Annotated in this window: 98 protein-coding genes, 1 tRNA gene and 1 pseudogene; 67 read left to right on the top strand and 33 right to left on the bottom strand. The window is 67.0% G+C overall.

Annotated features, from left to right (window positions below; all coding sequences use genetic code 11):
• Positions 1-323 precede the first annotated feature (323 nt).
• The 3 genes from FFS09_RS11190 (at position 324) to FFS09_RS11180 (ending at position 2448) form a co-directional block, all read left to right on the top strand.
• Positions 324-1754: a sigma-54-dependent transcriptional regulator gene (locus FFS09_RS11190; RefSeq protein WP_137918947.1), complete on the top strand. Its 1431-nt coding sequence runs from the start codon at positions 324-326 to the stop codon at positions 1752-1754.
• A gap of 108 nt (positions 1755-1862) precedes the next feature.
• Positions 1863-2207, top strand: coding sequence for an ElaB/YgaM/YqjD family protein (locus tag FFS09_RS11185; RefSeq protein ID WP_137918946.1), 345 nt, complete (start codon positions 1863-1865; stop codon positions 2205-2207).
• A gap of 19 nt (positions 2208-2226) precedes the next feature.
• The gene (locus tag FFS09_RS11180) at positions 2227-2448 is read left to right on the top strand and encodes a hypothetical protein (protein WP_137918945.1); all 222 of its coding nucleotides are present in this window, start codon (positions 2227-2229) and stop codon (positions 2446-2448) included.
• A 61-nt stretch (positions 2449-2509) separates the two neighbouring features.
• Here the strand turns inward: FFS09_RS11180 and FFS09_RS11175 are convergent, their stop codons facing one another.
• Positions 2510-2968, bottom strand: coding sequence for a PA2169 family four-helix-bundle protein (locus FFS09_RS11175; RefSeq protein ID WP_137918944.1), 459 nt, complete (start codon positions 2966-2968; stop codon positions 2510-2512).
• Positions 2969-3259: 291 nt separating this feature from the next.
• On the opposite strand from FFS09_RS11175, the gene FFS09_RS11170 reads away from it, so the two are divergent.
• Both FFS09_RS11170 and FFS09_RS11165 read left to right on the top strand, forming a co-directional pair.
• Positions 3260-3946: an outer membrane beta-barrel protein gene (locus FFS09_RS11170; RefSeq protein ID WP_137918943.1), complete on the top strand. Its 687-nt coding sequence runs from the start codon at positions 3260-3262 to the stop codon at positions 3944-3946.
• Positions 3947-4093: 147 nt separating this feature from the next.
• Entirely contained in the window at positions 4094-4615 is a 522-nt protein-coding gene (locus FFS09_RS11165; protein WP_137918942.1) for an MgtC/SapB family protein, read from the top strand.
• 3 nt (positions 4616-4618) lie between these two features.
• On the opposite strand, the gene FFS09_RS11160 is transcribed toward FFS09_RS11165, so the two are convergent.
• Both FFS09_RS11160 and FFS09_RS11155 read right to left on the bottom strand, forming a co-directional pair.
• Positions 4619-5464, bottom strand: coding sequence for a YihY/virulence factor BrkB family protein (locus tag FFS09_RS11160; protein ID WP_137918941.1), 846 nt, complete (start codon positions 5462-5464; stop codon positions 4619-4621).
• Entirely contained in the window at positions 5461-5946 is a 486-nt protein-coding gene (locus tag FFS09_RS11155; RefSeq protein ID WP_137918940.1) for a CBS domain-containing protein, read from the bottom strand. The genes FFS09_RS11160 and FFS09_RS11155 overlap by 4 nt, the downstream gene beginning before the upstream one ends.
• 156 nt (positions 5947-6102) lie before the next feature.
• Here FFS09_RS11155 and FFS09_RS11150 point away from each other — a divergent pair, with 156 nt between their 5' ends.
• Complete coding sequence (locus FFS09_RS11150; protein ID WP_252374326.1) at positions 6103-6411, top strand: GlsB/YeaQ/YmgE family stress response membrane protein; 309 nt, start codon at positions 6103-6105, stop codon at positions 6409-6411.
• 254 nt (positions 6412-6665) lie between these two features.
• The gene (gene rpoN / locus FFS09_RS11145; protein ID WP_137918939.1) at positions 6666-8144 is read left to right on the top strand and encodes an RNA polymerase factor sigma-54; all 1479 of its coding nucleotides are present in this window, start codon (positions 6666-6668) and stop codon (positions 8142-8144) included.
• On the opposite strand, the gene FFS09_RS11140 is transcribed toward rpoN, so the two are convergent.
• Entirely contained in the window at positions 8138-9901 is a 1764-nt protein-coding gene (locus FFS09_RS11140) for an ATP-binding protein (RefSeq protein ID WP_137918938.1), read from the bottom strand. The two genes, rpoN and FFS09_RS11140, sit on opposite strands and share 7 nt — an antisense overlap.
• 249 nt (positions 9902-10150) lie before the next feature.
• On the opposite strand from FFS09_RS11140, the gene FFS09_RS11135 reads away from it, so the two are divergent.
• Positions 10151-13468: a PAS domain-containing protein gene (locus tag FFS09_RS11135; RefSeq protein ID WP_171019976.1), complete on the top strand. Its 3318-nt coding sequence runs from the start codon at positions 10151-10153 to the stop codon at positions 13466-13468.
• Positions 13469-13491: 23 nt separating this feature from the next.
• On the opposite strand, the gene FFS09_RS11130 is transcribed toward FFS09_RS11135, so the two are convergent.
• Positions 13492-14424, bottom strand: a complete 933-nt coding sequence (locus FFS09_RS11130) for an inositol monophosphatase family protein (protein ID WP_137918936.1) — start codon at positions 14422-14424, stop codon at positions 13492-13494.
• A gap of 122 nt (positions 14425-14546) precedes the next feature.
• On the opposite strand from FFS09_RS11130, the gene FFS09_RS11125 reads away from it, so the two are divergent.
• Together FFS09_RS11125 and cysE are read left to right on the top strand one after the other, a co-directional pair.
• Positions 14547-15290 carry an RNA methyltransferase gene (locus FFS09_RS11125; RefSeq protein WP_137918935.1) on the top strand — a complete coding sequence of 248 codons (744 nt, stop codon included), beginning with the start codon at positions 14547-14549 and terminating at the stop codon, positions 15288-15290.
• A gap of 11 nt (positions 15291-15301) precedes the next feature.
• Positions 15302-16072 carry a serine O-acetyltransferase gene (gene cysE, locus FFS09_RS11120; protein WP_137918934.1) on the top strand — a complete coding sequence of 257 codons (771 nt, stop codon included), beginning with the start codon at positions 15302-15304 and terminating at the stop codon, positions 16070-16072.
• Positions 16073-16093: 21 nt separating this feature from the next.
• Here cysE and FFS09_RS11115 read toward each other — a convergent pair whose 3' ends face one another.
• The 3 genes from FFS09_RS11115 to yjgA all read right to left on the bottom strand — a co-directional run bounded on the left by FFS09_RS11115 (position 16094) and on the right by yjgA (position 17913).
• Positions 16094-16570, bottom strand: a complete 477-nt coding sequence (locus FFS09_RS11115) for an FKBP-type peptidyl-prolyl cis-trans isomerase (RefSeq protein WP_137918933.1) — start codon at positions 16568-16570, stop codon at positions 16094-16096.
• A 19-nt stretch (positions 16571-16589) separates the two neighbouring features.
• Positions 16590-17192: a molybdopterin adenylyltransferase gene (mog, locus tag FFS09_RS11110; RefSeq protein ID WP_252374325.1), complete on the bottom strand. Its 603-nt coding sequence runs from the start codon at positions 17190-17192 to the stop codon at positions 16590-16592.
• A gap of 61 nt (positions 17193-17253) precedes the next feature.
• Complete coding sequence (gene yjgA / locus FFS09_RS11105; protein WP_137918932.1) at positions 17254-17913, bottom strand: ribosome biogenesis factor YjgA; 660 nt, start codon at positions 17911-17913, stop codon at positions 17254-17256.
• A gap of 71 nt (positions 17914-17984) precedes the next feature.
• On the opposite strand from yjgA, the gene pmbA reads away from it, so the two are divergent.
• Positions 17985-19400 carry a metalloprotease PmbA gene (gene pmbA / locus FFS09_RS11100; RefSeq protein WP_137918931.1) on the top strand — a complete coding sequence of 472 codons (1416 nt, stop codon included), beginning with the start codon at positions 17985-17987 and terminating at the stop codon, positions 19398-19400.
• Here pmbA and FFS09_RS11095 read toward each other — a convergent pair.
• A complete protein-coding gene (locus FFS09_RS11095; protein ID WP_137918930.1) occupies positions 19397-19843 on the bottom strand; it encodes a GatB/YqeY domain-containing protein in 447 nt (148 codons plus the stop codon). The two genes, pmbA and FFS09_RS11095, sit on opposite strands and share 4 nt — an antisense overlap.
• 103 nt (positions 19844-19946) lie before the next feature.
• Positions 19947-20159 carry a 30S ribosomal protein S21 gene (rpsU, locus tag FFS09_RS11090; RefSeq protein WP_056273869.1) on the bottom strand — a complete coding sequence of 71 codons (213 nt, stop codon included), beginning with the start codon at positions 20157-20159 and terminating at the stop codon, positions 19947-19949.
• A 227-nt stretch (positions 20160-20386) separates the two neighbouring features.
• Between rpsU and FFS09_RS11085 the strand changes: the two genes are divergently transcribed.
• Positions 20387-21106, top strand: coding sequence for an ArsR/SmtB family transcription factor (locus FFS09_RS11085; RefSeq protein WP_137918929.1), 720 nt, complete (start codon positions 20387-20389; stop codon positions 21104-21106).
• Between the two features lie 10 nt (positions 21107-21116).
• On the opposite strand, the gene FFS09_RS11080 is transcribed toward FFS09_RS11085, so the two are convergent.
• The 7 genes and pseudogenes from FFS09_RS11080 to nirB all read right to left on the bottom strand — a co-directional run bounded on the left by FFS09_RS11080 (position 21117) and on the right by nirB (position 29971).
• Positions 21117-22328 (bottom strand): BaiN/RdsA family NAD(P)/FAD-dependent oxidoreductase, encoded by a 1212-nt coding sequence (locus tag FFS09_RS11080; RefSeq protein WP_137918928.1) that lies wholly within the window; start codon positions 22326-22328, stop codon positions 21117-21119.
• Positions 22329-22362: 34 nt separating this feature from the next.
• Positions 22363-22487, bottom strand: a pseudogene (locus tag FFS09_RS31090) (sterol desaturase family protein); the annotation flags it as partial.
• A gap of 59 nt (positions 22488-22546) precedes the next feature.
• Positions 22547-23353, bottom strand: a complete 807-nt coding sequence (gene cobA / locus FFS09_RS11070; protein ID WP_137918927.1) for a uroporphyrinogen-III C-methyltransferase — start codon at positions 23351-23353, stop codon at positions 22547-22549.
• Positions 23319-24251, bottom strand: a complete 933-nt coding sequence (gene ybiB / locus FFS09_RS11065; protein WP_137918926.1) for a DNA-binding protein YbiB — start codon at positions 24249-24251, stop codon at positions 23319-23321. The genes cobA and ybiB overlap by 35 nt, the downstream gene beginning before the upstream one ends.
• Positions 24252-24306: 55 nt before the next feature.
• A complete protein-coding gene (locus FFS09_RS11060; RefSeq protein ID WP_137918925.1) occupies positions 24307-27126 on the bottom strand; it encodes a nitrate reductase in 2820 nt (939 codons plus the stop codon).
• Positions 27123-27506 carry a nitrite reductase small subunit NirD gene (nirD, locus tag FFS09_RS11055; protein WP_137918924.1) on the bottom strand — a complete coding sequence of 128 codons (384 nt, stop codon included), beginning with the start codon at positions 27504-27506 and terminating at the stop codon, positions 27123-27125. Before nirD ends, FFS09_RS11060 begins: the two co-directional genes overlap by 4 nt.
• Positions 27503-29971, bottom strand: coding sequence for a nitrite reductase large subunit NirB (nirB, locus tag FFS09_RS11050; RefSeq protein ID WP_137918923.1), 2469 nt, complete (start codon positions 29969-29971; stop codon positions 27503-27505). The genes nirD and nirB overlap by 4 nt, the downstream gene beginning before the upstream one ends.
• 379 nt (positions 29972-30350) lie before the next feature.
• On the opposite strand from nirB, the gene FFS09_RS11045 reads away from it, so the two are divergent.
• Together FFS09_RS11045 and FFS09_RS11040 are read left to right on the top strand one after the other, a co-directional pair.
• Positions 30351-31640 carry a type IV pili methyl-accepting chemotaxis transducer N-terminal domain-containing protein gene (locus FFS09_RS11045; protein ID WP_137918922.1) on the top strand — a complete coding sequence of 430 codons (1290 nt, stop codon included), beginning with the start codon at positions 30351-30353 and terminating at the stop codon, positions 31638-31640.
• A gap of 47 nt (positions 31641-31687) precedes the next feature.
• Positions 31688-33415, top strand: coding sequence for a bifunctional protein-serine/threonine kinase/phosphatase (locus tag FFS09_RS11040; protein WP_137918921.1), 1728 nt, complete (start codon positions 31688-31690; stop codon positions 33413-33415).
• A gap of 13 nt (positions 33416-33428) precedes the next feature.
• On the opposite strand, the gene FFS09_RS11035 is transcribed toward FFS09_RS11040, so the two are convergent.
• The 5 genes from FFS09_RS11035 to FFS09_RS11015 all read right to left on the bottom strand — a co-directional run bounded on the left by FFS09_RS11035 (position 33429) and on the right by FFS09_RS11015 (position 39479).
• A complete protein-coding gene (locus FFS09_RS11035; protein ID WP_137918920.1) occupies positions 33429-34643 on the bottom strand; it encodes an MFS transporter in 1215 nt (404 codons plus the stop codon).
• A 201-nt stretch (positions 34644-34844) separates the two neighbouring features.
• Entirely contained in the window at positions 34845-35651 is an 807-nt protein-coding gene (locus tag FFS09_RS11030) for an ABC transporter ATP-binding protein (protein WP_137918919.1), read from the bottom strand.
• A complete protein-coding gene (gene ntrB, locus FFS09_RS11025; protein ID WP_137918918.1) occupies positions 35648-36589 on the bottom strand; it encodes a nitrate ABC transporter permease in 942 nt (313 codons plus the stop codon). The genes FFS09_RS11030 and ntrB overlap by 4 nt, the downstream gene beginning before the upstream one ends.
• A gap of 24 nt (positions 36590-36613) precedes the next feature.
• The gene (locus tag FFS09_RS11020; RefSeq protein WP_137918917.1) at positions 36614-37891 is read right to left on the bottom strand and encodes a CmpA/NrtA family ABC transporter substrate-binding protein; all 1278 of its coding nucleotides are present in this window, start codon (positions 37889-37891) and stop codon (positions 36614-36616) included.
• A 331-nt stretch (positions 37892-38222) separates the two neighbouring features.
• Entirely contained in the window at positions 38223-39479 is a 1257-nt protein-coding gene (locus FFS09_RS11015; protein WP_137918916.1) for a nitrate regulatory protein, read from the bottom strand.
• Between the two features lie 70 nt (positions 39480-39549).
• On the opposite strand from FFS09_RS11015, the gene tsaD reads away from it, so the two are divergent.
• The 28 genes from tsaD (at position 39550) to FFS09_RS10875 (ending at position 71273) form a co-directional block, all read left to right on the top strand.
• Complete coding sequence (gene tsaD / locus FFS09_RS11010) at positions 39550-40635, top strand: tRNA (adenosine(37)-N6)-threonylcarbamoyltransferase complex transferase subunit TsaD (RefSeq protein ID WP_137918915.1); 1086 nt, start codon at positions 39550-39552, stop codon at positions 40633-40635.
• Positions 40636-40670: 35 nt separating this feature from the next.
• The gene (locus FFS09_RS11005; protein ID WP_137918914.1) at positions 40671-42362 is read left to right on the top strand and encodes an AMP-binding protein; all 1692 of its coding nucleotides are present in this window, start codon (positions 40671-40673) and stop codon (positions 42360-42362) included.
• A gap of 157 nt (positions 42363-42519) precedes the next feature.
• Positions 42520-43842 carry a branched-chain amino acid ABC transporter substrate-binding protein gene (locus tag FFS09_RS11000; protein ID WP_137918913.1) on the top strand — a complete coding sequence of 441 codons (1323 nt, stop codon included), beginning with the start codon at positions 42520-42522 and terminating at the stop codon, positions 43840-43842.
• A gap of 20 nt (positions 43843-43862) precedes the next feature.
• A complete protein-coding gene (locus FFS09_RS10995) occupies positions 43863-45074 on the top strand; it encodes a pyridoxal phosphate-dependent aminotransferase (RefSeq protein WP_137918912.1) in 1212 nt (403 codons plus the stop codon).
• A gap of 114 nt (positions 45075-45188) precedes the next feature.
• Positions 45189-45455, top strand: a complete 267-nt coding sequence (gene rpsO / locus FFS09_RS10990; RefSeq protein WP_137918911.1) for a 30S ribosomal protein S15 — start codon at positions 45189-45191, stop codon at positions 45453-45455.
• Positions 45456-45703: 248 nt separating this feature from the next.
• On the top strand, positions 45704-47833 hold the full coding sequence (pnp, locus tag FFS09_RS10985; RefSeq protein ID WP_137918910.1) for a polyribonucleotide nucleotidyltransferase: 2130 nt from the start codon (positions 45704-45706) through the stop codon (positions 47831-47833).
• A 21-nt stretch (positions 47834-47854) separates the two neighbouring features.
• Complete coding sequence (locus tag FFS09_RS10980) at positions 47855-48844, top strand: NAD(P)H-quinone oxidoreductase (protein WP_137918909.1); 990 nt, start codon at positions 47855-47857, stop codon at positions 48842-48844.
• 22 nt (positions 48845-48866) lie between these two features.
• The gene (gene tpiA / locus FFS09_RS10975; RefSeq protein WP_137918908.1) at positions 48867-49613 is read left to right on the top strand and encodes a triose-phosphate isomerase; all 747 of its coding nucleotides are present in this window, start codon (positions 48867-48869) and stop codon (positions 49611-49613) included.
• 53 nt (positions 49614-49666) lie between these two features.
• Entirely contained in the window at positions 49667-50083 is a 417-nt protein-coding gene (gene secG, locus FFS09_RS10970) for a preprotein translocase subunit SecG (RefSeq protein WP_137918907.1), read from the top strand.
• Positions 50084-50275: 192 nt separating this feature from the next.
• A tRNA-Leu gene (locus tag FFS09_RS10965) sits at positions 50276-50360 on the top strand.
• Between the two features lie 48 nt (positions 50361-50408).
• Positions 50409-50768, top strand: a complete 360-nt coding sequence (locus FFS09_RS10960; RefSeq protein ID WP_137918906.1) for an NADH-quinone oxidoreductase subunit A — start codon at positions 50409-50411, stop codon at positions 50766-50768.
• Between the two features lie 36 nt (positions 50769-50804).
• On the top strand, positions 50805-51284 hold the full coding sequence (locus FFS09_RS10955; protein ID WP_056273769.1) for a NuoB/complex I 20 kDa subunit family protein: 480 nt from the start codon (positions 50805-50807) through the stop codon (positions 51282-51284).
• A 61-nt stretch (positions 51285-51345) separates the two neighbouring features.
• Positions 51346-51954, top strand: coding sequence for an NADH-quinone oxidoreductase subunit C (locus FFS09_RS10950; protein WP_137918952.1), 609 nt, complete (start codon positions 51346-51348; stop codon positions 51952-51954).
• A 26-nt stretch (positions 51955-51980) separates the two neighbouring features.
• Positions 51981-53234, top strand: coding sequence for an NADH-quinone oxidoreductase subunit D (locus FFS09_RS10945; RefSeq protein WP_137918905.1), 1254 nt, complete (start codon positions 51981-51983; stop codon positions 53232-53234).
• Positions 53231-53755: an NADH-quinone oxidoreductase subunit NuoE family protein gene (locus FFS09_RS10940; protein WP_137918904.1), complete on the top strand. Its 525-nt coding sequence runs from the start codon at positions 53231-53233 to the stop codon at positions 53753-53755. The genes FFS09_RS10945 and FFS09_RS10940 overlap by 4 nt, the downstream gene beginning before the upstream one ends.
• On the top strand, positions 53752-55125 hold the full coding sequence (gene nuoF / locus FFS09_RS10935) for an NADH-quinone oxidoreductase subunit NuoF (protein ID WP_137918903.1): 1374 nt from the start codon (positions 53752-53754) through the stop codon (positions 55123-55125). Before FFS09_RS10940 ends, nuoF begins: the two co-directional genes overlap by 4 nt.
• Before the next feature lie 21 nt (positions 55126-55146).
• A complete protein-coding gene (gene nuoG, locus FFS09_RS10930) occupies positions 55147-57282 on the top strand; it encodes an NADH-quinone oxidoreductase subunit NuoG (RefSeq protein WP_137918902.1) in 2136 nt (711 codons plus the stop codon).
• Positions 57279-58355 carry an NADH-quinone oxidoreductase subunit NuoH gene (gene nuoH, locus FFS09_RS10925; protein WP_137918901.1) on the top strand — a complete coding sequence of 359 codons (1077 nt, stop codon included), beginning with the start codon at positions 57279-57281 and terminating at the stop codon, positions 58353-58355. The genes nuoG and nuoH overlap by 4 nt, the downstream gene beginning before the upstream one ends.
• A gap of 15 nt (positions 58356-58370) precedes the next feature.
• Positions 58371-58883, top strand: a complete 513-nt coding sequence (gene nuoI / locus FFS09_RS10920) for an NADH-quinone oxidoreductase subunit NuoI (protein ID WP_137918900.1) — start codon at positions 58371-58373, stop codon at positions 58881-58883.
• Positions 58884-58934: 51 nt separating this feature from the next.
• Complete coding sequence (locus FFS09_RS10915) at positions 58935-59585, top strand: NADH-quinone oxidoreductase subunit J (protein ID WP_137918899.1); 651 nt, start codon at positions 58935-58937, stop codon at positions 59583-59585.
• The gene (gene nuoK / locus FFS09_RS10910) at positions 59582-59890 is read left to right on the top strand and encodes an NADH-quinone oxidoreductase subunit NuoK (RefSeq protein WP_137918898.1); all 309 of its coding nucleotides are present in this window, start codon (positions 59582-59584) and stop codon (positions 59888-59890) included. The genes FFS09_RS10915 and nuoK overlap by 4 nt, the downstream gene beginning before the upstream one ends.
• 39 nt (positions 59891-59929) lie before the next feature.
• Positions 59930-61972: an NADH-quinone oxidoreductase subunit L gene (nuoL, locus tag FFS09_RS10905; RefSeq protein ID WP_137918897.1), complete on the top strand. Its 2043-nt coding sequence runs from the start codon at positions 59930-59932 to the stop codon at positions 61970-61972.
• A gap of 16 nt (positions 61973-61988) precedes the next feature.
• On the top strand, positions 61989-63464 hold the full coding sequence (locus FFS09_RS10900) for an NADH-quinone oxidoreductase subunit M (protein ID WP_137918896.1): 1476 nt from the start codon (positions 61989-61991) through the stop codon (positions 63462-63464).
• Positions 63465-63501: 37 nt separating this feature from the next.
• On the top strand, positions 63502-64998 hold the full coding sequence (gene nuoN / locus FFS09_RS10895; protein ID WP_137918895.1) for an NADH-quinone oxidoreductase subunit NuoN: 1497 nt from the start codon (positions 63502-63504) through the stop codon (positions 64996-64998).
• 61 nt (positions 64999-65059) lie between these two features.
• Positions 65060-65365, top strand: coding sequence for a DUF2818 family protein (locus FFS09_RS10890; protein ID WP_137918894.1), 306 nt, complete (start codon positions 65060-65062; stop codon positions 65363-65365).
• A complete protein-coding gene (locus tag FFS09_RS10885; protein ID WP_137918893.1) occupies positions 65362-65973 on the top strand; it encodes an NUDIX domain-containing protein in 612 nt (203 codons plus the stop codon). The genes FFS09_RS10890 and FFS09_RS10885 overlap by 4 nt, the downstream gene beginning before the upstream one ends.
• A complete protein-coding gene (locus FFS09_RS10880) occupies positions 65970-66449 on the top strand; it encodes a DUF1178 family protein (protein WP_137918892.1) in 480 nt (159 codons plus the stop codon). Before FFS09_RS10885 ends, FFS09_RS10880 begins: the two co-directional genes overlap by 4 nt.
• 204 nt (positions 66450-66653) lie before the next feature.
• On the top strand, positions 66654-71273 hold the full coding sequence (locus FFS09_RS10875) for an NAD-glutamate dehydrogenase (RefSeq protein WP_252374324.1): 4620 nt from the start codon (positions 66654-66656) through the stop codon (positions 71271-71273).
• 9 nt (positions 71274-71282) lie between these two features.
• On the opposite strand, the gene FFS09_RS10870 is transcribed toward FFS09_RS10875, so the two are convergent.
• A complete protein-coding gene (locus FFS09_RS10870; RefSeq protein ID WP_137918890.1) occupies positions 71283-73070 on the bottom strand; it encodes an ABC transporter transmembrane domain-containing protein in 1788 nt (595 codons plus the stop codon).
• Positions 73071-73161: 91 nt separating this feature from the next.
• On the opposite strand from FFS09_RS10870, the gene FFS09_RS10865 reads away from it, so the two are divergent.
• A complete protein-coding gene (locus tag FFS09_RS10865) occupies positions 73162-74334 on the top strand; it encodes a YjgN family protein (RefSeq protein ID WP_171019975.1) in 1173 nt (390 codons plus the stop codon).
• Positions 74334-75428: a M48 family metallopeptidase gene (locus FFS09_RS10860; RefSeq protein ID WP_137918888.1), complete on the top strand. Its 1095-nt coding sequence runs from the start codon at positions 74334-74336 to the stop codon at positions 75426-75428. The genes FFS09_RS10865 and FFS09_RS10860 overlap by 1 nt, the downstream gene beginning before the upstream one ends.
• A 129-nt stretch (positions 75429-75557) precedes the next feature.
• Here FFS09_RS10860 and FFS09_RS10855 read toward each other — a convergent pair whose 3' ends face one another.
• A complete protein-coding gene (locus FFS09_RS10855) occupies positions 75558-76676 on the bottom strand; it encodes a carotenoid 1,2-hydratase (protein ID WP_137918887.1) in 1119 nt (372 codons plus the stop codon).
• Positions 76673-79222, bottom strand: coding sequence for an FtsX-like permease family protein (locus FFS09_RS10850; protein ID WP_137918886.1), 2550 nt, complete (start codon positions 79220-79222; stop codon positions 76673-76675). The genes FFS09_RS10855 and FFS09_RS10850 overlap by 4 nt, the downstream gene beginning before the upstream one ends.
• A 161-nt stretch (positions 79223-79383) precedes the next feature.
• On the opposite strand from FFS09_RS10850, the gene FFS09_RS10845 reads away from it, so the two are divergent.
• Positions 79384-80265, top strand: coding sequence for a transglutaminase-like domain-containing protein (locus FFS09_RS10845; RefSeq protein ID WP_137918885.1), 882 nt, complete (start codon positions 79384-79386; stop codon positions 80263-80265).
• 7 nt (positions 80266-80272) lie between these two features.
• On the opposite strand, the gene FFS09_RS10840 is transcribed toward FFS09_RS10845, so the two are convergent.
• Positions 80273-80962 carry a GntR family transcriptional regulator gene (locus FFS09_RS10840; RefSeq protein ID WP_137918884.1) on the bottom strand — a complete coding sequence of 230 codons (690 nt, stop codon included), beginning with the start codon at positions 80960-80962 and terminating at the stop codon, positions 80273-80275.
• Positions 80963-81136: 174 nt separating this feature from the next.
• Between FFS09_RS10840 and FFS09_RS10835 the strand changes: the two genes are divergently transcribed.
• The 9 genes from FFS09_RS10835 to FFS09_RS10795 all read left to right on the top strand — a co-directional run bounded on the left by FFS09_RS10835 (position 81137) and on the right by FFS09_RS10795 (position 88687).
• Positions 81137-82174, top strand: a complete 1038-nt coding sequence (locus FFS09_RS10835) for a porin (RefSeq protein ID WP_252374323.1) — start codon at positions 81137-81139, stop codon at positions 82172-82174.
• A gap of 51 nt (positions 82175-82225) precedes the next feature.
• A complete protein-coding gene (locus FFS09_RS10830) occupies positions 82226-83221 on the top strand; it encodes a Bug family tripartite tricarboxylate transporter substrate binding protein (RefSeq protein WP_137918883.1) in 996 nt (331 codons plus the stop codon).
• A gap of 12 nt (positions 83222-83233) precedes the next feature.
• Positions 83234-84124, top strand: a complete 891-nt coding sequence (locus FFS09_RS10825) for an alpha/beta hydrolase (protein WP_137918882.1) — start codon at positions 83234-83236, stop codon at positions 84122-84124.
• A complete protein-coding gene (locus FFS09_RS10820) occupies positions 84121-84900 on the top strand; it encodes an SDR family NAD(P)-dependent oxidoreductase (RefSeq protein ID WP_252374322.1) in 780 nt (259 codons plus the stop codon). Before FFS09_RS10825 ends, FFS09_RS10820 begins: the two co-directional genes overlap by 4 nt.
• Before the next feature lie 10 nt (positions 84901-84910).
• Positions 84911-85276 (top strand): EthD family reductase, encoded by a 366-nt coding sequence (locus FFS09_RS10815; protein WP_171019974.1) that lies wholly within the window; start codon positions 84911-84913, stop codon positions 85274-85276.
• A gap of 144 nt (positions 85277-85420) precedes the next feature.
• Entirely contained in the window at positions 85421-86395 is a 975-nt protein-coding gene (locus FFS09_RS10810; protein WP_137918949.1) for a VOC family protein, read from the top strand.
• Between the two features lie 18 nt (positions 86396-86413).
• Positions 86414-86638 carry a recombinase-like helix-turn-helix domain-containing protein gene (locus FFS09_RS10805; RefSeq protein ID WP_137918880.1) on the top strand — a complete coding sequence of 75 codons (225 nt, stop codon included), beginning with the start codon at positions 86414-86416 and terminating at the stop codon, positions 86636-86638.
• A 44-nt stretch (positions 86639-86682) separates the two neighbouring features.
• Positions 86683-87711 carry a Rieske 2Fe-2S domain-containing protein gene (locus tag FFS09_RS10800; RefSeq protein ID WP_137918879.1) on the top strand — a complete coding sequence of 343 codons (1029 nt, stop codon included), beginning with the start codon at positions 86683-86685 and terminating at the stop codon, positions 87709-87711.
• Positions 87712-87721: 10 nt separating this feature from the next.
• Positions 87722-88687, top strand: a complete 966-nt coding sequence (locus tag FFS09_RS10795; protein ID WP_137918878.1) for a PDR/VanB family oxidoreductase — start codon at positions 87722-87724, stop codon at positions 88685-88687.
• Here FFS09_RS10795 and FFS09_RS10790 read toward each other — a convergent pair.
• Complete coding sequence (locus FFS09_RS10790) at positions 88684-89250, bottom strand: MarR family winged helix-turn-helix transcriptional regulator (protein WP_137918877.1); 567 nt, start codon at positions 89248-89250, stop codon at positions 88684-88686. The genes FFS09_RS10795 and FFS09_RS10790 overlap by 4 nt on opposite strands.
• A gap of 248 nt (positions 89251-89498) precedes the next feature.
• Between FFS09_RS10790 and FFS09_RS10785 the strand changes: the two genes are divergently transcribed.
• The 6 genes from FFS09_RS10785 to FFS09_RS10760 all read left to right on the top strand — a co-directional run bounded on the left by FFS09_RS10785 (position 89499) and on the right by FFS09_RS10760 (position 96196).
• On the top strand, positions 89499-90479 hold the full coding sequence (locus tag FFS09_RS10785) for a Bug family tripartite tricarboxylate transporter substrate binding protein (protein WP_137918876.1): 981 nt from the start codon (positions 89499-89501) through the stop codon (positions 90477-90479).
• A 2-nt stretch (positions 90480-90481) separates the two neighbouring features.
• Positions 90482-92767, top strand: a complete 2286-nt coding sequence (locus FFS09_RS10780; RefSeq protein WP_171019973.1) for a xanthine dehydrogenase family protein molybdopterin-binding subunit — start codon at positions 90482-90484, stop codon at positions 92765-92767.
• Complete coding sequence (locus FFS09_RS10775; protein WP_137918875.1) at positions 92760-93626, top strand: FAD binding domain-containing protein; 867 nt, start codon at positions 92760-92762, stop codon at positions 93624-93626. Before FFS09_RS10780 ends, FFS09_RS10775 begins: the two co-directional genes overlap by 8 nt.
• 3 nt (positions 93627-93629) lie before the next feature.
• A complete protein-coding gene (locus FFS09_RS10770) occupies positions 93630-94106 on the top strand; it encodes a (2Fe-2S)-binding protein (protein WP_137918874.1) in 477 nt (158 codons plus the stop codon).
• The gene (locus FFS09_RS10765) at positions 94096-94857 is read left to right on the top strand and encodes an SRPBCC family protein (protein ID WP_137918873.1); all 762 of its coding nucleotides are present in this window, start codon (positions 94096-94098) and stop codon (positions 94855-94857) included. Before FFS09_RS10770 ends, FFS09_RS10765 begins: the two co-directional genes overlap by 11 nt.
• 196 nt (positions 94858-95053) lie before the next feature.
• Entirely contained in the window at positions 95054-96196 is a 1143-nt protein-coding gene (locus FFS09_RS10760) for an alpha/beta hydrolase family protein (protein WP_137918872.1), read from the top strand.
• 151 nt (positions 96197-96347) lie between these two features.
• Here the strand turns inward: FFS09_RS10760 and FFS09_RS10755 are convergent, their stop codons facing one another.
• From FFS09_RS10755 to FFS09_RS10745, 3 genes are read right to left on the bottom strand one after another with little or no spacing between them, the layout of a single operon-like run.
• Complete coding sequence (locus FFS09_RS10755; RefSeq protein ID WP_137918871.1) at positions 96348-97934, bottom strand: sulfatase family protein; 1587 nt, start codon at positions 97932-97934, stop codon at positions 96348-96350.
• 19 nt (positions 97935-97953) lie between these two features.
• A complete protein-coding gene (locus FFS09_RS10750; RefSeq protein ID WP_137918870.1) occupies positions 97954-98940 on the bottom strand; it encodes a Bug family tripartite tricarboxylate transporter substrate binding protein in 987 nt (328 codons plus the stop codon).
• 36 nt (positions 98941-98976) lie between these two features.
• A complete protein-coding gene (locus FFS09_RS10745) occupies positions 98977-100116 on the bottom strand; it encodes an FAD-dependent monooxygenase (RefSeq protein ID WP_137918869.1) in 1140 nt (379 codons plus the stop codon).
• Between the two features lie 92 nt (positions 100117-100208).
• On the opposite strand from FFS09_RS10745, the gene FFS09_RS10740 reads away from it, so the two are divergent.
• Entirely contained in the window at positions 100209-101198 is a 990-nt protein-coding gene (locus tag FFS09_RS10740) for an AraC family transcriptional regulator (protein ID WP_137918868.1), read from the top strand.
• A 13-nt stretch (positions 101199-101211) separates the two neighbouring features.
• Here FFS09_RS10740 and FFS09_RS10735 read toward each other — a convergent pair whose 3' ends face one another.
• The 3 genes from FFS09_RS10735 to FFS09_RS10725 all read right to left on the bottom strand — a co-directional run bounded on the left by FFS09_RS10735 (position 101212) and on the right by FFS09_RS10725 (position 103229).
• The gene (locus tag FFS09_RS10735) at positions 101212-102021 is read right to left on the bottom strand and encodes a phosphatase PAP2 family protein (RefSeq protein WP_137918867.1); all 810 of its coding nucleotides are present in this window, start codon (positions 102019-102021) and stop codon (positions 101212-101214) included.
• Between the two features lie 11 nt (positions 102022-102032).
• Complete coding sequence (locus tag FFS09_RS10730) at positions 102033-102461, bottom strand: DUF6841 family protein (protein WP_137918866.1); 429 nt, start codon at positions 102459-102461, stop codon at positions 102033-102035.
• Positions 102462-102536: 75 nt separating this feature from the next.
• On the bottom strand, positions 102537-103229 hold the full coding sequence (locus FFS09_RS10725; protein WP_137918865.1) for a Crp/Fnr family transcriptional regulator: 693 nt from the start codon (positions 103227-103229) through the stop codon (positions 102537-102539).
• An 86-nt stretch (positions 103230-103315) separates the two neighbouring features.
• Between FFS09_RS10725 and FFS09_RS10720 the strand changes: the two genes are divergently transcribed.
• The 6 genes from FFS09_RS10720 (at position 103316) to FFS09_RS10695 (ending at position 110370) form a co-directional block, all read left to right on the top strand.
• The gene (locus FFS09_RS10720; protein ID WP_137918864.1) at positions 103316-103861 is read left to right on the top strand and encodes a thiamine pyrophosphate-binding protein; all 546 of its coding nucleotides are present in this window, start codon (positions 103316-103318) and stop codon (positions 103859-103861) included.
• 16 nt (positions 103862-103877) lie between these two features.
• Positions 103878-104507, top strand: coding sequence for a thiamine pyrophosphate-dependent enzyme (locus FFS09_RS10715; protein ID WP_137918863.1), 630 nt, complete (start codon positions 103878-103880; stop codon positions 104505-104507).
• A gap of 1 nt (position 104508) precedes the next feature.
• The gene (locus tag FFS09_RS10710; RefSeq protein WP_137918862.1) at positions 104509-106200 is read left to right on the top strand and encodes a GMC family oxidoreductase; all 1692 of its coding nucleotides are present in this window, start codon (positions 104509-104511) and stop codon (positions 106198-106200) included.
• Positions 106201-106254: 54 nt separating this feature from the next.
• Positions 106255-107235, top strand: coding sequence for a Bug family tripartite tricarboxylate transporter substrate binding protein (locus FFS09_RS10705; RefSeq protein ID WP_137918861.1), 981 nt, complete (start codon positions 106255-106257; stop codon positions 107233-107235).
• A 58-nt stretch (positions 107236-107293) separates the two neighbouring features.
• Positions 107294-109612, top strand: a complete 2319-nt coding sequence (locus tag FFS09_RS10700) for a sulfatase family protein (protein WP_137918860.1) — start codon at positions 107294-107296, stop codon at positions 109610-109612.
• A 113-nt stretch (positions 109613-109725) separates the two neighbouring features.
• Positions 109726-110370, top strand: coding sequence for a glutathione S-transferase family protein (locus tag FFS09_RS10695; RefSeq protein WP_137918859.1), 645 nt, complete (start codon positions 109726-109728; stop codon positions 110368-110370).
• The last annotated feature ends 176 nt before the right edge of the window (positions 110371-110546 follow it).

Genomic DNA, 110546 nt, shown 5'->3' with positions numbered 1-110546 from the left:
CGCCACAACCGCCCCCGCCGCCACCCAGCGCACCACCTGAAACACCGACCGAGTTGCCACCGGACATCAAGGAACCGGACGTTCCCGACGAACAAACGCCGCCCGCGGGCGACCCGCCGCGCGACCCGAAACCGATCGTTTCGATCCATTGAGCGCGACGACCGCGTTCATCCGCTGTTACCCCCGGGAGAGATGGCAAAAGATGGCATCATGCAAAGCGCCGCGCAACACAAACCCGGGACGGTGATCCCTTGAGCGCCTCGGTTTCACGGGCCGAGGCAGTGCCTGACCCTGGTGCACGCGCGGCGCGGAGAACGCCAGCAATGACCCATGTCCTGATCGTGGATGACGACGTCGACTCTGCCGCGATGCTCAGCGAGCTGATCGCGATGCAGGGGTTGACGGTGGCATCCGCCCACTCGCTGCGCGAAGCGCGCAAGCAGCTCGCCCTGCAGGCACCCGACCTGGTGCTGCTGGACTTGCGCCTGCCCGATGGCAGCGGCATGGATCTGTTCGCCGACCCCGAACTGCTGGCCAACGCCGAGGTGGTGCTCATCACCGGGCACGCCAGCCTGGAAACCTCCATCCTGGCGCTGCGCCTGGGCGCGGTGGACTACCTCGTCAAGCCCATCAACCTGAAGCACCTGCAGGGGGTGCTTTCGCGCGCCACCAAACCCGCGGTGCTCAAGGCCGAAGCGGCCGACCTCACCGCGAACGTCGCCACCACCGGCAGTTTTGGCCAGTTGTGGGGGCGCACGCCCATCATGCAGCGCGTGTACGAGCAGATCACGCGCGTGGCGGGTTCGGGCGTGACCGTGTTCATCACCGGTGAGAGCGGCACCGGCAAGGAGGTGGTGGCGCAGACCATCCACGACCTCAGCCGCCGGCGCAAGATGCCGTTTCTCGGCGTCAACTGCGGCGCCATCTCGCCCAACCTGATCGAGAGCGAAATCTTCGGCCACGAAAAGGGCAGCTTCACCGGTGCGGACCGCCAGCACCAGGGCTTCTTCGAGCGCGCGGCGGGCGGCACCCTGTTTCTCGACGAGATCACCGAGATGCCGCTGGACCTGCAGGTCAAGCTGCTGCGCGTGCTGGAGACCGGGCGCTTTCTGCGTGTGGGGGCCACGCAAAGCCAGGAGACCGACGTGCGCATCATCGCGGCGACCAACCGCTCGCCGATGCAGGCGGTGGCCGAAGGGCACCTGCGCGTGGACCTGATGTACCGGCTCAACGTGTTCCCGATCGACCTGCCGCCGCTGCGCGATCGTCTGGCCGATGTGCCTCTGCTGGCGGAGCGTTTCCTGCGGCTCATGGGGGAGCAGGAAGGGCGCGAAAAGCGGTTCCTGCCCGAGGCGCTGGAGCAACTCGTGGCCTACGACTGGCCCGGCAACGTGCGCGAACTGCGCAACGCCGTGCAGCGCGCCTACGTCATGGCGCCGGGCGACACCATCGACGCGCAGTGGCTGCCGCAGCGGGCCGAAGGCGCGCCCGGCGCGCTGGCACCGAGGGCGAGCGGCCCCGCCCCCGCGCCGGCGAGCGAACCGCGCGCGGAGATGGCCCTGCAGCAGGGCGAGCCCAATGGCTCGGTGTTGCTGCCGCTGGGCATCTCGCTGGCCGAGGCGGAGCAGACGCTCATTCTGGCCACGCTCAAGCACTACGGGCGGCAGAAAGAGCGCACCGCGGCGGCCTTGGGCATCAGCCTGAAGACCTTGTACAACCGCCTCAAGCAGTACGCGGCCGACGACAAGGTGTGAGCCGGCGCGTGTGACAAGGCACGCCATTTGCCGGATGGGAGGAGGCAGGTCTGCATCTGGCGAGCGCCAGTGTGCAGGCCGTTGTTTTCACTTCGCCAGGAGCACCCCATGTCACACACGAGCAGCATCCATCCCTCGGCATCCGGTCCGATGCACGATGCCAACGCCCACCGCGACAACACATCGGCAGACGGCAGCGCACTGGTCTCACGGGTGGCGCAAGGTTTGCACGAAACGGTCGACCGCGTGGCCGACAAGGCCACGCCCGCGGTGCAGAAGCTGGAGTCGACCGTGGCCCACGCCAACGAGTCCATGCACGACCAGTTGCACCGCGCGCGCGAACTCGGCGACGAATGGACCACGAGCTTGCGCGGTACCGTGCGCGAGCACCCTCTGACCTCGATCGTGGTCGCGCTGGCCGCCGGCGCGCTGATCGCGCGCATCTCGCGCTGACGGCCCAAGGAGGCTTTCCATGACCGACAAGAAACCGTGCGTGCTGGAAGGCGCCCCTGCTGAGGACGCTCGCGCCACCGACGGCGAGGCCTCAGGCCATTCGCGCCCCTGTGCCTTGTTGTGTCCCGATGGCGCCGCCACGCCGGTGCAGCCGCCTGCGCCCGAAGACGAAAGCGCCGATCCGGTGGGCGATGGCCACAGCGACGCCGAGTTCGCGGCCGAGCATCCGAGGAAGGACTGACGGCCGCGGATGGCCCCAAAAAAAGGCCCGCATGGTGCGGGCCGATGGGGAGGAAGCACGTTCAGTGTGTGACAGCGGCCTTGTGCTGGTCGCGCAGCGCGCGGATCTGGTCGTGGTTGCGTTTCACGCCTTGTTGTTGCGCTTCAACGATGCTGCGAACCTCGATCGGCAGGTCTTCCTTCAGCGCCTCGCGGTAGGCCTTGAGGGCCGAATCCTCGCCGCGCTCGGTTTCTTCGAGCATCGCCAGGTCGCTGTAGCCCGCCAGCGTGCCCTTGACGGCGACCCATCCCCGGTGCATCGAACCGGCGGCTGTGCCACTGTCTTCAGGCTTGCCACCGCGTTGCACCACGAGGGTCTGCAACTCGGCCGCAGCCCTTTTGCAATCTTGAGAGCGGGCATCGAACAGCTGCTTGATCTGCGGATCCACCGCATGGTCGGAGCAGGCCTTGAAGCCGTACTCGCCGTCCTTGCAGGTTTCGATGAGTTTGTTCAGGGTGTTGATGGTGTGTGTGTCTTTCATGGCGTTCCTTCAAGGGTTGAACAGGACGCCGGCTCGGCGGACATCAATACGAAAGCCCGTCGCGTCCGACACTGAAGATGCGGCATTTGGCGTACCCGCCACACCCCCCGTTTTGCCCGTGGCATAGCACCCGCTTGCGCACGAAATCCGCCCGTGCTGCGGCAACTTTTACCGCAATGCCGCTTGCGCTGCGAACCCGTCCACGGCGGCGCTTTGGCACCCCGCTTGCCCTTGTCGGGTTGCTGCATTCCATTTTTGGCGCAGTGCTTCTCCAACCAACGAGGACCCGACATGAACCGTTCCATTCACCATTTCAAGACATGGCCCCTGGCCGCGATGGCCATGGCTGTGGCCTGCTCGGTCTCCGCCCAATCGGAGACGCTGCGCACCGATCTGCCGGCCACCACCACCGTGGCCCAAAGCACGACCACCACCACCACGGCACAGCGGCGCGCCTACGCACCTGGCGAGGGCAATTTTTCGGTCATTCCGTACACCTCGCACGGCTATGTCGGCATCAACCTCGGGCAATCGGACTACGACCTTGCCTGTGTCGGCGGCTTTGGCTGCGACAGCAAAGGCAACGCCGTGAACCTGTACACGGGTGGCATGTTCAACCGCTATTTCGGCGCGGAGCTGGGCTACGTCAACCTGGGCCGCATGGACCGCGGCGGTGGCAGAACCGAAGCGCACGGCCTCAACCTGAGTCTGGTGGGCCGCGTGCCCCTGGGCGTGGTGCACCTGTACGGCAAGGTGGGCGGTTTTTACAGCCGCACCAAGGTCACGGCCAGCCCGCTCTCGGGCCTCGCCACCGGCAAGGAGAGTGGCTGGGAAGGCTCGTATGGCGCCGGTATCGGCTTCGACCTGAGCCCGCGTTCCTCCATCGTCGTGGAGTGGAACCGCTACGACCTGCGCTTTGTCGGCACGGGCAAGCACGAGGTGGACACCACCAGCATCGGCTACATGCACCGGTTCTGACCCCGATGCCCCACCGGTCAAGGGGCAGGCGTCACACCGTGCACGTCGCCAAGCCGGCGGACGCGCACGAGTTGCTGGCTTGCATCGCGCGCTGGCATGGGGACAATGGCCTGCCGCGTTCGCGCGCCACAACCGAAAGGTGATGCCATGTCCGTGTTGCAGACCATCTGGGCCACCGTGCAGGCCGAGTTCGGCGACTTCGCGGAGGTGGAACGCATCACCCGCACCACCTGGCGCATGGGTGAAGCCCTGCTGCTGGGCGCGGCCATCGGTTGGGACCGCGAGCGGCGCGACGCCGAGGCCGGCTTGCGCACCCACATGCTGGTGGCGCTCGGCGCGGCGCTGTTCGTGCTGATCCCGCTGGAGTCGGGCATGAACGACGAGCAGCTCAGCCGCGTGGTGCAGGGCCTTGTGTCGGGCATCGGTTTTCTCGGCGCGGGCGCCGTGCTCAAGGACCAGGAAGAGGGCCGCATCCACGGCCTGACCACCGCGGCCAGCATCTGGGCCACGGCCGCGGTCGGGCTGGCGGCGGGCATGGGCCTCACGGGCACGGCCGTGCTGGCCACCGTGTTCATCCTGCTGGTGCTGGTGTGGTTGCGCCGCCTGGGGCGTGCGGCGCACAAGCAGCGCGAGGCCGAGCAGGATGCTTCGCGCGACCACAAGGGTTGATGTTCAGCGCGCGCGCGGCGCCTCGTGGCGCTGCGCGAATGCGCGCGTGAACTCCGCGCCGAGCAGGAACACCTGCGCGGAGTAATACACCCAGAGCAGAAAGATCACCAGCGACGACGCGGCGCCGAACACCGACGCCACGCCACTGCGGCCGATGTAGGTGCCGATGAGCGCCTTGCCCACGGTGAGCAGCACGGCGGTGATGGCCGCGCCGATCCACACGTCGGCCCAGGCCAGTTTCACGCGCGGCATCCATTTGAAGATCATGGCGAAGAGCACGCTGAGAAAGGCCAGGCTCAAGGCGAAGTCCACCGCGCTGGCGACCACCGCCAACTCACCCAGCCAGGGCGCGGCCCATTTGCTGAGTGCGGCCAGCGCGGCGCTGAGCACCAGCGACACCATGAGCAGGAAGCCGATGGCCAGCACCAGCCCGAACGACATCAGGCGCGAGCGCAGCAGCTCCACGATGCCGCTGTGGCGCGGTGGCAGGTCCTGCGTGCGCCAGATGCGGTCCATGGCGTTGCGCAATTCCGCGAAGACCGTGGTCGCGCCGATAAAGAGGGTGCCGAGGCCCACCAGTGTGCCGACGATGCCGGCGCTGGGCTGGTTGGCCTTTTCGACCAGGCTGTTGATGGTGACGGCGCTGTCGGTTCCCACCAGCTGCGTGAGTTGCGCGAAGATTTCACCGCGCGCCGCGGCTTCGCCAAACAGCAGGCCGGCCACGGAAATCACGATCAGCAAAACCGGCGCGATCGAGAACAGCGTGTAGAACGCCAGGGCGGCGCCCATGCTCGGTGCGCCATCTTCGAAGAAGTTGACCACCGTGGCGCGCAGCACGCGAACGATCATGGGCTGCGGGTCTCCCCGCCGCCCGCCGGGCCGCTGGCGTGCGACTGGGCGCTGCGGGTGGGGCGCGCGGGTTCGGAAATGTCGGCCAGTGCCGCGCCGGCCTGGTCCACGTCGCCCTTGGCGGCGAGGTCACCGAGCGACAGGATGCCGACCAGGCGGTTCTCGCGGTCGAGCACCGGCAAGCGGCGGATCTGCAACTGCTGCATGCGCGCGGTCACGGTCTCCAGCGCCTCGTCTTCGAACACGCACTCCACCGCCGTGCTCATCACGTCTTTCAGATGGGTGCGTTTGAGCGAGAGTTCCTGCGCCACGCCGCGCAGCACGATGTCGCGGTCGGTCACCATGCCGACGATGCGCGTGCCGTCGCACACCGGCAGCGCACCGATGTCGAGTTCCTCCATGGCCTGCGCGGCGAGCACCATCGAGTCCTGCGGGGAGAGGGTTCTCACGCCGCGGGTCATCACATCTTTCACGGATTTCATGGGGGTTCTCCTGCATGGGTTGAAAGCGATCACCCGCCGCACGCAGCGGGATGTGGATGCAGGGCAGTTGCCGTGCCCGTGTCCGAGCCCTGCGGGCACGGTGTTTGCCAACGCAGTCCGTCAGCGGTTTTGATCCCCAACCAAGGAGCAGGAATCATGGTGGACGTGTTCGTCTGGTTGTTGGTGGGCGGCGTCGTCGGCTGGATGACCAGCGCGATCATGCATCCGATCGGCCCCCGGGGCCATGCGTTGAACGTCTGCGTGGGCATGGTGGGCGCGGCCCTGGGTGGCTGGCTCATCCCGCCGCTGATCGGCGTCGGACCGACGGGTCAAGGCGTGCTCAACCTGGGTGCGCTGCTGGTGGCGCTGGTTGCCGCGATCCTGTTGCTGGCCATCGCCAATCTGTTCCAGCGCGAGGACGATGAAGCGAATCCGAATGCCTCGGCCGTGTCCGACGAACCCTGAGCGAACCCGGCGCACCTGTCGGCATTTTTTGCCGCAACTCAGGGCGCGTGCTTCCAAGACCTGTGCCATTTTGTGAAACGTGTGGGCGCATGTGTCGCGCTCACGCGGGCAGGTGGCGTGTGACGCCCCTGAGCGCGGCCATTTGTTCGAATCTGTTACGGCGTCGCCCCAGCGGCACGGTGGTTGCGTGCCTGCGCCGTGCGGACGCCGCCGGGTGTGCCGCAGCCGAAAAACCGGACCCAGGAGGAAGTCACATGATGCAGATGGACGTTCGCGCGGACCAGCGCCACAGCCAGACACTTTCACCCCGCTTGCAGCACGCCGTGCGCCTGTTGCAGATGTCTTCCCTGGACTTCGGCACCGTGGTGCGCGATGTGCTGGGCCGAAACCCGTTTCTGGAGGCCGAAGAGCGCGACGATGGCGATGAGCGCGACGATGCGCAGGACGCGGTGATCGACGATCCGCAGGACGGACCCGATTTGCCTGAACGAACAGCCCGGGATGCGATGGAGGACGTGGCCGAACGCGCGAATGAAACCGATCGCGACCTGTGGCTGGCCGACAGCTTCGCGCCCGCGCGGCCCGCGCACGAAGGCGATGTGTCGGCGCTGGACTTCATGGAGGCCGACATCTCGCTGAGCATGCACCTGCATGCCCAACTCAACACCCTGACCCTGTCGGAGCGCGACCTCGCCTTGGCGCGCGTGGTGGTGGAGTCGCTGGACGACGATGGGTACCTGCGCACGCCGCTCAACGAGCTGCTGGCGGTGGCCGGGGCAAAGCCCGAAGCGGCCTTGGCCGAGATGCAGATCGCGCTGAAGCTGGTGCAGTCGCTCGACCCGGCGGGGGTGGGCGCCCGGGACGTGGCGGAATGCCTCGCGCTGCAGCTCCCGCAGATCGAATGCCCTCACATGCGCGAGATGGCTCGCGCGATCGTGAAGGACCACCTGGGCGATCTCGCCGCGCGCGACATGCTGGCGCTGGCCCGCGCGCTCGGCCATTCGCCCGCCGAGGTCGAGGGGGTGTGCGACCGCATCCGCCGCCTGGACCCGCGGCCGGGCTGGCGCCTGAGTCCGCCTCGGGTGAACTACATCGTGCCCGACGTGATCGTGCGCAAGGACCGCGGCGACTGGCAGGTGCAGCTCAACGCCGCGATCGTGCCCCGGGTGCGCGTCAACGAGGTCTATGCGAAGCTGTTCCAGCGCCACCGCTGCGCCGAGAACGCCGAGATGGGCGCGCACCTGCAGGAGGCGCGCTGGACGCAACGCAACGTCGAGCAGCGCTTCTCCACCATCCTCGATGTGGCCCAGGCGATCGTGCGCCGCCAGCGCCACTTCTTCGAGTACGGCCCGATGGCGATGAAACCCCTGGGTTTGCGCGAGATCGCGGACGAAGTGGGCATCCACGAATCCACCGTGTCGCGCGTGACGAACAACAAGTACATGGCCACGCCGACCGGCGTGTACGAGCTCAAGCACTTCTTCTCGCGCGCCATGGTGAGCGCCAATGGCAAGGTGTGCTCGGGCACCGCCATCCGCGGGCTGGTGCAGGACATCATCGAGGCCGAGTCGCACGAGCAACCTCTGTCCGATGCCGAGATCACGCGCCAACTCGCACGGCAAGGCCTGACGGTGGCGCGGCGCACGGTCACCAAGTACAGGCAGATGCTCAAGATCGAGGCGGTGGGGCGGCGGCGGCGCCACACCCCGGCGCAGACCGCTGACCTTCAGTGATCGGGCAGATCGCCCGGATGGGAGGTCTGAAAGTCCGAGTGCAGCCCATCCAGCACACGGACGAGTTCCTCCGGGCCGACCGGTTTGAGCAGGTGGTGGTCGAACCCGGCCATGCGCGCGGCTTCCCGGTCGGTCGCCTGGCCCCAGCCGGTGATCGCCACCAGGTGAATGCCCTGCGTGAGCGGGTCGGCCCGCAACTGGCGCGCGACCTGGTAGCCGTCGAGCTTGGGCATGCCGATGTCGAGCAGGGCGATGTGGGGCGGGTTCTCGCGCGCGTGGCGCACGGCCGCTTCGCCATCGTGAACCACGGTCACCCGATGGCCTTTTGAAGACAGGATTTCCGCGAAGCTCTCGGTCAGATCGACGTTGTCGTCCGCGACCAGAATGCGCAGTGAACGTGGAGGCTGCACGGATTCCAGCGCGGCATGCTCGCCGGCGGCTGGCGCGGGGCCGCTCACGCGCGGCAGGCGCACCGTGAAGCTCGAACCGCGGTTCAAGCCCTCGCTGTGCATGGACAGCATGCCCTGGTGCAACTGGATGATCTGGCGCGACAGGGTCAGGCCCACGCCCAGGCCGGTGTTGCCGCGCTGCAGCGTCTTGTCCACCTGCTCGAACAGGTCGAAGATGCGCTCCTGCATGCCGGGCTCCACGCCGATGCCGGTGTCGACGACGGCCACCTTCACCCAGCCTTCTTCGGCGCTGAGCCCGATGTCCACACGCCCGCCTTGCAAGGTGTAGCGGCAGGCGTTGCTCAGCAGGTTGGCAAACACCTGCGTCAGGCGGATGGTGTCGCCTTGCACGTACAGCGCCTCGTCCGGCGCGTGCAGCGCCAGTTGCAGGCCCTGGTGGCTGGCGAGCTCTTGCGCCCCCTGCGCGGCGGCGCTCAGCAGTTCGCCGATGTCCACCGTCTCCAGGTTGAGCGAGAGCTTGCCGGTGGCCACGCGCGAGGCGTCCAGCAGATCGTTGATCAGCCGCACCATGTGCTTGAGCTGGCGCTCGAGTACCGCCAGCGCCTTGTCGCGCGCCTGGGGCGTGGCCGCCGGCATCTGCAGCAAGGCCACGGCGCTGGTCATGGGCGAGAGCGGGTTGCGCAGCTCGTGCGCGAGCGTGGCGAGGAATTCGTCCTTTTGCCGATCGGCCTTGCGCAGCTCGTGTTCGACGCCCTGGCGCGTCACCATCTCGCGCTCGAGTTCGCTGGTTCGCGTCTCGCATTCGGACAGCATGCGGTTGAACGCGTCGACGAGCAGGCCCACGTCCTTGTAGTGGGTGGCCGGCGCCCGCAGCGCCCAGTTGTGGCTGCCGATCACCTCGCGCGCCACCTCGGTCATCTTCTCCAGCGGCACGGAGAGGCGGCGTTGCAGGTGAACGAAGAGGTAGAACGACGCGGCCAGGCTCACCGCGCTGACCGCGAGCACGATCAGCGCGAAGTCCGCGAACCGGTCCCACACACCGTGTTCCGCCTTCAGGTACAGCACACCCAGGCGTTGGCCATCGCGTTCGATGGCATGGGTCATCTCCAGCGTGGAGCCGCTGAAGCTCGGCCCCCAGGTGGGCGCATCGGGCGCGATGCGCGAGGGCAAGGCATCGGGCGTGGGGGTGTGAAACGCCAGCAGCGCGCCGTCGGCGCCATACACCGCCGCCGCGCGGATGCGGGGTTGTTTGCGCAGCAGGTACAGGACCTCCCAGGCCGCCTTGGCATCCCTCGATTCCACCGCGGTGGCGGTGGAGCGGGCGATCAGGTCGGCCTGGGCGCGCATGTCGGCCACACCCGCGTTGCGGTACAGGCTGTACTCGTAGGTGAGCAGCGCGCCGGCGCTCAGCAGGATCGCCAGGAAGGTCGTGAGCAGCGCCGCGAGCGTGAGTTGCTGGCGCAGCGAAGTGGGTTTCAGCGGGCGCTCCTTTGCGTTGAAATGGCCGTTCGGGCCGCCCTATTTTGGAGGAACGTGCGTCGCCTGGACAGTCCGGCACAATGCACTGCAGTTTCCCCACTCCCAACCGCATACCGCATGGCCGCAGCAGCTCCCGGACCGGAGTCCTCCAAGAAGGACGCAGCGATACCCGCGTTGCCGAGCGCGGCGGTGGGCTTGCCCTTCGACACCCTGTTCATGGCCGCGCCCCTGGCGGCCACCGTCACGCGGCTGTGCGATGGCCGCCTGCTCGCCGTCAACGACGCCTGGCAGCGGCTCACCGGCTTGCGCCGCGAGGACGTGATCGGCCGCACGACGGTGGAGATCGGGCACTGGCCCAGCGCCGAGGCCCGCGCGCGCTACCTGAACGAGGGGCCGCCGGCCGACGAGGTGCAATACCTGCGCCTGCGCGATGGCGTGGCACACCGCGTGCGCCTGAACGCCACCGTGCTGACGGTGGACGACGAGCCCGCGGTGCTGATCTACCTGACCGAGGCCACCACGGAATTCGAGGCCGATGCCGCCCGGGCGCGCAGCGAGCAGGCGCTGCGCGAAGCCAACCTGCGTTTGCAGCAACAGGTGGAACTGCACGCGGCGATCGAGCGGATGGCCCGCGTGGGCCACTGGACCAACGCCGAAAACGAACAGGACGTGATCTGGTCGCCCGGCATGTACGAGATCACCGGCCTGCAGGCCAGCCCGACGATCAACCGCGCAGCCGGGCGCGCCGGCATCCACCCGGATGACTTTCCAGCGTGGCTGGAAGCCCGCGCGGCCATGGATGGCCGCGAGGTCGAGTACCGCTGGCAAACACCGGACGGGCAACAGCGCCGCTTGCGCACCCGCATCGGCCAGACCACCGTGGCCGGCAACCCCCAGACCGACTTCGGTGTGGTGCAGGACATCACCGCCGAGCGCGAAGCCAGCGAGCGGCTGGCCGAACAGTTCAAGCTGCTGCAGAACATCGCCGCCCGTGTGCCCGGCATGATGTACGAAGCCCGCCTGCGGCCCGATGGCACGAGCGCGATCACCTATGTGAACAACGTCGCGCGCACCATGCTGGAAATCGCGCCGCAGGAACTGGAGCACGACGCCAGCATCCTGTTCGACCGCGTGCACCCCGACGACCGCGCCGAGGTAATCGCCTCCTTGAACGCATCGGCGCGGCACCTCACCGCCTGGCGCCAGATCTACCGGGTATGCCTGCCCCAGGCCGGTGTGCGCTGGCACCAGGTGGAGGCCGTGCCACAGCGCGAGGCCGACGGCTCGGTGGTCTGGCACGGCTTCTCCACCGACGTGACGGCCAGCCGGCTGGCCGCACAAAAGCTCGAACGCCAGCACCGCATGCTGGAAGCGGTGCGCGCGGCCCAGACCGACTACATCGAGGCCGACGACAAGCGCAAGGCCTTCGAAGGGCTGCTGCAGGCGTTCCTGTCCGTCACCGGCAGCGCGTTCGGTTTCGTCGGCGAGGTGCTCTACGGGGACGACGGCAAGCCCTACCTGCGCACCAGCGCGATCACCAACATCGCCTGGGACGAGGCCTCGCGGCTGATGTACGCGAGCCAGGCCGCGTCGGGCATGGCTTTTCGCAGCCTCCACACGCTGTTCGGGCACGCGATGCTGACCGGCCAACCGGTGATCGCCAACGATCCCGCGCACCACCCCAAAGCCGGCGGCCTGCCCGGCGGGCATCCGCACATGAGCGCCTTCCTCGGCGTGCCGCTGGCAGTGGGCGACCGGCTTGTGGCCATGGTCGGCCTGGCCAACCAGCCCGGTGGCTACAGCGAAGAAGACATCGAATTCCTGCAACCGCTCCTGGGCGCCGTGCGCCAGCTGGTGATGGCCTGGCGCGGCCACATGGAGCGCCGCCGCACCCGCGAGCAACTGGAGGTCACCAGCGCGCTTCTGACCGAAAAAAGCCTGGACCTGCAGGCCACGCTGGACAGCATCGACCAGGGACTGTGCCGGGTGGACGAGAACAACCACATCACGGCCTACAACCGCCGCCTGCTCGAAATGCTGGACCTCCCCGAGGCCTTGCTGCAGGGGCAGCCCACGACGGACCAGGTGCTGCGATTCCAGACCGAACGCGGCGATTTCGGCCCGGGCCTGGCCTGGGTCGACCCGGTGGCGCACAGCCACGTGTTGCACGGCGTGCAAACGGTGCCGTCGCCCGAAAAATACTGGCGCAAGACGCAGGACGGCCGCACGCTGGAAATGCGCACCCGTTCGCTGCCCGGCGGCGGCCTGGTGCGCACCTTCTCCGACGTGAGCTCCTACATGCAGGCGCAGGAAGCGTTGCGCGAGGAACGGCAGCGCCTGGCCTGGGTGCTCGAAGCCACGCGGCCCGGCATCTGGGAAAACAACCTGGTCGACAACGCATTGACGGTGAACGCCCGCTGGGCCGAAATGCTGGGTTACACCCTGAGCGAGTTGGCACCCATGCGCGCCGAGACTTGGGAGGCGCTGGTTCACCCCGACGATCTCAAGATGGCCGATGCCATCCGCGACCGCCACCTGAGCGGCGCGCTGCCCTATTACGAATGCGACATCCGCATGCGCCACAAGTCGGGGCACTGGGTCTGGGTCAACACCCGCGGGCGGGTGCACAAGCGCGATGCGCAAGGCCGGGGCCTGTTCATGTCGGGCACGCACCTGGACATCACCGAGCGCGTGGCCGCGCAGGAGCAGGTGAGAGCGCTCAACGCCAGCCTGGAGCAGCGCGTGACCGCGCGCACCGCCGAGCTGGAACGCTCGATGCGCGACATGGAGGCCATCTCGTACTCCATTGCGCACGACCTGCGCTCGCCGCTGCGCTCGGTGAACGGCTTCGCCGCCATCGTGCTGGAAGAAGAGGCCGATCGCCTGAGCCCGAACGGGCGCGACATGTTCGAGCGCATCGCACGCTCCTCGCGCAACATGGGCCAGATGATCACCGACATGCTCGAGCTGTTGCGCGTGGTGCGGGTGGACCTCGATGCAGTGCCGGTCGACATGGGCGCCCTCGCGCATTCCGTGGCCGACGCGCTGGCCTCACAGGCCCCGCACGCGCGCATCCGCATCGACACCATGCCGTTCGCACTGGGCGACGCCACCCTGTTGCGCCAGGTGTTCGCCAACCTGATGGACAACGCCCTCAAGTACTCCAGCCACCTCGCGCAGCCCGAGCTGGTGGTGGGTTATGACGCGGAACAGTGCGTTTACTTCGTGCGCGACAACGGCATGGGTTTCGACATGGCGCACGCCGACAAACTGTTTGGCCTGTTTCAGCGCCTGCACACCGGCAGCAGCGTGCCCGGCATGGGGGTGGGGTTGGCGATCGTGGCGCGCATCGTCGAGCGCCATGGGGGCCGCGTCTGGGCCGAATCGTGGCCGGGCGAGGGCGCCACGTTCTGGCTGCGTTTGCCGCGGGCCTGAGAGGCTGAGCCCGCCGCGGCCATTCAGAACGGTGCGTCTTCGCTGGCGGGTGCGGCACCGTCCGGCGCGGACGGTGCTTGCGCGGGAGCCGCCGCTGCGACCGCCGAGGCGCGGGCCTGGCGCACCGCGGCCTTGTCGCCCGCGCTGGCGAATTTGCTGTATTTGCCCGTCAGGCCCACCAGCTGGCCGTAGATCTTCGGGTTGGCGGCCAGGCATTCCTTCTGCTCCAGGAAGTCGGCTTCGCCCGTGAAGTTGCCGATCAAACCGCCCGCCTCGGTCACCAGCAGCGCGCCGGCGGCGACGTCCCAGGGCGAGAGGCCCATTTCGAAGAAACCGTCGGTGAAGCCCGCGGCCACGTAGGCCAGGTCGAGCGCGGCCGAGCCGGGGCGGCGCACGCCGGCCACGCGCGGCATCACGTCACCGAACATCTGCAGGTAGGTCTGGAACGAGTCGCCCGGGCGGAACGGGAAGCCGGTGGAGATCAGGCAGTCGCGCAGCGTGGTGCGCTTGGCCACACGGACGCGGCGGTCGTTCATGTAGGCGCCGCGCCCGCGCGTGGCGCAGAAGAGGTCGTTGCGGGAGGGGTCGTAGACCACGGCCTGTTCGATGCGGTTGCCCACCATGAGCGCGATGCTCACGCAGTAGACCGGGAAGCCGTGAATGAAGTTGGTGGTGCCGTCCAGCGGGTCGATGATCCAGGTGTGGTCGGCGCCGCCATGTTTGCCCGGGCGCTTGCCCGATTCTTCGGCCCAGATCGCGTGATCGGGGTAGGCGGTGAGCAGGGTGTCGATGATTGCGGCCTCGGCGGCCTGGTCGACCTCGGTCACGAAATCGTTGGTCTGTTTGACCGAGACCCGGACCGACTCCACGTCCAGCGCGGCGCGGTTGATGAGGGTGCCAGCGGTGCGTGCGGCCTTGATGGCCACGTTGAGCATGGGGTGGAGTGTGGACGACATGAATTGTGAACCTCGGCGTGCTCTGGGGCAGAGCGCGCGACAGTGGATGAGCAGGTGGAGCGCAACCCGGCAATGCGGGCGGCGACAATACCCGGGATTTTACCGTCCCGACCCCTTCTCGCATGCGCACCCGTTTTGTCCTGATCCAGACCAGCCACGCCGGCAATGTAGGCGGCGTCGCCCGCGCCATGAAAGTCATGGGTTTTGACGACCTCGTGCTGGTGCAGCCGCGTTGGGCCAATGTGCTGCGCCGCGAGGAAACGATCCAGCGCGCCAGCGGCGCCAACGACGTGCTGGCCAAGGCGCGGATCGTCGACACACTCGACGAAGCGCTCGACGGCATGAGCCACCTCTGCGCCACCGCCATGACCCCGCGCGACTTCGGCCCCCCCACGCGCGCGCCACGCGCGCATTTCGCCACCCTGTTCGGCGCCAGCGGGCCGCCACCGCAGGGCGTGGCCTTTCTGTTCGGCTCCGAGCGTTTTGGCATGCGCAACGAAGACGTGTACCGCTGCCACGTCGCGCTCAGCATCCCGACCGCGCCCAACTTCGGGTCGCTCAACCTGGCTGCCGCCGTGCAGTTGATCGCCTACGACTGGCGCCAGGCGCTCGGTGGCTTCGACGCGCCGGTGTCCGCGGTGGAGGCCGAGCGGTCGCAGGCCGATGCCAAGGCCCTGTCCGGCATGCTCGACCACCTGGAACAGGCGCTGGTGGCGGTGGACTTTCTCGACCCTGCCGCGCCCAAGAAGCTCATGCCGCGCCTCAACCAGCTTTTCAACCGGGCCGCGCCGAGTGATGAGGAAGTCCACATTCTGCGAGGTGTCGCCAAGGCCATGCTGCAGATCGCCGACAAGGCGAAGCGATAGACTGCCGCCATATGTTTGACCGCATCCGTTCCGACATCCAGTGCGTGCTCGACCGCGACCCCGCGGCGCGCAGCACCTGGGAAGTCATCACCTGCTACCCGGGCCTGCATGCCGTCTGGCTGCACCGGCCGGCCCATTGGTGCTGGACCCATGGCTTCAAGTGGCTGGGGCGCTTCATCTCGCACATCTCGCGCTGGTTCACCGGCATCGAGATCCACCCGGGCGCCCAGCTCGGCGAGCGCGTATTCTTCGACCATGCCATGGGCGTGGTGGTGGGCGAAACCGCCGAGATCGGCGACGGCTGCACCATCTACCAGGGCGTGACGCTGGGCGGCACCTCGCTCTACAAAGGCACCAAGCGCCACCCGACGCTGGGCAAGGATGTGGTGGTGAGCGCCGGCGCCAAGGTGCTGGGCGGCTTTCTGGTGGGCGATGGCGCCAAGATCGGCAGCAACGCGGTGGTGATCAAGCCGGTGCCGGCGGGTGCGACCGCGGTGGGCATTCCCGCCCGCATCATCCTCAGCAAGACCGGCGAGAGCGCCGACGTGGCCGAGCAGGGGCAGAAGTTCAATGCCTACGGCATCACGCAGGAAGACGACCCGCTGTCACAGGCCATGCGCGGCCTGATCGACAACGCGGCCGGGCAGGAGCACCAGATCGCGCTGCTCTGGCAGGCCATCGCAACCCTGGCCGAAGCGAAGACGAGCGATTGCGTGCCGCAGGACGCGGCGCGCGAAGAGTGCTTCGAGAAAGAAAAGCTCAACCAGCTGGTGGGGAAGTAGACCCTCCCCACGGGCCGATGCTCAGTGGTGGTGGCCGTGCGCGCCGTGGGCGTGACCGTGCGAAATCTCTTCCGGCGAAGCCGCCTTCACATCGATCACGTTCAAGGTGAACGTGATGTCCTCACCCGCCAGTGGGTGGTTGCCGTCGAGCATCACCGTGTCGCCCTTGATCTTGGTGACGGTGAAGATCTGGCGGTTGCCCTTCTCGTCGTGGCCTTCGAGCTGGCCGCCCACCTTCACGCCGGGCGGGAAGTCCTTCTTTGAAATGCTGGTCACCAGGCTCTCGTCGCGCTCGCCAAAGGCCAGCGAAGGCAGCAGCTTGATCGTCGTGTTGAAGCCCTTTTCCTGGCCTTCCAGGGCCATTTCCACGCCCGGCAGCGTGTTGCCATAACCGCCGTGCAGGTAGGCGCGCGGCTCCTTGCCGTCTTCGAGCACCTTGCCCTTGGCATCGACGGCGCGGAAAGTGAGGGTGACGATGGTGTCTTTGGTGATCTTCATGTCAGGTCGCGTGAAAAGGTTAGCGGGCAGGGCGCACGGCGGACTTGGGGCGGAAGGCCTTGCAGACCGCGTCGTGCGTTTCGAGATACGGGCCACCGATCAGATCGATGCAATACGGCACGGCCGCAAAAATGCCGTTGACGCGCTGCGTGCCATCGGCATTCTTCAGGCCTTCGAGCGTTTCGGCAATCGCCTTGGGTTGGCCGGGCAGGTTGATGATCAGGCTCTTGTCCCTCACCACGGCCACCTGGCGCGAGAGGATGGCGGTGGGCACGAAGGCCAGGCCGATCTGGCGCATCTGTTCGCCAAAACCCGGCATTTCCTTGTGGGCCACGGCCAGCGTGGCCTCGGGCGTCACGTCGCGCAGGGCGGGGCCGGTGCCGCCGGTGGTGAGCACGAGCGAGCAGCCGGCGTCCACCAGTTCGATCAGCGTGGCGCTGATGCGCTCCGTTTCGTCGGGGATCAGGCGCGGCTCGAAGGTGATGGGGTTTTGCAGCGCGCGCGTGAGCCAGTCCTGCAGCGCGGGCAGGCCCTTGTCTTCGTACACCCCGCTGCTGGCACGGTCGCTGATCGACACGATGCCGATGCGCACCGGGTCGGCGGTGATGGTGGTGTTGCTCACTGGAGTACCTCGCCCGGCGGGCTGCGGTGCGAGCTTGCTTGGGAAAGGCCAGGCACTGCGCTCATGGCTGGTCGTCGTCAGCGGGCATGTCGTCGCCGTCATCGTCCGCACCCTGGTTCAGTGCGGCCTTGACGGTCTGGAAAATCTCGCGGTAGGCCTTGCCGTGGCGCACCGCCTCGCCCGGGCGCTCCTGCGCCTGCGTGGCTTGGGCGTCCTTGCGCGCCTGGCGGATCAGCGCGCGCAGGTGCTGCACGTCGCTTTGCGGGTCCATCTGCATCCAGGCGGTCAGGGCGTCGTCGTCGGCGATCAGGCGGTCGCGCCATTGTTCGGCCATGTGCAGCGACAGCGTGCCCTTCGCGGAGCCCTTGCTCTGCTCGTCGAGCGCCGCTTCCACGGCGGCGACCGTTTCTTCGTCGAGTTTGCGCATGAGCTTGCCGATGAACTGCATCTGGCGGCGGCGGCCTTCGAAGTTGGTGATGCGCTTGGCCTCGGCCACGGCGTCCACCAGCTTTTCCGACAGGCCGAGTTTCTGCATCAGGTCCGAGCGCAGCGTGAGCAGGTTTTCGCCCAGCGCTTGCAGCCGATCGCTTTCCTTCTTGAGGTCGGTCTTGCTCATCTCGGCGGAGCCCTTGAGCTCGCGCTTGAGTTCCTGGTCGAGCTCGCTGCCGAGGGCGACGAACTGGCCACGGACGAAATAGCCTTTGGTGGGTTTGCGGGACATGAAGAGTGTTGAATGGGCTTCTGCGCGAACGGCAGTGGCCGGGAGGGGCGGCAAGTATCATAGCCGTCGACATGAAAAACCCCTCTCAAGCCCCCGTGGCATCCTCCCGCTCCCCCCTTTCCGGTTTCCAGTACGCCCGCAGCCAGTTCGAGGAACTGGTCGATCTGGCGCTTGCGCATGCCAGGCAGCTCGGCGCGGTTGACGCGGCGGCCGAGGTGTCCGAGGGCGCCGGCTTGAGCGTTTCGGTGCGCAAGGGCGAGCTGGAAAACGTCGAGCGCAACCGCGACAAGTCTCTGGGCGTCACGGTCTACCTGGGGCAGAAGCGCGGCAACGCGTCCACCTCCGATTTCTCGGCCGCCGCCGTGCGACAGACGGTGCAGGCCGCCTACGACATCGCGCGCTTCACCGCCGAAGACCCGGTGGCCGGCCTGCCCGACGTCGCCGATGTGGCCGACAGCTACCCCGATCTCGACCTGTTCCACCCCTGGTCGCTTGACTCGGAAGAGGCCGCGCGCATCGCCCTGGCCTGCGAGGCCGCGGCGTTCGCCACCAGCAAGAAGATCAACAACAGCGAAGGCGCTGGCGTGTCGGCGCAGCAATCGCATTTCTTCACCGCCCACCTGCGCGGCGGCGAGCGCGGCAAACCCGGCATCTTCAGCGGTGGCTATGCCAGCTCGCGCCACAGCCTGTCGGTGGCGCCCATCGCGGGCAAGGGTGCGAACATGCAGCGCGACTACTGGTACAGCTCCATGCGAGCGCCCGGCGATCTGGCCACGCCGGAAGCCGTGGGCCGCTATGCCGCGGAACGCACGCTGGCGCGCCTGAACGGCCGCAAGATCGCCACCACCGAATGCCCGGTGCTGTTCGAGTCGCCCCTGGCCGCCGGCATTCTGGGCAGCTACGTGCAGGCCACCAGCGGCGGCGCGCTCTACCGCAACACCACCTTCCTGCACGACAGCCTGGGCAAGCGCGTGATGGCCAAGCACCTGGACATCCTGGAAGACCCGCACGTGCGCAACGGCAAGGGGAGTTCACCGTTTGACGACGAGGGTGTGCGCACGGCGAAGCGCAAGGTGCTCTCGGCCGGGCGTGTGCAGGGCTACTTTCTCTCCACGTACTCGGCGCGCAAGCTCGGCATGCGCACCACGGGCAATGCGGGTGGTTCGCACAACCTCACGCTGACCAGCCGGCTCACGCAACCGGGCGACGACCTGCGCGCCATGCTCAAGAAGCTCGGGCGCGGCCTGTTCGTCACCGAACTCATGGGCCAGGGCGTGAACTACGTGACGGGCGACTACTCGCGCGGCGCGTCGGGTTTCTGGGTGGAAAACGGCGAGATCGCCTTCCCGGTGCACGAGATCACCATCGCCGGCAACCTCAAGGACATGCTGCTGGGCATCGAGGCCGTGGGCGCCGACGCCTACAACTACGGCGCGAAGACCACGGGCTCGATTCTGATCAACCGAATGAAGATCGCCGGGAGCTAGCCAGCCAAAGCGGCTTTGACCGCGGCGGAAACCTGGCCCATGTCGGCCTTGCCGGCCAGGCGGGCTTTCACCGCGCCCATGACCTTGCCCATGTCGCCCGGGCCCTTGGCGCCCAGTTCGGTGACGATGGCCTTGACCTCGGCAGCCACCTCATCGGCGGAGAGGCGCGCGGGCAGGTAGCCCTGCAGCACGACCATCTCGGCCGCTTCCTTGTCCACCAGGTCCTGGCGATCGGCTTTGGTAAAGGCTTCGATGCTGTCCTTGCGCTGCTTGACCAGCTTGTCCACGATGGCGACAACCATGGCGTCGTCCAGCTCCACGCGCTCGTCCACTTCCTTTTGCTTCATGGCAGCGGTCAACAGGCGGATGGTGCCCAGGCGCTCGCTGTCCTTGGCGCGCATGGCGGCTTTCATGTCTTCGATGATCTGCTCTTTCAGGCTCATGTGAGGCTCCTGTGGTTGGGCGGAAAAATGGCAATAAAAAAGCCCGCCTGAGCGTCCTCCAGCGGGCTTCTTTGCAACCGGGCGGGCCCGGTGGCTGCGGTACTCAGTACAGCTTCTTGGGCAGCTGCATCGAACGCACACGCTTGTAGTGGCGCTTGACGGCGGCGGCCTTCTTGCGCTTGCGCTCGGCGGTCGGCTTTTCGTAGAACTCGCGGGCGCGCAGATCGGTCAGCAGGCCGAGCTTTTCGATGGTGCGCTTGAAACGGCGCAGGGCGACGTCAAAGGGTTCGTTGTCTTTTACACGGATGGTCGTCATTGGAGAGAAATATCCAGAATGCGCGGAAAGAGGATGAACGGGAAGATCGGGCCCGCGCGTCGTTTCCGCAAAATGTCCCGTCATTAACTAGTATTGGCCGACGGGGGTTTGCCAGCAAAGCCAAGGATTATAGCCGGGTCGCCACACCAGGCAAGCCGGGCGTGGCGCGCGCCATGCTTCGCCCCGCAGCGAAGCGTGGCGGCAGCGGCTTGCTGCACACTGGGTCCATGAACACCAACCGCATTGCCCATGTGGCCGCGCTGGTCGGCGAGCCGGCCCGCACGTCCATGCTGCTGGCGCTGATGGACGGGCGTGCGCTCACCGCCCGCGAACTGGCCGACGCGGCCCGTGTGTCGCCTGCCACCGCCAGCCGGCACCTGGGTTTGCTGGTGGAGGCCACGTTGCTGCGGGTGGAGCGCCAGGGTCGCCATCGGTACCACTGCCTGGCCTCACCCGAGGTGGCGCGTGTGCTCGAAGGCTTGATGCAACTGGCCGCACCGCCCGAACCGCGGCGCGTGCTGGTGGGCCCGCGCGATGCGGCGTTGCGCACCGCGCGCACCTGCTACGACCACCTGGCGGGGCGGCTCGGCGTGGCGATCACCAACCATCTGCTGGACGCGGGGGCGGTGGTGTTCGAGGGTGAAGAGGCCTCGGGTCACGTGACCGACCAGGCGCCGGAGGCATTGCAGCGTCTGGGGCTGGATGCCGGCGCGGCGACGGCGGAGGGCGCAGGCCGTCGTCCGCACTGCCGGCCCTGCCTGGACTGGAGCGAGCGGCGCATGCACCTGGCCGGTCGGCTGGGTGCGCTGATCTGTGGCCACTGCCTGGAGCGTGGCTGGCTGATGCGGAGTCAGGGTACGCGCGCGCTCACGATCACGCCACCCGGGGCGCTGGCCATGCGGGACTGGCTAGGGAGCGCGCGCTGGGATGAGGTGGTGGGCGGCTGAGCACCGCCGCTCAAGCCGCGGGCAGCGCCTGCGCACAGGCGTGGGCGCTGGCCCAGGCCCATTGGAAGTTGTAGCCGCCCAGCCAGCCGGTCACGTCGACCACTTCGCCGATGAAGTACAGGCCCGGTTGCTTCGATTCCAGGGTCTGCGACGACAGGTCGCGCGTGTCCACCCCGCCCAGCGTGACCTCGGCCTTGCGGTAGCCCTCGGAGCCGGTAGGGGCGATGTCCCAGCGCGACAGGCGCTCGGCCAGCCGTGCCAGGGCCTTGTCGGTGGTGTCGGCCACCGGGCGCTGCCAGTCGGCGTCTTGCTGCACCCAGGCTTCGGCCAGGCGGTTGGGCACGAGCGTGGCCAGCTCGTTGGCCAGCAGCTTGCGCGACGTCGCCTTGGCGCGCGCCAGGGCGGTGGGCAGATCGGTGTCGGGGGCGAGGTTCAGGCGGATGGACGTACCTTCGCGCCAGTAGCTCGAAATCTGCAGCACGGCCGGGCCGGAAAGGCCCCGGTGGGTGAACAGCAGGTCTTCCAGAAAAGTCATGCGACCTTTCTTCTCCCCGGTTTCGATGCGCACCGGCAGCGCCAGTCCCGACAGGGCGGCGTAGGGCGCCCAGCCGTCGCCGTCGAACGTGAGGGGCACCAGCCCGGGGCGCTGCTCCACCAGCCGCAGCCCGAACTGTTTGGCGATGCGGTAGCCGAAGTCGCTTGCACCGATCTTGGGGATGGACAGGCCGCCGGTGGCGATCACCACGGTGCGGCTGCGCACGGTGCCGCGGTCGGTTTCGAGTTCGTACAGGCCATCGCCGTCCTGACGGATCGCCTTCACGCCGCAAGGTTGCCAGCGTTGCACGCCGCCTGCGTCGCACTCGCGCAGCAGCATCTGGATCAGGTCGTCGGCCGAGTGGTCGCAGAACAGCTGGCCCTTGTGTTTCTCATGGAAGGCGATGCCGTGCCGCTGCACCAGACCCATGAAGTCGGTGGGGGTGTAGCGCGAGAGCGCCGAGCGGCAGAAGTGCGGGTTGGCACTCAGGAAGTGCTTGTGCGGCGCCTGCGGGTCGAGGTCGCGGTTGGTGAAGTTGGCGCGGCCACCGCCCGAGATGCGGATCTTCTCGGCGACCTTGTCGCTGTGGTCGAGAATCAGAACGGACAAGCCGCGTTGGCCCGCGATCCCGGCACAGAAAAGGCCGGCCGCGCCTGCGCCGATGACGACGGCATCAAAAGTTTGCATGGCGCGCAGTGTAGCCACCGCGCGCCATCGTCCCTCAGCCTTTCCAGGTGAAAGGGAACGCCACCTGCTTCAGGAAGCCGTTGGGCACGTAGTCGCCCAGCCCGCCATAGCGCTCCGGCCATAGCCTGGGCTGTTGACGGCGGTACCGAAGAGGTGGTTGTGCTGGCGCGAACCGGCCATCCGCGCTGTCCGCGCGCGAGGGGCGTGTAGCGATCTGCTCAGGCTGCGCGCACCTGCGCTGGCACGTGGGACGCGGCGGCGGCCACGCCGCTGATCACGTCGCCCACCACGATCACCGAGGGGCTGGCCAGGCCGTCGCGCGCCACCGAGGCACTTAGCTCGCCGAGCGTGGTGACGGCGTGGCGCTGGTTCGGCAGGCTGGCGCGCTGCACCACCGCCACGGGTGTGGCGGCGGGCAGGCCGGTCAGCAGTTCACCCTGGATGCGCTTCACGCCGCTCACACCCATGTAGATCACCAGCGTGAGCTTGGCGTCGCGCGCGGTGGCGGCCAGGGCGCGCCAGTCCGTGCCGGCGGAACCGGGCTTGGCGTGGCCGGTGACGAACACCACGCCATGGGCATGCTCGCGGTGTGTCAGCGGCACGCCGAGCGAGGTCACGGCCGCCAGGCCCGAGGTGATGCCATTGACCACCTGCACGTGGATGCCGGCGGCCTGCAGGTGTTCCACCTCTTCACCACCACGGCCAAAGATGAACGGATCACCGCCCTTGAGGCGCACCACGGTCTCGCCTTCGTTCGCGGCCATCACCATGAGCTTTTCGATGAAGGCCTGCGGCGTGCTCTTGCAGCCGCCGCGCTTGCCCACATGCACGATGCGCGCTTTCGGTGAGGCGTGTGCGAGCACCTCTTCGTTCACGAGGTCGTCGACCAGCAGCACCGTCGCGGCGGCGATGGCTTTCACCGCCTTGAGCGTGAGCAGGTCCGGGTCGCCGGGACCTGCGCCCACCAGGGTCACGGTGCCGGGCTGGAATTCAGACGACGAGGGCATGTGGGTTGGGGTGTTCATGGTGCACCGTGGCTCGCAAGATGTGTTCCACCTGCTGCGCGATGGGGTTGGGGATGGGCTGCGCGCCGTCGAGCACGGCGCGGATGTAGGCGGCGGTGGACGCGGCGTCCACGGCGGGCAGGGACGGCAGTTTGGCCAGGGGGCCGTCCTGCTGCGCCTGCACCTCGGTGCGCGCGCCGTCGCGGAACACCTCCATGCGCGGCGTGCGGCGCGCGTCGGCGACGGGTTCGCCTTCGGTGCCGCGCAGCAGCAGCGCGTGCGCGCCGGTGAGCGACCAGGTGGCGGCCATGGAGCTGGCGTATTCGGGGTGCGTGTAGCTGCCGACGGTGAAGGCCGCGCCCGCGCAGGGGTTCATGAGTTTCACCAGGCTGTGCGCGGGGTTGCGCAGGCCGACCGCGCGGCGCACGTCGAGCAGGCGTTTGAGGCCGGGGCTCAACACCTCGGTGGGCACGAAGGCCAGCTCGCCCGCGCGCAGCGAGGGCGCTTCGCGAGAAGGGTGCACGCCCAGTGCTTCGAACACCTGGGACGAGAACACGCGTTTGTTCTCGGTGGCGGTGCCGTGCACCAGCACCGCCGCGCCGCGCTGTGCGAGCAGCAGTGCGAGCAGCGGCGTGAGCACGGGCAGCTTGCGCGCGCCGTTGTAGCTGGGCAGCACCACGGTGGTGAGGCCGTTGTCGGGCAGCTTGTGCAGGCGCGCGTGCGTGGCGTCGAGGAAGCCGGCCATCTCTTCGGGCGTTTCGCCCTTGATGCGCATGGCCAGGCAGAACCCGCCCACTTCCAGGTCGGTCACGGTGCCGTCGAGCACCTGGCCGAGCAGGTCCGTGGCCTGTTCGCGCGAGAGCGAACGCGCGCCGTCTTTGCCGCGACCGATTTCCTTGATGTATTGGCTGATCCCCATGGCGCGCGATTGTCGGGCAAGTTTGATGACTTCGCGTTATATGCAGATACCGTGCTCAGGCGGCCTGCGCGGCCTGCGCGGCGGGCGCGGTCTCGCGCACCAGCCGCTTGAGCTCGGGCACGCAGGAGCCGCAGTTGGTGCCGCACTTCAGGCTGGTTTGCAGCGCGGCCAGGCGTTGCTCGCCGCTGCCCGCACAGGTCTTCAGCTCGGCGCGGATCGCGTCGTCGGTGACGTTGAAGCAGGTGCATACCTGGCGGCCCTTGGCAGCGATGGCCACGGGGGCTTTGGCGCCGGGCATGAGCAGCAGGCGGCCGTACGCGGCGGCGGGCAGTTCGTCTTGCAGCAGGGGCTTGATCCAGACCTCGGCGCGCGTGTCGCCCGCGAGCACGAAGGCGTCGAGCCGGGTGGATTCGCCTTCGCGCACCAGGCGCGCGGTGCGGCGCTGGCCCAGGCGTTTGTCGGCGTAGCGCAGCACGTCGGGCGTGTTGAGGCCCAGCAGCGCTTCGACGCGTTCGATCAGCGCGGGCTCGGGCGCGTCGTGCGCGGCGGCGCGGAACAGCACGCCGTGGCGCTCACGGCCCGGGGCATCGGCCAGGGGCACACCGTTGGAGAACGGCACGCAGGAGGCAAACGGAAACTGTGCCATCAACGCGCGCAGGCCCTCTCGCGCGGCCAGCGCCCTGTTTTCGGGCAGCCAGGCCACGGCCAGCAGCGTCCAGGGCAGTTCGGCCTTGAGCACCTTCACCGCCGCGTGTTTGAGCTCGGGTTGTTTCGAGGTCGGGCAGTAGGCCGAGGTGGTGAGCGCGTTCACGCCGGCGATCGGTTCGCCGGTGCTGCTGAGGCCACTCAGGTATTCCGCGCCCCAGTGCATGGCGATGAAGGCCTGCGACAGGCCGATCTCGCCGGAGCCTTGTGCCGGCACCAGGATGGAGCCGCGCTTGCTGGTGATGTGCACCAGGTCGCCGTCTTTCAGGCCTCGGCGCTCCATGTCCTGCGGGTGCAACTGCACCGACGGTTCGGCGACGTGGCCGAACAGGCGGCCGAGCGTGCCGGTGCGCGTCATGCCGTGCCACTGGTCGCGCAGGCGGCCGGTGGTGAGCGAGAACGGGTAACGCGATTCGCGTGGCTCGGCCAGGGGCACGAAGGGCAGGGCGGCGAAGCGGGCCTTGCCGTCCGGGGTGGGGAAGACACCGTCTTCATAGAGGCGTTCCTTGCCCTGGGCCTCGCCAGCCTGGATGGGCCATTGCTGCGGGCCTTGATGCTGGAGCATGGCGTAGCTCAGGCCGGTGATGTCCAGGTCGCGCCCGCGCGTGGATTCGCGGTGTTCGTTCCAGATGGATTCGGCGTCGGGGTAGGGGAACAGCGTGGGCTGGCCAGGACGCAGCCGCGCTTCCAACCGCTGCGCGAAGTCGACCACGATGGCCCAGTCGTGCCTTGCCTGACCCGGCGCGGGCACGGCGGGCCGCACGCGGCTGATGCGGCGCTCGCTGTTGGTGACGGTGCCATCCTTCTCGCCCCAGGTGGTGGCGGGCAGCAGCAGGTCGGCGTAGTCGCAGGTGGCGGCGGTCGCGTAGGCCTCTTGCACCACGACGAACTCGGCGCGTTGCAAAGCGCGGCGCACGGTGGCCTGGTCGGGCATGGACTGGGCCGGGTTGGTGCAGGCGATCCACAGCGCCTTGATCTCGCCATCGGCGGCGGCCTGGAACATCTCCACCGCGCTCTTGCCCGGCTTCTCGGGCACGGAAGGCACGCCCCACAACGCGGCGACTTCGGCGCGGTGCTGCGGGTTGGCCAGGTCGCGGTGCGCGCTCAGCAGGTTGGACAGGCCGCCGACCTCGCGCCCGCCCATGGCGTTGGGCTGACCGGTGAGGCTGAAGGGGCCGGCGCCGGGCTTGCCGATCTGGCCGGTGGCCAGGTGCAGGTTGATCAGCGTGGCGTTCTTCGCCGTACCGCTGCTGCTCTGGTTCAGGCCCTGGCAGTAGAGGCTGAGCGTGGTGGGCGATTGCGCGAACCACTTCGCGGCGGTGAACAGGTCTTCGCGCGGCAGGCCGCAGACCTGCGCCACGTGCTCGGGCGTGCATTCGCGCACCAGCGTCTTGAGCGCGTCGAAGCCAGTGGTGTGCGCGGCGATGTAGGCCTGGTCGACCCAGCCTTCCCACAACATGATGTGCAGCAAGCCGTGGAACAGCATCACGTCGCTGCCCGGTTGCAGTGGCAGGTACAGGTCGGCGAAACCGGCGGTGTCGGTGCGGCGCGGGTCGGCCACGATGACCTTCATCGCCGGGTTGTTCTTCTTGGCTTCTTCGATGCGGCGGAACAGCACCGGGTGCGCGAAGGCCGCGTTGCTGCCGACGAAGAACAGGCACTGCGCGTGGTTCACGTCGTCGTAGCAGGTGGGCGGCGCGTCGGCGCCGAGCGTGAGCTTGTAGCCGGCCACCGCGCTGCTCATGCACAGGCGCGAGTTGGTGTCGATGTTGTTGGTGCCGATCAGGCCCTTGGCCAGCTTGTTGAAGACGTAGTAGTCCTCGGTCAGCAACTGGCCGCTGATGTAGAAGCCGACGGCGTCGGGGCCGTGTTGGTCGATCACCGCGGCGAAGCGCTCGGTGGCGAGGTCCAGCGCGGCGTCCCACTTCACGGGTTGGGCCGGTGCGCCGCGCTGCAAGCGCTGCAGGGGCTGCAGCAGGCGCGCCTGTTGGGCGATGGCGGGCGTGGCCGTGAGGTGCAGGGTCTGGCCCTTGGTGCAGAGCTTGCCGAAATTGGCCGGGTGCTGCGGGTCGCCGCGCACGGCGGTGATCTGGCTGCCCTTGCTCTCGATCAGCACGCCGCAGCCCACGCCGCAGTAGGGGCAGGTCGAGCGGGTGGTGATGGGGGTCATGCTGCGGTGGTGCGTCGGGCGGGACCGGCGATGGGGCGCGTCAGATCTGTTGCATGCGTGGCGAGTTCGCCCGCATCCAGGTGCACCACACCGTCTTCCACCTTCACCGCGAAGCGCGGCGTGCAGCCTTCGTCGGGCTCCTTCGCGCAACCGCTGTCCAGGCCGATGGTCCAGTTGTGCAGCGGGCAGGCCACGTGGGTGCCGAAAACGATGCCCTGGCTCAGCGGTCCACCCTTGTGCGGGCAGCGGTCGAGCAGGGCGAACACCTCGTCCTGGCTGTTGCGAAACACGGCCACGTCCAGCCCGTGTTCGCGCTGCACGCAGCGCGAACCGAGCACGGGGATGTCGTCGACGCGGGCAATCGGAATCCACGTGCTCATGCTGCGCTCCCTTCCAGTGAAACGGCTTTGATCGGAATGAACTGGCGGGTGTCCACCGCCGCTTTCTGGTGCTCGAACCACGGGTCGGGTTCGCCGTCGAGCGCGAATTGCAGTTGCGCCCACAGCGCTTTGCGGCCTTCGTGGTCGTCCAGGATTTTTTTCTTCACGTAGTCCAGGCCCACGCGGTTCACGTAGTGCACCGTGCGCTCCAGGTACCAGCCTTCCAGGCGGTAGAGCTGCATGAAGGCGCCGGTGTACTCCATCACTTCCTCGGCGGTCTTGAGCTTGGTGAAGAAGTGCGCCACCTCGGTCTTGATGCCGCCGTTGCCGGCCACGTACATCTCCCATCCCGAGTCCACGCCGATGATGCCGACGTCCTTGATGCCGGCCTCGGCGCAGTTGCGCGGGCAGCCGCTCACGGCGAACTTCACCTTGTGCGGGGCGTACATGCGCCACATGGCGCGCTCCAGGTCCTTGCCCATCTGCGTGCTGTCCTGCGTGCCCATGCGGCACCACTCGCTGCCCACGCAGGTCTTCACGGTGCGCAGCGCCTTGGCGTACGCGTGGCCGCTGGGCATGCCGATGTCGTTCCACACCGCCTGCAGGTCTTCCTTCTTCACGCCCAGCAAGTCGATGCGCTGGCCGCCCGTGACCTTCACGGTCGGGATCTTGTACTTGTCCACAGCGTCGGCGATGCGGCGCAGTTCGTCGGCGGTGGTCTCGCCGCCCCACATGCGCGGGATCACGCTGTAGGTGCCGTCCTTCTGGATGTTGGCGTGCATGCGCTCGTTGATGAAGCGGCTTTGCGGATCGTCCTTGGCTTCTTTCGGCCAGGTGCTGATGAGGTAGTAGTTGACGGCGGGGCGGCAGGTGGCACAGCCATTGGGTGTGCGCCAGCCCATGCCGTCGAACACCGCGCTCGTGTTCGTGTACTTGCTGTCGCGGATGGCGTCGCGCACCGCCTGGTGGCCGTGGTCGGTGCAGCCGCACATGGCCTTGAGCTTGGGCGTGGCGGAGTAGTCGCCGCCGGCGGTGAACATCAGGATCTGCTCGACCAGACCGGTGCACGAACCGCAGCTCGCGCTGGCTTTGGTCTGCTTGCGCACTTCCTCCAGCGTGAACAGGCCTTTGTCCTTGATGGCTTTGCAGATCGCGCCCTTGGTCACGCCGTTGCAGCCGCACACCTCGTCGCTGTCGGCCATGGCCGAGGCCTTGCTCTGGCCCTGGTGGCCCACGTCGCCGATGTTGGATTCGCCGAACATCAGCTTGTCGCGGATGTCGCTCACGCTGCGGCCGTCGCGCAGCAGCTTGAAGTACCAGCTGCCGTCCACGGTGTCGCCATACAGGCAGGCGCCCACCAGCTTGTCGCCCTCGATCACCAGTTTCTTGTAGACGCCGCCCGAGGGGTCGCTCATCACGATTTCTTCGGTGTTGTCGCCGCCCATGAAGTTGCCGGCGCTGAAGAGGTCGATGCCCGTGACCTTGAGCTTGGTCGAGGTGAGCGAGCCGCTGTAGCGGCCGATGCCGAACTCCGCCAGGTGCGTGGCCAGCACCTTGCCCTGCTCGAACAGCGGCGCGACCAGGCCGTAGGCAATGCCGCGGTGCGCCGCGCACTCGCCCACCGCGTAGATGCGCGGATCGGTCACGGTCTGCAGTGTGTCGCTGACCACGATGCCCTTGTGCACGTGCAGGCGCATGGCCTCGGCCAGTGTGGTGTTGGGGCGGATGCCCACGGCCATCACCACCAGGTCGGCGAGTACCTCGGTGCCGTCCTTGAAGCGGATCGCTTTCACGCGGCCGGCTTCGTTGCCGACCAGTTCCTGCGTCTGCGCGCCGATCAGGAACTGCATGCCGCGCTGTTCCAGCGACTGCTGCAGCAGCTTGCCGGCCACGTCGTCGAGCTGGCGTTCCATGAGCCAGGGCGCGACGTGCACCACGCTCACCGTCATGCCGCGCTTCATCAAGCCGTTGGCCGCTTCCAGGCCCAGCAGGCCGCCGCCGATGACCACCGCGTGCTTGTACTGCGTGGCCGCGTCGATCATGGCCTGTGTGTCGGCGATGTCGCGGTAGGCCAGCACGCCTTGCAGGTCCTTGCCCGGGATCGGCAGCATGAAGGGGTTGGAGCCGGTGGCCATGATGAGGCGGTCGTACGGCGCTTCGATCACACCGCCATTGCCGTCGCTGGCGCGCACCACGCGTTTGATGCGGTCCACCTCGGTCACGGTCTTGCCCGCGTGCAGCGTGATGCCGTTCTCCTGGTACCAGGCCCAGTCGTTGAGCACGATCTCTTCCAGGGTCTGCTCGCCGGCGAGCACCGGCGAGAGCAGGATGCGGTTGTAGTTCGGGTGCGGCTCGCTGCCGAACACCGTGATGTCGTAGAGATCGGGCGCGATCTTGAGCAGCTCTTCGAGCGTGCGCACACCGGCCATGCCGTTGCCCACCATCACCAGTCTTGACTTCTTCATCGTGGCTACTCCATCCAGTTTGTGATTCGCTTGATCTGTTCGGATGCACACACCGCGCCAGTTCCCTGTGCGCGCGGACGCGCTCGTGCAGGGGCACCTGAAAAGGCTGGGGGTGTGCATGTTGGCCGGCCAGGGGCCGGGCAGTGGCGCGCCGCACGGCGGGCCGTTGTTTCGCTGCGCACGTCGTTGTGCACAGTCCCGCGACACTGCGGTCGGGGTTGGACGCTTCGTCACGTCTGCATAGGCCAATGCAAAACGTGTGCCATATCATCGAAACCCCTGCGAATGCCACGGTTCGGCGTGGCCTTGTGCTGGCACGGCACGTGCTGCGAACCGGGTGTCCACCCCGGCCTCTTTCTCTCTCAAGTTCTTGATTCTTATGACAACTGCGCTGGTATTTCGCCGCGGCGCCGCAGCGGCGCTGCCGCTCGCACAAGACCTCCAGGCCATCGGCATCGAGGTGCTCGCGCAGGAGGACGACTGCAGCAAACTGGTGCAGGCCGCCGTGCGCCATGCACCAGATGTGGTGATCGGCGAGGTGTCCGCGCCCGATGACGTGCTGTTCAAGGCCACCCAGGCCCTGGCCGACACCGCCCCTTGCCCGGTGATCGTGTTCACCCAGGACAGCGATGCGGCCCACATCGAGCAGGCCGTGGGCGCGGGCATCCACGCCTACGTGGTCCAGGGTTATGGCGCGCAGCGGCTGCGCCCGCTCATTCACCTGGCGCAGGCGCGCCACAAGCAAGGGCAGGCGCTGCAGGAGCAGTTGCGCGACGTGTCCCAGCGCTTCGAGGAACGCAAGTCGGTGGAGCGCGCCAAGGGCATCCTCATGCGCGCGCGGCAGCTCACCGACGACGAGGCCTTCCAGATCCTGCGCACCGCCTCCATGCACAGCAACCAGCGCCTGGGCCAGGTGTCGGAGCACATCATCCAGTCGGCGCGCTTCGCTGAAGGGGTGAACCGGGCCGGGCAGTTGCGCATGCTGTCGCAGCGCCTGGTCAAGCTTTACCTGCTGCGCCTGGCCGAGGTGCAGGCCCGAGCACAGGACGCCTTGCTCGACGCGTCGATCCAGCGCGTCGACGCGAACATCGCCCTGCTCGACAAGACCCTCTCGGCCGCGACCTTCGGCGACCTGTTGGCCCAGGTGGTGGCCACCTGGCAGCGCCTGAAGCCGGCGCTCAAGGGCAAGCCGGCTCCCGGACAACTCGCCACGGTGGACGCGCTGGCCGAACGCCTGCTGCAGGAGGCCGAGCGCCTGACCTCGGGCCTGGAGAGCGCAGGCGCGGCGCCACCCCTGAAGGTGCTCAACATCGCGGGGCGCCAGCGCATGCTGTCGCAGCGTTTCGCCAAGGGTGCGCTGATGGCGCTGCTGGAGCCGTCCACGCCCAGCGGCGAGGCCGCGATGACCCTGGCGCAGCGCGAGTTCGAATCGGGCCTGGCGCTGCTCAACGGCCTGCCCCTGTCCACGCCCGAGATCCGCCACACGCTCGACACCGCGGCGCGCGAATGGGAGTTGCTGGTGGCCGGTGCCACGCACATCCAGCGGCCCGCCGGGCGCGACCGGTTGTTGCGGCTGGAGGGCCTGGCCAGCGCCAGCGAAAACCTGCTCGAAGGTTTCGAACGGCTTTCAGCGCATTACGAGCGCAGCATGCAGATGCTGATGGGCTAAGAAGGTGCGCTGCACCAAGTTGGGCCCCGTTCTTGCTTGGGTGGTGCATGGCTTTTGACATCGACATCGGATTCGCCTGCCAGGCGGGCCGCAAGGAACACAACGAAGACTTCTGCGCGGCCATGTTGCCGCCCGGGGGGCAGGAAGACATGGGCTCCATCGTGGCCATCGCCGACGGCGTGAGCACCGGCGGCATGGGGCGAGAAGCCGCCCAGACCACGGTGACCAGTTTGGTGCGCGACTACCACAGCACGCCCGAAACCTGGGACACCACCGTCGCGCTGGACCGCATCATCGGCGCGCAGAACGCCTGGCTCAGCGGCCTCAACCGCAGCCGCCAGCCGGCCATGGGCCTGACCACGCTCACCGCATTGGTGCTGCGCGGCCAGTCGTACACGCTGGCGCACGTGGGCGATTCGCGTTGTTACCTGTTGCGCGAAGGCCAGACGCTGCGGCTCACGCACGACCACGTGGTCAACCACCCCGACATGCAGCACCAGCTGCTGCGCGCCGTGGGGTTGGAAGACCACCTCGTGGTCGACTACGTGCAGGGCGACCTGCAGGTGGGCGACACCTTCGTGCTGCTCACCGATGGCGTGCACGGCAAGCTGCTCGAACGCCGCCTGAGCGCCTGCGCCGATCTGTCGGTGTCCACGCAGGACGCTTGCGAACGCCTGGTGGAGGCCGCGCTGGCCGCGGGCAGCGACGACAACCTCACCGCCATGGTGGTGCGCGTGCGCGGCCTGCTCGACCCCAACTGGGAAGACGCCAGCCGCCTGGCCGAGGCGCTGCCGATGGCGCCGCGCCTGAAGGTGGGCGACCAGCTCGACGGTTTCGTGGTCACCGCGCCCGTGGCCGACAACGGCATCAACCTGCTCTACCAGGTGCGCGACCCGGCCACGCAGACCTTGTATGCGCTCAAGACGTTGCACCCGGCGCGAGCCCACGACCCCGGCGAGCGCGCGATGCTCGCGCACGAGGCCTGGTTGTCGCGGCGCATGCAGTCCTCGCGCGCGGCCGACAACCTGGTGGGCCTGCACCACAGCCTGCCCACGCGCCAGCCGCGCAGCGCCTATTACCTCCTGTACGACTGGCACGGTGGCGAGACCTTGCAGCAGATGCTGGACCGCTCGCAGCGCTTCGCGCCCGGCCAGGCGGTGCAGATCGCCATGCAGACCCTGCGCGTGCTCGGCCGCATGCACCGCCAGGGCGTGATCCACCGCGACATCAAGCCGGCCAACCTGCACCAGGGCGACGATGGCGTGCTGCGCGTGCTCGATCTCGGCGTGGCCCTGAGTGGGCGCGAACCCGAGAGCATGCGCCGCCTGCACGCGGGCACGCCGAGCTATGTGAACCCGGAGCAGTGGGGTGACGCGGAAGCCCAGCAACTGCCCGACGCCCGGAGCGACCTGTTCGCGCTGGGCGTCACGCTCTACCAGTTGCTCGCCGCGCGCCTGCCCTATGGCGAGGTGCTGCCCTACCAGGTGGGGCGCTACTACCGCGACCCAACACCGCCCAGTCGCCACAACCCCGAGGTACCGATCTGGCTCGACCACGTGGTGCAGAAGGCCGTGGCGCGCGAGCAGTCGCAGCGCTTCGAGACGGCCGAAGAATTTCTGCTGGCGCTGGAGCGCGGCGCGTCGCGGCCATTGACCGTGCCGCCCGCGTCAGCCCTGCTGCAGCGCGACCCGACGATGGTGTGGAAGCTGCTGCTGGGCTTGAGCGTGCTGTTCAATGTGCTGTTGATCTACTGGTTGTTGTTTCTGCCGACGTAATCGATGCACGCACTCAAGCGGTGCGCGCCCGACCACCCTTCTCAGCCCAAGTGCGTGTCCACCGGATCTGCATGAACCGCATCATCCCCAGCGCACACAAGGCGAGCACCGCGAACAGCGCGAAGCCCCAGAAGTAGGTGCCGGTGTACTGCCGCGACAGGCCCATCGCGTTGGGCACCAGGCCGCCGCCGAGGGCGCCGATCTCGCCGATCATGGAGCCGGCCACGGCCGTGGTGAGCGGCCAGCGCAGCGGCACCAGCTGGAACAGCGCGCCATTGCCCGCGCCCAGCGCGGCGAAACACAGCATCAGCAGCAGCGTGGTGACCACCAGAGAACCGCCCGCCAGGCCGCAGGCCAGCAGCGTGACCGAGATGACCACGAGCACGGCGGTCAGCGTGTTGATGCCGCCCCAGTGGTCGGAGATCCAGCCACCGAAGATGCGCAGCGCAGCGCCCATGAACGCCGCCAGCATGGTGAGCTGGCCGGCCTGCACCTTGCTCACGCCGAACTGGTCGTAGTAGTAGCTCGGCAGGAAGGTGGTGAGGCCGATGAAGCCGCCGAAGGTGATGGCGTAGATGGCGCTGAAGGCCCAGCCGTCCTTCTCGAACAGGCAGGCGGCGTGGTCGCGCAGGCCCGCGTGTTTGTCCACGTCGTCGGGCTCGCGCGCGAAGACGATCATGACCACCACCGGCAGCAGCAGCCCGACGGCGGCGATGCCGTACACCGATTGCCATCCGTAGGCCTGCGCCAGTTGCGGCGCGAACAGGGCCGAGAGCGAGGTGCCCACATTGCCCGCACCCACCAGGCCCATGGCCAGGCCCTTGTAGCGCGCGGGAAAGGAGCCCGAGCCGAGCGAGAGGGCCACGCCGAAGCTCGCGCCCGCGATGCCCAGCAGCACGCCCATGGCCAGCAGGTCGTTAAAGGTGTCGACGAAGAAATAACCGAACAGCAGCGCGATCGCGATGCCACTCATTTCCACCAGCGTGGCGTTCTTGCGGCCGATGTACTGCGCCAGCACGCCCAGCGGAAACCGCATGAGCGCGCCGGCGAAGATCGGCACCGAGAGCATCACGCCGAGCTGGGCCGGGCTCAGGTTGAGCGAATCCTTGATGAAGGGCGCCATGGCCCCGTTGGTGACCCAGACGCCGCAGCAATAGGTGAAGTAGACGAACGAGGCCAGCAGGGTGGGGCTGTGGCCTGCTTTCAGGAACGATCGGAAACCCGCCATGGCGTGAACCTTTGTGAGAAGGGGAGTGGGGAACGGATGGCCCATGCCGGTAGGACCGGCGCATGGCCGGTTGCGGTGCATGGGGCATCGGGCGGCCGGAACCGGCAACCCGATGCAAGGAAAAAGGCCGTCGTTAGCCTTGCCGTTCTTCTCGCAAATTCCATGCCCGTGAAAGGGCGGGTGCATGCGCCGTTTTGGGGCTCAGGCCGCCTTTTCCACGTGCGCTTGGCGGGTGTAGAGGAAGTCGATCACTTGCTTGCGGCACTGCTGGTACGCCGGGCTGTCGGCCAGTTCGACGCGGTGGCGCGGGCGTGGCAGGTCCACCGTGAGCACCTCGCCGATGGTGGCGGCCGGGCCGTTGGTGAGCATCACGATGCGGTCGCTCAGCAGCACGGCCTCGTCCACATCGTGCGTGACCATCACCACCGTGCTCTGTGTGCGCGCCACGATCTCCAGCAACTCGTCCTGCAGCTTGGCGCGGGTGAGGGCGTCGAGTGCGCCGAAGGGCTCGTCCATCAGCAGCACCTTGGGCTCCATCGACAGCGCGCGCGCAATGCCCACGCGTTGTTTCATGCCGCCGGAGATTTCGCCGGGGCGTTTCTGTGCGGCAGGCGTGAGGCCGACCAGCGCCAGCGCGGCGTCGGTGCGGGCCTTGAGTTGGGCCTTGTTTTCGCTGCCGCCGAACACGCGCTCGACCGCGAGGTGGACGTTCTCGAAGCACGTCAACCACGGCAGCAGCGAGTGGTTCTGGAACACCACCGCGCGCTCGGGGCCGGGGCCGTTGATTTCCTTGTTGGCGCAGAGCAGCACGCCATTGGTGGGCGTGGTGAGGCCGGCAATGAGGTTGAGCAGCGTGGACTTGCCGCAGCCCGAGTGGCCGATGAGCGTGACGAACTCGCCCTTGGCCACGGTCAGGTGGATGTCGCGCAGCGCGGGAAAATTGCCCTTGCGGGTCTTGAAGGTTTGTTCGACGTTCTGGATCTCGATGTATTTGGATGCGTCGTTCATGACTTCACCTCTTCGTATGTGAACAGCGTGGCCAGCTTGATCAGGCCGAACTCGAGCAGCAAACCGACGATGCCGATCACGAAGATCGCGATGATGATGCTGGCGACATTCAGGTTGTTCCACTCGTCCCAGATCCAGAAGCCGATGCCCACGCCACCGGTCAGCATTTCGGCAGCCACGATCACCAGCCAGGCCGTGCCCACGGCCAGGCGCACGCCGGTGAGCAGGTAGGGCAGAACGGCCGGAAAGAGGATCTTGGTGAAGATCTTCCATTCGCTCAGGTTGAGCACACGCGCCACGTTCATGTAGTCCTGCGGCACGCGCTGCACGCCCACGGCGGTGTTGATGATCATGGGCCAGATCGAGCAGATGAAGATGGTCCAGATGGCGGCGGGGTTCGCACCCTTGAACACCAGCAGGCCGATCGGCAGCCAGGCCAGCGGCGACACCGGGCGCAGCAGGCTGATGAGCGGGTTGAACATGCGGCTGAGGAACTCGAAGCGGCCGATGGCAAAGCCCGCCGGAATGCCCACGAGCGCGGCCAGACCGAAGCCGACCGCCACGCGCTGCAGCGACATGAGCACGTTCCAGCCCACGCCCTGGTCGTTCGGACCGGCCTGGTAGAACGGGTCGGAGAACACGCTGACGGCTTGTGTCCAGGTGGCCAGCGGCGTGGGGATGCCGCTGTCGCCCGTGCCGGCCACGAGCGACCACACGATCACCAGGAAGGCCAGCCCGAGCACGGGCGGCAGCACGGCGCGGAAGAAGCCCGACAAGCGCTCGCGCCAGGGTGAGGGCGCTGCGGCCTGGCGTGGCGCCTCGGTTGCAGGGTGCGCGGCGGCGGCGATGGCGGCCGTCGCGAACCGGGTTTGCGACACCGCCGCCGCGGGGGCGGGCGCCATCGCCTCAAGAGGAGAGTGGAATACGGCACTGACCATGGTGATGCTCCGTTGTGAGGGCGCTCACGCGGCCCGGGTCTTGAAACCGTCGGCGTACTTGGCGGGGTCCTTGCCGTCCCACACCACGCCGTCGATGAACTTGGCGCTGCGCATGTCCGACTTGGGCAGCGGCGTCTTGCTGGCGGACGCGGCTTCCTTGTAGATGTCGATGCGGTTGACCTGCTTGGCCACGGCCAGGTAGTCGGGGTGCGACTTCAACAGGCCCCAGCGCTTGTGCTGCGTGAGAAACCACATGCCGTCGCTCAGGTACGGGTAGTTCACCGCGCCGTCGTTGTAGAACTTCATGTGGTTGGGGTCGTCCCAGGTCTTGCCCAGGCCGTTCTGGTAGCGGCCCAGGATGCGCTGGTTGATCGCGTCCACGCCGGTGTTCACGTACGAGCGCTGCGCGATCGTCTCGGCCATCTTGTTCTTGTTCTGCAGACCGGCGTCGATCCACTTGCCGGCTTCCAGAATCGCGGCGGTCACGGCGCGCGCGGTGTTCGGGTTCTTCTGCACGAACTCGGCCGTGGTGCCGAGCACCTTCTCGGGGTGGTCCTTCCAGATGTCCTGCGTGGTGTTGGCAGTGATGCCGATGCCGTCCATGATGGCGCGGTGGTTCCAGGGCTCGCCGACGCAGAAGCCGTCCATGTTGCCCACGCGCATGTTGGCCACCATCTGCGGCGGCGGCACCACGATGGCGCGCGCGTCCTTGAACGGGTCGATGCCCGCGGCGGCGAGCCAGTAGTAGAGCCACATCGCGTGCGTGCCGGTGGGGAAGGTCTGGGCGAAGGTGTATTCGCGCTTCTCGCTGGCCATCAGCTTGGCCAGCGACGGGCCGTCCACCGCGCCCTTGTCCGCCAGCTTCTTCGACAGCGTGATGGCCTGGCCGTTGTGGTTCAGGTTCATCAGCACGGCCATGTCTTTCTTCGGGCCGGCGGTGCCGAGCTGCAGACCGTAGATCAGGCCGTAGAGCACATGGGCCATGTCCAGCTCGCCGTTGACGAGTTTGTCGCGCACACCGGCCCAGCTCGCTTCCTTGGTCGGCACGATCTTCACGCCGTGCTTCTTGTCCAGGCCGAGTTCGGCGGCCATCACCACGCTGGCGCAGTCGGTCAGCGGAATGAAGCCGATCTTGACTTCGGTTTTCTCCGGCGCATCGGAGCCGGCGGCCCAGACGCCGTGGTGGCCCAGCGTGGAGAAGAGGGCGGCCGTGCCGATCGCGCTGCCCTTCTTGATGAACTCGCGGCGCGAGTCCGTGAGCGGCGTGGCGCTGGCGGCTGGGGTGGGGGTGACTGCGTTCATGACCAACTCCTTGCTGATGAAAAAAATCGAAGCCCCAAAACACAACGGCGCCCATTTCCATGCCTGCGCTGCGCAGGGCGGGAAATGGACGCCGTTGTCCTGTGTCTGGGAAGACTGTGGAAAGCCTTGCCGCCATTGGCCCGGCTTTCGTTGCCTTCTCTAAAGCAGTTGCCGTGCCAACCTGCGGGTTATCCCACTGTGGATTGATTTCAAAGGGAAACCGCCGCTTCAAGGGGAGGCGATCGCCACGGGGCGGCGCTCGACGGGCTTCAAATTGGTGCGGTGGGCGAGGGTGGCACGGTATTTGTGCACCGCAGCACCGGGCGTGGCTTCAGCGCGGCCGTTCGGGGAGCACCTCGGCCATGGCCAGCACCGCCTCGGCCACTTCGATCAGGCGGCGGTTCTGGTTCATCGCCATCTGGCGCATGGTCTTGTGCGCCTCTTCCTCGCGCAACTGGCGGTGCGCCATCAGCAGGCCCTTGGCGCGTTCGATCACCTTGCGCTCGTTCAGGCTGGCGCGCACGGTGTCGAGTTCATCGCTCATGGTTTGCAGGCGGCGCGACTGCTCCTGCACCAGCTCCAGGACAGGGCGGTCCAGCTGCAGGCCGTAGCTGGGCGGGCTGACGCCGAAGTTTGCGGGCACGTCGTGGAAGAAGGACAGCGCGTCGACCTCCTGCGCGGGCGTGGCCTGGAGCGCCTGGTACGACGCCAGTTCGGCACGCGCGGCGGTGGTCTTGTCTTCGCAGGCGCGCAGCAGGTCGAGCGCGAGCCGGTCCTCCACCGACTTCATGCGGTCGATGCGCTGGCTGCAGCAGTCGAACCAGGCCTGGCTGAGCTGCGCGTTGAGCGGCACGCCCTGCGCCGCGGTGCAGAGCACGCGCCGCATGCGCTCGAGTTCGGCGAGGGTGGTGCTGGCCTGGCTGACGGCCCAGAAATCCACCACGCGCGGATTCGCGAACTCGGTGAACACCTGCAGGCAGCGCTCCTGCGATTCGATCAGGTGCAGCAGGCGTTGCTGCTCGCCCGTGTCGGCACGGCCCGAGGCGAACAGTGCCGAGCCCACGGCGCGCTCCTGGCCGGCGAACTCCTTGCCCTGCATGAAGTTGAAGCGCGCCACCAGCAGGCGGGAAATCTCCGGGTCGCTGGCGCTGTCGGCGGCCTCGAACACCACCGCCAGCAGGCCGGCCACCAGCCGCACGTACGCGTCGGTGGCCTGGCGGGTGTTCCACTGCAGCGAGGCCACGTGCTCGCGCAAACCGTCCAGCGCATCCAGCCCATGCAGCACGTAGGCGATGCGGCTGAACAGGCGCGCGCCGTGGCCCACGCGGGCCGACGCCGTGTCCAGGCTGTCGAAACACGCGCGCAACTCGCCCTCGATCTGGCGGCATTCCTCGATCTGGTGCGCGCGCATCTCCGCGAAGCGCCCTCCCTGCGAGCCGATGAGCAGGTTGGACAACCCCCGTTCGCGCTGCAGCCCATGGATGAGCCGGCCGGTGACGTTCACCAGCGCGCTCGTGAGCGCGAGCTGCTGCAGCTCGGCAATTTCACAGCGCTTGGCGGCAACGAGGAAGTTCAGGCCCGATTTCATGGGTTCGTGGGGAAGGCAAGGCATGTCCCTGGGGACTGAGCAACAAACATGCCGCCCGTACACTTCCCGCATGCTGATATTGGGAATCGAGTCGTCCTGCGACGAAACCGGCGTGGCCCTGGTCGACGCCAGCGGTAGCGCCACACCCCGCCTGTTGGGGCATGCCTTGCACAGCCAGATCGAGATGCACCAGGCCTATGGCGGCGTGGTGCCCGAACTCGCCAGCCGCGACCACATCCGCCGCGTGCTGCCCCTGACCGACGCCGTGCTGGCGCAAGCCGGCCTGCCGCTCTCGGCCGTGGACGCCGTGGCCTACACACGCGGGCCGGGTCTGGCGGGCGCGCTGCTGGTGGGCTCGGGCGTGGCCTGTGCGCTCGGCTTCGCCTTGGGCAAGCCGGTGATCGGCGTGCACCACCTCGAAGGCCATTTGCTGTCGCCGTTCCTGAGCGCCGACCCGCCCGAGTTCCCCTTCGTGGCACTGCTCGTGTCCGGTGGGCACAGCCAGCTCATGCGGGTGGACGGCGTGGGCCGCTACGAATTGCTGGGTGAAACCATCGACGACGCGGCCGGCGAGGCGTTCGACAAATCGGCCAAGCTGCTCGGCTTGCCGTACCCCGGCGGTCCGGCGCTCTCGCGCCTGGCGCAGCAGGGCGACCCCTTGGCCTACAAGTTCCCGCGTCCCTTGCTGCACAGCGGCGACCTGGACTTCTCCTTTGCCGGCCTGAAGACGGCGGTGCTCACGCAGGTGAAGCGCCTGGCCCACGCGCATCCCGATGGTCCGGCCCTGCCACACCTGGCCGACCCGCTGAGCGCACAGCAGAAAGCCGACGTGGCCGCCAGCGTGCAGGCGGCCATCGTCGAAGTGCTGGTGAAGAAGTCGATGACGGCGGTGCGCCAGAGCGGCCTGCGCCGCCTCGTGGTGGCCGGCGGCGTGGGGGCCAACGCGCTGCTGCGCGCGCAACTCGGCGAAGCCTGTGCCAAGGCGGGTGTGCGCGTGCACTACCCCGAGCTGCACCTGTGCACCGACAACGGCGCCATGATCGCGCTCGCGGGCGGCATGCGCGCGCAGGCCGGGCTGGCGTCTGCCGATGAGGCCGGTGAGGTCGACTACCGCTTCGACGTCAAGCCGCGCTGGCCGCTGTCCGATCTGCGCTAGATACGTTTCTCAACCCTCTGTTGCACCACCGACCCATGAACGCTTCCACCGCTTCCTTCCTGGCCGCCCGCGACTTTCTGCAACAGCACCGCCTGGACTACGACCGCGCGTACCGCGACTTCCAGTGGCCCGTGCTGGACGAGTTCAACTGGGCGCTGGACCACTTCGACGCGATGGCGCGCGGCAACGACGCCCCTGCCTTGCACATCGTGGGCGACGACGGCAGCGAGGTGAAACGTTCCTTCGCGCAGATGGCGGAGCGCTCATCACAAGTGGCCAACCACCTGCGCGCGCTGGGCGTGCGCCGCGGCGAACGCATCCTGCTCATGCTGGGCAACGAGCTGCCACTGTGGGAGGTGATGCTGGCCGCCATGAAACTTGGCGCGGTGGTGATTCCCGCCACCGCCTTGCTCACCGCGCAGGACCTGCGCGACCGCCTCGACCGCGGTGAGGTGCGCCACGTGGTGGTGGGCAGCGCGCACGCCGGCAAGTTCGAAGGGTTGGAGGGCGACTACACGCGCATCAGCGTGGGCGACCTCGTCGAGGGCTGGCAGCGTTTCGAAGACGCCGCCAGCGCGCCCATCGCCTTCACGCCCGACGGCCCCACGCGCGCCACCGATCCGCTGTTGCTCTATTTCACCTCGGGCACCACGTCCAAGCCCAAGCTGGTGCTGCATTCGCACCAGAGCTACCCGGTGGGGCACTTGTCCACCATGTACTGGATCGGCCTGCTGCCCGGTGACGTGCACCTGAACATCTCGTCGCCCGGCTGGGCCAAGCACGCCTGGAGCTGCTTCTTCGCGCCGTGGAACGCGGGTGCCTGCATCTTCATCTACAACTACGCGCGCTTCGATGCGCCAGGGCTGCTCTCGGTGCTGGAGCGCCATCGCGTGACCAGCCTGTGCGCGCCACCCACGGTGTGGCGCATGTTGATCCAGGAAGACCTGGCGGCATGCCGCGAACGCCTGAGCCTGCGCGAGGTGATCGGCGCGGGCGAACCGCTCAATCCCGAGATCATCGAACAGGTCCAGGCCGCCTGGGGCCTGGGCTTGCGCGACGGCTACGGCCAGACCGAAACCACCGCCCAGATCGGCAACCCACCGGGCCAGCCGCTCAAGCCCGGCTCGATGGGACGGCCCTTGCCGGGTTATCGCATCGAGCTGCTGGACGTGGACGGGCAGCCCGCGAGCGAAGGCGAGGTGTCGCTGCCGCTGGCGCAGCGTCCAATCGGCCTGATGCTGGGTTACCAGGGCAGCGAGTCGCAGAACAGCGACGCCATGCGCGACGGGCACTACCACACCGGTGACATCGCCCAACGCGACGACGAGGGATACATCACTTTCGTGGGCCGCAGCGACGACGTGTTCAAGGCCTCGGACTACCGCATCAGCCCGTTCGAGCTGGAGAGCGCGCTGATGGAGCACGAGGCGGTGATGGAAGTGGCCGTGGTGCCCAGCCCCGACCCGGTGCGCCTGGCCGTGCCCAAGGCCTACCTGATCCTGCGCCAGGGCGCGCAGGCCGGGCCCGATCTGGCGCGCGACATTTTTGCCTTCTCGCGGCAGCACCTGGCGCCGTACAAGCGCATTCGCCGGATCGAGTTCGTGACGGAGTTGCCCAAGACCATCTCCGGCAAGATCCGGCGCGTGCAACTGCGCGCCGACGAGTCGCAGCAAGTGGCTTCGGGCCAGCGCGGTGCGGGGGTTTTCATGGAAGAGGACTTTTCCTGAACGCCTTGATCGATGCATGGCTCGAGCGCCATCGGCCGTCCGGCAAGGCCCTTGACGGTCCGATGGAGGGCATGCCGGGTTCCATAATTATGAATTAGACTTCGGCATCCTGTCGCGTGAGCGACAAATAAGGCCCGCAACCGAAACCCGCTTCCCCATGAAACACCTGTTCGACACCCTGTTTTCCCCGCGCCGCCGCGCGCTCGCCGCCGCCCTGGTCGGCACGCTGACCACCGCCGTGTCCCTGGCCCAGGCGCCCGCGCCCGCCACCGGTGCACCCATCCGCATCGGCATGATCGAAGGCCTCTCCGGCCCCATCGCCAACACCGGCGAAGCCGTGTTCCGCAACCTGGTCTGGGCGACCGAGCGGGTCAACGCCCGCGGCGGTGTGAAGCTGCCGGCCTCGCTGGGCGGAAACCGACCCCTGGTGATCGAGCGCTTCGACAGCAAGGGCCAGACGGAAGAGGCGCTCTCGGTGCTGCGTTCGGTGATCGACCGCGACATCAGCATCGTCACGCAGGGCAATTCTTCGGCCGCGGCCAGCGCGCTGATCGACGCCATCAACAAACACAACGAGCGCAACACGTCGCGCCAGATGCTGTTCCTCAACTACTCGGCGGTGGACCCCATCCTCACCAACGAGCGCTGCAGCTACTGGCACTTCCGCTTCGACGCCCACGCCGACATGCGCATGAGCGCGCTCATGAGCGTGCTGCGAGACGACAAGCAACTCAAGAACATCTACCTGATCGGGCAGGACTACAGCTTCGGCCAGGCCGTGCTGCGCGAGGCGCGCAGCCAGATTGCCGCGCAACGCCCCGACGTGAAGATCGTCGGCGACGAACTGCACCCCATGGCGCGCGTGAAAGACTTCATGCCCTACGCCGCCAAGATCAAGGCCAGCGGCGCGCAAGCCGTGCTCACCGGCAACTGGGGCAACGACCTCACGCTGCTGGTGAAGGCCGCGCGCGAAAGCGGCTTCGAGGGCAGCTTCTACACCTTCTACGGCAATGCGCTCGGCGCGCCCGCCGCCATGGGCGACGCCGGCATCGGCAAGGTGATCGCCGTGGCCGACTGGTTCCCCAACGTGCCCACGCCCGAGTCCGAGGCGTTCTACAAATCGTTCCGCGAGCGCTTCCCCAGCCCGGCCGATGACTACGTGCACATGCGCATGCAACTCATGATCGAGTCGCTGGCCCAGGCCATCGAACGCGCGGGCGCGGCGGGCGGTCCGATCAACGCCGCCACCATCGCGGCCCAGCTGGAAAAGGCGGACGTGACGCTGGCCGGCCAGCGCGCCCGCATGCGCGCTGGTGACCACCAGTTCCAGCAATCGCTGGCGGTGGCCGTGATGGACAAGCAGGGCGCGCCCGGCGTGAAGTTCGACGTTGAAGGCTCGGGTTACGGCTTTCGCGTGATCCGCAACCTGACCCCTCAGCAGGCCGAACAACCCCACACCTGTACCATGCAGCGACCTTGAATGTGCGGGAGCGTGGGCCGATGAGACGTGTCGTGGAACAGCTGGAGGCCTCGCGCATCCGCGAAGTGGCCAACGAAGGCCTGGGCCGGGACGATGTGCTGAAGTTCTGGTTCGGCGAGAGCGATGAAGTCACCCCCGCCTTCATCCGCGACGCGGCCGTGGCCTCGCTCCAGGCCGGTGAAACCTTCTACGCGCACAACCTCGGCCTGCATGAACTGCGCGAGTCGATCGCCACGTACACCGAAGGCCTGCACCCCGCCCGCACCGCGTCCCACTGGTTTGACCGGCTCGCGGTCACCTCGGGCGGCGTCAACGGCCTGATGCTGGCGGCGCAGACGCTGGTGGAGTCGGGTGACGAGGTGGTGGTGGTCACGCCGGCCTGGCCCAACCTGGCGGCGCAGTCGCTCATCATGGGCGCGAAAGTGACCCGTGTGCCTTTGCGCGTGCAGACCGATGGCGCGCGCGCCGGCGCCTGGGTGCTGGACATGAACGCCTTGCTGGCCGCCATCACACCGGCCACGCGCATGCTGGTCGTCAACGCGCCGAACAACCCCACCGGCTGGACGCTCAGCGCCGCCGAGCAGCGAACCATCCTCGACCATTGCCGCCGCACCGGCACCTGGATCCTGGCCGACGAGGTCTACGAACGCCTCTATTTCGCGAGCGACACGGCCAACGGCGCCGCGCCCAGCTTTCTGGATGTGGCCGAACCGGACGACCGCGTCATCGTCGCCCACAGCTTCTCCAAGAGCTTTCTCATGACGGGATGGCGCCTGGGCTGGCTGGTGCTGCCGCCCGCGCTCACCGACGCCATCGGCAAGCTGATCGAATACAACACCTCGTGCGCGCCGGTGTTCGTGCAGCGCGCCGCCACGGTGGCGCTCCAGCGCGGTGGCGAAGTCACGCCCGCGTTGGTGAACCACCTGCGGCACTGCCGCGACACCCTGGTGCCTCTGCTGCGCGCATTGCCCGGCGTCACACTCGCCGAGCCCTTCGGCGGCATGTACGCCTTCTTTCGCCTCGATGGCCAGGATGACTGCCTGGCGGTGGCCAAGCGCCTGGTGCGCGAAGCCGGCCTGGGCCTGGCCCCGGGCAGCGCCTTCAGCCCGGAGGCGGCAGGGTGGTTGCGCTGGTGCTTCGCCAGCCGCGACACCCGCCGGCTGGGGCAGGGCGTCGAGCGCCTGAGCGGGTGGCTTCAGGCCCGGCCGTCGGGCGGTCAAACCCGTCTATAATCGTCGGTTGCTGTCTTCACAGGCGGCAAATTCACGCCCGCTGCGGCTGGAAGCTCTTCCAATTCGCTGCGACGGGACGCACGTAACGCCAGACAACTGGCCAAGGAAACCTCAATGATCGCCTCATCCATCAAAGCCGAAGTGGTCGCGGCCAACGCCCGCGCCGCCAACGACACCGGCAGCCCTGAAGTGCAAGTCGCACTGCTGACCGCCCGCATCAACGAACTCACCCCCCACTTCAAGACCCACGCCAAGGACCACCATGGCCGTCGCGGTCTGCTGCGCATGGTGAGCCGCCGTCGCAAGCTGCTCGACTACCTCAAGTCCAAGGACGCCGAGCGTTACCTGGCCCTGATCCAGAAACTGGGCCTGCGCAAGTAATTGGCACGGCTGTGACACACGAAACGCCTGAGTTGGTTCGCTGGCTCGGGCGTTTTTTGCTTGTCGCGCGCCTTTTTTGATTCCGGAGTCCCGACAACAGAGCGAAGCTGTGTCATTCCAGACGGGTTGTGCGCCCACAGTCTTTCTGGAATGGCATCGTGTTCTGGGTTGAGCCTCCGGGTTTTGTGCAGCGATGCTGCACGTTGAGCCACCCGTCAAAGACGGGGGGCGTTTAACGGAGAAACACCATGAGCATGTTCAACAAAGTCACCAAGACCTTCCAGTGGGGCCCCCACACGGTCACGATGGAAACCGGCGAAATGGCCCGCCAGGCCACTGGCGCTGTGCTGGTCAACATCGACGACACCGTGGTGCTCGCCACCGTGGTCGCCAAAACCGAAGCCAAGGCCGGTCAGGACTTTTTCCCCCTGACGGTTGACTACACCGAGAAGTCGTACGCCGCTGGCAAGATTCCCGGCAGCTTCTTCAAGCGCGAAGGCCGCCCGAGCGAACTCGAAACGCTGACCTGCCGCCTGATCGACCGCCCGATCCGCCCGCTGTTCCCTGAAGGCTTCTACAACGAAGTGCAAGTGATCGTGCACGTCGTGAGTCTGAACCCTGAAGTGCAGGCCGACATCGCCGCGATGATCGCCACCTCTGCCGCGCTGTCCATCAGCGGCATCCCGTTCAATGGCCCCATCGGCGCCGCCCGCGTGGGTTACGTGAACGGTGAATATGTTCTCAACCCGGGCCAGACCCAGTTGAAGGGCAGCCAGCTTGACCTCGTGGTCGCAGGCACCGAAGGCGCTGTGTTGATGGTGGAGTCCGAAGCCGACCAGCTGTCCGAAGAAATCATGCTCGGCGCGGTGGTGTTCGGCCATGAGCAGGGCAACATCGCGATTGCCGCGATCAACGAGCTGGTGCGCGACGCCGGCAAGCCCGCCTGGGACTGGCAAGCGCCCGCCAAGGACGAGCCCCTGATCGCCAAGATCGACGGCCTGGCCAAGGCCAAGCTCGAAGCCGCGTACCAGATCCGCAACAAGCAAGCCCGCACCCAGGCTTGCCGCACCGCCTATGCCGACGTGTTCGCCGCCTTGAAGGCCGAAGGCGTGGACTTCGACAGCGTGGCCATCGAAGCCCTGCTGTTCGAAATCGAAGCCAAGATCGTGCGCGGCCAGATTCTGGCTGGCGAACCCCGCATCGACGGTCGCGACACGCGCACCGTGCGCGCCATCGAAATCCGCAACGGCGTGCTGCCCCGCACCCACGGCTCGGCCCTGTTCACCCGCGGTGAAACCCAGGCGCTCGTCGTGGCCACGCTCGGCACCGACCGCGATGCGCAGCGCATCGACGCGCTGGCCGGCGAGTTCGAAGACCGCTTCATGCTGCACTACAACATGCCTCCCTTCGCCACTGGCGAAGCCGGCCGCTTCGGCACGCCCAAGCGCCGCGAAATCGGCCACGGCCGCCTGGCCAAGCGCGCGCTGATCGCCGCGCTGCCGAGCAAGGAAGACTTCCCTTACACCATGCGCGTGGTGTCCGAAATCACCGAGTCCAACGGCTCGTCGTCGATGGCTTCCGTTTGCGGTGGCTGCCTGGCGTTGATGGACGCTGGCGTGCCCATGAAGGCGCACGTGGCCGGTATCGCCATGGGTCTGATCAAGGACGGCAACCGCTTCGCCGTGCTGACCGACATCCTGGGTGACGAAGATCACCTGGGCGACATGGACTTCAAGGTGGCCGGTACCACCAACGGCATCTCGGCGCTGCAGATGGACATCAAGATCCAGGGCATCACCAAGGAAATCATGCAGGTCGCGCTGGCCCAGGCCAAGGAAGCCCGCATGCACATTCTGGGCAAGATGCAGGACGCCATGGGCGAAGCCAAGACCGAAGTGTCCAATTTCGCGCCCAAGCTCTTCACCATGAAGATCAACCCCGAGAAGATCCGCGACGTGATCGGCAAGGGCGGCTCCGTCATCCGCGCGCTGACCGAAGAAACCGGCACGCAGATCAACATCGACGAAGACGGCACCATCACCATCGCCTCGACCGACTCGGCCAAGGCCGACGAAGCCAAGCGCCGCATCGAGCAGATCACCGCCGAAGTGGAAGTGGGCAAGATCTACGAAGGCCCGGTCACCAAGATCCTCGACTTCGGTGCGCTGATCAATCTGCTGCCTGGCAAGGATGGCCTGCTGCACATCAGCCAGATCGCCCACGAACGTGTCGAGAAGGTCACCGACTACCTGACCGAAGGCCAGGTTGTGCGCGTGAAGGTGCTCGAGACCGACGAAAAGGGCCGCGTCAAGCTGTCCATGAAGGCACTGGCCGAGCGCAACAACGGCGAGCAGCCGCAGCAGCAACCTCAGTCCTGATCGCAAGCGGTGGTGCCGGTCATGCAAGCCGTTGAAATCAGCGCGTTCGGCGCACCCGATGTCCTGCGTCTGGGCGAACGCCCGGTGCCGGTCGCGGGTGCGGGCGAGGTCTTGATCCGCGTGAGCGCATCGGGCGTGAACCGCCCCGACGTGCTGCAGCGCACCGGCAACTACCCGGTGCCGCCCGGCGCGTCCGACATTCCCGGCCTCGAAGTGGCGGGGGTGATCGAGTCGGGCGATGCGGTGGCCATGGCCGCCGCGGGACTGAAGACCGGTGACCGTGTGTGCGCGTTGGTCGCGGGTGGTGGCTACGCGCAGTGGTGCGTGGCGCCTGCCGCGCAATGTCTGCCAGTGCCCGATGGGCTGGACGACATTGCGGCCGCTTCGCTCCCCGAAACCTTCTTCACCGTCTGGAGCAACGTGTTCGACCGCGGGCGTTTGCAGGCGGGCGAAACCTTGCTGGTGCAAGGCGGTACCAGTGGCATCGGCGTGACCGCGATCCAGATGGCCAAGGCCCTGGGCGCGCGCGTGATCGCCACCGCCGGCAGCGACGACAAGTGCGCGGCCTGCCTGAAGCTGGGTGCCGACCACGCCATCAACTACAAGACCCAGGATTTCGTCACCGCGGTGGCCGAACTCACGGGCAAGAAGGGCGTGGACGTCATTCTTGACATGGTGGCGGGCTCTTATGCGGCGCGAGAGATCGAATGCCTGGCCGAAGACGGCCGATTGGTGATCATCGCGGTGCAGGGCGGCACGAAGGCCGAGTTCAACGCCGGCCTGGTGTTGCGCCGCCGCCTGACCATCACGGGCTCCACGCTGCGCCCACGTCCGGTGTCGTTCAAGGCCGCCATCGCCGCGGCATTGCGTGCGAACGTCTGGCCGTTGTTGGTCGATGGGCGCATCAAGCCGGTGATCCACCAGGTCTTCCCGGCTGCTCAGGCCGCCGCAGCGCACACGCTGATGGAGTCCAACCAGCACGTCGGCAAGCTCGTGCTGAGCTGGGCTTGAACAGGTTGAAGAAAAAACAGCCATGAGAAAACTGATCGCAGGCAACTGGAAGATGAACGGCTCGCTGGCCGCCAACGAGGCGTTGGTCAAGGCCATGCTCGATGGCCTCGACGGGCAGTCGCCCAAGGCGGACATGGCGCTGTGCGCGCCGGCACCGTACCTCGCACAGCTGGGCACCTTGCTGCAAGGCAGCCCGGTCGCCTGGGGTGCGCAGGACGTGTCGAACCAGGAGCAGGGCGCCTACACCGGTGAGGTGTCGGCGGCGATGCTGCGCGACTTCGGTTGCCGCTACGCCATCGTGGGCCACTCCGAGCGCCGCCAGTACCACGGCGAAACCGATGCCTTGGTGGCGGAGAAGGCGAAGGCCGCATTGGCGAAGGGCATCACGCCCATCGTCTGTGTGGGCGAAACGCTGGCCGAACGCGAAGCCGGCCACACCGAAGAAGTCGTCAAGCGCCAGCTGGCTGCCGTGGTCCATCTCTGTGGCCACTGCATCACAGAAATCGTGGTGGCTTACGAACCGGTCTGGGCGATCGGCACCGGCAAGACCGCCACGCCCGAACAGGCGCAGCAGGTGCATGCCGTGTTGCGCGCGCAAATCTCGGCCGCGACGCAGAACGCCGGGCGTGTCCACATCCTGTACGGCGGCAGCATGAACGCGGCCAACGCCGTCAGCCTGCTGGCCCAGCCCGATATCGACGGCGGCCTCATTGGCGGCGCGTCGCTCAAGGCGCCCGACTTCCTTCAGATCGTGGCCTCGGCCCCTTAATCCCTGTTCGCGTCCTGGGTGGCGCGACAACAACCGAACTCCCGGAGAAAAGAATGAACGTTTTGTTGACCATCCTGCAGGTCGTCCAGATCCTGGCCGCGCTGGGCATGATCGGCCTGATCCTCATGCAGCACGGCAAGGGCGCCGACGCGGGCGCGGCCTTTGGTGGTGGCGCTGGTTCGGCCAGCCTGTTCGGTGCATCGGGCGGTGCGAACTTCCTGTCCCGCACCACCGCCGTGCTGGCCGCGGTGTTCCTGGCCTGCACACTGGGCCTGGCCTACTTTGGCAACCTGCGCACGGTGGCACCGAGCGCGGGCAGCGTGCTGGAAGGTGCTGCTGTGCCGACGCAACCCGCACAGCAGATTCCGGGCACGACCACAGCGCCTGCACCAGCTTCCTCGGCGCCCGCAGCGGTTCCTGGTGGCGAAGCCGCCACCGGCTCCGGCGCGGCCCAGATTCCGGCGAAGTAAGCCACTAGTTCGCGAATTCGCGATCCGCTCGGACACGGTGCCGAGCGGGCCTTTTCTGACGCAATGACAGCCCGACCGATTCCTTCGGAAAAACCAAAGCGTCGCCCCGAAATGGTGAGTGTTTCAGGGTAAACTCTATGGGTTGTCAGCAAGGCTCGCACCATTCCTCGCGAGCCCATCAATGCAGACTTAGCCGACGTGGTGAAATTGGTAGACACGCTATCTTGAGGGGGTAGTGGCGAAAGCTGTGCGAGTTCGAGTCTCGCCGTCGGCACCAATCATTGGACAACACGGCCCCACGCCGTGTCAGCGGAAGTTACCCACGATGAGTCTCGAACAATACCTCCCCGTTCTCTTGTTTATTTTGGTGGGTATTGCTGTTGGGATCATCCCGCAGGTATTGGGCTATATCCTGGGTCCCAATCTTCCTGACGCTGAGAAGAACTCGCCTTACGAATGCGGCTTCGAAGCTTTCGAAGATGCCCGCATGAAGTTCGATGTGCGCTATTACCTGGTCGCCATCCTCTTCATTCTTTTCGACCTCGAAATCGCATTTCTCATTCCCTGGGCCGTCGCTTTCAGCGACATCGGCGTCACCGGCTTCATTGCGGGCGTGGTGTTCCTGGCCATCCTCACCGTGGGTTTTGCCTACGAGTGGAAAAAAGGCGCATTGGATTGGGAGTGATTTCCACACACGCGGGCGCGCGCACCGGAGTGCTACATGATTGAAGGCGTTTTCAAAGAAGGTTTCGTCACCACCAGCTACGACTCGGTGGTGAACTGGGCCAAGACCGGGTCGCTCTGGCCCATGACCTTCGGCCTGGCCTGCTGCGCGGTCGAGATGATGCATGCGGCCGCCGCGCGTTACGACATCGGCCGCTTCGGCTCCGAAGTGTTCCGCGCCAGCCCGCGCCAGTCCGACCTGATGATCGTGGCCGGCACGCTGTGCAACAAGATGGCGCCCGCCCTGCGCAAGGTGTACGACCAGATGGCCGAGCCGCGCTGGGTGCTCTCCATGGGTTCGTGCGCCAACGGCGGTGGCTACTACCACTACAGCTATTCGGTGGTGCGCGGTTGCGACCGCATCGTGCCGGTAGACGTGTATGTGCCCGGTTGCCCACCCACGGCCGAGGCGTTGCTCTACGGAATCATCCAGCTGCAGCAGAAGATCCGCCGCACCCAAACCATCGCGCGGGCCTGAGGGCGGCGCCCGCTCGCACGTTATTGGCTCAGAAAGAACCACGTTCATGACCGACACCGCCATGACTCCCCACGCCGTCGAGCCCGAGGCGTTGAAAACCACGCTCGAAGGCTTGCTGGGTGAGAAGGCTCAGTCGATCCTGGTGGTGCGCGAAGAGGTCACGCTGACCGTGAAGGCGGCCGACTATCTGGCCGTCATGCAAACCTTGCGCGATGCGCCGCAGGCCCGCTTCGAACAGCTCATCGATCTCTGCGGCATGGACTACCAGACCTACGGTGACGGCCGCTGGGAAGGCCAGCGTTTCGCTGCCGTGTCGCACCTGCTTTCGATCACCCACAACCACCGTGTGCGCGTGCGCGTGTTCTGCGACGAGGACGACTTCCCAGTGCTCGCGTCGGTCACCTCGGTGTGGGCTGGTGCCAACTGGTTCGAGCGCGAGGCGTTCGACCTGTACGGCATCGTGTTCGAAGGCCACGACGATCTGCGCCGCATCCTGACCGACTACGGCTTCATCGGCCACCCGTTCCGCAAGGACTTCCCGCTGTCGGGCCACGTCGAGATGCGCTACGACGCCGAGCGCCAGCGCGTGATCTACGAACCGGTGACCATCGAGCCGCGCGAAATCACGCCGCGCATCATCCGCGAAGACAACTACGGGGGCCTGCACTGAGGCCTCGGCCCGTTGTGTGAATCGTCATGGCAGAGATCAAGAACTACACCCTGAACTTCGGCCCGCAGCACCCGGCCGCGCACGGCGTGCTGCGCCTCGTGCTGGAACTCGACGGCGAGGTCGTGCAACGCGCCGACCCGCACATCGGGCTGCTGCACCGCGCCACCGAAAAGCTGGCCGAGCACAAGACCTACATCCAGTCGCTGCCCTACATGGACCGGCTCGATTACGTGTCGATGATGTGCAACGAGCACGCCTACTGCCTGGCCATTGAAAAGCTGCTGGGCATCGAGGTGCCGATTCGCGCGCAGTACATCCGCGTGATGTTCAGCGAGATCACGCGCCTGCTGAACCACCTGATGTGGCTGGGTTCGCACGGCAACGACTGCGGCAGCTCGACCATCCTCATCTACGCGTTCCGCGAACGCGAAGACCTGTTCGACATGTACGAGGCTGTTTCCGGCGCGCGCATGCACGCGGCCTACTTCCGTCCGGGTGGTGTCTACCGCGACCTGCCGGACAGCATGCCGCAGTACAAGCACAGCAAGATCCGCAACGCGCGCGCGATGGCCGAGATGAACACGAACCGCCAGGGTTCGCTGCTCGACTTCATCGACGACTTCACCAAGCGCTTCCCGACCTACCTGGCCGAGTACCACACGCTGCTGACCGACAACCGCATCTGGAAACAGCGCACCGTTGGTATTGGCGTGGTCACGCCCGAGCGTGCCCTCAACCTGGGCATGACCGGCCCGATGCTGCGCGGCTCCGGCATCGCCTGGGACTTGCGCAAGAAACAGCCGTACGACGTGTACGGCCAGATGGATTTCGACATCCCGGTGGGCAAGACCGGCGACTGCTACGACCGCTACCTCGTCCGCATGGAAGAGATGAAGCAGTCCAACCGCATCATCGAGCAGTGCGTGAAGTGGCTGCGCGCCAACCCCGGCCCGGTGATCACCGATAACCACAAGGTGGCTGCACCCGCCCGTGAGGCCATGAAGGCCAACATGGAAGAGCTGATCCACCACTTCAAGCTCTTCACCGAAGGCTTCCACGTGCCCGAAGGCGAGGCCTACGCGGCAGTCGAACACCCCAAGGGCGAGTTCGGCATTTACCTCGTCAGCGACGGCGCCAACAAGCCCTACCGCCTGAAGATTCGCGCGCCCGGTTTTGCGCACCTCGCCACCATGGACGAAATGGCGCGCGGTCACATGCTGGCCGATGCGGTCGCCATCATCGGCACCATGGACATCGTTTTCGGAGAGATCGACCGATGAGCACCGTCACGCCCGAGTCCTTCAAAGAGGCCACGATTCGGCGCTTCGACCGCGAGGCCGCCAAGTACCCTGACGAGCAGCGCATTTCCGCGGTGATGGCCTGCCTGGCCATCATCCAGCAGGAAGAGGGCTACGTGAGCCCCGAAGCCGAGGTGGCGCTGGCCGCCTACCTGCGTGTCGAACCGATCGCTGTGCACGAGGTCACGACCTTCTACAACATGTACAACCAGCGGCCGGTGGGCAAGTTCAAGCTCAACGTCTGCACCAACCTGCCGTGCCAACTGCGCGACGGCAACAAGGCCTTGCACCACCTGGAGCACAAGCTGGGCATCGCCATGGGCGAGACCACGGCCGATGGCCTGTTCACGCTGCAGCAGAGCGAATGCCTGGGCGCCTGCGCCGATTCGCCCGTGATGCTGGTCAACGACCGCCACATGTGCAGCTTCATGAGCAATGAGAAGCTGGACCAGCTGGTCGATGGCCTCAAATCATCGGTGCAGGCATCGGAAGGACAAGCATGAACGCCGAGCAGATCCTCTCGCAGTTCCGCGCCACCGGCGTGCAGACCTGCTTCCACGGTCGCCACATCGAGCCGCAGATTTACGCGGGTCTCGATGGCAACAACTGGTCGCTCAAGGACTACGTCGCGCGTGGTGGCTACCAGGCCCTGCGCAAGGTGCTGGGCCAGGACGGCGCGCCACCCGCGGGCGATCCGCCTGTGGCGGGCATGACGCAGGACCAGGTCATCGCCACGCTGAAGGAATCGGCGCTGCGCGGCCGTGGCGGTGCAGGCTTCCCGACCGGCCTGAAGTGGAGCTTCATGCCGCGCCAGTTCCCGGGTCAGAAGTACCTGGTGTGCAACTCGGACGAAGGCGAGCCCGGCACCTGCAAGGACCGCGACATCCTGATGTACAACCCGCACATCGTCATCGAAGGCATGGCGATCGCGGCGTACGCCATGGGCATCAGCGTGGGCTACAACTACATCCACGGCGAGATCTTCGAAGCCTACGACCGCTTCGAAGCCGCGCTGGAAGAAGCGCGTGCCGCGGGCTTCCTCGGCGACGGCATCATGGGCAGCGGCTTCAACTTCCAGTTGCATGCGGCCCACGGTTTTGGCGCCTACATCTGCGGCGAAGAAACCGCGCTGCTCGAATCGCTCGAAGGCAAGAAGGGCCAGCCGCGCTTCAAGCCGCCGTTCCCGGCCAGCTTTGGCCTGTACGGCAAGCCGACCACGATCAACAACACCGAGACCTTTGCCGCGGTGCCCTGGATCATCCGCAACGGCGGCGCGGCGTATCTCGCCTGCGGCAAGCCGAACAACGGCGGCACCAAGATCTATTCGGTGTCGGGCGACGTCGAAATGCCGGGCAACTACGAAGTGCCGCTGGGCACCCCCTTCAGCAAGCTGCTGGAACTCGCCGGTGGTGTGCGCAAGGGCCGCACGCTCAAGGCGGTGATCCCCGGTGGCTCGTCGGCACCGGTGCTGCCTGCTCACATCATGATGGAGTGCACGATGGACTACGACTCCATCGCCAAGGCCGGCTCCATGCTGGGCTCGGGCGCCGTCATCGTGATGGACGATTCGCGCGACATGGTCGAGTCGCTCAAGCGCCTGTCCTACTTCTACATGCACGAATCCTGCGGCCAGTGCACGCCGTGCCGCGAAGGCACGGGCTGGCTCTGGCGCGTGGTCGACCGCATCGACCGCGGCCTGGGCAAACCCGCCGACATGGCGCTGCTCGACAACGTGGCCGAGAACATCATGGGCCGCACCATCTGCGCCCTGGGCGACGCAGCGGCCATGCCGGTGCGCGCCATGATCAAACACTTCCGGCATGAGTTCGAGGCCAAGATCGCGGCCGCTCAGTCGCCCGCCAAGGCTGCTTAAGGCTCCAGAGAAGAAAACCCCATGGTTGAAATCGAACTCGACGGCAAGAAGGTGGAAGTGCCCCCGGGCAGCATGGTGATGCATGCGGCCGAAAAGGCAGGCACCTACATCCCGCACTTCTGCTATCACAAGAAACTGTCCATCGCGGCCAACTGCCGCATGTGCCTGGTCGACGTGGAGAAGGCGCCCAAGCCCATGCCCGCCTGCGCCACGCCGGTGACGCAGGGCATGATCGTGCGCACCAAGAGCGACAAGGCGATCAAGGCCCAGCAGTCGGTGATGGAGTTCCTGCTCATCAACCACCCGCTGGACTGCCCGATCTGCGACCAGGGCGGCGAGTGCCAGCTGCAAGATCTGGCCGTGGGCTACGGTGGCTCCGGTTCGCGCTACGAAGAAGAAAAGCGTGTGGTGTTCCACAAGGACGTGGGCCCGCTGATCTCGATGGAAGAGATGAGCCGCTGCATCCATTGCACCCGCTGCGTGCGCTTTGGCCAGGAAGTGGCCGGCGTGATGGAGCTGGGCATGTCGCACCGCGGTGAACACGCCGAGATCGAAACCTTCCTCGGCGACACGGTGGACTCCGAGCTGTCGGGCAACATGATCGACATCTGCCCGGTCGGCGCGCTCACCAGCAAGCCGTTCCGCTACAGCGCCCGCACCTGGGAACTCTCGCGCCGCAAGAGCGTGAGCCCGCACGATTCGACCGGGGCCAACCTGATCGTTCAGGTGAAGAACCACAAGGTCATGCGCGTGGTGCCGCTGGAGAACGAAGCCGTCAACGAATGCTGGATCGCCGACCGCGACCGCTTCTCGTACGAAGCCGTCAACAGCGAAGAGCGCCTGACCGCGCCCATGCTCAAGCAGGGCGGCGAGTGGCACACGGTGGATTGGCAGACCGCGCTCGAATACGTGGCCAATGGCCTGAAGCAGGTCAAGACCGAGAACGGCGCCGCCGGCATTGGCGTGCTCGCCAGCCCGCACAGCACGCTCGAAGAACTCGCGTTGGCCGGCGCGCTGGTGCGGGGTCTGGGCAGCCAGAACATCGATGCGCGCCTGCGCCACGCCGACTTTGCCAACGCCGCATCCAGCGGTGCTGCTCGTTGGCTCGGGTTGCCGATCGCTTCGCTCTCCATGCTGCAACGCGTGCTGGTCATCGGCTCGAACCTGCGCAAGGACCATCCGCTGTTCGCGCAGCGCATCCGCCAGGCGCAACGCAAGGGCGCCCAGGTCAACGTGCTCAACGCCGTGGCGCAAGACTGGGCCATGCCGGTGAAGAACACCGTGCTGGCCGACAGCGCTGAATGGGTCTCGGCCCTGGCGGGCATCGCCGCTGCCATCGGTGCCGAAACCGGCGCTGCCGCACCTGTGAGTGGCGACGCCACGGACGCGCACCGCGCGGTGGCCAAGTCGTTGCTGGGTGGCGAGCACAAGGCCATCCTGCTGGGCAACGCCGCGGCGCACCACGCCAAGGCGTCGAGCCTGCTCGCGCTGGCCAACTGGATCGCGCAACAGACCGGCGCCACCGTCGGCTACCTGACCGAAGCGGCCAACACCGTGGGCGCGCAACTGGTGAACGCCGTGCCAGGGCAGGGCGGTCTGAACGCCAGCCAGATGCTCGGTGGCCAACTGCGCGCCGCGATCCTGCTGAACACCGAACCCGCGCAGGACACCGCAGCCGGTGCACAAGGCTTGGCTTCTGCTGGCATGGTGGTCACGCTCAGCCCGTTCAAGACCAACCTGGACATCAGCGACGTGCTGCTGCCCATCGCACCGTTCACCGAAACCTCGGGTTCCTTCGTGAACGCCGAAGGCCGCCTGCAAAGTTTCCACGCCGTCGTGCGTCCGCTGGGCGATACGCGTCCGGCTTGGAAGGTTCTGCGCGTGCTGGGCAACCTGCTGGCCCTGCCGGGCTTCGACGCCGATTCGTCGCAAGCCGTGCTGTCCGCCGCGCTGCCGGGTGTCGCCAGTGGTGATGTGGTCGATGCCGCCCGCCTGTCGAACGCCAGCACTGCGGCGATCGACATGAGCCCGGCCACCGCCGCGCCGTGCGTCGCCTCCATCTACCAGCTCGACGGCCTGGTGCGCCGCTCGACCGCCCTGCAACTCACCGCCGACGCGCGGATGAGCGCTCAAGCCGTGGAAGGAGCCGCAGCGTGATCGATGCGATGTACAACGGCGGCCTGGGCCTGATCAACGCCACCTGGTGGTCGACCGGCGCCTGGCCCGTCATCTGGAACCTGATCAAGATCGTGGCCGTGCTCGCGCCGCTGATGGGCCTGGTGGCCTACCTCACGCTGTGGGAGCGCAAGCTGCTGGGCTGGATCCAGGTGCGCCACGGTCCCAACCGCGTGGGCCCCATGGGCCTGCTGCAGCCGATCGCCGACGCGCTCAAGCTGCTGACCAAGGAACTGATCCGCCCCAGCGCCGCGAGCAATGGTTTGTTCCGCCTGGGCCCGGTGATGGCCATCATGCCGGCACTGGCCGCGTGGGTCGCGATCCCGTTTGGTCCGGAGGCGATCATCGCCAACGTGAACGCGGGCCTGCTGGTGGTGCTGGCCATCACCTCGATCGAGGTGTATGGCGTGATCATCGCGGGCTGGGCGTCCAACTCGAAGTACGCCTTCCTGGGCGCGCTGCGCGCCTCGGCGCAGATGGTGAGCTACGAAATTGCCATTGGCTTCTGCTTCCTCGTGGTCGTCATGACCGCCGGCAGCCTGCACCTGGGCGAAATCGTGGCCTCGCAATCGCGCGGCATGGGCGCCAACATGGGTCTGGGTTTCCTGTCGTGGAACTGGCTGCCGCTGCTGCCCATCTTCTTCGTCTACCTGATCTCCGGCGTGGCCGAAACCAACCGCCACCCGTTCGACGTGGTGGAAGGCGAGGCGGAAATCGTCGCGGGCCACATGGTCGAGTACTCGGGCATGGGCTTTGCCATCTTCTTCCTGGCCGAGTACGCCAGCATGTGGCTGGTGTCGGTACTGGCCGTGCTGATGTTCCTGGGTGGCTGGCTCTCGCCGATCGGCGCGCTGGACTTCATCCCGGGCTGGATCTGGCTCGGCATCAAGACCTGTGTCGTGGTGTCCATGTTCATCTGGATCCGCGCCACCTTTCCACGCTTCCGCTACGACCAGATCATGCGTCTGGGCTGGAAGATTTTCATTCCTGTCACGTTGATCTGGCTGCTCCTCGTGGGTGCGTTCATGCAGACACCTTGGAACATCTGGAAATAAGCAGGGCGATTGACCATGTCCACCACCACGGCCGTTGCGCCTTTCTCCTTCCGCGACTTCTTCAACAGCTTTCTGCTGGTGGAGCTGTTCAAGGGCATGGCCCTGACCGGCCGCTACGCTTTCAAGCGCAAGATCACGGTGCAGTTCCCCGAGGAAAAAACACCACTGTCGCCGCGCTTCCGTGGCCTGCACGCGCTGCGCCGCTATGAAAACGGCGAAGAGCGTTGCATTGCCTGCAAGCTCTGCGAAGCCGTGTGCCCGGCCTTGGCGATCACCATCGAGTCCGAGGTGCGCGACGACGGTTCGCGCCGCACCACGCGTTACGACATCGACCTGACCAAGTGCATCTTCTGCGGCTTCTGCGAAGAGAGCTGCCCGGTGGATTCCATCGTCGAGACGCATGTCCTGGAGTACCACGGCGAGAAGCGCGGTGACCTGTACTTCACCAAGGAAATGCTGCTGGCCGTGGGCGACCGCTACGAATCCGAAATTGCCGCCGCCCGGGCCGCTGACGCCCCCTATCGCTGATCCACGCCGAACCGATTCGGCCTGACCAGACGACACAAGAACCAAGACGCCATGGACTACCAGACCGGCTTTTTTTACCTCTTCTCCGCGGTGCTGCTGTTTGCCGGCTACCGCGTGATCACCGCGCGCAACCCGGTGCACGCCGTGTTGTTCCTCATGCTGGCGTTCTCGCAAGCGGCCGCACTGTGGCTGCTGCTCAAGGCCGAGTTCCTGGGCATCACGCTGGTGCTGGTGTACCTGGGCGCCGTGATGGTGCTGTTCCTGTTTGTCGTGATGATGCTCGACATCAACCTGGACACCGTGCGCCAGGGCTTCTGGAAACATTTCCCGATGGCCACGGTGCTCGGCGTCTTCGTGGCCGCCGAGCTCATTGCCGTGCTGTGGGCCGGTTTCCCGTCCATCTCGGCCAGCCCTGAAGTGGCCGCCAAGGCCGCCAACTACTCCAACACCCGCGAGCTGGGTGTGTTGCTCTACACCGAGTACCTGTACCCCATTCAGGTGGCGGGTGTGATCCTGCTGGTGGCGATGATCACCGCCATCGCGTTGACCCTGCGCCAACGCAAGGACAGCAAGGCCATCAACCCCAACCTGCAAGTGCACGTGCGCGCCAAGGACCGTCTGGTGGTGCTGCCGATGAACGCCACGCAGAAAGCCGCGCCCATTGTGGAAGCGGCCGCCGCCCCGGAGGGCCAGAAGCCATGAACCTGACCCTGGGCCATTTCCTCGCCGTCGGCGCGATCCTGTTTGCGATCTCGGTCGTGGGCATTTTTCTCAACCGCAAGAACCTCATCGTGTTGCTCATGGCCATCGAGCTGATGCTGCTGGCCGTCAACATGAACTTCGTGGCGTTCTCGCACTATCTGGGCGACATGCACGGCCAGATCTTCGTGTTTTTCATCCTGACCGTGGCCGCCGCCGAATCGGCGATCGGTCTGGCCATTCTGGTGCTGCTGTTCCGCAACAAGTCGTCGATCAGCGTCGAAGAACTCAACACCCTCAAGGGTTGAGGCCAGGGCCACCCACACGAGAACTCAGGCAAGAACCCCATGAGCACCACCCTCTCTGCAAGCACCTTGCTCGCCGTCCCGCTGGCCCCTCTGGTCGGTTCGTTGATCGCCGGCATTCTGGGCACGACCTTCGGCGGCAACGTGATCGGCCGCCGCACCTCGCACACCTTCACCATCCTGGGCGTGTTGATCGCCTTCATCCTCTCGGCCATGACGCTCAAGAGCGTGGCCATGGACGGTGCGCGCTTCAACGAAACCCTCTACACCTGGATGGTGGTGGGCGGGCTGAAGATGGAGATCGGTTTCCTGGTCGACGGCCTCACCGCGATGATGATGGTGGTGGTCACCTTCGTCTCGCTCATGGTGCACGTCTACACCATCGGCTACATGGAAGAAGACGACGGCTACAACCGCTTCTTCGCCTACATCTCGCTGTTCACCTTCTCCATGCTCATGCTGGTCATGAGCAACAACCTGCTGCAGCTGTTCTTCGGCTGGGAAGCGGTGGGCCTGGTGTCGTACCTGCTGATCGGTTTCTGGTTCAACAAGCCCACGGCGATCTTCGCCAACATGAAGGCCTTCCTGGTCAACCGCGTGGGCGACTTCGGCTTCATCCTCGGCATCGGCCTGATCGTGGCCTATGCCGGCACCATGAACTACACCGAGGTGTTCGCCAAGGCGCCTGAACTCGGCGCGCTGGGCTTCCCCGGCACCGACTGGCTGCTGATCACCGTGATCTGCATCTGCCTGTTCATCGGCGCCATGGGCAAGAGCGCACAGTTCCCGCTGCACGTCTGGCTGCCCGACTCCATGGAAGGCCCCACGCCAATCTCTGCGCTGATCCACGCCGCCACCATGGTGACGGCCGGCATCTTCATGGTCGCGCGCATGTCGCCGCTGTTCGAGCTGTCGGACACCGCGCTCAACTTCATCCTCATCATCGGCGCCATCACCGCGCTGTTCATGGGCTTCCTGGGCATCATCCAGAACGACATCAAGCGCGTGGTCGCGTACTCCACGCTCTCGCAGCTGGGCTACATGACGGTGGCGCTGGGCGCGTCGGCCTACTCGGTGGCGGTGTTCCACCTCATGACCCACGCCTTCTTCAAGGCCCTGCTGTTCCTCGCGGCCGGCTCGGTCATCATGGGCCTGCACCACAACCAGGACATCCGCTGGATGGGCGCCGTGCGCAAGTACATGCCCATCACCTGGATCACCTCGCTGCTGGGTACGCTGGCGCTGATCGGCACGCCGCTGTTCTCCGGCTTCTATTCCAAGGACAGCATCATCGAGGCGGTGCACTTCAGCACGCTGCCCGCCGCTGGCTTCGCGCACTTCGCGGTGCTCGCCGGTGTGTTCGTCACCTCGTTCTATTCGTTCCGCCTCTACTTCCTGGTGTTCCACGGCAAGGAGCGCTACGACCAGAACCCGGACGCGCACCACGATGACCACCACGACGACCACGCGCACGAGGACCATGGCCACGGGCATGGTGACGGCAAGCCGCACGAGTCGCCCTGGGTGGTGACAGTGCCGCTGCTCCTGCTGGCGATTCCCTCGGTGGTGATCGGCTACATGACCATCGAGCCCATGCTGTTCGGTGAGTTCTTCAAGGACGCGATCACCATCAACTCGGCGGCCCACCCCGCCGTCGCCAGGTTCGCCGAAGAGTTCCACGGCCCGCTGGCCATGGCGCTGCATGCCCTGAAGACGGCGCCGCTGTATCTGGCCCTGGCCGGTGCGGTGCTCGCCTGGTACATGTACCTGATCAACCCGGCCGTGCCCGCCGCCATCGCCCGCGCGTTGCGCCCGATCGTGGTGGTGCTGGAGAACAAGTACTACATGGACTGGTTCAACGAGAACGTGCTGGCCAAGGCCGCGCGCGGTCTGGGCGTGGGCCTGTGGAAGGGCGGCGACCGCGGCGTGATCGAAGGCGGCGTGGTCAACGCCAGCTGGAAGATCGTGGGCGCGGTGTCGTCGGTGGTGCGCCGTGCGCAGACCGGCTACCTGTACCACTACGCGCTCATGATGATCGTGGGCGTGCTGCTGTTCATGACGTACTTCGTCTGGCTCGCCAAATAAGAAGAGGGATAACAAGATGGGTTTGCTGAGCCTTGCAATCTGGACGCCGATCTTTTTTGGCGTCGTGCTGCTGGCCCTGGGCCGCGACGATCAGGCGCATGTGGTGCGTTGGATCGCGCTGATCGGCGCCATTGTCAGCCTGGCCGTGACGGTGCCGCTGTACACGGGCTTCGAGCTCGGCACCGCGGCGATGCAGTTTGTCGAGAAGGGCGTCTGGATCGAACGCTTCAACGTCAACTACCACCTCGGCGTGGACGGCATCTCGCTCTGGCTGATCCTGCTGACCGCGTTCATCAACGTGGTGGTGATCGTGGCGAGCTGGGAGTCGATCACCTCGCGCGTGAACCAGTACATGGCCGCGTTCCTGATTCTCTCGGGTCTGATGATCGGCGTCTTCAGCGCGCAGGACGCGATGCTGTTCTACGTGTTCTTCGAAGCCACGCTGATCCCGATGTACCTGATCATCGGCATCTGGGGCGGCCCGAACAAGATCTACGCGGCGTTCAAGTTCTTCCTCTACACGCTGCTGGGCTCGCTGCTCATGCTGATCGCGCTGATCTACCTGTACACGCAGTCCGGCGGCAGCTTCGCACTGGCCGACTGGTACAAGCTGCCGCTCGGTGGCACCGCGCAAACGCTGCTGTTCTTCGCCTTGTTCGCCGCCTTCGCCGTGAAGGTGCCGATGTGGCCGGTGCACACCTGGTTGCCCGACGTGCACGTGGAAGCGCCCACCGGCGGCTCCGCCGTGCTGGCGGCCATCATGCTCAAGCTGGGCGCCTACGGCTTCCTGCGCTTCTCGCTGCCCATCCTGCCCGACGCGTCCCATGAATGGGCCTGGCTGATGATCGCGCTCTCCATCATCGCCGTGATCTACGTCGGCCTGGTGGCGATGGTCCAGCAGGACATGAAGAAACTGGTGGCTTACTCGTCGGTGGCGCACATGGGTTTCGTCACGCTCGGCTTCTTCATCTTCAGCGACCTCGGCGTGTCCGGTGCGATCGTGCAGATGATCGCCCACGGCTTCGTCTCGGCCGCCATGTTCCTCTGCATCGGCGTGTTGTACGACCGCGTGCACTCGCGCGAAATCGCCGACTACGGCGGTGTGGTCAACACCATGCCCAATTTCGCCGCCTTCGCGCTGCTGTTCACCATGGCCAATTGCGGCCTGCCCGCCACAGCCGGTTTCGTGGGCGAGTGGATGGTGATCATCGCCGCCGTCAAGGCCAACTTCTGGATCGGCCTGATGGCCGCGTCGGCCCTGATCTTCGGCGCCGCCTACTCGCTGTGGATGTACAAGCGCGTCTACCTGGGCAGCGTGGGCAACGACAACGTCAAGGCGCTGACCGACATCAACAAGCGCGAATTCCTCGTGCTGGGTGTGCTGGCGCTGGCCGTGCTCTACATGGGTGTCTATCCCAAGCCCTTCACCGATGTGATGGACGCGTCCGTGGCCGAGCTGCTGCGCCACGTCGCCATCTCCAAACTGAACTGAGCCTCCCGGGCACGCTACACAAGAGAACGCTCACATCATGATTGACAAGCTCAGCTGGGTCGCGGCCTACCCAGAAATTCTTCTGCTGACGATGGCCTGCGTGATCGCGCTGGTGGACCTGGGCGTGAAGACGCCGCTGCGTGGCGCCACCTACGGTCTGACGCTGCTCACCCTCGCGGTCATCGCCGTGCTGCAAGGCATGGCGGCGGCATCGGGCAGCACCGTGGTGGGCTTTGGCGGCATGATCGTCAGCGACCCCATGGGCAACTGGCTCAAGTGCTTCGCGTCGATCGCCATGATGGTCACCCTGGTGTACGGCCGTGGTTATTCCGGCCAGCGCGACATGCTGCGCGGTGGCGAACTGTTCACGCTGGGCATGTTCGCGTTGCTGGGCATGTTCGTCATGATCTCGGGCCACAACTTCCTGGTGATCTACCTCGGCCTGGAACTGCTCACGCTTTCCAGCTACGCCCTGGTGGCGCTGCGCCGGGACAACGTGCAAGCCACCGAAGCGGCCATGAAGTACTTCGTGCTCGGTGCGCTGGCCAGCGGTTTCCTGCTCTACGGCCTGTCCATGGTGTACGGCGCGACCGGCTCGCTCGACGTGACCGAGGTGTTGAAGGCTATCGCCGGTGGCGAGGCCACGCTCAAGGGCTCGGCCCAGGTGCTCACGCTGGGTCTCGTGTTCGTGGTCGCCGGCCTGGCGTTCAAGCTCGGTGTCGTGCCCTTCCACATGTGGGTGCCCGACGTGTACCACGGTGCCCCCACCGCCATCACGCTCGTCATCGGTGGCGCGCCCAAGCTGGCCGCTTTCGCCATCGTGATCCGGCTGCTGGTCGAAGGCCTGTTGCCACTCGCCGTGGACTGGCAGCAGATGCTGGCCGTGTTGTCCGTCATGTCGCTGCTGATCGGCAACCTGGCCGCCATCGCGCAGACCAACATCAAACGCATGCTCGCGTTCTCCACCATCTCGCAGATGGGCTTCATGCTGCTGGGCTTGCTGGCGGGCGTGGTGCAGGGCGATGCGGGCAACATGGCCAACGCCTACGGCTCGTCCATGTTCTACGTCATCACCTACGTGCTGACCACGCTGGGCACCTTCGGCGTGATCCTGCTGCTCTCGCGCAACGGCTTCGAGTCGGAGAACATCACCGACCTCGCCGGCTTGAACCAGCGCAGCCCGCTGTACGCCGGCGTGATGGCGGTCTGCATGTTCTCGCTGGCCGGCGTGCCGCCGCTGGTGGGCTTCTACGCCAAGCTGTCGGTGCTGCAGGCGCTGCTGGCGTCGAGCGGCGCGTTCTACGTGGGCCTGGCCGTCTTCGCGGTGGTCATGTCGCTGATCGGCGCTTTCTACTACCTGCGCGTCGTCAAGGTCATGTACTTCGACGCACCCACCCAGACGGCCGAGATCGAAGCCGGCCTGGACGCGCGCTCGGTGCTCACCCTCAACGGCGCGCTGGTGCTGGTGCTGGGCATCGTGCCGGGTGGTCTCATGACCTTGTGCGCCCAGGCTGTGGCGCAATTGTTCGCCTGAAGGCCAGAGACTTGCGGTTGCCGGTGAACTTGCCGGTGGCCGCCGGCTCACACACCGTTCCATGACCCATACCCTTTCCGTCTGGCTGGTGTTGATCGCCGCCTTCATCGCCGCCAACCTTCCCTTCGTCAACGAGCGCTGGTTCGCCGTCGTGCCGCGTCGCGCGCCGAAGAAGACCTTGTGGATGCGCGTGGGGGAGCTGGTGGTGTTGTACTTCCTGGTCGGCGCGCTCGGTTTGGCGCTGGAGCAGCGCGCCGGGCAGATCGCCCCGCAAGGCTGGGAGTTCTACGCCACCACCGGCGCGCTCTTCCTCACGCTGGCCTTCCCGGGTTTTGTTTACCGCTACCTGTACCGGCACCGCGGATGAACCAGGACGACCGCCACCTGCGAGAAACCACGCTGTCGCGCACCGAGTTGCTGCGCGGCAATTTCCTGCACGTGGTGCGCGACACCGTGCGCCTGCCCAACGAAGCCGAAGCGACGCGCGAATACGTGCTGCATCCCGGCGCGGTGATGGTGATCGGCCTGCTGGACGACGGCCGCGTGGTGCTGGAACGGCAGTTCCGCCACCCCATGCAGGCCGTGATGATCGAGTTTCCCGCGGGCAAGCTTGACGCGGGCGAGGGCAGCCTGGCCTGCGCGCAGCGTGAGCTGCTCGAAGAAACGGGTTACAGCGCGCGTGAGTGGGCGTTTGCCGGCCGGCTCGCACCCACCATCGCCTATTCCGACGAAGTCATCGATATCTGGTTCGCGCGCGGCCTCACGCTGGGCGCGCGCCGCCTCGACGACGGTGAATTCCTCGACGTGTTCAGCGCCACGCCGGCCGAGTTGAAGGCCTGGTGCTTCAACGGCGAGGTGATCGACAGCAAGACCTTGATCGGTTCGATGTGGCTGCACAACGTCCTGCAAGGGGAGTGGTCTCTGGAATGGACCGCAGCCCATGACGCGGTGGATGCTGGAAAATCCACGGCATGAAGGTTCTCAACCTGCAATGCGCGCAGCAGCACGACTTTGAAGGCTGGTTCGGCTCCGAAGACGACTTCGCGAGCCAGATGGAGCGCGGCCTCGTGTCGTGCCCGTTGTGCGGCGATGCACACATTCAGAAGATGCTCTCCGCGCCGCGGTTGAATCTGCGGGCGAGCCATCAGGACGCCAAGCCGCCCGCCGCACCGTCCGAGAGCCACGCGGTGGCCATGAGCAACCACGGTGGCAAGCCGGAGATCGCGGCGATGCAGGCGCGCATCCTGAAAGCCTTGCGCGAAGTGATGGCGAACACGGAAGACGTGGGCGAACGTTTTGCCGACGAGGCGCGCGCCATGCACCACGGCGAGGTCGAACACCGGCAGATCCGCGGCCAGGCAAGCCCGCAGGAGGCGCTGGAGTTGATGGAAGAGGGCGTTGAAGTCATTGCCCTGCCGATGCTGCCGGCGATCAAGGAAACCCTGCAATAGGGTCCGCCGCATCCCTTGCAAAACCCCGCCGCGCGGGGTTTTTTTGTGGCCGGGTGCGGCCTGGGGGCGCATCATGCACGTTACGCATGACGGCATGGCATGGGTCCATGCAATCCTTGTCTGGGGCCGTTCGGGTGCGTGGAGCGATCCTAGAATCGCGCACATCCTCCCCCCCCAACGACCCCATTTGACCGGATGCCGATCATGAACCCCAGTTTTCAGGACCTGTATTTCGCCGCCGCCGACCCCGAGGAAATGCGCAGCCGCGACCCCGCCTTGCTCAAGACCATGGCCGCCGCGCACCAGGCCCTGCTGAGCGCGTCGACGGTGGGCGAGGTGCGGGTGCAGATCCTGGAGCTGCCCAGGAAGCTGGCCAAGGAAAGTGGCACGCATGTGCTGCAGATCGTGCACCCGGATATGCCTTTCCTGGTGGACTCGGTGGGCATGGCGGTCAACCGCAGCGGGCGCACCCTGCACTGGATCGTCCACCCCCTGCTGCGCGTCACGCGCGATGCGGCGGGCCATGTGGCCCAGATCACCGACGCGGCGAAACCAGGCACCAGCGAGGGCCAGGTGGTCTCGTGCATGCTGGTCGAGTGCGACCGGCTCGCGTCCGACCCCGAGGGCGTGGCGCTGTGCAAGGCCATTGAAGACACCTTGCAGGATGTGCGCCTGGCCGTGCATGACTGGCGCGCCATGCTGTCGCGCGTGCAGGTGCTCAACGCCAGCTTCACCGCGCTGGACGCGTCCGTCGCCGACGAAGCCAAGGCCTTTCTGACCTGGCTCGAACAAGGCCACTTCACCTTCCTGGCCGCCGAAGACTACGAACTCCGGGGCGATGTGCTGGTGCCCCTGCCTGGCACGGCACTGGGCATGCTCAAGGCCCCGGGGGCCCAGGCCCTGCCGGTCCAGCCCGCGGATGTCTTCGTGGCCAACCCCGATCTGGTGCTGTCCACCAAGGCCATGAGCCGCTCCACCGTGCACCGCCCCGCGTGGCTCGACGCCATCAGCGTCAAGCGGCTGGATGCGGCCGGCAAGCTGGTGGGGGAGAGCCGGTTCCTGGGGCTGTACACCTCGGCGGCCTATGCCGCTTCGGTCGAGCAGATCCCGGTGGTGCGCCAGCACGTGGCGCGGGTCATGGCCAATGCCGGCGTGGTCAAGGGCAGCCACGCCCACAAGGCCTTGCAGGCGATCCTGGAGAATTACCCGCGCGACGAGATGCTGCAAATCGATGCGGCCACCCTGGAGCAGCACGCCATGGGCATCCTGCGCCTGCAGGAGCGCCAGCGCGTGCGCCTGTTCATGCGCCGCGGTGCCTACGGCAGCCTGGTCTCCCTGCTGGTGTATGTGCCGCGCGAGGTGTACACCACCGAGTTGCGCGTGAAACTCGGGGCCATGTTCACCGAGGCGTTCGACGCCGCGTCGATCGAGTTCACGCCCATGCTCACCGACAGCGCGCTCGCGCGCATCCACTACATCGTGCGCGCCAAGGACAAGCTGCCCGCGCAGGTGGATCTGGTCCAGCTCGAAGCCCGGGTGGCCCAGGCCTGCAAGCGCTGGGTCGACGGCGTGAACGCCGTGCTGCTGGCGCAGAACGGCCGCAGTGCCGGCGGCCTGGAAGCCCTGGTGGCGGCGTTCCCGACCGCCTACCGCGAGGACTTCGACGCCGACACCGCCGCCAGCGATGCGGCCGTCCTCAACGGCCTGAGCGAACAGCAGCCGCTGGCGCTCAAGCTGTACCAGCGCGACGGGCAGGTGCGTTTCAAGACCTACGCCACACAGAAGATCACGCTGTCGGACGCGATGCCCGTGATGGAGTCCATGGGCGCGCGGGTGCTCGACGAGCATCCCTACCACCTGGCCGCACCGGGCTACTGGCTGCACGACTGGGGCCTGCAGTTTGCCCAGTCGCTGGACGTCGACCGCCTCAAGTTCCGCTTCGAGGAGCTGTTCCAGGCCGTCTGGCGCCAGGAGATGGAGATCGACGCGCTCAACCGCCTGGTGCTGTCCACCGAGCTGGATGCCCGCGCCATTGCCGTGCTGCGCGCCTATGTGCGCTACTTCAAGCAACTGGGTTTCGCCTTCAGCCAGAGCTACATCGAAGACACCCTCAACAAGAACCCGGCCATCGCGCAGGGCCTGGCCGAGCTGTTCGCGGTCCGCTTCGATCCGGCGCAGGCCGACGGACGCAGCGAACGCACGCAAGCCAAGGTGCGCGCGCTGGAAGCCCTGCTGGCGGACGTGGCCAGCCTGGAAGAAGACCGCGTGCTGCGCCAGTTCCTCAGCACCATCCAGGCCACGCTGCGCACCAATGTCTACCAGCGCGGCAAGGACTACATGAGCTTCAAGCTCAGCCCGCGCGACATCCCCAACGTGCCCGAGCCCAAACCCCTGTTCGAGATCTGGGTCTATTCGCCCCGCTTCGAGGGCCTGCACCTGCGCGGTGGCAAGGTCGCGCGCGGGGGCCTGCGCTGGTCGGACCGGCGCGAGGATTTCCGCACCGAAATCCTCGGCCTGGTCAAGGCGCAGATGGTGAAGAACACGGTGATCGTGCCCGTGGGCTCCAAGGGGGGCTTCGTGCTGAAGAAGGCCCCGCCCGCGAGCGAGCGCGAAGCCTATCTGGCCGAAGGCGTGGCCTGCTACAAGACCTTCCTGTCGGGTCTGCTCGACATCACCGACAACCTGGTCAAGGGCGCGGTGGTGCCGCCCCCTGACGTGGTGCGCCACGATGAGGACGACCCCTATCTGGTGGTCGCCGCCGACAAGGGCACGGCGACGTTCAGCGACATCGCCAACAGCGTGAGCGCGACCTACGGCTTCTGGTTGGGCGACGCGTTCGCGTCGGGCGGCTCGGTCGGCTACGACCACAAGAAGATGGGCATCACCGCGCGCGGCGCCTGGGAATCGGTCAAGCGCCATTTCCGCGGCCTGGGCGTGGACACGCAAACCCAGCCCTTCAACGTGGCCGGCATCGGCGACATGTCGGGCGACGTGTTCGGCAATGGCATGCTGCTGTCCACCCAGATCCGGCTGGTGCTGGCCTTTGACCACCGCCACATCTTCATCGACCCCAACCCCTCCGATCTCGCGGCCAGCTACGCCGAGCGCGAGCGGTTGTTCAAGCTGCCTCGCTCCAGCTGGGCCGACTACGACAAGGGCCTCATCAGCGAAGGCGGTGGCGTCTTCCCGCGCAGCGCGAAGTCGATCCCGTTGAGTGCACAGGCGCGCGCCGTCATCGGCACCGAGGCCACTGAGATGGCGCCCAACGAGCTGCTCAACGCCATCCTCAAGGCACCGGTGGATCTGGTCTACAACGGCGGCATCGGCACCTACGTGAAAGCCAGCTTCGAGAGCCACGCCCAGGTGGGTGACAAGGCGGGCGATGCCTTCCGCGTCAACGGCAACGAGCTGCGCTGCAAAGTGTTCGGCGAAGGCGGCAACCTGGGCTGCACGCAGAACGGCCGCATCGAGTTCGCCCAGGCCGGCGGCCTGATCTACACCGACGCCATCGACAACTCGGCCGGCGTGGACTGCTCCGACCACGAGGTCAACATCAAGATCCTGCTGGGTGCGGTGCAGGAAGCCGGTGGGCTCACGCTGGAGAGCCGCAACGACCTGCTCGCCAGCATGACCGACGAGGTCGGCCATCTCGTGTTGCAGGACAACTACTACCAGACGCAGCAGATCGAACTGGCCGCCACCCGGCCCGTCTACCTGCTCGACGGGCAGCAGAACCTGATGCGCCGGCTCGAACACATCGGCCTGCTCAAGCGCGCCATCGAGTTTCTGCCGAGCGATGAAGAACTGGGCAAGCGCAAGCGCGACGGGCGGGGCCTGACGCGCCCCGAAAACGCCGTGCTGCTGGCCTACGCCAAGATGAACCTGTTCGACGAGTTGTGCGGCAGCGAGCTGCCCGACGACCCGTTCTACGCGCGCGTGCTCAAGATGTATTTCCCGGTGGTGCTGGGCGAACGCCATGGCGACTTCATCGCGCGGCATCCACTCAAGCGCGAGATCATCGCCACCTTCATGACCAACACCGTGGCCAACCGCGTCGGCGCCACCTTCGTCAACTTCCTGGCCAACGAGGCCTTGTGCACCGCGGCCGAGGTGGTCAGCGCCTACACCCTGGCGCGCGAGGTGTTTGCACTCGAACCGATCTGGGATCAGATCGACGCGCTGGACAACAAGGTCACGACCGAACTGCAGCTGAGCCTGCTCACCCAGCTGGCCGCCATCGCCCAGCGCGCCAGCCGCTGGATGCTGCGCCAGCGCGGCCAGGGCGACCTGCCCACGCTGATCGCCAAGTACCGCCCGGCGGCCCGCACGCTGCGCCAGCACGTCGAGCAATGGCTGCCCGCCACCGCCCGCGAGCAATGGAAGGTGGCCAGCGCCCGCCTGGTGCAGGCGGGTGTGGATGCCCAGCTGGCCGACGACCTGACCGTGCTCGACCACCTGTACCCGGTGCTGGACTTGGTCGATGTGGCGGCCAAGGCCGGCAGCACGCTGGAGCAGGCCGCGCGGACCTATTTCGCGATCGAGAGCACGCTCGGCCTGGACCGCTGGCGCCAGCACATCGGCAAGCTGCCGACCGACTCGCTGTGGCAGACCCAGGCCCGTGCCAGCGCGCGCGACGACGTGTACTCCATCGCCGGGCAACTGGTGTTGTCGCTGCTGAGCAGCCAGCAGGAGCTGACCTCATGGCAGGAGCGCCACGCCAAGGCGATTGAACGCGTCAACGCCATGCACGAGAGCATCGCCAACCAGGCGCCCGATCTGGCGCCGGTGTCGGTCGCGTTGCGGGAGCTGCGCCAGCTCGCCTGACGCCGCGCGTCAGGCGTTGAACTGCAGCGCCGCCAACCCCGCGTACACGCCGCCATGCGCCACCAGCTCGGCGTGCGTGCCTTGCTCCACCAGCCGCCCGTGGTCCAGCACCACGATCAGGTCGGCCTTTTGCACGGTGGCCAGGCGGTGGGCGATCACCAGCGTCGTGCGGTCTTTCATGGCCGATTCCAGCGCCGCCTGCACCATGCGTTCGCTCTGCGCGTCCAGCGCGCTGGTGGCTTCGTCGAGCAGCAGCAGGGGTGGGTTCTTGAGCATGGCGCGCGCAATGGCGATGCGCTGGCGCTGGCCGCCCGACAGGCGCACGCCGCGTTCGCCCAGGAAGGTGTCGTAGCCCTCGGGCAGTTTTTCGATGAACTCGTCCGCGAAGGCCGCGGCGGCGGCGGCGCGCACCTCGGCGTCGCTGGCGTCGGGCTTGCCGTAGCGGATGTTTTCCAAGGCGCTGCTGGAGAAGATCACCGGGTCCTGCGGCACGATGCCGATGCGTTGGCGCAGCGCGTGCAGGTCCAGCTGGTGGATGGGCACGCCATCGAGCCGGATGCTGCCTTGCGCCGGGTCGTAGTAGCGCAGCAGCAAACCGAACACGGTCGTCTTGCCCGCGCCGCTGGGGCCGACGAGCGCCACGGTTTTCCCCGGTTGCACGTCCAGCGTGAAACCGCTGAGCGCGGCTTGCGCGGGGCGCGAGGGATAGTGGAAGGTGACGCCATCAAACGCCAGCGCGCTGCCGCCCTGTGGCGACGGGGCCTGCTGCGGAACCGCAGGTGATTGCACCGGCGATTCGCTGGCCAGCAGCTCCATCAACCGTTCGCTCGCACCCGCGGCGCGCAGCAGATCGCCGTACACCTCGCCCAGCACGCCCACGGCACCCGCGAGGATGATGATGTAGACCACGGTCTGCCCCAGGTGGCCCGGTGTGATGGTGCCCGCCAGCACCGCTTGCGTGCCCTGGTACAGGCCCCAGAGCAGCAGCGCGGCCGTGGTGATGATGATGAAGGCCACCATGCCGGCGCGTGCCTTGGTGCGGCGGATCGCGGTGACGAAGGCGCTCTCGGTCGAGCCGCGAAAGCGCGATGCTTCGCGGTCTTCGGCGGTGTAGCTCTGCACGATCGGGATGGCGTTGAGTACTTCGGCCGCGATCGCGCTGGAGTCGGCCACGCGGTCCTGGCTGGCGCGGGAGAGCTTGCGCACGCGCCGGCCGAACCACATGCTGGGCAGCACCACCAGCAGGATGATCAGCAGCACCTGCAGCATCACGTAGGGGTTGGTCCACACCAGCATGATCAGCGCGCCGATGCCCATCACCGCGTTGCGCAGGCCCATGGAGAGCGACGAGCCCACCACGGTCTGCACCAGCGTGGTGTCGGTGGTCAGGCGCGAGAGCACTTCGCCCGTTTGCGTGGTCTCGAAGAACTGCGGACTTTGTCGCAGCACGTGGCTGTAGACGGCGGTGCGCAGGTCGGCGGTGATGCGCTCGCCCAGCCAGCTCACGAGGTAGAAGCGCGCCGCGGAAAACAGACCGAGCGCCACCGCCACGGCGAAGAGTTCGAGGAAGTGGCCGCGCAAGCCCATGGCCTGCGCACTGCGGTCGCTCGCGACGAGACCGCCATCGATCAGTCCCCGCAGCGCGACGGGAAACAACAGCGTGGCGACCGCTGCGAGCACCAGGAACAGCATGGCCAGCCCGATCTGGGTCCGGTACGGCCGCATGAATGGGACGAGGCCACCGAGCGAGGTGGGCGTGGTGGCCTTGGGGCGTTCGGCGGCGAAGGGTTGTGGCATGGTGGTTCCGATGGAGGTCCGATGGGCGACCCCGAACGTGCGGGGCGCGGTGCTAGGATGCGCCCGAAATCAATCACTTCAAGGGCAGAGGATGGCACAACAAGACGATTTCGCACCCACCGAGGTGCTGCCAGGCACGGACGCGTCCCGGCCGATGCAATCGCTCGATATCCGGTTCACCGGCTCGGGCAGCGAGTATTTCCGCATCTGGATCGTGAACCTCCTGCTCACGCTGGTGACGTTCACGCTCTACGTGCCCTTTGCGCGTGCGCGCCGCATCGCCTACTTCCAGAACAACACGCTGGTGGGCGGCGATCCTTTGGGCTTTCACGCCGACCCGTGGAAGATGTTCCGTGGTTACCTGCTGGTGCTCCTGCTCGGTGTGGCGTACTGGGCCGTGTCGAACTTCCAGCCCGGCCTGACCTGGATCGCGCTGGCGGTGTTCGCGGCGCTGTGGCCCGCGCTGTGGCGCGCGTCGCTGCAGTTCCGTCTGCGCAACACGAGCTGGCGCGGCGTGCGTCTGTCCTTCGTGGGTGATCTCAAGTCGGCCTACCTGAGCATGCTGCCGTTTTTCTTGCCAGCCCTGGTGTTCGTGCTGTTCCTGCCCGAGATGGAAGAGGGCGAAAAAATGGCGCGCGAAGCGGCGCAGCGCAGCATGCAGGTGGTGGGCTTGGTCACGTTGGCTTTCATGGCCTTGTTGCCGTGGTTGTTTGCCCGGATGAAGCGCTACCAGCATGGCGGCTACGCTTTTGCGCAGGAGCGCACGGCCTTGAAAGTGGGCGCAGGCAGCTTCTACCTGTTGTTCCTGAAGACCTTGGGCCTGAGCATCGCCGTGGGGGTGTTGGCGGGCGTGGTGCTGATCGCGCCACTGTTCCTGTTGGGCGGGGCGCTCGCGCCTTTGCTGATCACGGCAGCGCTGGCGGTGATCTACCTGCTGGTGCCGCTCCTGACCATGCCCTATGTCACCGCGCGCATGCAGAACCTGATCTGGGGTGGCACGCGCAGCCACAAGATTCACTTCGACAGCAGCCTGCGCTTTCGCGCGCTGTTCCGCGTCACGCTGGTCAACTGGTTGTTGATCGTGATCACGCTGGGCCTGTACTGGCCTTTCGCCAAAGTGCGCACCGCGCGCCTGAAGCTCGAAGCCATGTCGCTGGACGTGCAGGGCCCGGTGGACGAGTGGCTCGCGCGCGCGCAGAAATCGAACAAGGGCGTGCTGGGCGATGCCGCGGGTGACTTCTTCGGTATCGACATGGGCCTGTGATGAGCGAATCCGGCGCGCTCGAATCGCACTGGTTTGACGGCCATTCACCCAAAGCCCGCGCCGTCACGCTGCGCATCGAAGGCGCGGAGCTGCGCATGCGGGTGCACGACGATGCAGCCCACCCCGAGCGGCGCTATCCACTGAACCGCGTGCGCTGGCCCGAACGCCGCACGCACGGCCAGCGCCAGGCCGAACTGCCCGACGGTGGGTTGATCCAGCATGCCAACGCCGCCGAATGGGACGCCTGGTGGCAAGCCAGCGGCCAGCGCGAGAGCGCGGTGGTGGGCTGGATGCAGAGCTGGCGCGCGACCTTGTGGGCGCTGGGCGGCACGGTGGCGTTTCTGGCGGTGGCCTGGGTCTGGGGCGTGCCCTGGTTGAGCCAGACGCTGGCGCATCAGATACCGCAGTCGCTCGACACCCACATCGGTCGCCAGAGCTTGCAGCAGCTCGATCGCCTGTTCCTGCGCCCCAGCGCCTTGCCGCAAGCGCAGCAGGACGACCTGCGCCAGCGCTTCAAGACCGTGGTGGAGAACGGCTACCCGCAAGACGACGCGCCGCCATGGACGCTGGCCTTCCACGCGTCGCCCGTGCTCGGTGCCAACGCCTTTGCCTTGCCGGGCGGCTTCATGGTCATCACCGATGACCTGGTGCAGCTGCTGCACGACCAGCCCGATGCGATCGTGGGCGTGCTCGCGCACGAACTCGGCCACGTGCAGCACCGCGACGGGTTGGACATGCTGGTGCGCGCCAGCCTGGTGAGTGCCATGGTGGGCGTGGTGCTGGGCGACGCCAGCGGCTTCCTCGCCACCGTGCCCGCCACCCTGGCCACGCAGGCCTATTCGCGCGACGCCGAGCGCCGTGCGGATGCGCATGCGGCGCGCTTGCTGCACCGCAGCGGCATCGCGCCGGCGGCGATGGCGGTGTTCTTCGAGCGCATGCTGGAAGAGGATGCGAAAGGCGGGGAGGGCGAGAAGGACACGGGTGCGGATGGCGACGAACGCAGCGTGTCGCTGCCGATCGCCATCGCCAGCCACCCGGACCACGAGGAACGCATCCGCTACTTTCGCGAGTGGCAGCCGGACGGCGTGCGCTGAGCCTGCGCTTCGCCATGCCTGATTTTTGGGCAAAGTCTGCGGAGCCAGACGGGCCGTGGCTTGCCGCAGTTGTGCCTGCGGTTATCCACAAGCTTGGGCACAGTTGCTGTTCGTAACTAATTGGCCGCGCTACAGCACCAGCCGTTGCACGTAGCCCGTCATCTCCAGGTAGCCGCGCCCCACGGCCTTGCCGTTGCTGTCGAACAGGTCGGACAGGCCTTCCCAGTACACCGTTCCGGTGCTGGAGCGGCTGTCGAGTTCCTGCGGGTCGATCACCGCCTTCACCGTGTAGAAATCGCCCGGCGTGCGGATCACCCATTCCACCGGGTAGCGTGCGCGCGTGAGCGGGCTGGTCCACCAGCGCTGGGGTTTGAAGTCGACCTCGCCGGGGGTGAAGCGGTAGAGGTCGGTGGGGCTCTTCGCGCTGCCCGCGGCGCGGAACGAGCCGCCCGCCCAGAGCTTGCTGCCGTCCTTGCGGCGCAACTGGAACGCGGTGAGGCTGTGGCCGTCGAGCAGGTTCATGCCGATCCAGTCCCAGCCCACCGCCTCGGGGTGCAGGATCGCTTCGCTCCATTCGTGGTCGAGCCATGCACGCCCGCGCACCTGAAAACGCTGGCCTTGAAGGGCCAGCGTGCCTTGCACGGCCAGGTGGGGCTGGCTCACGTAGAAGCTGGCTTGCGAGGGGGCTGGCCCCTTGCGCGAGAAGCCGTTGTCACCTTGCAGCAGCCAGGCCTGTTGTGGCACGGTATTCAGGTCGATGCCGAATTCGTTGGTGCTGATGCGCGCGGTGTAGTGGCCGTCCGCGTGGCGCTGCAGCGACCAGTCGCGCAGGGCCACGTGCGTGTCCTTCTCGCTCGCGAACGCGCCGCGCGCGGTCTGCGCCGGTGGCTCGCCGTTCCAGCGGGCGATGCGTTGGTCGTGCACCAGGCGTTTGTCCCGCACGTCGGTGATGGCCGCGTGGGCGAACAGCAGTTGCTTGGCCGCCAGCGTGCTGCGCAGGTCCTGCGTGCCGCCGACGCGGCTGCGGAAGAAGGTGACCTGGAAGCCGAAATCGCGCCCCGCGGCGTCCTGGGCCTGGCCGGTGAGGTACCACCACTCGGTGCGCGTCTCGTTGTGCGTGCCGTGGTCGCGCGGGAACACGAGGGCGCGCGGTTTCAGCGCATCGCCGGGGCGGTGTTGCGCATGGGCAAGCGGCAGCGCGAGTGCGCCGGCCGATGCGATCAACAGGGGGCGTCTACCGATGTTCACCAATCCTCCTTCACCGCGCGCACGGCATCGCGGCTCGCCGCGGCCTGGCCCGCGAGCCACGCGGTGAGCGTGCCGGCCACCACCACCGCGGCGCACAGCGTTAGCAGCCGGGCCCACGGCAACACCAGGTCCATCGTCCAGTGAAAACTCTGTGGGTTCACCACATGCACCAGCACCAGGCTCACCGCCAGGCCGAGCGCCAGGCCCGCGATCGCGCCGAGCACCGTCCAGGCCAAACCTTCGAGCGCGACCACGCCCAGGATCTGCCCGCGCGTGAGGCCCAGGTGGGCCAGCAAGCCAAACTCGCGCCGCCGCGCCAGCACCTGCGCGCTGAAACTCGCGGCCACGCCGAAGAGACCAATGCCGATTGCCACCGCCTGCAGCCACACGGTGACGGCAAAGCTGCGGTCGAAAATGCGCAGCGAGTTCGCGCGGATCTGGCCGACCGAGGCAAACTCGATCTGGTCTTGCGCCCCGTGCCGCGCAGCCACGGCGCGGATGCGCTCGCGCACCGCGTTCTCGTCCGCGCCATCGCGCAGGTGCAGCGCGAGATCGTTCACCCGCGCGTCGCCCGTGAGGCGCACGAAGTCGGCGCGGTCCATCACAACGCTGCCGTGCTGGCGTGCGTAGTCGCGCCACACGCCGGCCACGAAGAAGCGCGTGCCCCGCACCGGCGGTTCGGCAAACGCCTGTGCCATCGCGGGCAACCAGCCGCCCGGCCTCGCGCCGTACAGGTCCACCATGGCCTCGCTCACGTACACCATCACCACGCGCTCGCCCTCGGGCGCGGGCAGGGGATTGCCCACCAGCGGCAGGCTGAGCGCGCCACCCGGTTTCATATCGAGTGGGCGGATGAGCAGCGCCACGGCAGGGCGCGCCGGGTCCAGTTGCAGCGGTGTGGCGCGCAAGGTGTCCACGCGCGCCACGCCATCCACCTGCGCCACCGCCGCCACGAAGTCGGGCGGCAAATGGTGGTGGTCGCCCACGCCACCCGCGCTGCGCACATAGAGCTGCGCGGGCAGCACCGCATCGAGCCATTGCGTGACCGAGTCGCGAAAGCTCGCCACCATGACCGTGAGCGCGACCGACAGCGCCAGGCTCGCCACCACACCGCTGGTGGCCACGGCGGCGGTTTCGCGCAGGCGGCGCGCGCGTTCCACCGCGAGCACCGGCAGCGCGCGGCGTGTGATGCGCGGCGCGATGCGGTCGAGCAGCCAGCCCACACCCAGCGGCAGCGCCGCGATGCCGCCCACCAGCAGCAGACCGACCGACACATACGCGGCCAGTGGAATGCCCGCCACCGGTGGCGCCCAGGCCAGCGCACCGGCCAGCAACACGAGGCCCATCGCCAGCGTGTGGCGGCGCGCGCCGGGCGGCGCGGGCGCGCCCAGGCCTTTGAGCGCCAGCGCGGGCGCCATGCGCGCGGTCGCGCGCGCGGGCCACCAACCGCCCACGAGCGACGCGGCGACGCCGAGCAGCAGGTACACGGCGGCGGCCCATGGGCTCCACAGCAGCGGTGGCGTCTCGCCCGAGAAGTAGCCCCCACCCAGGTCACCCCCCAGCAGGCGCAGCGCGAGCGCGGCCAAGCCCGTGCCCAAGGCGATGCCGAGCGCGCTGCCCAGCAGGCCGAGCAGGGCCGACTCGGCCAGCACCAGGCGCAGGCGCTCGCGGCTGGACAGACCGAGCACGCCCAGCAGCGCGAACTGCGGCTGCCGCCGCGCCACCGACAGCGACAACACCGAGAACACCAGGAAGGCGCCGGTGAACAGCGCCACCAGCGCGAGCACGGTGAGGTTGACGCGGTAGGCGCGCGAGAGGTTGCTCACGCGCTCGCCGGATTGCTCGGGCCGTTGCGCGATGACGTTCGCGGGCAGTTCCAGCGTGGCCAGCACATCGCTCGCGCGCGCGCCGGGCGCCAGGCGCAAGTCGATGCGGCTGAGCTCCCCTTCGCGGTGCGACAGCGCTTGCGCGGCGGCCACGTCCATCACCAGCAGTGGCGTGCCGGGCGCGTTCACGCGGCCGGCCACGCGCAAACGTGGGCCACTCGCCAATGGCAATGAGGTCTGCCCGGCGAAGGCCTGTTGCGCGGCCGCGTTGAGAAACACGGCATCGGGCGCAAAGAGGTCGAAGCGGCGTGTGCCGGTGTCGGCGGCAGCGGTATCGGTCACCGGCATCAACGCAGGCGAGAGCCCGGCCACCACCAGCGCGTCCACGCCCACCGCCCTCACGTCCAGGCGCTTGCCATCGGGTGCGATCACCTGCAAGGGCAGCTCCAGCACCGGGCTGGCCAGCGCGACGCCGGGGTGCGCGGCCACGCGCGCGAGCAGAGCATCGTCCAGCGCACCCTGGCGCGCGCGCAGTTCCACATCGGGCTGCCCGTTGACCGAACTCACCGCGCTGGAGAACTCCGCCAGCGCCGACGCGTTGATGAGATGCACCGCGAACGCCAGCGCCACACCCAGCAACACCGCCACGATCGCCGAGGCGTTGCGCCAGGGGTGGTGGCGCAGCTCTTGCAAGGAGAAGGTGGAGAGCAGGGCGCGCATGGCGTTGAGCTTAGCGCTTGGTGGGGCAGCGCACCGACGGCAACCCGGATGTGCGCGTACCATGGCCCCAACGCTTCTCCGGCGTTCACCGATCACCCGGCGCGCTTCGCGCGTTACCGCCCGCCGAAAGGCAGGTCCACCCGTTCTTCACGGTGATCCCCATGGTTCGCATCCACCTCGCCATCGATCTTCAATACGAGATCCAGCCACCCAGCGCCGATTTCATCTTCAACGTGCAGGCCGCGTACTCGCCACAGCAGACGGTGAGTTGGGAGCAATTGCAGGTCAGCCAGCCTGTGCCCTTGCTGATGCACACCGACGCCGCGACGCGCACCCGCACCTTGCGCCTCACGGCCGACCCCGGTGCCTTGTCGGTGCGCTACCGCGCCACGCTGGACATCGCGCACCACGTGGCCGACCCCGATAGCGTGGAAGAGACGCCGGTGGCCCAACTGCCGCCCGAGGCGCTGGCCTACATCTACCCCAGCCGCTACTGCCAGTCCGACTGCGTGACCGCCATGGCCAACGAATTGTTCGGCGGCCTGCCCCGGGGCTACCGCCGCGTGCAGGCCATTCAGCAGTGGGTGCAGAGCCAGGTGACGTTCACGTCGGGCGCGAGCAACTCCATGACCTCGGCGCTGGACACGATGAAAGACCGCCAGGGTGTGTGCCGCGATTTCGCGCACCTCATGATCACGATGTGCCGCGCGCTCAACATCCCCGCGCGCTTCACCACCGCGATCGACTTCGGCGCCGATCCCGCGCTGGGGCCGACCGACTTCCACGCCTACGTGGAGGCGTACATCGGCCACCGCTGGTACATCTTCGATCCGTCGGGCACCGCGATCCCCATGGGCTTCGTGCGCATCGGCACCGGGCGCGACGCGGCCGACGCCTCCTTCGCCACCATCTTCGGCGGCGTGAACAGCCAGGCTCCGCGCATCGACATCTCGGCGCAGACCAGCCGCGAGCACGGCTGGCTGATGCCCGTGCACCGCCCGGAAGCCCTGTCCACCGACGGCGGCTGGCAGGCGCAGCCCTGACCGCCAGCTAGCGCTGCAGCATGGCGGCGTGGGCCGCCTTCTCCGTGTCGAGCAGATGGCGCTCCATCAAGGCGACCGCTGCGTCAGCGTCCCTGCGCAGCACCGCCTCGAGGATCGCCTGGTGGTCCGCTTGCACGTCGCGCGCCATCAACTGTCCCTTGAGCCGGACCTTGCGGTAGCGCTGCGAATGGTCCATCAGCTGGTTCCAGAACCGCAACAGCCATTCCGAACCGCAGGCGCTCACCAGTGCCGCATGAAAGCGGCGGTGGTGCGCCTCCCATTCCAGGTTCGTGGCGCTGTCGCTGCCATCGGGCAATGGCGTGCGGCCCAGGACGTGCAAGGCGGCGATGACGTCTGCCTCCCAGCGTGAATCGCCGCGGCGGATGGATTCGCTCAGGCAAAGGCGTTCGATTTCACGGCGCGTCTTCATCAGATCCGCCAGTTCCGTGGGCGAAACCTCCAGCACACGGGCGCCGCGGTTGGCTTCCATGGACACCAGCCCTTCACTGGCCAGGCGGGCGAGCGCCTCACGGATCGGCGTCAGACCCAGATGGAAGCGCGCTTCCAGGTCGGCGACACGCAGACGCTCGTTCGCCGCCAACTCGCCCAGCAGGATTTCCTGTCGCAGGCGCTGGTAGGCGCGCTCGGTTCGCGAACCCGCATCCACGGGGCTGTCTTCTACAACGAACTGATTCATGAAGTAAATAGAGATTTATACGAATCAATAGATTTAATGAAATCTGTATATTTCATGAAATCCAGAGGTTTTCGCAAACGAGGAAATTATCGCACCCCAGGGCGGGCACGGGGCGCGGGGTTTCCTGGGCGGCGAGGCGCTGGGCTTTCACCCACCTGATTTTTGAAAGAACCCATGAAACTCAAACACTGCGCCTTTCTTCCCGCAATGGCTCTGGTGGCGGGCGCCGCCTGGTCGCAGGGCACCAGCACGGTCTATGGTCTGATCGACCTGGGCCTCGTGCACGAGAGCGGCGGGCCCAATGGCGCAAGCGCCACCAAGCTCACCAGCGGCGTGTCCGCGGGGTCGCGGCTGGGCTTTCGCGGCACGGAAGACCTCGGCGGCGGGCTCTCCGCGTTCTACACCCTTGAAATGGGCCTCAACGCCGACACCGGCACGCTGGGGCAGGGCGGTCTCGCGTTCGGGCGGCAGTCGCTCGTGGGCCTGCAGGGCCGCTTCGGCAGCCTGTCGCTCGGGCGCCAGTACACACCGGTCGCCCTCATCCAGGCCGAGACGGACGCGTTCAGTACAGGCCTGGCCGGCACCTCCGCCAACCTGATCAGCGCGGGCGGCGCGGGTGGCAACAACCGCATGGACAACACGGTGCGCTACGCCTACGTGGCCAAATCCGGCTGGACGGCCGATGTGGTCTACGGCCTGGGCGAAACGCCCGGCGACAGCAGCGCCCGGCGCCAGTTCGGTGGCGCCATCGGTTATGTGTCGGGCCCGGTCTACGTCAAGCTGGGCCATCACAACGCCAACAGCGCGGCGTCGGTGCCGGCCAGGATCACCTTCCTCGGTGCGAAATACGACTTCGGCATGGCGACGGCGCATTTCAACTATGTCGTGAACAAGGGCTCGGCGGTGTTTGGCCTGGTGAACGCCGATTCGCGCGACGTCCTGCTCGGCGTGTCCGTGCCGGTGGGCCCGGGGCGTTTCATGGCGTCGTACATCCGCAAGAACGATCGCACCGCGGCCAACCACGACGCGAACCAACTGGCGCTGGGCTACACGCATGCGCTGTCGAAGCGAACCAGCCTCTACGCCTCGATCGCACGCACCGACAACAACGCGCCAGCGGGCTCGGCCACGGGCTTCTACCGCGTCGGCAACGCCACCGAACAAGGGCTGGGAGACAAGGCCACCAACATCGGCATCCGCCACGCGTTCTGAGTGCTTGCGCCCCCTGACCCCTCCCACTCCTCTTCTTCCGAACCGCACACCATGACCACCCCACATCACAGCCGCAGGGCACTTTCCCGCCTCCTTCTTTCCATCGTCGCCGCAGTGGCGCTGCCATCGCTTGCACACGCGCAGAGCTTCCCGAACAGGCCGATCACGATCGTGGTGGGCTATCCCGCGGGCGGCGACACCGACGTGCTGGCGCGCCTGATCGCGGAAAAGCTCGGCCCGCGACTGGGGCAGCCCGTCGTGGTCGACAACCGCACGGGCGCCGCCGGCACCATCGGGGCGGGCTACGTGTCCAAGGCGCGTCCGGATGGCCACACCTTGCTGCTCGCGCCCAACACCGTCGCCATCACGCCGCATGTGCTCACGGGCAGCGCGGGCAGCACGGTCGACCCGACCACCGACCTGACCTCCATCGCCCAGCTCGGCAGCCAATCGCTGTTCGTCGTGGCCGCGACCGCAACGGGGACCACCTCCGTCAAGGACCTGGTCGCCAAGGCCAAGGCGGGCAGCATCGCCAGCTACGCCAGCCCCGGCAACGGTTCGCCCATGCACATCCTGGGTGAACTGTTCAACAAGGCCACGGGCGTGAAGATCACGCAGATTCCCTACCGCGGCAGCATGCCGGCCATCGCCGATATGGTGGGTGGGGCGGTGCCGATGATGTACACCACGCTCGGCCCCGCCGCGCCGCACATCAAATCGGGCAAGCTGATCCCGCTGGCCGTTGCGGACACGAAGCGCTCGCCCTTCCTGCCGGATGTGCCCACGCTGGCGGAGCAGGGCATTGCAGGGGCCGAGGTGGGTGCCTGGCAGGCGCTGATGGGCCCCAAGGGCATGCCTGCCGATCTGGTTCGGCTGCTCAACCAGCACGTCAACGAGATCCTGCAAATGCCCGATGTCATCGCGCGCATGGAGGTCATTGCGCTCACGCCAGCGGGCGGCGATTCCGCGAAGCTGGCCAGACTGGTGGCCACCGACTATGTTCGCTACGGCAAACTCGTCAGCGAATTCGGCATCAAGGCGGACTGACCTGCAAAACACGTGAACAGCCATCCACAGAACCCCATTTCTCGCCTCCCGAAACAAGAGGCACTTCCCTTCGAAGCCGCGCAGCGCTACGAAGACACCGTGTTGGCCTGGGCACGCGATCAGTCGCTACCGCCCGGCATAGCCGTGACACGCGATTGCGCCTACGGCCCCGATCCGCACCAGCGCTACGACGTGTACCGGTCGAGCGATGCGCAAGACGCGCCGATCCTGATCTTCTGGCACGGAGGAGGGTGGACCAATGGCTACAAGGAGTACGTGGCCTTCATGGCGCAGGCCGTCGTTGGTCTGGGCATGGTGCTGGTGGCGCCGGACTACCGGCTGGCGCCGGCGCACCGGCTGCCCGCGGCGTTTGAAGACAGCATGGCCGTCACGGGCCATGTGATCGCCAACGCGGCCCACTTTGGCGGTCGCAGCGACCACATCTATCTGGCAGGGCATTCCGCCGGCGCGCACCTGGCCGCGCTGGTGGCTTTGCGGCGGGACGATGCGATCAGGGCCGGGATTCCGCCCAGCGCGATCCGAGCCTGCTTGCCCGTGAGCGGCATCATGGACCTGCACCACCCCGAGCCCGCAGCGGGCAGCCTGGAAGAACGCGTTTACAGCATGGTGTTGAGGGATGTCGCGGACGATGCCGTGATGAGTCCGCTGTGCTGGACAGTGGGAAACACCATCCCGATGGTTCTCAGTTATGGCGAATTCGATAGCGCCAGGGTCGTGGATTCGAATCGCCGCATGGCGGCCTTGCTGGCGAGGCAGCCGGGGCTGTCCCAGCTGCATGAAGAGCCCGGCCTCGACCATTTCTTGACGCACACCTGCCTGCGCGAATCGGATGCAGCGTGGTACTCGCGTCTTGCGGACCTTCTGAAGGTCGGCCGACCATGAACGCGTTCGGTATTGAAAGGAAAAAAATGCAGACTTCACCCGCCCCCGCCGGCAAGGAAACGGCTTTCATCACCGGTGGCGCCTCCGGCATCGGCCGCGCCACCGCGTTGCGGCTGGCCGAGGACGGGTTTCGCGTCGTGGTGATCGATCGCGATGCACAGCCCGTCGAAACACTGGTCGCGGAACTCACGCAGGCAGGGCATGACGCTGCCGGCCACGCCGTCGACGTGTGCGACCGCCCGAAGGTGGCGGCGCTGATCGCCGCGGAGGCTCGCGTCGACGTCATGGTGTGCGCTGCGGGGATTGGCCCATCCCGGCCATTCGACGACATCAGCGACGAGGACTTTCGCGCCGTCCTGGACGTGAATGTGCTGGGCGTTTTTATCGCCGCGCAGGAAGCCACGCGGCGGATGAAGCCTGGCGGCAGGGTCGTGACGGTGTCCTCGCGCGCGGCCTTGGGCGGGACCGGCTTTGCGCATTACGTCGCGTCGAAAGCCGCGGTGGTCGGCCTGACCCGGGCCATGGCGATGGACCTTCGCGGACGACAGATCGCGGTCAACTCGATCGCTCCGGGCTTTACCGACACCGGCATGACGCGCGCGATGACGCCCGAGCAGCATGCGGCTGCCAGCGCGCTGGAGCCCATGGGGCGGCCTGCCGATCCCCGCGAGATCGCCAATGCCATCGCGTTCCTCGCGTCGCCGCGCACCAGCTTCATCACGGGCCAGACGCTCTTTGTGGACGGTGGCAAGTCGCTCGGCGGCCTCGGTCTCTGAGGCGGGCGCCATGATCGTTCGAACCGCTTGTTTCGAAGGGACTGTCAAACCGGAGGACGTCGATCGCTTTGATGCCTTCGTGGCCGACGAGGTGGTGCCGCTGATGAAGCACTTTCCCGGCGTCAGGTCCGTGCGCGTGCTGCGGGCTTTGTCCATTGAAGACGAGGGGCCGCGGTTGTACATGACCTTCGAATCGTGCTACGACTCGGTGGAAGCCATGGAGCGCGCGTTTGCCGACCCCGTTCGCCAGGCGCTGAAGGCCAGGATCGCGCAGATCTGGCCGTTTTTCCATGGACGGTTGTTCCACATCACACAAAAAGTGCTGGCGGACGAAGCCGTCCAGGCCGCTGAAAGCGGGGTCGCCGAACGTGTGTAGAACATAGCCGAGCAAATTACTCTGCGAGTCCCTTCCCACTGGAGAGAATTATCGGTAAAATTCAAGTCGTTTCAAGTAGGAAACACGGATTTACTAAAGAAACGCTTGGCCGACACGAAGGCCAGGCACTTCAAGGAAGACAGCATGAGCGTGTTGGGCATTGATCAAATCACTTACGGCGCTGCCGATCTGCCGCGTTGCCGGCAGTTCTTCCTGGACTGGGGCCTCACGCTGGTGAGCGAGGCCGCTCAAGAGCTGGTGTTCGAATCGCTCAACGGTTGCCGCGTGGTCGTGGCCCATTCCGACAAGCCCGGCCTGCCCGCTGGCGTCGAGCCCGACCCGACGCTGCGCGAAGTGGTCTGGGGCGTGGACACGCCCGAGAGCCTGGCGCTGTACCGCAGCCGCCTGCAGAGCCAACCCGGCTTCGTCGATGCCGACGGCCGCATCGGCTGCACCGATCCCAACGGCCTGGCGGTGCGCCTGCAGCTCACGAAAAAACGCGCCGTGAAGATCGAAAGCGCCATCGTCAACACCTGGAGCGAGCGCAAGCGCGTGAACCAGCGTAGCCCGGCCTACGACCGCGCCACGCCGGTCGAAGTGGGCCACGTGGTGTTCTTCGTGACCGACCTCAAGGCCACCGGCGCGTTCTATACCGAGAACCTCGATTTCGCCGTCTCCGACAGCTACCCCAACCGCGGCCTGTTCCTGCGCTGCGCACCCGAAGGCGGCCACCACGATCTGTTCCTGCTGCAGCCGCCCGAGCCGCGCAAGGGCCTGAACCACGTGGCCTTCTCGGTGCGCGATCTGCACGAAGTGGTGGGCGGCGGCATGCACATGTCGCGCAGCGGCTGGACCACCGAACTCGGCCCCGGCCGCCACCCGATTTCATCGGCCATGTTCTGGTATTTCGAAAGCCCCGCGGGTGCGCTGGTGGAGTACTACACCGACGAAGACGAGCTCACCGCCGACTGGGAGCCGCGCGAATTCACGCCCGGCCCGACCCTGTTCGCCGAATGGGCCATCAAGGGCGGCATCGACGGCAATACGCGCCGCCAGATCAACGCCGCCGCGCCCACCGGCAAGTTCATGACCGACAAGGTCAAGCCGCCCACGGAATGATCATCAAGGAGACAAGACATGCGAACCCCTGATCTGTACAACGAAACCCACCAGACGCGCACCGCGCCGCCGACGTCCTACGAAGGCCTGTTGGGCGACTCGATCGAGCGCGCCTACGCGCAGGGCATCCACGACCTGGCAGGCGTCGTGGGCTACCTCAACGACGCGGGCCCCTCCGGACCCAATGGCCAGCGCTGGACGGAAGCGTCCTTCCAGCAGGAAATGGCCCGCCTCGGCGCCTGAACCGCGCCCCACACACACAGCCCCACCCGCCAGGAGACACGTCCATGGATACCTCTGTCATCAACGTCCAGCTCGACCCGGTCGACGCCGCCCTCGAAGTCGGCCTCAAAGACCTGTGGTTCCCGGTCTGCCCGTCCAGTTTCGTCAAGAACGACCCGATCTCGCTGCGCCGCCTGGGCTACAAGATCGCGCTCTGGCGCGACCAGGCCGGCCAGGTGCACGCGCTTGAAGACCACTGCCCGCACCGCGGCGCGCCGCTCTCGCTCGGCGTGAACCTCGGCGACCGCCTGGCCTGCCCGTACCACGGCGTTGAAGTGCGCTGCGACGGCACCGTCACCCGCGTGCCCGGCAGCCCCGGCTGCAAGCTCGAGGGCTCGCGCCCCGCGCGCATGTTCCACGCCGCCGAAGCCGCCGGCGCGATCTTTCTCTACAACGCGAGCAACCCGATCCTGGACGAAGCGCCGCCGCTGCAACTGCCGGAAGAACTGACTTCGCCCGAGTGGTCGAACTTCCTCTGCTACACCGAGTGGGGCGGCGACTACCGCTACGTGGTCGACAACGTGATGGACCCGATGCACGGCGTGTACCTGCACAAGCAGTCGCACACCATGAGCGAAGGCGCGAGCGAGGCCGAGTTCCAGATCCGCGACATCCCCAACGGCTTCTGCTTCGAGAAGAAGGGCCAGCGCGGCGTGAACTTCGACTGGACCGAATGGATGGACACCGGCATCCACGTGATGCGCCTGGAAATTCCGTACCCCAAGACCGGCGGCCCTGGTGGCAACTTCACCATCATCGGCAGCTACACGCCCATCAGCAACCGCACCTCGGGTGTCTTCCACTGGCGTTGCCGCCGCGTGACCGGCTGGCAGCGCGACACCTGGCGCTTCCTCTACAAGAACCGCCTGGAAGAGCGCCACTGGAACGTGCTCGAGCAAGACCGTGTGGCCGTGGAAAACATGGAGCCCGACGCCAACAAGCGCGAGCACCTGTACGCGCACGACATGGGTATCGTGCGCCTGCGACGCCACCTGAGAAACCTGGCCAAGGCCCAGCTCGACAAGCCCGTGTGAGAATCGCGGGATGAGCACGATCAACACTTTGCAGGCCTGGGTCCACACACTGCGTTACGAGGCCGACGACATCATCAGCGTGGACCTGCGTCCCGCGCCCGACGTGGTGTTCCCCGCGTTCGCCGCCGGCTCCCACATCGACCTGCACCTGCCCAACGGCATGGTGCGCAGCTACTCGCTGTGCAACAGCAGCCACGAGCGCCACCGCTACGTCGTGGGCGTGTTGAAAGACCGCGCCAGCCGCGGCGGCTCGCGCTGCGTGCACGAGCAGCTGCGCGTGGGCATGCGCATCACCATCAGCGAGCCGCGCAACCTCTTTGCCTTGCACGAAGACGCCACGCACTCGGTGCTGGTGGCCGGTGGCATTGGCGTGACGCCGGTGCTGTGCATGGCGCGCCGCCTGAAGGACCTGGGCAAGAACTTCGAGTTCCTGTACTTCGCCCGCTCGCGCAAGAGCGCGGCCTTCGTCGACGAAATCGAGGCGCTCGGCGTGCCCGTCACCTGGCACTTCGACGACGAGAAGGGCGGCCCGCCGGACCTGACCGCGCTGCTGGGCAAGCGGCCCGTCACCGGCAGCGAGCACTACTACGCCTGCGGCCCGGCCGTGATGCTCGACAACTTCGAGAAGACCTGCGCCGCGCTCGGCCACACGAACGCGCACATCGAACGCTTCACGGCTGTGGAAGTCGCGGCCGCGGAAGATGCGAAGACCTCGTTCACCGTCGAGCTGCGCCGCAGCGGCCAGATGTTCGAGGTGACACCCGACACCACGCTGCACAAGCGCCTGATCGAGATCAACGCCGACGTGCCGTTCAGCTGCGAAGAGGGCATCTGCGGCTCGTGCGAAACGCGCGTGCTCGAAGGCGTGCCCGACCACCGCGACATGGTGTTGACCGACGCCGAGCGCGCGACCAACAAGGCCATGATGGTCTGCGTCTCGGGCTGCAAGAGCGATCGGCTCGTGCTCGATATCTAAGCGTCGATCGAAACGTCCGCGGCGCCCGCGCCACACTGGCGCCGCAGTTTCCCCAGCACGGTGTAGAGCGTGCTGCGCTCTTCCCGGCTGAGCGTGAGGATCATCTCCGCCTGGCTGCGCCGTGCCAGCGGCATGATCTCCTCGTACAGTGCCTGACCGGCCTGTGTCATCAGGCAGATCAGCCCCTTGCGGCCCTTGGGGCCTGGCGTCTGCATCTCCACCAGACCCCGGTCCCCCAGCAGGCGCAGTGCGCGGCTGACCTGCGCCTTGTCGGCGGCCGCGAGTTCCACCAGTTCCGAAAACGGCAGTGAGCCCGCGTGCGCCAGCACCGAGAGGATGCGCCATTCCGACACCGTGAGCTGGAAACGGTCGGCGTAGGGCAGGGTGATGGCACGCCGCAGCGCATTGCTGGTGTGGCTGAACATCGTGGTCAGGAAGTCGTGCACGGCCAGGCCCGCGCCATCGGGCGGCAGATCGGTCCAGGGGTTGCTGGTGTCGAGGCCCGGTTCCGGGGGCAGGGCCGGCTGGATGGGCGAGGTCTTGGCGGTCTTGTGTTCGGGCATGCGGGCATTCTCGTGGAAGCCACCCCGTTCGCCGACGATGCGCCCCGATCTCGTCGTTGATCGATCAACAAAATTGTAACAAGTTGTGAGAAATCGGGAAATCATCGTTGATCAGTCAACGACGAAGGAATACGATGAATGCGTTTCTGTTGTGAACCTATGTTTCCAATATGAAACCGTGTACCGGCACCAACCGACCGGACCGAAACCCCACCAATGGCATGAATCACCTTCACAGGAGTGCATGGATGAAAACGGATCGTCGACAGTGGATGGCTCTGGCCTTGGCGGCCACGGCCTTGTTTGCGGGTGGCGCTGCCGCCCAGGCCTACCCGGACAAAACCATCAGCCTGGTGGTGGCCTATCCGCCCGGTGGCGATTCCGACGCCACGGCGCGCTTGTTCGCCGACAAGCTGTCGCAGCGGCTCAAGCAGCCCGTGATCGTGGAGAACAAGCCGGGCGCGGGCGGCACGGTGGGCAACACCTACGTCAGCCGCGCCAAGCCCGATGGCTACACGCTGCTGTTCACGCCCAACCCCTTCACCACCGCACCCATGGTGCTCAAGCTCGCGCCCAACGCCACCTACGACGTGCTCAATGGCTTCGAGCCGGTCGCGCTGACGGCGATGCAGTCGGTGCTGCTGGTGACGCACCCGGACAGCGGCATCAAGAGCGTGGCCGACGTGGTGGCGCAGGCCAAGGCGGGCAAGCCGCTCACCTACGCCAGCCCCGGCGCGGGTTCGCCGATGCACATCGTGGCCGAGTGGCTCAACCGCGCGGCGGGCATCCAGGTGCAGCACGTGCCGTTCCGTGGCGTGGGCCCGATGATTCCCGACATGCTCGCCGGCCGCGTCAGCATGGGCTACGTCACGCTGGGCGTGGTGGAGCAGCACCTCAAGAGCGGCAAGCTGGTGGCCGTGGCGCTCACCGACGGCGAGCGCAGCCCGCTGATCCCGAACCTGAGCACGGTGGCCGAGCAGGGCTACAAGGACGTGAAGCTCGGCGCGTGGAACGGCATCTTCGCGCCCAAGGGCACGCCGCCGGCCGTGGTCAAGCTGCTCAACGAGCACCTGAACGAGATCCTGCGCATGCCCGACGTGGTCGAGAAGATGGCCACCTTCGGCTCGCGTCCGGTGGGTGGCAAACCCGAGGCGCTGGCCAAGATCAACGCCGACGACCACGCGCGCCTGTCCCGGCTGATCAAAGACCTGAACATCCAGGCCGACTGACCATGAGCGCATCCACCCTGGGCCGGGACACGCCACAGGTCAACGCGCGCGCCAAGGTGCTGGGCCGCGCGGTGTACGCGGGCGACATCAAGGTCGCCGGCATGCTGCACGGCAAGATCCTGCGCAGCCCGTATCCGCACGCGCGCATCGTCAGCGTGGACACCTCGGCCGCGTTGGCCTTGCCCGGCGTCAAGGCGGTCCTCACCGGCGCCGACGCGCCGCGCGCGTTGTGGGGCGTGCACCAGAAAGAGCGCCGCATCCTGGCCGAGGGCGTGGTGCGCTTCGCGGGCGAAGAGGTGGCGGCCGTGGCGGCCACCACCGAAGAGATCGCGCGCGATGCGCTGGACCTGATCCACATCGAGTACGAGGAACTGCCCGCGATCCTCACGCCCGAGGAAGCGCTGGACGACGACGCACCCGGCGTGCACCCCGGGCGCGGCAACGTGGCGCATCAGATTCAATTCGAGCGCGGCAACATCGAAGACGGCTTCGCGCAGGCGGACCTGATCTTTGAGGCCACTTACACCACGCACGCGCAGTACCCCGGCTACCTCGAACCCATGGCCAGCGTGGCATCGCTCGACCCGGACGGCCGTCTGCAGGTCTGGACCTCGACGCAGTCGGTGTTCCTGGCCCGCGCGCGCCTGGCCGCGGCGCTGGAGTTGCCGGTCTCGCGCGTGCGCGTGGTGGCTGCCACGGTGGGTGGTGGCTTCGGCGGAAAGATCATCGAGGACGACAACCAGCTGGTGGCTGGGCTGCTCGCGCTCAAGACCGGGCGCGCGGTGCGCCTCGTCAACAACCGGCTGGAAGACTTCCAGGCCGCATGCTCCAGCGTGCCCGAGCGCATCACGCTCAAGCTGGGCATGACGCGCGACGGCCTCATCGTCGCCAAGGACGTGCGCATCGTGGCCGACTGCGGCGCCTACTGCGGCCTGTCGCCCGAGGTCATGCACGTCAGCGCCATGCGCAGCGACAACATGCACCGGCTGAAGAACGTGCGCTCGCACGCCACCATGGCCTACACCCACACGCCGCCGCACGGGGCGTTTCGTGGCTTTGGCGGCACGCAGATGCTGTTCGCGCTCAACAGCCACATCCACACCATGGCCGAGCAGCTCGGGCTCGACCCGGTGGACATCCACAAACGCAACGCCATCGGGCGCGGCGAAACGTCCATCCACGGTTGGGAGATCGGCAGCACCGGTTTGCTCGAATGCATCGCCCAGTGCACCGAAGCCATTGGCTGGAAACAGAAGCGCGCACGGCCTGCGCAACACGGCGCGAAGCGGCGTGGCGTGGGCATGGCCGCGGCCATGCACGTGAGCGGCAACCGCACCATCGGCAACTGGGACGGCTCCACCGTGGTGATCAAGGTCAACGAAGACGGCCGCGTGGTGGTGCAATCCAGCGAAGGCGACATGGGGCAGGGCGCGATGACCATGCTGAGCCAGATCGTGGCGCACGAACTCCAGCTGCCGTTGGCGCATGTGCACGTGCTCGCGCCCGACACCGACACCGCGCCATTCTGCATCGGCACACTCGCCTCGCGCGTGACCATGGCAGCGGGCAACGCGGCCATCGTCGCGGCGCGCGCCGCGCAGGACAAGCTGCTGGCCGTGGCCGCGCAGATGCTCGGCGTGGCCACAGACCAACTAGAGTTCGTGGCAGGCGCAGTGCAGGTGCGCGACGATCCCCAGCAGAAGCGCACGCTCGCCGAGCTGGCCCGCCAGCACATCTGGCGCCACGGCGGCGAAGGCATCCAGGTCTCTGGCAGTTGGGACGCCCAGACGCAGATGCACGACGCCAACGTCTACGGCAACATCGCGCCCGCCTATTCGTTCGCGGCGCAGGCCGTCGAAGTGGAAGTGGACACGCAGACCGGCCAGGTCACGGTGCTCGACAGCTTCGTCAGCGACGACTGCGGCAAGGCCCTGAACCCGCTGGCAGTCCACGGCCAGACCAACGGCGCGACCGTGCAGGCCATGGGCTGGACGCTCTACGAACAACTGCAAGTGGAAGGCGGCCGCATCATGAACGGCAACTTCGCCGACTACAACATGCCCACGGCAGACGCCGTGCCCATGCTGCGTGGCGGCCTGGTCGAATCGAACGAACCCAATGGCCCGCACGGCGCCAAGGGTGCGAGCGAAACCGCCATCCTGCCGGGCGCACCGGCGATCGCGAATGCGGTGTACGACGCCGTGGGCGTGCGCATCACCGACCTGCCCATCACGCCGCAGAAAGTGCTGGCCGCGCTGCGCGCCCTGCGGGAGACCACCCATGCTTGATTTCGATTTCCTCGAACCCGCGAGCGTGGCCGAAGCCAGCCGCATGTTGGCCGACCTGGGCGATGAATGCCGCGTCATCGCGGGCGGCACCGCGCTCATGCTTGGCATGCGCCAGCGCATGCTCACGCCTTCGCACCTGGTGTCGCTGGGCCGGATCGGTACCTTGCGCGGCATCGCATTGGACGAGCGCGGTGGCCTGCGCATCGGCGCGCTCACGCTGCACGCCGAAGTCGCGGCCTCGCCCCTGGTGCGCGAGCGCTGGCCCATGTTGGCCAGCATGGCCTCGCGCGTGGCCAACCCGCAGGTGCGCAACCAGGGCACGATCGGCGGCAACCTTTGCTACGCCGATCCGTCCACCGATCCACCGGGTTGTTTGATGGCGCTCAACGCACAGGTGGTGCTGGCGAGCCAGCGTGGCGAACGTGTCTTGTCCATGGCCGAATTTCTGGTGGACTACTACACCACCGCGCTCGAGCCCGACGAGTTGCTCAGCGAGATCCGCGTGCCCGCCATGCCGAGCGATGCGAGCGGCCAGTACGCGCGCTTCCTGCGCACGGCGGCCGAGCACCGGCCACTGGTTAGCGTGGCGTTCGTCACACGGCGCCAGGGCGCGGTGTGCACCGAAGCGCGCATCGCCGTCGGTGCTTCCACCCCGATCCCCTTGCGCCTGCCGCGTGCCGAAGCCTACCTGGCCGGCAAGACCGTGACGGCCGACGTGGCGGCCGAAGCCGCGGCCATCGTCGCCGCCGACATCGAACCCGTGTCCGACGCGCGCGGCGACGCCGACTTCCGCCGCGACATGGTGCAAGTGGTCGCCCGACGCAACATCGCCGGCCTGTTCGGCCTGCCCCAGGAGTAAGCCATGAGCCAACACCCGATCACCCTGACCGTCAACGGCGAGGCCGTACAAAGCACCGTGCCCGCGCGGCGCCTGCTGTCCGACTTTCTGCGCGACGACCTGCACCTCACCGGCACCAAACGCGGTTGCGAAACCGGCATCTGCGGCGCCTGCTCGGTGCTGGTCGACGGGCAGGTCGTGAAGTCCTGCCTGAGCCTGGCCGTGCAACACAACGGCCGCGCCATCACCACCGTCGAAGGCCTGTCGCAGGGCGAACCACTGCACCCTTTGCAGGAGAGCTTCATGCAATGCGGCGGCCTGCAATGCGGCTACTGCACGCCGGGCTTTCTCATGACCTCGTGCGCGATGCTGGCGAACAACCCGTCGCCCAGCGAAGAAGAAGTGCGCCATGGCCTCAACGGCAACCTGTGCCGCTGCACCGGCTACACCCAGATCGTCGAATCCATCCTGACCGCTGCGGAGAAGATGCGTGGAAATTGAAAAAACCCTGATGCTGGACGCGCCGCCTGCGCGTGTCTGGGCCCTGCTGCTCGACCCGAACGCCATGGGGGCTTGCGTGCCCGGCATGGAATCCATCGACGTGATCAGCGACGACGAGTACGTCGCCGTGATGAAGGTGAAGATCGCCTTCATCAGTGCGCGCTTCAAGCTCAAGACCCGCATCGTCGAACGCGACGAACCGCGCTACCTGCGCGCCGAAGGCACGGGCGAAGACGCCTCCGTGGCCAGCTCGCTCAAGCAGACCAGCGAGATGTGGCTGCAAGAACGCGAGGGTGGTGGCACGGAGCTGCGCATGAAGGTCAAGGTGGATGTGCTCGGGCGCATGGGCACGTTTGGTCTGGGGGTGATGAAGACCAAGGCCGATCGCATGTGGGATGAGTTCGGGGTGAACGCGGCGGCGCGTTTGGGTGGGGCTTCGGTGGCGGCTCCCGCTGGGGTCGCCGTCGAAGTGGTGGCGCCGGCTTCAGTGCCCACGGCCCCACCGGTCGAGGTGCCTGCCCCGGCGGCGCCACAGCAGCCGACAGCGGCGCAGGGCGGACCCACACCGCCAGCCGTGCCAGCGCGTGTCACACAGCGCACAGGCTTCTGGGCGCGCCTGCTGGGCGGCCCGTCTGCCGCCACGGGCCAGGACATCCGCGTGGAAGTCCGCCGCGGCGACACCACCATCACCGTGCACTGGCCGGTGCAGGCTTCGCAGGACTGCGCGGCCTGGCTGCGCACGCTGGTGTAGCACGCAGGTCGACGGCCTGAGTTTGCGGGCGAGCGGCCCTGTTTCTTCCTTGGAATTTCTGCACAGGGAATCTCCCCATTTGGGCATTCATCGCCCATCCATACCATTGGGGTGGTTCCTATGCGAACCGTTGTTTTATCAATAAAACATACAACGCTGTTTTCAGTGCTCACCCATTCCACAGAAAGGAACATCCATGTTTGTCCGGCGTCACGTTCTGGTGCTCTCCCTTGGCGGTTTGTCCGCCCTCGCTGCGTGTACCAGCACCTCTGCCATTCCAGGCGCCCAACTGGCTCCCGGCCACGTGGTGAACGTGCAACCGCAAACCCGGTCGCTGCTTTCAGAGTCATCGCAGCGCTGGCTGGTGTCTTACATCTCCACCTCGCACGCGGGCCAGAACACCGTGGTCCAGGGCTTGATCGATCTGCCGAAAACACCGCCTCCTGCCGGCGGCTACCCGGTTGTGAGCTGGGGCACGGGCACCACCGGTGTGGCGCCGCAATGCGCACCTTCCCTGGCGGCAGCACCATCGCGGCTGGAGTTCCAGAACGTGCTGTTGAAGCAGGGTTACGCCGTGCTGCGCACCGACTATGAGGGCTGGGGTGCATTCGCAGGGCGACCCGATCTGGAAGGCCGCAGCAACGCCTATGCGATGGCCGATCTGGTCACTGCCGCGCACGCCCTGCCCATCCAGCTGAGCAACGAATGGATCGCCGCCGGACACAGCCAGGGCGGGGGCGCGGCCATCTGGGTGGCTTCGATGAAGGAGCGCACACCGTCCTATCCGTTGAAGGCGGCCGTTGCGCTCGCCCCCACCGGGCCCGGTGTGCTGAAGTTCCTGAACGATGTGGCCGACGGCCAACCCGTATCGGCGGGCGCCCAACCTTTCGTGGCGATCACGGCGTTGGCCGCGAAGGTGGCGGACCCGAGCATCGATCTGGACAAGCTCACGAACCCGGCGATGAAATCCCAGATCGACGCAGCGAAGTCCACCTGCATTGGTGGCTTGTTTGGCATGCCTGTGCTGCAGCCCGGGCAGTACCTGAAGAAGGGCCCGGACTTCGAGAAGATGGCGAAGTTCTTCGCTGCTCAGGATCCCGCTCAGCTCAAGCTGCAGGTGCCGCTGTTCATCGCACAAGCCGAGAAGGACCAAACCACGGTTACGCCACCCACGACGCGGCAGATGATGGGGGCCTTGTGCGCCAAGGGTGCGCGCATCCAGTACAAGGAATATCCCGGCCAGGATCACGGCTCGCTGATCATGGCCTCCAGTGCGGATTCGCTCCGCTTCATCTCGTCCGCGCTGTCGAACCAGACGCTTCCCAACGACTGCCGCTAAGAGAGCGCCGCACTCAAGAAAAATGCCACCCTCGAAAGGTGGCATTTCTGCAAGTTGCAGCGCAAGGTGGCGGTGCGCTGCCCAACATCTTTTCCGGGCCGCTGATCGCGGCGCTCGCCATGAGGCGCCTCGCGCGTTGCGCTGAACGCCGTTACGCCGCCGCGCCCGGATACGGGCTGTTGTCCGCCGTGGAGAGCATGGCCCGCGCCAGGCGTTCCATCAGCTCGCGCCGCAATGGCAGAGAGGCCGCATCGTCCCAGAGATTGCGCAGTTCCAGGGGGTCGGCCTGCAGGTCGATCAGCTCGCCCCAGGGCTGACCGTCGTACACCGTCAGGCGGTACCGGTGGTCGCGCAGCGTGCGCATGCGCACGCGCCGGTCCATGCCGAAGTCGCTGCGTTGGCTTTCTTCTTCGATCAGCAGGTGCTCGCGCACAGCGGCGGCACCGTCGCCTGCCATCACCGGGAGCAGGGAAGCGCCCTGCATGCCGTTGCTGGGTTGCAGGCCCGCGCGTTCGAGCACGGTGGCCGGGATGTCGATGGTCTGTGACAGGGCGTCGCTCACACGGGTTGCGCTGTCTTGCGCGCCATCGCGCCAGATGAAGGGCACGCGCGTGAGGGCCGGGTAGTGCAGGCCGCCCTTGAACATCAGGCCGCGCTCGCCCAGCAAGTCGCCATGGTCGCTGGTGAACATCACCACGGTGTTCTGGTCCAGCCCGAGTTCGCACAGCCGGTCCATCACGCGGCCGATGCTGTGGTCGATGTGCGCGAGGCTGCCATGGTTCAGCGCCAGCGCTTCGCGCACTTCCTGCTCCGAGCTGGCGAAGCTGCCGTAGCCAGGCCGGAACGCCGGGTTGCCGCGCCGCTGCTCGCGCAGAAAGACGATGGGGGGCGGCGGGTCGATGAGCTCGGCGTTGAACGAGGCCGGCAACGACACGTCTTCTGGCCGGAACATGTCCCAGTAACGGCCCGGTGGCGTGAAGGGGTGGTGCGGGTCGGGGAACGAGCACTGCACGAAGAAGGGTCGGTCTTCGCTGGCCATGCGCGCCAGCATGTCGCCGGTCTGCTGGGCGATGTAGGCCGTGGGGTAGAGCTCTTCGGGCACGCGCGTGCGCCAGGCCTGGCGCAGGGCGGCCAGGTGCAGGCCGGGCGTGGGGATGGCGTTGTCCGGGCCGATGAGCCGATCGGCCTCGGGCGTCTGCTCGCGCAGCCAGCGCCGCCAGTGGCCGTGCTGTTCGTCGGCGTGGCCGATGGTCAGACGCACCTGTTCAAAGCCGTAGTAGGGCAGGTCCAGCTCGAAGCTCGGGTCGTCTTCCCAGCGTTTCCACACTTCCTGGCCGTAGCGTCCCGGGAAGGCGGTCAGCGCATCGTGCGGCAGTCGCTGCTCGGGCCTGGGCCAGAGCGCTGGAATGGTGGTGATGTTCTGCAGGTGGCATTTGCCGACCAGGCCGGTCTGGTAGCCGGCTTCGCGCAGCGTCTCGACGAAGGTGTGCTCGCCCAGCGAGAGCTCACGTCCGTTCATCTGCAGGCCGTGCACGCTCGGCAAGCGCCCCGTCATGAGCGAGGCCCGGTTGGGCTGGCAGATCGGCGTGGCGACGTGGAAGTGATCGAAGCGGCAGCCTTGTTGAGCCAGCGCGTCGATGTGCGGCGTGCGCACCTCGGTGTTGCCGTAGCAGCCGAGGTGGTCGGCGCGGTGCTGGTCGGTGATGAACAGCAGGAAGTTGGGGCGCTTGCTGGTCATCACCATGCTCTCCGTCAGATCAATCGGCCTTGATGTTGAGTTCCTTGGCGAGCCTGCCGTAGCGCTCGTTGTCGGCCTTCATGAAATCGGCCAGCACTTGCGGCGAACCACCGAGGATGTCCAGGCCGGCGCCGGCAAGCTTCTCGCGCACGTCGGGCAGCTGCAGCGCGTCGTTGAACTCCTTGTTCAGGCGCGTGACCACGGCGGCCGGCGTGCCCGTGGGCACGAACACGCCGTACCAGGCGTTGACCTCAACGCCTGCAATGCCTTGCTCGGTGGCGGTGGGCACGTCGGGCAGCAGCGGCGAGCGCTTCTTCTCCGTCAGCGCGAGCGGCACGAGCTTGCCGCTCTTGATGTGTGGCACGGCGCCCCCCAGGCCGGTAAACAGCAGCTTGACTTCGCCGCTGAGCGCTGCCGTGATCGAGGGGCCGACACCGCGGTAGGGCACGTGCATCAGGTCGACGTTCGCGGCGCGCTTGAGCATCTCGCCAGCGAAGTGCATGGGCGAACCGTTGCCGGGGCTGCCGTAGGGCAGGCCGGGCGACTTCTTCGCCGCGTCCAGCGCAGCTTTGAGCGTGGTCACGCCCAAGGTCGGGTTGGCCACCAGCACCATTGGCGTGGTGGCGGGCGAGATCACCGGCACCAGGTCCTTGTGCACGTCCAGGCCGCTGCCCGCGCCGGCCGGCAGCACGTGGGGCGAGATCACCATGGTGTTGGGCGTGAGCAGGATGGTGTGGCCGTCGGCGGCCGAGCGAGCCACCATGCCCGCGCCGAGCAGCGCGCCGGCGCCAGGGCGGTTGTCCACCACCACGGCTTGGCCGAGCTTGGGCGCGAGCTTCTCGGCCAGCACGCGCGCGGCGAGGTCTGGGCCACCGCCGGGCGGGAAGGGCACGACGATGGTGATGGGCTTGCCGGGGAAGGCTTGCGCCATCGCGAAGGGCGCGGCGGCTGCGAGCAGCGTGCCGAGCAGGCCGAGGGTGAAGGTGCGCTTGTGGAAGGCGGTCATGGTGGTCTCCTGTTGATGTGGTGATCGGTGGGGTGTTCAGGCTGCGGCCAGCGGCTCGTTCCAGGCGTCGTAGCCGTACACCCAGTCGGCGTTGCCCTGGCCCTTCATCCACTGGTTGCCGCGCGAGCCGATCTGGATCTTGGCGGTGCGTTCCTGGCGCGTCTTCTCGTAGCGGCGCAGCGCGGCTTCGGCTTGCGCGCGGGTGCTCACACCGGCCAGCGCGCGGCCCAGCACCACCGCATCCTCAATCGCCATGCCCGCGCCCTGTGCCATGAAGGGCAACATGGGGTGGCTGGCGTCGCCCAGCAGCGTGACCGTGCCCACCGACCATTGCGGCAGCGGGTCGCGTTCGTACAAAGCGCTCTTGAGGGTGCTGTCGCAAGCCTCGAGCAGCGCGCGTGCATCGGCATGGAAGTCTTTGTAGAAGCCGCGCAGTTCGTTCACGTCGCCTTCGCTGGTCCACGATTCTTCGTGCCAGGAATCCTGCCCGGTGGTGGCGAAAATGAAGGTGTCCTTGCCCTGGTTGAGCGGGAAGGTGACGATCTGGCTCTGCGGGTTCGGCCCCCACCACTTGGTGAAGGCTTCGATCTCGGGCACGTTGCGCACGCGCTCGGTGGGCACCACGGAGCGGAAGGACACCACGCCGGTGAAGCGCGGATGCTCTTCGCCGAACAGCGCGGTGCGCACGCGCGAGTGGATACCGTCGGCCCCCACCACCACGTCGAAGGTCGCTTCACCACCGTCCTGGAACTTCACGCGCACGCCGTCGCCGTTTTGCGTGAGCGTGTCGATGCGCTTGTCGAACTGGATGTTCTCGAGCGGAAAGTTCTCGGCCAGTGCGTTGATGATGTCGGCGCGGTGGATCGTGACCTGTGGCGCGCCGTACTGCTCCTCGGCGATGTTGCCCATGCCCAGGCGCGAGGTTTCCTTGCCCGTGTCCCAGTCGCGGCTGATGCGAAAGGTCGGGCGCCCGCCGCGTTCGCGAATCGCCTGGCCCGCGCCGAGGCCATCGATGGCGCGCACCACGTTCGGTGTGAGGTTGATGTCCGCCCCCACGCGCGAGAAGCCCTTGGCCTGCTCGAACACGGTGACGTCATGGCCTTGCTTTCGCAAGGCGATGGCGGCGGCCAGTCCGCCCACGCCGCCACCAGCGATACCGATTTTCAAACTGCCCATGGGTTTGCTCCTGCGTTGACGATCTGCGCATTGTTCAGCGCAAGCCCTGTGCACTCAACCGCCCGGACGCTCGAAATGGGTACGATTCGTCCATGGATGTCCTCAGCGAAGTCCTCGCCATCTGCCGCGCCGAACGCGCGGTGACGGCGCGGTTCCACCTCTCATCGCCCTGGGGCTTGCACTCCAACGGGGTGTCGGGCGCCGCCATGATCCGCATGGCGCGCGGCGCGCCCTGGTGGGTGGAGGCGGCCGGTGGCGGCGCGCCGTTGCGCGTGGAGCCGGGCGACCTGGTGATGATGCCGCTCGGCGCGGCGCACCGCATGGGCTCCACACCCGATGCGCCCACCGTGCCTTTCGCCCAGTTGCTCACGCAGCGCACGCCTGGTGCGCGCGACGAAGCGCCGCTGGATCTGCGCCACGGTGGTGGCGGCGACGGCTGCGAGATGTTCAGCGCGCTGCTGTGGTTCTCCGCCTACTGCCGGCACTCGGTGTTGAGCGTGTTGCCACCGCTGATCCATGTGCGCGCGAGCGAACTGCCCACGGCGGTCACGCTCGCGGCGTCGATGGAGTCGCTGGTGACCGAAACGCTCGACCAGCGCCCGGGCTGGCGCCTCTCGGCCAGCCGCATGGGCGAGCTGCTGTTGATCAACATCCTGCGCGGGCACCTGTTGCGTGGCGCGGGCGCGGCCGAGGCCAACTGGTGGCGCGGTCTGTCCGATCCCGCCATCGCCCGCGCCATCGCCGCGATGCACCGCGAACCCGCGCGCAGCTGGACGGTGGAAGCGCTGGCGCGCGAGGCCGCGATGTCGCGCTCGCGCTTCAGCGACCGCTTCAAGGCCTTGGTGGGTGACACGCCCATGGGCTATCTGGGTGGGCACCGCATGGCGCTGGCGGCGGAACAACTGGAGGCCGGCTACCTGCCGCTGGCGCAGGTGGCACAGGACGCGGGCTACGAGTCGGACAAGGTGTTCGCGCGGGCGTTCCGGCGTTGGTCGGGCCTGTCGCCCACCGCGTATGCCAAGCGCGAGGTGGCGCGAAGGACGGCGATGAGCAACCCGCACACGGCGTCGGCCCCGGATTGATGCATCTGGTCGGCTAGGAGCGCGCATAGCGCCGCGCCATCTCGATCGCCGCCATGCACACCGTCAACCAGGCGAAGCCCACAGCGAATCCGGCGACGACGTCGCTGGCCCAGTGCACTTGCAGGAACACACGGCTCCACCCTGTGCTGAAGGCCAAGGTGGCGGCCAGCAGGGCGCCGGGAAGGTGCCAGCGCGACGGCAGCAGCCGCACGCACAAATAGGCCAACATCCCGTAGACCACCACCGAGCCGGAGGTGTGTCCGCTGGGGAAACTGAAGCCGTCTGCCGATGCAAAGCCGTGGTCGTGCAAGGGCCGAACGCGCTCGAAGATCTGCTTGAGCACCCGATTGAGCACGGCGCCACCCGCGCACGCCGTGGACCAGGCGAACGCCAGCGAGGTTTGCCGGCGTGCGATCAGCAGAGCGGCCACCGCGAGGACCAACAGCGTCAGCGGCATGGGATCGCCCAGGTGGGTCACCGCGCCGAAGAAGCGCAGCGTGGAAACCGACAGTTCGCGCGACAGCGTCTCGGTGAGTCGAACGTCAAACTGTCCGATCTCTTCGTCCGCGTCCAACGCTTCCATCATCTCGGCGAACAAGGCGGCCGTTGCCATCAACATGCCCGCCCCGATGACAAACCAGACGCTCAACAGCACCGTGCGCGGCAAGGGGCCCTTCGCGATGCGCCCGCCGTACCGTCTGACGCTGACGACGGCCACGGCGGCCCCTACCAACAACCCCAGCAGCGCAACCGCGAACAGGGGCATCGCGTGCGCCCCGGTCCACTCGGCCCAGGCCAGGGCTCGTTCCAGATCGCTGTCCATCTGCCAGATCGTCAGTTTGGCTCCGGTATGAGACCGGCTGCCCGCATGACCTTCTGCTCATCCTCGTGCGAAATCCAGAATGCGGCTTTGGGCCCGGCACCCGCATCGAACAGAAAGTAGGTGATGAAGAACCGGAAGTCGAGGGGATGGCCCGGCTCTTTCTCGAACGTCATCTGCCAATGGACTTTGGCCATCGTGTACTTGTCATCGAGAGGTGTTGCGTCCACACCCAGCACCTGGGCGCGCCTGAAGCCGATCTGCTCGAAGAAGGCCTTTCGCTGCACGATGGAAGCCCGAAGCTTCTCATCGTTCCTGCCGCACGAGACCCCGTTCGGGTCGCCGGCCAGGAACTCCGACATGTAGAGAGAACCCATCAATTCGGGGTCGAAGGTATTGGCTCCTTCTTCGTAGCGCGCGAAATAGGCTTGGATCTTTTCCATGGTGCCTCGCTTCTGCATGGCCGCTTGCGGGCCGGAGCCAACCATCGTAGCCGAGGTCGCCGTGGTCGACCACACTCATTCGACACCGCCAGCACCCCGCGCCAGCGCCGTGCGATCGAGCACGCAGATGTGGCCGCGGCCCAGCTCGATCAGGCCTTCGCGTTCGAGCTTGCGCAGTTCCTGGTTCAGGCTCTGGCGCGTCACGCCCAGCACATCGGCCAGGTCGGCCTGCTTGGCCTGAATGCGCCCATCGGGGTAGTCCTGGAGCTGTCCCGAGAGCACCCGCATCAGACGCATGGGCAGCGTGAGCAAGGACTGTGCGGCGAGCGCTTCGTACTGCGCGCGGGCGCGCCGGCACACCAGGTAGATCAGGCGCAGGGCGAGGCTCGGGTGGTCTTGCAGCGTCTGCAGCAATGTCGCGCGTGTCATCCGCAACAGGCGCGTGGGCCGGACCGTCGTGGCGGTGTGGATCATCGGGCCGTTCTCCAGCACCGGGATGAGGCCGAAAAGCTGCCCGCGGCCGAGCCAGCTCGTGACGTGGCGTTTGCCCTCCGCGTTCGTCATGCCGACCTCGATCGCACCCTCGGCCACGACGATCAGGTGCTCCGCGATGTGCCCGCGCGTGGCGACGATGGTGCCCGCTGGCACCTTCTCCAGCCAGCTGGCAGCGGCCAGTTGATCGACCACGGCGTCTTCGCACCCCGCCAGCCAGGGCGCCGTGCGCAAGACATGCCAGGCCGCCTCCGGAAGGTCCTTCCGATCACCCACGATCTGCTCCTTTGCGTCCGGAATCCGACATACAGCGGTCGGCCAGGTTTCTACAGTCGATGCACACCACAACCACGAGGATACACATGACAGCCCTCCACCCGATCCCGGTCAAGATCCCTCTCGGCGGCCGCGCTGCCGTTGCTGCACTGCAGCGCAATCGCGTCGATCACGTGGTCACGGTGCCCGACTGGGTGCAGCTGTCCATGCACGCGCAGCTCGCACAAGGCACCGACGGCATCCGGTTGCTGAACGCCTGCAGCGAGAACCAGTGCATCACCATCGGCGCGGGCCTCACGCTCGGAGGCCGCAGACCGATGCTGGTGATGCAGAACCAGGGCTTCTACAACTGCATCAACACCTTGCGCGCGGTGTGCATGGACGCTCACGTTCCGCTCGTCTTCATGGTCGGCCAGTTCGGCCGCGAATACGCCAACCTGGGCCAGGACCCGCGCCAGTCGCGCCGCACCATGGTGCGCATTCTGGAGCCGGTGCTGGAGACGCTGGGCCTGCCGTTCTGGCGCGTCGACAGCGCCAACGATCTCGAGCAGATGGAAGAAGCGTACGCCACCGCGGAGCAGCGCCGTACCGCCGCGCTGCTGCTGGTCGGCACCCCGATGGCCTGGAACTGAGCCCGGAGACGACACCATGATGAACCCCCTGCAAGCCTGCGCAGTGGTCGCGCAGCAACGCCCCGAAGACAGCGTCCTCGTCGCCACGATGAGTTCGATGAACGTGCTGGACCGCCTTGATGCGGAGATCGCCGACACGATCCGCGCGCCGCGCGCCACGCGCATCAGCTCGGTGCCGCTCATGGGCGGCGCCGCCGGCCTGGGCACCGGCATTGCGCTGTCGCACCCCCAGCGCAAGGTGATCGTGATGGACGGCGACGCGAGCCTGCTGCTCGAACTCAGCGGCCTGGTGTCGGTGGTCACGGCCGGGCCGCGCAACCTGCTGCACATCGTCGTGCGCAACGGCACGCAGTTCAACGGACTGGCCAATCTGCGGGCGCCCGCGCCGGACTTCGATTTCGCCAGTGGCGCGCGCAGCGCCGGTTATGCGCACGTGGAAAGCATCGAGGACGCGACCGAGTGGGCGCAGCGCTTCCCCCTGCTGTTGGCCATGCAGGGCCCGGTCTTTGTCGAACTGCGTGTGCAGCCACTGCCGCAGCGCGCGGAAGAAGGTTTCGAGCAGACCGAAATGCCCGACATCCAGTTCGAGCGCATGGGCCTCGAAACCCAGGCGCTGCAAGCCTGGCTGGCACAACAAGGGGCATGACATGGACGCCACGGAAAGCTTCGACTACATCGTGATCGGTGCCGGCTCCTCGGGCGCCACCGTGGCGCACCGCCTGGCGGCGCAACCCGGTGCGCGCGTGCTGTTGCTGGAGGCCGGCGCTCCCCGCCAGAACGACTTCTGGGTGCGCACGCCGCTGGGCATTGGCAAGCTGCTGTTGAACCCGGACTACGTCTGGCCCTTCGAAACCGAACCCCAGGCCGCGCTGGACGGCAAGCGCATCTACTGGCCGCGAGGCCGCCTGCCGGGTGGATCGAGTTCCGTCAACGGCATGATCTACGTGCGCGGCGAGCCGCGCGAGTACGACCATTGGCGCGACGGGCTCGGCAACGCGGGTTGGGGCTATGACGATCTGCTGCCGTATTTCAAGCGCATGGAGTCGTATGCCGATGGCGACGACGCGTTGCGCGGGCGCTCCGGCCCCATCGGTGTCTCGAACCTGGCGCACGACCCGAGTTCGCTCGGCGATGCCTTCGTCGCGGCCTGCGAGCAGGCCGGCATTCCCAAGGCGGTCGACTACAACGGCCGGGGTTATGAGGGGGTTTCCTACCTGCAGCTCAGCACCCAGGGCGGCGAGCGCTGCAGCACCGCGCGCGGCTACCTGGGCAAAACGCGCCCGGCCGGGCTTGACCTGCGCACCGAAGCGCAGGCCACGCGCCTGCTGTTCGAAGGGCGCCGCGCGATCGGCGTCGAGTACATGCAGCGCGGAGTCAAGCGCACGGCGCACGCGCGGGCCGAGGTGATCCTGTCGGCCGGGCCGATCAAGTCGCCGCAGATCCTCGAACTGTCGGGCATTGGCCAGGCGGAACGCCTGCGCGGTCTCGGCGTGCCGGTGCTGCACGATCTGCCCGGCGTGGGCGAAAACCTCAGCGACCATCTGCAAGGCCGCATCACCTTCGAATGCACCGAGCGCGTGACGCTCAACGAGATCATGCAGAGCCCGTGGCGCCAAGGCCTGATGGGCGCCCGCTATCTGCTGACGCGGCGCGGTGTCATGGCCACGCCCTCGGCGAGCGCGCACGCGTTGGCGCGCTTCGACGCCACGCAGGACCGGCCGATGGTGAAGGTGCAGATGCACCACCTGAGCGGCGCTGACCGCTATTCGCGCACCAAGGGCGCCGGCATGGACACCTTCCCCGGCTTCGCGATCGGCTTCTTCAACCTGCGGCCGGCGTCGCGCGGCTGGGTGCATGCCACCAGCCCCGACGCGCTGGCCGATCCGGCGATGGAGCCGCGCTACCTCACCCACGACGAGGACCGCGCCACCATGCTGGGTGCGATCAAACTGTCGCGCACGATCTCGCAGCAGCCTGGGCTGGCGCGCCTGGTCAAACGCGAGACGCGCCCCGGCATCGACATTCGCGCCGACGAGGAATTGCTGGACTACATCCGCACCTGTGGCCAGACTTCCTGGCATCCGATCGGCACCTGCAAGATGGGCCGCGATCCCCTGTCCGTGGTGGACGCCGAACTCCGCGTGCACGGCATCGAAGGCCTGCGCGTCGTGGATTCGTCGATCATGCCGACGATGCCGTCGTCCAACACGAACGCGGGTTCGATCGCCATCGGCGAAAAGGCCGCCGACATGATCCTGAATGCCGCCCGCACCGAGGGCACGGGCAGGCAGGCCCACCGCGCGCAGAAGAACAGGCCGCGCGAAGGCATTCCCGCCTGAGACAGCGGTTATCCGAAACAGCACGTCAGACAGACAGCCCACAAGGAGACAACCATGACCCATCCCACCCGCCGCACCGCCATCGCTGCCCTGGTCGCCGTCCCCTGGCTTGGCCGCACGGCCATGGCCCAGTCGGATTGGCCTCGCCGGCCCATCCGCATCGTCGTGCCGTATCCGGCCGGCGGCACACCCGACGTGACCACGCGCGTGTTGGGCGAGCAGCTCGCCACGGTGCTCAAGACCAGCGTGATCGTGGAAGCGAAGCCGGGCGCCTCGGGGCTGATCGGCATGCGCGCCGTCACGTCCAGCGCGGCCGATGGCTACACCCTGGCTTATGTGTCCACGGGCCAGGTCACGCTGAGCGCCATGAATCCGAAGTTCGATCTGCTCAAGGAATTGAAGCCCGTGGTGCGCGTGTCGGGTTCGCCGTTCGGCGTGCTGGTCAGCACCGCATCGCCCTACAAGACCATGGCCGAACTGGTCGTCGCCGTGCGCGCGCAACCCGGCAAGCTCAGTTTCGGCACGGCCGGTGCGGGCTCGCCGGCCCACATGGCGGTGGCCCATCTGGAAGATGCGCTGAAGGACTTCCAGGCGCTGCACGTGCCCTTCAAGGGCGCGGTGGAGTCGATCAACGCGATCTTGGCCGGCCAGATCGATTTCACCATCGGTGTATTGGGTGCCGCCGTGCCCCACCTCAAGGCCGGCAAGCTGCGCATCCTGGCCGTGACGCCCGCCAGGCGCGTCGCGCTGATGCCCGACGTGCCCACCGTTGCCGAGGCCCTCGGAACCCCCTACGACTTCCAGTCCTGGGGCGGGTACATGGTGCCGGCCGGCACACCGGACGACGTGGTGGACCGCCTGGCCGCTGGCATCGCGCAGGCCGCGAACACCGAGGTCTTCCGGAAGTTCCTGCAAAGCGTCGCCGGTGAACTCGATCTGGTGACATCGCCAGCCGAATTCCGCAAGCGGCTGGTGCCTGCCCTGGACGCCGAGCGGCGCATTGTGCAACGCCTGGGCTTGAAGGAAGGCTCCTGAGGCCGCCGTTGGCCCAGCGCCTTGTTCACGCCCTCCATCACCTTCGAAGAGATTTGCCATGTCCGACAACGAATGCATCGCAGCCCACGTGAAGCCGGCTTTCCAGGGCCGCATCGGCAAGACCCTGACCGACTCCATGCCCCATTGGCCGGCGCCGGTTCGCGCACCGCAGGGTGCACCGAACGTGGTCATGGTCCTGCTCGACGACCTCGGCTACTCCGACTTCGGCTGCTTTGGCGGCGACATCGACACGCCGAACATCGATGCGCTGGCGGCGCAGGGCCTTCGCTTCTCCCGGTACACCACGGTGCCCATGTGCACTCCAGCGCGCGCCGCCTTGCTGACCGGCAAGAACCCGCACAGCGTGGGCTGCGGCTGGCTCACGCACAGCGACCCGGGCTACCCGGGCTACAAGGGCGAGATGTCGCTGGATGCGCCCACCATGGCCGAGCTGCTGCGCCTGCGCGGCTACAGCACCATGGCCGCTGGCAAATGGCACAACATCTACGACCGCAACAACGTGCCGGGCGGTGACACCAGCGCCTGGCCGGTGCAACGCGGCTTCGAGCGCTTCTATGGCTTCCAGGCGGCCGAGACCAGCTACTTCCAGCCCGAGAACATGATGGAGGGCAACCAGCCCGCCCAGGCCGGCGTTTACCCGCCCGACTACTTCGCGCCGGACGACTACACGCAGCGCTCGCTGGACTGGATTACCGACCACCGCTCGGGGTCGCCGGATAAACCCTTCTTTCTCTACCTGGCGTACCAGACGCCGCACGCGCCCCTGCAGGCCAAATCCGAGGACATCCGCAAGTACCGTGGCCGCTACGACGCGGGCTGGGACGCGGTGCGCCAGGCGCGCTTCGAACGCCAGTGCGCCGCCGGCCTGCTGGAGCCGAACGCGCAGTTCATCGGCCGCAACGCCGGCATCCCGGCCTGGGACGAACTCACGCCCGAGTCGCGCGCCCTGCATGCGCGTTACATGGAGGTCTACGCGGCACTGGTGGACAACGTGGACCAGAACATCGGCAAGCTGGTGGCGCACCTGAAGCACCTGGGCCAACTGGACAACACCATCATCATGATCACGTCCGACAACGGCGCGAACTCCGTGGGCGGTCCCACAGGCGTCATGAACCTGCAGGGACAACGCGTGGGCATCGGCGACGACGACGCGCTGAACCAGCGCCTGTTGAAGGAAGACCGCATCGGCGCGCGGGACACGTACCTCGCCTATCCGACGGGATGGACACAGGTGTCGAACACGCCTTATCGGCTCTACAAGCGCACCACGATGAACGGCGGCATCCGCGTGCCCTTCGTGCTGCACTGGCCCGAGGGTGTGGCCGAGCCCGATCGCGGGGCCGTGCGCACCCAGTGGATCCACGTGACCGACGTGCTGCCGACCGTGATGGAGGCTTGCGGCGCCGAACTGCCGGCGCAGTTCAACGGTTACCGCACCCGCGCGCTCGACGGGGTCAGCTTCGGCGCCATGCTGCGCGATGCGCAGGCGCCCACCCAGCGAAGCCAGCAGTACTACGAACTCGCGGCGAACCGGGGCTTCATCTCCGGCGACTGGAAGATCGTTTCGTTGCAGCCGCCGCAGAAGGCGATCGATCTTGACAACTGGATGTTGTTCGACCTGGCGAACGACCCCGTGGAGCAGCACGACCTGGCCAGCCAGCATCCGGAGGTGTTGCAGCGCCTGATCGCGGAATTCGAGCGGCACGCGGATGCCAACTACGTCTACCCGCTGGACAACCGCACCGAGGCGCGGTCCATGGGTGTGCCGCCGCACGAAGTCGAGCGCATGCTGCTGCCGCGCGAATGCCACCGTGCGGGACAGGGCTTGCCGGGCATGGTGACCACGCCGCTGGTGGCCGACCGCAGCTACCGCATTCATGCGGACTTCGGCTGGAAACGCGGCGACGAGGGCATTGTGTTTTCGCTCGGGGATCGGTTCAGCGGGCTGGTGGTGTTTGTCGAGGAGGGGGCCTTGCACTGTGTCTACCAATGGTGGTTCAACCCGAAGGCCTTGCCCCCGGTCCCGCTGTCCGAAGGGCCCCAGCGTTTTACGTTCGACTACGAGGCCATGGGCGACCGGAGAGGCCGAGGGCGCCTGGTGCTCAACGGCGTTCCCGTGACGGAGGCCGTGGAGCTGTCGCCGACGCTGTTGCGCATCACGGGCGGGCTGAACGTGGGGCTGTCGCGTCGCCTCGCGGTCGCGGAGCGGCTGGAAGCGCGCGGCGAATTCCGCTACACGGGCACCATCGAGCGCGTGCGGATCGAGCCCGGTGCCTTGCCCGCGAAGACTTCGCTGGTGCAGAACGAAGCGGAGCTGCAGGCGCGCATGCGAGCGACCACAGCAACAAGCTGAAGGTGTTGGAGGGGGCCGGTGGCTGGCCGGTGTGTTGACACCCCGAGCAGCGGTCAGAATGATGCGAGGCGGTACGCTTCGCGGCAAGGCCGCTTCAACGAAGGGATGACACCATGCTCAAGCTCTACGGATTTTCGAAAGTCAACGCCGGCGCGCGTGGCCACACCCGCGACCTGCGCGTGCTGTGGGCACTCGAAGAGATGCAGTTGCCGTTCGAGCTGGTGGGCATGAACCACCCCGCACTCGACCTCAGCACCGAAGCCTACCGCCGGCTCAGCCCCTTCGAACAGATCCCGTCGATCGACGATGACGGATTGGTGCTGTCCGAGTCCGCCGCCATCCTCATCTATCTGTCAAAAAAATCGGGCCGCCTGATACCCGACGACCGCGCCGGCGGGGCGCAGGTGATGCGCTGGTGCTTCGCCGCGATGAACACGGTCGAGCTGCCGCTGATGAGCCTGTTGGTGCTCGACTGGACGGCGGATGGCAGCTGCGGCAAGCACCGCGAGTTCCTGGTCGGCTGGGTGCATCGGGCGCTGGGGAACCTGGAGCGCTGGCTCGCGGGCCGCGACTTCGTCGCGACACCCGATTTCACCGTCGCCGACATCCTGATGGCCCACGTGCTCTCGTCGGGCATCAAGGACGAGCGATTGATCGCACCGTACCCGGGCCTCTTGTCGTATCGGGACCGGTGCCTGGCTCGGCCCGCGTGGCAGCGGGCCTTCGCGGCGTACTGTGCGCGGGTGGAGGCCGGCTAGGTCGGGCACAGGCGGGACGTCGACGCGACGGGTCACCTTCCGGCCGGCCTGGGATTGAACTGTCTCTCCTGCCCCCTCGAAAACTGCGGTTGTGGCGACGGGTTCGGATTTGCTCCTTCCCCCGCTGGGGGAAGGTGGGGATGGGGGCAGGCGCGCCGACCACATCACTTCAGGCA

Origin of the sequence: Hydrogenophaga sp. 2FB, from assembly GCF_005503365.1 — a bacterium.
Lineage (GTDB): Bacteria > Pseudomonadota > Gammaproteobacteria > Burkholderiales > Burkholderiaceae_C > Hydrogenophaga.
The sequence above is the reverse complement of the archived record's forward strand: the minus strand, read 5'-3'. Positions and strand labels throughout refer to the sequence as shown.

What these genes read in the sequence shown, in the direction of transcription:
- FFS09_RS10800 (WP_137918879.1), top strand. Translation starts at nt 86,683, where the DNA reads ATGGATACCTCTGTCATCAACGTCCAGCTCGACCCGGTCGACGCCGCC.
- FFS09_RS10730 (WP_137918866.1), bottom strand. Translation starts at nt 102,461, where the DNA reads ATGGAAAAGATCCAAGCCTATTTCGCGCGCTACGAAGAAGGAGCCAAT.
- FFS09_RS10795 (WP_137918878.1), top strand. Translation starts at nt 87,722, where the DNA reads ATGAGCACGATCAACACTTTGCAGGCCTGGGTCCACACACTGCGTTAC.
- pnp (WP_137918910.1), top strand. Translation starts at nt 45,704, where the DNA reads ATGAGCATGTTCAACAAAGTCACCAAGACCTTCCAGTGGGGCCCCCAC.
- FFS09_RS10880 (WP_137918892.1), top strand. Translation starts at nt 65,970, where the DNA reads ATGAAGGTTCTCAACCTGCAATGCGCGCAGCAGCACGACTTTGAAGGC.
- FFS09_RS11020 (WP_137918917.1), bottom strand. Translation starts at nt 37,891, where the DNA reads ATGAACGCAGTCACCCCCACCCCAGCCGCCAGCGCCACGCCGCTCACG.
- FFS09_RS10860 (WP_137918888.1), top strand. Translation starts at nt 74,334, where the DNA reads ATGAGCGAATCCGGCGCGCTCGAATCGCACTGGTTTGACGGCCATTCA.
- FFS09_RS10900 (WP_137918896.1), top strand. Translation starts at nt 61,989, where the DNA reads ATGGGTTTGCTGAGCCTTGCAATCTGGACGCCGATCTTTTTTGGCGTC.
- rpsO (WP_137918911.1), top strand. Translation starts at nt 45,189, where the DNA reads ATGATCGCCTCATCCATCAAAGCCGAAGTGGTCGCGGCCAACGCCCGC.
- FFS09_RS11190 (WP_137918947.1), top strand. Translation starts at nt 324, where the DNA reads ATGACCCATGTCCTGATCGTGGATGACGACGTCGACTCTGCCGCGATG.
- FFS09_RS11115 (WP_137918933.1), bottom strand. Translation starts at nt 16,570, where the DNA reads ATGAAGATCACCAAAGACACCATCGTCACCCTCACTTTCCGCGCCGTC.
- nuoK (WP_137918898.1), top strand. Translation starts at nt 59,582, where the DNA reads ATGAACCTGACCCTGGGCCATTTCCTCGCCGTCGGCGCGATCCTGTTT.
- FFS09_RS10810 (WP_137918949.1), top strand. Translation starts at nt 85,421, where the DNA reads ATGAGCGTGTTGGGCATTGATCAAATCACTTACGGCGCTGCCGATCTG.
- nirB (WP_137918923.1), bottom strand. Translation starts at nt 29,971, where the DNA reads ATGAAGAAGTCAAGACTGGTGATGGTGGGCAACGGCATGGCCGGTGTG.
- FFS09_RS10960 (WP_137918906.1), top strand. Translation starts at nt 50,409, where the DNA reads ATGAGTCTCGAACAATACCTCCCCGTTCTCTTGTTTATTTTGGTGGGT.
- FFS09_RS10835 (WP_252374323.1), top strand. Translation starts at nt 81,137, where the DNA reads ATGAAACTCAAACACTGCGCCTTTCTTCCCGCAATGGCTCTGGTGGCG.
- FFS09_RS10940 (WP_137918904.1), top strand. Translation starts at nt 53,231, where the DNA reads ATGAGCACCGTCACGCCCGAGTCCTTCAAAGAGGCCACGATTCGGCGC.
- FFS09_RS10710 (WP_137918862.1), top strand. Translation starts at nt 104,509, where the DNA reads ATGGACGCCACGGAAAGCTTCGACTACATCGTGATCGGTGCCGGCTCC.
- FFS09_RS10995 (WP_137918912.1), top strand. Translation starts at nt 43,863, where the DNA reads ATGAGACGTGTCGTGGAACAGCTGGAGGCCTCGCGCATCCGCGAAGTG.
- FFS09_RS10845 (WP_137918885.1), top strand. Translation starts at nt 79,384, where the DNA reads ATGGTTCGCATCCACCTCGCCATCGATCTTCAATACGAGATCCAGCCA.
- FFS09_RS11165 (WP_137918942.1), top strand. Translation starts at nt 4,094, where the DNA reads ATGTCCGTGTTGCAGACCATCTGGGCCACCGTGCAGGCCGAGTTCGGC.
- FFS09_RS10865 (WP_171019975.1), top strand. Translation starts at nt 73,162, where the DNA reads ATGGCACAACAAGACGATTTCGCACCCACCGAGGTGCTGCCAGGCACG.
- FFS09_RS11015 (WP_137918916.1), bottom strand. Translation starts at nt 39,479, where the DNA reads ATGAAATCGGGCCTGAACTTCCTCGTTGCCGCCAAGCGCTGTGAAATT.
- FFS09_RS11005 (WP_137918914.1), top strand. Translation starts at nt 40,671, where the DNA reads ATGAACGCTTCCACCGCTTCCTTCCTGGCCGCCCGCGACTTTCTGCAA.
- FFS09_RS11080 (WP_137918928.1), bottom strand. Translation starts at nt 22,328, where the DNA reads ATGCAAACTTTTGATGCCGTCGTCATCGGCGCAGGCGCGGCCGGCCTT.
- pmbA (WP_137918931.1), top strand. Translation starts at nt 17,985, where the DNA reads ATGAAAAACCCCTCTCAAGCCCCCGTGGCATCCTCCCGCTCCCCCCTT.
- FFS09_RS11045 (WP_137918922.1), top strand. Translation starts at nt 30,351, where the DNA reads ATGACAACTGCGCTGGTATTTCGCCGCGGCGCCGCAGCGGCGCTGCCG.
- FFS09_RS11135 (WP_171019976.1), top strand. Translation starts at nt 10,151, where the DNA reads ATGGCCGCAGCAGCTCCCGGACCGGAGTCCTCCAAGAAGGACGCAGCG.
- FFS09_RS11040 (WP_137918921.1), top strand. Translation starts at nt 31,688, where the DNA reads ATGGCTTTTGACATCGACATCGGATTCGCCTGCCAGGCGGGCCGCAAG.
- FFS09_RS10945 (WP_137918905.1), top strand. Translation starts at nt 51,981, where the DNA reads ATGGCAGAGATCAAGAACTACACCCTGAACTTCGGCCCGCAGCACCCG.
- nuoF (WP_137918903.1), top strand. Translation starts at nt 53,752, where the DNA reads ATGAACGCCGAGCAGATCCTCTCGCAGTTCCGCGCCACCGGCGTGCAG.
- FFS09_RS10790 (WP_137918877.1), bottom strand. Translation starts at nt 89,250, where the DNA reads ATGCCCGAACACAAGACCGCCAAGACCTCGCCCATCCAGCCGGCCCTG.
- FFS09_RS10890 (WP_137918894.1), top strand. Translation starts at nt 65,060, where the DNA reads ATGACCCATACCCTTTCCGTCTGGCTGGTGTTGATCGCCGCCTTCATC.
- FFS09_RS10870 (WP_137918890.1), bottom strand. Translation starts at nt 73,070, where the DNA reads ATGCCACAACCCTTCGCCGCCGAACGCCCCAAGGCCACCACGCCCACC.
- secG (WP_137918907.1), top strand. Translation starts at nt 49,667, where the DNA reads ATGAACGTTTTGTTGACCATCCTGCAGGTCGTCCAGATCCTGGCCGCG.
- FFS09_RS10720 (WP_137918864.1), top strand. Translation starts at nt 103,316, where the DNA reads ATGACAGCCCTCCACCCGATCCCGGTCAAGATCCCTCTCGGCGGCCGC.
- nuoI (WP_137918900.1), top strand. Translation starts at nt 58,371, where the DNA reads ATGTCCACCACCACGGCCGTTGCGCCTTTCTCCTTCCGCGACTTCTTC.
- FFS09_RS10980 (WP_137918909.1), top strand. Translation starts at nt 47,855, where the DNA reads ATGCAAGCCGTTGAAATCAGCGCGTTCGGCGCACCCGATGTCCTGCGT.
- rpsU (WP_056273869.1), bottom strand. Translation starts at nt 20,159, where the DNA reads ATGACGACCATCCGTGTAAAAGACAACGAACCCTTTGACGTCGCCCTG.
- FFS09_RS11140 (WP_137918938.1), bottom strand. Translation starts at nt 9,901, where the DNA reads ATGCGCGCCCAGGCCGACCTGATCGCCCGCTCCACCGCCACCGCGGTG.
- FFS09_RS10705 (WP_137918861.1), top strand. Translation starts at nt 106,255, where the DNA reads ATGACCCATCCCACCCGCCGCACCGCCATCGCTGCCCTGGTCGCCGTC.
- FFS09_RS11085 (WP_137918929.1), top strand. Translation starts at nt 20,387, where the DNA reads ATGAACACCAACCGCATTGCCCATGTGGCCGCGCTGGTCGGCGAGCCG.
- FFS09_RS10760 (WP_137918872.1), top strand. Translation starts at nt 95,054, where the DNA reads ATGTTTGTCCGGCGTCACGTTCTGGTGCTCTCCCTTGGCGGTTTGTCC.
- FFS09_RS11155 (WP_137918940.1), bottom strand. Translation starts at nt 5,946, where the DNA reads ATGAAATCCGTGAAAGATGTGATGACCCGCGGCGTGAGAACCCTCTCC.
- tpiA (WP_137918908.1), top strand. Translation starts at nt 48,867, where the DNA reads ATGAGAAAACTGATCGCAGGCAACTGGAAGATGAACGGCTCGCTGGCC.
- rpoN (WP_137918939.1), top strand. Translation starts at nt 6,666, where the DNA reads ATGATGCAGATGGACGTTCGCGCGGACCAGCGCCACAGCCAGACACTT.
- nuoG (WP_137918902.1), top strand. Translation starts at nt 55,147, where the DNA reads ATGGTTGAAATCGAACTCGACGGCAAGAAGGTGGAAGTGCCCCCGGGC.
- FFS09_RS11130 (WP_137918936.1), bottom strand. Translation starts at nt 14,424, where the DNA reads ATGTCGTCCACACTCCACCCCATGCTCAACGTGGCCATCAAGGCCGCA.
- FFS09_RS10695 (WP_137918859.1), top strand. Translation starts at nt 109,726, where the DNA reads ATGCTCAAGCTCTACGGATTTTCGAAAGTCAACGCCGGCGCGCGTGGC.
- ntrB (WP_137918918.1), bottom strand. Translation starts at nt 36,589, where the DNA reads ATGGTCAGTGCCGTATTCCACTCTCCTCTTGAGGCGATGGCGCCCGCC.
- FFS09_RS11060 (WP_137918925.1), bottom strand. Translation starts at nt 27,126, where the DNA reads ATGACCCCCATCACCACCCGCTCGACCTGCCCCTACTGCGGCGTGGGC.
- nuoN (WP_137918895.1), top strand. Translation starts at nt 63,502, where the DNA reads ATGATTGACAAGCTCAGCTGGGTCGCGGCCTACCCAGAAATTCTTCTG.
- FFS09_RS11150 (WP_252374326.1), top strand. Translation starts at nt 6,103, where the DNA reads ATGGTGGACGTGTTCGTCTGGTTGTTGGTGGGCGGCGTCGTCGGCTGG.
- FFS09_RS11180 (WP_137918945.1), top strand. Translation starts at nt 2,227, where the DNA reads ATGACCGACAAGAAACCGTGCGTGCTGGAAGGCGCCCCTGCTGAGGAC.
- FFS09_RS10775 (WP_137918875.1), top strand. Translation starts at nt 92,760, where the DNA reads ATGCTTGATTTCGATTTCCTCGAACCCGCGAGCGTGGCCGAAGCCAGC.
- FFS09_RS10755 (WP_137918871.1), bottom strand. Translation starts at nt 97,934, where the DNA reads ATGACCAGCAAGCGCCCCAACTTCCTGCTGTTCATCACCGACCAGCAC.
- FFS09_RS11095 (WP_137918930.1), bottom strand. Translation starts at nt 19,843, where the DNA reads ATGAGCCTGAAAGAGCAGATCATCGAAGACATGAAAGCCGCCATGCGC.
- FFS09_RS11030 (WP_137918919.1), bottom strand. Translation starts at nt 35,651, where the DNA reads ATGAACGACGCATCCAAATACATCGAGATCCAGAACGTCGAACAAACC.
- FFS09_RS11125 (WP_137918935.1), top strand. Translation starts at nt 14,547, where the DNA reads ATGCGCACCCGTTTTGTCCTGATCCAGACCAGCCACGCCGGCAATGTA.
- FFS09_RS11170 (WP_137918943.1), top strand. Translation starts at nt 3,260, where the DNA reads ATGAACCGTTCCATTCACCATTTCAAGACATGGCCCCTGGCCGCGATG.
- FFS09_RS11160 (WP_137918941.1), bottom strand. Translation starts at nt 5,464, where the DNA reads ATGATCGTTCGCGTGCTGCGCGCCACGGTGGTCAACTTCTTCGAAGAT.
- FFS09_RS10785 (WP_137918876.1), top strand. Translation starts at nt 89,499, where the DNA reads ATGAAAACGGATCGTCGACAGTGGATGGCTCTGGCCTTGGCGGCCACG.
- FFS09_RS10700 (WP_137918860.1), top strand. Translation starts at nt 107,294, where the DNA reads ATGTCCGACAACGAATGCATCGCAGCCCACGTGAAGCCGGCTTTCCAG.
- FFS09_RS10885 (WP_137918893.1), top strand. Translation starts at nt 65,362, where the DNA reads ATGAACCAGGACGACCGCCACCTGCGAGAAACCACGCTGTCGCGCACC.
- FFS09_RS10780 (WP_171019973.1), top strand. Translation starts at nt 90,482, where the DNA reads ATGAGCGCATCCACCCTGGGCCGGGACACGCCACAGGTCAACGCGCGC.
- FFS09_RS10915 (WP_137918899.1), top strand. Translation starts at nt 58,935, where the DNA reads ATGGACTACCAGACCGGCTTTTTTTACCTCTTCTCCGCGGTGCTGCTG.
- FFS09_RS10875 (WP_252374324.1), top strand. Translation starts at nt 66,654, where the DNA reads ATGAACCCCAGTTTTCAGGACCTGTATTTCGCCGCCGCCGACCCCGAG.
- FFS09_RS10815 (WP_171019974.1), top strand. Translation starts at nt 84,911, where the DNA reads ATGATCGTTCGAACCGCTTGTTTCGAAGGGACTGTCAAACCGGAGGAC.
- yjgA (WP_137918932.1), bottom strand. Translation starts at nt 17,913, where the DNA reads ATGTCCCGCAAACCCACCAAAGGCTATTTCGTCCGTGGCCAGTTCGTC.
- nirD (WP_137918924.1), bottom strand. Translation starts at nt 27,506, where the DNA reads ATGAGCACGTGGATTCCGATTGCCCGCGTCGACGACATCCCCGTGCTC.
- FFS09_RS10745 (WP_137918869.1), bottom strand. Translation starts at nt 100,116, where the DNA reads ATGGGCAGTTTGAAAATCGGTATCGCTGGTGGCGGCGTGGGCGGACTG.
- ybiB (WP_137918926.1), bottom strand. Translation starts at nt 24,251, where the DNA reads ATGGGGATCAGCCAATACATCAAGGAAATCGGTCGCGGCAAAGACGGC.
- FFS09_RS10820 (WP_252374322.1), top strand. Translation starts at nt 84,121, where the DNA reads ATGAACGCGTTCGGTATTGAAAGGAAAAAAATGCAGACTTCACCCGCC.
- FFS09_RS11000 (WP_137918913.1), top strand. Translation starts at nt 42,520, where the DNA reads ATGAAACACCTGTTCGACACCCTGTTTTCCCCGCGCCGCCGCGCGCTC.
- FFS09_RS10830 (WP_137918883.1), top strand. Translation starts at nt 82,226, where the DNA reads ATGACCACCCCACATCACAGCCGCAGGGCACTTTCCCGCCTCCTTCTT.
- FFS09_RS10750 (WP_137918870.1), bottom strand. Translation starts at nt 98,940, where the DNA reads ATGACCGCCTTCCACAAGCGCACCTTCACCCTCGGCCTGCTCGGCACG.
- FFS09_RS10950 (WP_137918952.1), top strand. Translation starts at nt 51,346, where the DNA reads ATGACTCCCCACGCCGTCGAGCCCGAGGCGTTGAAAACCACGCTCGAA.
- FFS09_RS10740 (WP_137918868.1), top strand. Translation starts at nt 100,209, where the DNA reads ATGGATGTCCTCAGCGAAGTCCTCGCCATCTGCCGCGCCGAACGCGCG.
- FFS09_RS10840 (WP_137918884.1), bottom strand. Translation starts at nt 80,962, where the DNA reads ATGAATCAGTTCGTTGTAGAAGACAGCCCCGTGGATGCGGGTTCGCGA.
- nuoL (WP_137918897.1), top strand. Translation starts at nt 59,930, where the DNA reads ATGAGCACCACCCTCTCTGCAAGCACCTTGCTCGCCGTCCCGCTGGCC.
- cobA (WP_137918927.1), bottom strand. Translation starts at nt 23,353, where the DNA reads ATGAACACCCCAACCCACATGCCCTCGTCGTCTGAATTCCAGCCCGGC.
- FFS09_RS10770 (WP_137918874.1), top strand. Translation starts at nt 93,630, where the DNA reads ATGAGCCAACACCCGATCACCCTGACCGTCAACGGCGAGGCCGTACAA.
- FFS09_RS10735 (WP_137918867.1), bottom strand. Translation starts at nt 102,021, where the DNA reads ATGGACAGCGATCTGGAACGAGCCCTGGCCTGGGCCGAGTGGACCGGG.
- FFS09_RS10715 (WP_137918863.1), top strand. Translation starts at nt 103,878, where the DNA reads ATGATGAACCCCCTGCAAGCCTGCGCAGTGGTCGCGCAGCAACGCCCC.
- FFS09_RS11175 (WP_137918944.1), bottom strand. Translation starts at nt 2,968, where the DNA reads ATGAAAGACACACACACCATCAACACCCTGAACAAACTCATCGAAACC.
- FFS09_RS10805 (WP_137918880.1), top strand. Translation starts at nt 86,414, where the DNA reads ATGCGAACCCCTGATCTGTACAACGAAACCCACCAGACGCGCACCGCG.
- FFS09_RS10955 (WP_056273769.1), top strand. Translation starts at nt 50,805, where the DNA reads ATGATTGAAGGCGTTTTCAAAGAAGGTTTCGTCACCACCAGCTACGAC.
- FFS09_RS11185 (WP_137918946.1), top strand. Translation starts at nt 1,863, where the DNA reads ATGTCACACACGAGCAGCATCCATCCCTCGGCATCCGGTCCGATGCAC.
- FFS09_RS10850 (WP_137918886.1), bottom strand. Translation starts at nt 79,222, where the DNA reads ATGCGCGCCCTGCTCTCCACCTTCTCCTTGCAAGAGCTGCGCCACCAC.
- FFS09_RS11035 (WP_137918920.1), bottom strand. Translation starts at nt 34,643, where the DNA reads ATGGCGGGTTTCCGATCGTTCCTGAAAGCAGGCCACAGCCCCACCCTG.
- cysE (WP_137918934.1), top strand. Translation starts at nt 15,302, where the DNA reads ATGTTTGACCGCATCCGTTCCGACATCCAGTGCGTGCTCGACCGCGAC.
- tsaD (WP_137918915.1), top strand. Translation starts at nt 39,550, where the DNA reads ATGCTGATATTGGGAATCGAGTCGTCCTGCGACGAAACCGGCGTGGCC.